The sequence below is a fragment of the Aquirufa esocilacus genome (assembly GCF_042715595.1).
In the GTDB taxonomy this organism is placed as follows: Bacteria; Bacteroidota; Bacteroidia; order Cytophagales; family Spirosomataceae; genus Aquirufa; species Aquirufa esocilacus.
The window spans coordinates 461373-576715 of the sequence record NZ_JBBKXX010000003.1 but is presented as its reverse complement, the minus strand read 5'-3'; the positions used below and the strand labels follow the sequence as shown (position 1 = coordinate 576715).

Below are 115343 nucleotides of genomic sequence, written 5' to 3'. Positions count from 1 at the left end.
CCAGTTCCAATACCCCCCAAAGTTCAAGGTCTCATAAGCCCAATAAGCCCCCATCATAATACCAATCCCTAAAACTCCCGCACCAAAAAGAGCCCAAGGCAAAGCTGGCATCACCCATTCTGTCAATTTCTTCTTCCACAAACCCGCGATCAAATACGCGAACGGAACTAGTGTCAAGGCAAAACCTAAGAACAAGGTAGGCGGGTGAATCACCATCCAATAGTTTTGAAGTAAAGGATTCAATCCGCGGCCATCTTTAGGAATAAAATTAGGCTGCATGCTCCAAACCGGTAGATCAGGTTGTGCCTCACGCAACAATAAGAACGGAGACGAACCCACTTTCAAATCAATCCAAGGGATTATAACCCCTAAAATCATCGAAGTCAAAAACGTCTGAACCAGCGCAAAAACCGTCATCACAGGAGACTCCCATTTCGGGTTTTTGATCATTAACAAAAGCCCTAAAACCGCTTGCCAAAAAATCCACAGCAAAAACGACCCCTCTTGTCCCTCCCAATAACAGGAGATCATGAACATGGTAGGCAATTGCAAGGAGGAGTGCGTAAAGGCGTAATGGTATTCGAAATAATGGTTGTAAATGATCACGAAAAGACTCGCCGCCACCACGATCACCGAGATAAAATGCAGCCCGAATAAAACACGTGCCGTGATCTTCCAATCATTCTCAATCTCATTAGCGGACTGCGTCGATTTGAAATACGCAAAAGTCGCTAACAGCGCCGTTACGAAGGAAATAATAACAAATAAATGTCCGACCGAACCGATGGTTTCGTGTATCATATTAATTTTTTGCGGCTACTGAGGCGCTTGAGTCTGCTGAAATTTTACCCTCCTGGTACTTAGATGGGCATTTTAATAATATTTTATCGCAATAAAAGACCTTGTCTGAATGCATACTTCCTACTAAAACGATCTTCTCCGATTTTTCAAAATCCTGTGGCTTAGGTGCAGCATAAATCACTTGGTTTTCGCGGCCTAAACTGTCTTGCACTAAAAACTCTAATCGGTTAGCATCTAAGGCAGGGTTGTAGTTTAAGCCCACGATTTGGCCTGCTGCATCTTTTCTTAATGTTCCTACCACGTGAACTTTTTGGCTCGGATCCTGCTGCGAAATGCGTTCCGCCTCATCAAAACCCACATAGGTACTCGCATCGCCCGTAGTGATCAAAATGATACCGATAGCAACCGCAATTAAGATTAATCCAATGATGTGTGTCTTTTTCATTTGCTGCGTTTTTCTAATTCAGTGACTTTTCTTTCCAAACGAAATAAATAGGCAAATAACCCAATCAATACGACGCTAACCACCGCGATGACCACATAGATTTTTCCATCTGCACGAAATTGATCTGCCATCTCGATATCGCTCGCCTGAGCGCTGGCCGTAAAACTAATCGTAAAGCTTACTAAGAGTAAAAGAAATGCTTTCATTATAACTCGTTTTGTTGTTCAATGTTTTTAATCCGAATACGCAATTGCGCAATCCAAAAGCCTAATAACGTCCACCCAATAATGGCTGGATAGAAGACCATTCGCATGCGGTTATCTAAGTCCATTTTAGAAAAAGCGGGATTCCCGCCATTCCCTGGATGCAATGAATCAGTCATGCGAGGCAAAATCCAAATCAATACCATAAAGATTACAAACGCGAAAATGTTGTAAACCGACGAAATACGCGCTTTTTGCATCTCATCCGGCATCGAAGAGCGCACTAAAGAATAGGCTAAATAGATCAATAAGCCGATCGCCACGGAATTCAATTTAGGGTCATTTGTCCACCAATCTCCCCATGTAAACTTCGCCCACACACTACCCGTGATTAACCCTAAAATGGCAAAAACCATCCCCACTTCCACGTAGGTGCTCGAAATGAGATCTGATTTAAGATCTGATTTGCGCAAGTATTGTATCGAATGATAAACAGATGTTCCTAACAGGAAAATCATGGTAAACCACATCGTCACATGGAAATACAGGTTACGAATCGTCTCGTTCAAGATCGGTTGACGGGGCACTTGTCCGTTAAAACCGGCATAGACGGTGTAGATCAATAAAATGATCGACAAAATCTTCCAATACTGGCGTTTTAATGTTTCCATATATACGGGAAAAGGATCCCAGAAAATACAATAACGATGATATCTAAAGCCCCCAAAATGGCGATTTCATCCCAGTTTTCTGAGAGTGAAATGCCGTCAAGGGCACTTTTGGACAATTTTAATAATAACAAAAGCAACGGAATAATGAGCGGGAAGCTCATCACCGCCATTAAAGTGGCTGAATTTTCTCCCTGTGCCGCGATTCCAGCCACTAAAGAAAGAGTAGATGCAAACCCAATCGCGCCCAAAATCAGGGAAACAAGGTACAGTGGCATATTTCCCACCGGATTACCCATGACCCAGGAGTAAAAGAAAATCCCGATCAAGGATACGCCTAGCATCACTAAAGTGTTGTAAATGATTTTACTGAAAATAACCGATTCAGGCTTCGCAAACGTATAGTAGAAGATATTTCGATTCGCAGATTCTTGCGTAAAACTCTTGCCCACCGCATTCACGGCAGAAAACAAAAGGATAATCCAAAACAGCGTATTCCACATAATCGGATGGATGGATTGTTGTTTGGCCTTAAAGGATAAATAGCAGATGAAAATCGTCGCCGCTAAATACAGCACTAGCCCGTGGATCGCATACTTATTGCGCCACTCTAATTGCATTTCTTTGCGAATCAACACGAATATTTCTGTTAATGCCATGAACCTGCAATTTACGACAGAAAAAACTATTTGTATCATTTTTTAGCTCAGAAATACTTAGTACATTTGTGTCTAATTTTGAATTATTCTAAATAGTGAGCATGGCAAATTTGGCCGACTTGAAGATTGGTGAAAAAGGGGAGATTGTGGGCTTCACGGACGAATTGCTTTCTTTAAAGCTATTGGAAATGGGATGTTTGCCAGGAACTGAAGTCATATTGACTCATCTGGCACCTTTCGGCGACCCCATCGCTATTCGCGTTTCTGGTTCATATACTCTGTCTATGCGGAGAGAAGAAGCGGAAACGATGCTGATTAAACGAACATAAATTTTGGCAAAAACACCTAAAATAGCGCTGATTGGTAATCCCAATGCAGGAAAATCCTCTCTATTCAATTCCTTAACGGGATTGAATCAGAAGACGGGAAATTTTCCGGGGGTAACCATGGAGAAGCTGACAGGCATTTGGGAATTAGAACCCAAACGTCCGGTAGAAATTTTAGATTTGCCAGGTATCTATAGTATATATCCAAAGTCAATCGACGAGGAGTTAGTTATCAATATTTTAGGCGATCCCACACATCCAGATTTTCCGGATATGGCCATTGTGGTGGCGGATGCGTCTAATCTTAAGCGTAACTTATTATTGTTTTCGCAGGTGCGAGACCTCGGTATTCCGACGGTTTTGGCCTTGAATATGATTGATGTCGCAGAGAACGAGGGCTATGTGATCAACTCGATTAAACTGGCACGCGAATTAAACGTCGAAGTGGCAGAGGTGAATGCCAAAAGGGGGATCGGTTTGAATGGCCTAAAATTAGCCGTCATTAAATCATTAGCTAATCGCTATGCCTCGAATGACGCGCTTCCTTTGCCGGTTTCTGATGAGGTAATAGAAGATGTACAAGTGCAATTCGGAGAGGGGGAAATTTATCGATCACTTTTATGGTTGATGGAACATGATCGCATGAAAATGTTCTCTAAACAACAGCGCGAGAACTTGGATGCTATCAAAAAAAAGCATCAATTTTCTGCTAAGAAATACCAATCTGAAGAAACCGTCAAACGTTACGAGCAAATTACGGAAGTCGTGGATCGTTGTGTGATTAATTTAAATCGACAATGGGATGCAGCTCCAGTGCGCACGTGGACGGATCGTTTAGATAAATTCTTTTTACATCCGGTAGGAGGCTATGTGTTTTTCTTAGCCATTCTTTTTGTGATGTTTCAGGCTATTTTCACCTGGGCCACCTATCCGATGGACGCCATCGATGGGGGTGTTGCGATGTTAAATGACTGGTTGAAAGGAGTATTGCCGGATTCGGCTTTGACCGCCTTGTTAACTGATGGTTTGATAGCGGGAATTGGTGGGGTGTTAATTTTCATTCCGCAAATTGCTTTCTTGTTTTTGTTTATCTCTCTTTTAGAAGAGACCGGCTATATGTCGCGCGTCATGTTCATTATGGACAAGTTGATGAGACGTTTTGGCTTGAATGGCAAGTCCGTGGTGCCTTTAATTTCTGGTGTGGCCTGTGCGGTGCCGGCCATCATGAGTACCCGTTCGATTGGCTCTTGGAAGGATCGCTTGATCACAATTTTAGTGACGCCATTGATGTCTTGTTCAGCGCGTTTGCCCATTTACACGGTACTGATTGCTCTGGTGGTTCCGGAGAATAAAGCCTTATTTGGCTTGTTCAATTTACAAGGAGTTGCGTTGTTTGGACTTTATTTATTAGGCTTCTTCATGGCATTGGTTTCTGCTTGGGTGATGAAAGTTATTTTAAAGTCCAAAGAAAAAAGTTATTTCATCATGGAATTGCCTACTTATAAAGGACCGCGATTCAAACATGTGGCGATGACGATTTTCAATTCAGTGAATGCTTTTGTGTTTGAAGCGGGTAAAATTATCGTGGCTATTTCCATCGTTTTATGGGTATTAGCAAGTTATGGCCCTGGTGATAAGATTGCAGAATCAGAAGCTCGGATTCGTCTGGAAAATCCAACCTTGCAAGGAGTTAAATTGCAGAATAAGATCTCTGCTGATAAATTAGAGAATTCGTATGCGGGACATTTCGGACACTTTGTGGAGCCGGTTATTCGTCCATTAGGCTACGATTGGAAAATCGGAATTGCATTGATCACTTCATTTGCTGCCCGCGAAGTATTCGTAGGAACGATGTCGACCATCTATAGTATGGGAGGCGAAGTGGATGATGAAAATGCAACGATTAAAAACCGGATGCGCGCAGAGATTAATCCGGCCACTGGAAAGCCGATGTATGATGCAGCCTTAGGATTCTCCTTATTGATATTCTATGCTTTTGCGATGCAATGTATGAGCACACTCGCTACGACTTACCGGGAGACCAAATCGTGGAAATATCCGTTAATTCAGTTTGGCTATATGACGGCTTTGGCCTACTTATCAGCCTTTGCCGTCTACCAATTATTGTCTTAGAAAGAGAAAGGGATCGAAGTCGCGGCTAGGTTACTTACCCCTTTTGCGAGTAATTTCCCATCTGCATTATGCAACTTCGCTTCTACGTTCGCAATTTTCTTGCCTACCCGGTGAATCTCAGTAGTTACGGTGATTACTTCGTTTGCTTTTGCTCCATATAGAAAGTCAATGTACAAATTGATCGTCACATAGAGGTGATCGATTTTTGCTGTAATTAACGTCATTCCCATCATCTCATCTAACATCGCGGAGATCACACCTCCGTGGATTACCCCCGCATGATTTAATTGATCTGGGCGGACAATGAATTCTGCGGTTAATTTCCCCGCTTCTGCTTTAACTAACGTGCCATCCAGCCATTTTCCAATGGGCGCCGGATTGCCATCAGCAATTTTTTTATGTAGATTTTGATTAAGGTAGGCTAATACTTGTTCGTTTGGTTCCATGTTAGGCGGTAAAATGTAATTAAGAGCGAGTCCAGGTAGAAGTTCTACCAAACATCGAGATACCCACAAAACCGCGGATGTCTAAGGTTTTGTTCCCGTTTTTGATTTTAAGGATGCAATCGTAAGTTTTTCCAGAGTTAGGATCGTAAATCGTCCCGTTTTCCCAGGCAGAACCAGTGAATTTAAAGTTTTTTAAAATGACCGCTCCTAATAGTTCGCGGCTTCGTAATTTTTCGTCTGGGTTTTTTCCATCTTTTCTTCCAGTTGTTTTTCCCCAAGAGATCTTACCAAAGTATTGATCCCCTTGTTTGAAAATGATGATTTTCCCGTCTTTTTCCTGTGAAAGCCACTCGCCTAAAATGGCGTCAGCTGCTGTGTTGGCGAAAATAGAAACAGATACGAAAAATAATGTAATTAAAGATAAGAAAAACTTTTTCATTCGATTAAATAGTTATGATAGTGAAAAGTACTAATCTAGGGTAAAAATACTAAACTATTTTTGACCCTAAAAGTTTATTTTTTGAAGCAGAAAACATCGGAAAATTGTGGCTCTCGTTTGTAATGCTTATTTTTGTAGATATTTGGCACAAAATCGTACCAATCCATTAATAAACTATATGAATTATCATTTAAATCAAATTCCAGACCGTACGGCTAAACCTCGTCAGAAAGGGTTAACGATGGTCATGGATAAAGGACTAAGTCTGCGTCAAGTAGAAGATTTCTTGGAAACAGGCGCTGACTATACGGATATCGTTAAATTAGGCTGGGCGACTTCTTATGTTACCCCTAATTTAAAGGAGAAATTAGCTTTATATAAATCGTCAGGGATCCCCGTTTATTTTGGAGGAACCTTATTTGAAGCATTCTATATCCGTGGACAATTTGATGATTACCGTCGTGTGTTGGACGAATACGGAATGGAATATGCGGAAGTTTCGGACGGTTCGATCGAAATGGAGTCAGATATCAAATGTGAATTAATTCGCACGTTAGCGACTCAAGTAACGGTATTATCAGAGGTGGGATCTAAGGATGAAGCGAAAATTATTCCACCCTATAAGTGGATTAAACTGATGCGCATGGAATTAGAGGCGGGTGCATGGAAAGTGATCGGCGAGGCGCGTGAGGGAGGAAATGTAGGTTTGTTCCGTTCCTCTGGCGAAGTTCGTCAAGGTTTAGTAGAAGAAATTTTAACGGAGATTCCAGAAGAAAGTATTATTTGGGAGGCACCGCAGAAGTCACAACAAGTTTGGTTTGTTAAATTAGTAGGAGCGAACGTAAACGTAGGAAATATTGCACCACAGGAAGTTGTTTCGCTAGAAACGATTCGGTTGGGATTACGTGGCGATACGTTTGACCACTTCTTAACGAAATAGTTCGAATGCTGCAGCTTTTGTTAGATCTATTAAAAGATCCCTTAACTTTTTTGTCGGAATTCATTGCCGCTCATGGTGCTTTGACCTACGGTCTTTTGTTTCTCATCGTTTTTGTAGAAACAGGCCTGGTTGTGATGCCTTTTTTACCTGGTGATTCTCTTTTGTTTTCCGTGGGTTTATTAGCTGCGGCCAGTGGTGAATTGTCCCTAGGAACAGTGATTCCCTTGTTGATAGGAGCCGCACTTTTAGGAGATCAAGTCAATTATTTTATTGGCAAATACTTTAGTAATATCATTCGAGAACGCGAACAGGTTTTGTTCTTGAAACGTAAGCATATCGAAGAAACGGAAGCATTTTATGCCAAATATGGCCCGAAAACAGTTATCCTGGCGCGTTTCATCCCAATCGTTCGAACTGTAGCCCCTTTCGTAGCTGGCGCGGGTAGAATGTCTTATCCAGTCTATTTATTGTACGGCTTTTTAGGCGCGACCCTTTGGGTAAGTAGTATTTCTGCGGCAGGATATTTCTTAGGCGATAACGAATTTGTGAAAGCAAATTTTGAGAAAGTTGTTCTAGGAATTGTAGGTGTTTCGGTTTTACCTATTGTTTGGGGATTGATTACAAAACGCAAATAAGATGGCTATCTCGCACTTATATGGTTTAATCGGTTATCCGTTAGGCCATTCTTTTTCCAAAGCATATTTCACCGAAAAATTCGAAAAACTAGGTCTCACTGAAACCCATGCTTACGAGCAATTTCCAATTCCTAGTATTGATGAGTTTAAAGCCATTTTAGCGGCGAATCCAAATCTAAAAGGGCTGAATGTAACAATTCCTTACAAGCAATTGGTGATGCCTCTGCTCGATGAGATTGATTTAGCTGCTGCCCAAATTGGTGCGGTTAATACGATCAAAATCGCCGCTGATGGCTATACCCGAGGATACAATACCGATTATTGGGGGTTTCGTTCGACGGTGGAGTTTTGGGATAAATTCAAAAATTTCGGATCACTAAAGGCCTGTGTTTTAGGTCAAGGTGGCGCAGCGAAAGCAATCATTGTGGCCTTAGAGGATATGGGATTCGAGGTGATAAAGGTTTCCCGTCAAGCTTCGGATGAAACCGTGACCTACGAACAAATGCCTGAATTGATAGAAGAAATTGGTTTGATCGTGAATACGACACCGCTGGGTATGTTTCCTAAGGTAGATGACAAACCGCCTATCCCTTACGACTTATTGAATAAGCAACACTATTTATACGATATAGTCTATAACCCATTAGAGACTGCTTTCTTAAAAGCGGGGCTCGAGCAAAAGGTGGGAGGCATCTATTCCGGATTAGAGATGTTGCAAGGCCAAGCGGATAAAGCTTGGGAGATTTGGCAGAAAAACTAAGCTAAATAAACCCCTCTTTTTGCTGGATCTGATAAGATTACTTGTACATGTTCCGAAAGGGTAGTGGAAAGTTCGTATCCTTTGTAATCCGCTGAAATAGGGAAACGCTTGTAATTTCTATCCACGATAACAGCCACCTGAATACGTTTTACGTGCATGCTCAAGAATGGAGCAAGGCTGTAAGAGAAAGTGCGGCCTGTGTTCAATACATCGTCCACTACGATAATGACTTTATTTTCTAAAGCATCCGTTCCCCCAGCAAATTTCACCGGACGCTCGTAAGGTTGCTCTTTGTTTAAATCAATTTTGACCGGAACAGCCTTGATTTTCGAGATGCTTTTAATCTCTTCGCACAATAGTTCGGCAAATGCGAATCCCTCACCTATAATCCCTGCAATAACAATTTCAGTCTCTTCGAAGTTATTCTCATAGATTTGAAAGGCAATTCGCCGTATTTTTTGGAGGAGGGCAGGGCCATCAAGTACTTGTTTGGCAGACATAGGTATTGCTTTAATTCAAATTGTGCGATTTAAAATTACCAAAATTATCCAATTTTCGTACCTTTACGCCTTAATTAGCGTTTAAAAATCATTTCATATGTCTAAAATGTACGGTGCTCAACAGCGCCAAATGCAAGCACCATCGAATCCATTAGCCATTAAAACGAAGAAATTCGCGTTAGAAAAAAATAAGTTTGTGGGTTTATGCATGCGTCAGCTTTTCTCGAACCAATGGAAATTTGCCTTTATTCCTTTGGCACTCGTTTTAGGAAATGTGGCTTTAAACTTAACCGGAACCTATAAAAACTACTGGATGTATATTTTCATCGCCATCGGTGTCATAGGATATATCCTTTTCTGGTTGATTCAGTTTACCGGAATCACACAATTAGCGCAATACAAGCAATTATTTGATAAATACCGCTACGAAATTGATAGCCGCCAAATCTTTATGAAGCTTTCTGACAAGGAGGGTGGTATGATTAAATGGGATATGATTTTAGGAGCTTACAAAGACAAGGATGCTTACGTTCTTGAGATGGGAAAATACCAGTTCTTGCACTTGCCATTTAGCGTGTTTAATAACGATAATGACAAGAAATTACTCGATAAGATTTTGCGCGACAAGGGGTATTTGAAATCCTAAAATGGGCAGAATTCTAGCGATTGATTTTGGTTTAAAAAGGACAGGCATTGCCGTAACAGACCCCTTGCAGATTATTGCAAATGGGCTAGATACGGTACCTACACATACATTGCTTGTTTTTCTGCAAACCTACTTTGTAAAAGAAACGGTCGATCAAGTTGTCATCGGAATGCCTAAAAACCTAGATAATACCGATACGGATTCCACCGCTGGTGTGCGTATTTTTATCAAAAGCTTTCGTAAGAAATTTCCCTTGATTCCGCTGGAAGAACACGATGAACGTTTCACATCGAAGCTTGCGATGCAGGCGATGATTGCGGGAGGTATGTCGAAGAAGGATAGAAGAGAGAAAGGAACCGTCGATCGGGTCTCAGCCACGATTATCTTGCAATCGTATTTAGAATCAAAGTCATAAAAAAAGCGGCCCTTCGAAAAGAGCCGCTTTTTTTATTTCGTTACCACCTTTGCAAATCGATGGTAGAATGGAGTCTTACTTTGATCCGTTTTCGGTTTGTATTTACCCGTGATAATCGGGACATACATCACGCGACGGCGGGATTTTTCGCCCACGTTAGGAGAAACCTCCACGCGGTGCCATAAGCGGCCATCGTGTATGGTTAAATCGCCACGTTCGATTTCGAACGCCGCTTCTCTAGGATCTGGTTTGTGATCGATGAATTGCTTCTTTCCAAACAATAATTTCAACACCCCTTGCGTATGTGTGCCTGGAAGTACACGCAATCCTCCATTCGACGATGGACAGTTATCTAGGTGAATCCCCACATTTAACATGGGAAGGATTTTTTGACCTAAGAATAAATCACGAGGGCTATCCGTATGCCAGCCCATTTGGCTGAACTTAGAATTTGGTTCATTGATGTAATGATTGAAAACCAAGCCATCTTTTTCGTCTTCGCTAATACGGCCCTCATATGGTCCTAAAAGTTCAATGAGTAATTGTAAGCGTGGATCTCTAATTAATTCGGCTAATACTGGGCTAAACTGATTCGTAAAGCACATGCGTTGAATCATTGGGTTTCCTTCATGGTCTTTCCCAAACTTTAATGGAATACCTTTGACTTTTTCAATGCCCTCTTGTAGCCACTGCGCCTCAATTTTCGCTAATTCCGAAATGAAAAGTTCCGCAGTTTCTGGCTCAATAAATTTCTTAAAGTGAATTACTCCATACTTCTTGAAGTATTCTTTCTGCTCTTCCGTTAACTTTTCGCCTAACGTAAAGGTTTTGTATTCAAATTTCGCAGATGGTTTTCTCATAGGGTAATGGTAATGAATTCGGGATGCAATTTACGGCAATCTGAATGAAATATAGTTATTGTGTTCTTGATTTCTGATGAAAATCAAGTTTTTGGTATTTAAAAGCGTTAAAAAATGCCGAACTTTGGAGCTTGAATTAAAGATTGTCTTCATGAAAAAAATCCTATTTATCGCTTTGCTTAGTCTATTGAGCCTTTCAGCCTTTTCTCAACAAACGAATAAAAAGGGTTCCTATTATATTACCTGGGGGTATAATCGCTCTAGCTACGCAAATTCGGATATTCGTTTCGTGGGCCCAGGATATGATTTTACTTTACTCAATGCGGAGGCGTTGGATGCTCCCACTCCCTTAAGCGAGTTTAAAACTTATGTGGATCCTGGTTTATTATCGATTCCGCAATTTAATTTCCACGCGGGTTACTTCATAAAGGATAATCTGTCTATCAGTATTGGTTGGGATCATATGAAATATGTGGTGACTGATGGCCAAACCGTTAAGGTGAATGGCTTCATCAATCCCCAGACTTCTTCTCCAGCGATTGCAGTGGATCCTGCTTATGTAGGGACATTCAATCAAACTCCTTTAGTGCTTGATCCGAACAAATTTGTCCACTTAGAGCATACGGATGGCTATAATTATGCGTCTGTTGAACTGGAACATTACCAGCCGGTATACCAAAGTTCTAAGAGTCGTTTTGCCATAGATTGGATGAAAGGTGTGGGAATTGGCGCCTTGGTCCCCCGTTCAGATGTACACGTTTTCGGGGTAGGCCAAAACAATTTTTGGAACCTAGCCGGCGGAGGAGCTTCCTTGAAGACGGGATTGAAGTTTAATTTAAGCAAACTTTTGTTTTTCGAAACGACCATAAAGACGGGAGCTACTAAATTATGGGATATTCGTACCACAGGTCGTTCCGTAGATCATGCAGAGCAATCCATCTATTTCGTTGAATTTTATGGGGCTTTAGGGTTCACAATAAAAGGTTCTTCTAAATAATTTTTTAGGCTAGACTAAAAAATACTATCTTCGTACATGCTTGTACGAACCGTCTTTCTACTCTTGATTTCTATCGCCGCGCTTGCTCAAAGCGAGGGACGTATTGAAACAGATCGTCCGGATCAAACAGAATGCCCGTTTATTGTGAAAAAGGGTTATATTCAAGCTGAAATAGGCTTTAATCAATCCACTTCAGAATATCTTTTTCCTACTTCTTTGATAAAATATGGACTGAGTAAGCGATTAGAATTGCGCTATGTCTCTGTCCTAGCACAGGAGCCAGGGAAAGAAACTCGTTTTCAAACAGAAGCTATTGGATTAAAATGGGCCTTGTTTCAGCCATCGGGATTTCAGTCATCAAGATGGAAACCTCGTACCTCCGTGATTGTTCATTATAATTGGGACCATCAAAATCGTGATTTTTCCGAGAAAAATCTGCGTGGTCATTCGATAGGTGATGTGGTATTTACTATGCAGCATGATTTTAATGAGCGGTCTGGAATTGGTTACAATATAGGTGCAGAAATGCATTCGAATGGTTCGCTTGAAGGTATTTATCGCGTGGCTCCTAACGTTTTGATTGGGAAGAGGGGCTATGCTTACGTGGAGGTTTTCGGACGATTTCCTGCGTCAGAATTTGCGGATCATTCCTATGATGCCGGTTTTGCCTATTATGTGAATGATGATCTTAAATTAGATATATCTGCTGGACAAAGCTTTCTTCACCCAGAGGATCATTACATAGCACTAGGTTTATCTTTTCGTCTTCGAATTGCCCGATAATGCGGTCAATGATCCAAGATTTCTTAAATTGCGGTAATGAGACGGATATTCTGCTTCTTTTTGTTATTTTTTCTCACTATTCAGGGAGTCTATGCGCAAGCAACCTTGCTTATGACAGAGAAATCAATTACCCTCGAGGAGAATTTTGCCTTGTCATTTGTCATTAAATCCGCGAATCAGAGCGTTGAAACGCCGAACTATAAATTCCCGGAATTACCCGGACTGCGTAAATTAGGTGTTTCACGCGCCAAAGCTACCGATATTCAAAACGGAGAGCCCGTTTATTCCTTTACTTTTTCCCAATATTACCAAGCCGTTAATCCAGGTACCTTATTGATCCCTACTGCTGAAGTAGTAGTAAATCAGCAATCTTTGAAAGTGGAAGGTTTTGCGCTCCAAGTCACTGCCTCAGAGCAAAAGGAAGAAGTTGTAGAAGAGAATAAAGCCCAGATTGAGGAATTATTCAAAGGACAAAATTCCGTTTTTTTGGCACTAAGCTCTACTCAGTTTCAACCCTATGTAGGTCAAGGGTTCTCGCTTAAATTCTCCTTATTCATCCCTGACGATAATTCGACACGCTATAGTTTTGATCGAAATGACATCCAAATTCCGGCATTAATTCAGAAAATTCGACCTAAAAATTGTTGGGAAGAGAGTTTTGGCTTACAAGAGGTGAAAGTGTCTAAAGTGGTCTATAAGAACAAAAAATACACAGAATACCGCTTCTTTCAATCCACCTATTTTGCGCTAGATGCAAAGAAGATATTTATCCCAGCCTTGAGTTTATATTTATTGAAGAACTCAGAAAAGGTAACGTTTAGCTCCAAACCTCTAGTAATAAGCCCTAAAGAACTACCTAATCATCCATTAAAGGGTAAGGTGCCGGTAGGGGATTTTCATTTGGAAGAATCTGTTTCTCGAAACACTTTGGTGACAGGGGATAGTGTTATTTATTTGTCTAGCGTAATTGGTGATGGGAACAGTATACTTTGGGAGTCTAAATTAACCGAGTCAGATTACTTTCTGAACTTCTTGCCCTTAGGCTCACAAAGTTCGGTTTTCCCTTACGGAGACAAAATGTTAGGGAATAAAACGGAGAAAATACTGATTATTCCATCGCAACCGGGTAAATTTGCATTGAAATCCTATTTTAATTGGATCTACTTTAATACCCGAACTGCGACCTATGATACGTTGCATTCTGGAATAGTTTTAACAGTGAGCGGTCAACCATCCGATCGTTTACTGAATACACAGTCTGAAACAATGCTGCTTTATCGTGGCTTGGAAAAACTGACGGCTGAAAAAGTAATTGGTTATCGCTGGATGGATTGGAGATTGATTTTTAATATTCTTTTAGGACTACTTATACTCTGGCTAGTCTTTTTGATGATAAAAGCCAAAAAATAATCATATGGGCAGTATTTACGGTAAGATATTTCAAATTAGCACGTTTGGCGAGTCGCATGGCGCTGCCGTGGGTGTTGTGGTAACGGGTTGTCCGGCGGGCGTTGATTTTGATTTGGATTTTATTCAATCGGAATTGGATCGCCGCAAACCGGGTCAATCGCGCATCACGACGCAACGTAAGGAAGCTGACTCAGTGGAAGTGGTTTCCGGTGTTTTCGAGGGAAAGACAACCGGTACGCCTATTGCGATGCTTGTTTGGAATGGAGACCAGCGCTCGAAAGATTATTCACATATTGCAGATCAATTCCGCCCATCTCACGCAGATTTTACCTACCAGGAGAAATACGGCATTCGCGATTACCGCGGAGGCGGCCGTAGCTCAGCGAGAGAAACGGTGGCGCGGGTAGCGGCAGGAGCTTTGGCAAAATTAGTGTTAAACCAATTAGGGGTAAAAATTACGGCTTACGTATCTCAAGTAGGAACCTTAAAATTAACTACGCCGGTTGAGCAACTGGATTTATCCGTTGCTGAAACAAATGCTGTGCGTTGCCCAGATACTAAATTAGCCGAAGAAATGTTCACCTATATCGATGAAATCCGCAAGCAAGGGGATTCCGTGGGAGGTGTCGTTTCTGCCTACATCACGGGTTGTCCGGTGGGTTTAGGCGAACCTGTTTTCGATAAATTGCACGCGGAATTAGGCAAAGCGATGTTAAGCATCAACGCCGTAAAAGGCTTTGAATACGGTTCTGGATTTGATGGAGTTGAACTCCGCGGATCTCAGCACAACGATATTATTGTCAAAGACGAAGCCGGAAAAGTAAGTACAGTAACGAATCATTCAGGTGGAATTCAAGGGGGGGTCTCTAATGGAGAGCCTATCTATTTCCGAGTTGGATTCAAGCCAGTGGCCACGATTATGCAGGATCAGGATAGTTTGAACAATTCTGGCGAAAAAATTGTTGTATCTGGCAAAGGTCGTCACGATCCTTGTGTAGTGCCACGCGCAGTACCTATCGTGGAGGCAATGTCTGCGATTGTATTATTGGATTTCTATTTACGTAATCGTTTGACAAAATTAGCAGACGTTTTATGATTCCAAACGAGGATGAATATTATATGAGCCTAGCGCTGAAACAAGCGGAGCGGGCTTTAGAAGACGAAGAGATTCCCGTAGGAGCTGTCGTCGTTTGCCAAGGAAAAATCGTGGCAAAGGCCTATAACCAAACGGAGATTTTGACCGATGTAACGGCACATGCAGAGATGATTGCGATCACCTCTGCCGCCCAAACAATCGGCGCTAAATATTTGAAAGATTGTACGCTTTACGTGACCTTAGAGCCTTGCCTCATGTGTGCAGGGGCTATTTACTGGTCACAATTAGGGCGATTAGTGTACGGCGCTTCAGAAGAGAAGCGCGGTTTTGAAAAATTAGGAAAAGGAATTTTACACCCGAAGACAGAGATTGTTGGAGGGGTTTTAGCAAACGATTCAGAACAACTTCTAAAGGAGTTCTTTTCGATGCGACGCTAATAAAATGGTAAATGGTGAATGGTAAATAAAAAGCCAAAACATTCACCATTTACCACTTATCATTCACCATTTAAAAACTATATTATGTCATTTACATTAGCCCCATTACCGTATGCAAACAATGCGTTAGAGCCGCATTTCGATGCATTAACGATGGAAATCCACCACGATCGTCACCACAACGCGTATGTGACGAATTTGAACGCAGCAGTTGCAGGAACCGAGTTAGATGGTAAATCTTTAGAAGAATTATTCACTTCTATCTCTAAATTATCTCCAGCTGTTCGTAACAACGGTGGTGGTCATTTTAACCACGATTTATTCTGGAACATCTTATCTCCAAACGGTGGAGGCGCTCCAGTAGGTACTTTAGCGAAAGCGATCGATGCAAAATTCGGTTCGTTTGATGCTTTCAAAGAAGAGTTTAAGAAAGCGGGTTTAACACGTTTCGGTTCAGGCTGGGCGTGGTTAGTAGCGCAGAAAGATGGTTCGGTAGCCGTTTCTAGCACACCTAACCAAGACAACCCTTTAATGGATGTAGCTGATGTGAAAGGCTTCCCAGTGATCGGACTAGATGTTTGGGAGCACGCATATTACTTGAAATTCCAAAACAAGCGTCCAGATTATATCGACGCATTCTGGAGTGTAGTGGATTGGAACAAAGCGGAAGCGCGTTACCAAGCAGCTCAGAAATAATACAAATGGACGGGAGGATGAAAATTCTCCCGTTTTTTTCGGCTTTCTTTTGCAATATTGGAAGCTTTGCGTATTTTTGCAGTCCCAAATGGCGGTTGTAGCTCACTCGGTTAGAGCACTGGTTTGTGGTACCAGGGGTAGTGGGTTCGAATCCCATCATCCGCCCAAAATGCCTCAGTAGAAATACTGGGGCATTTTTTGTTGTATTTTTTCTACATTTGTTGAGAAAACCATCCTATGAATCCAGTATTTCTGAAACGTTTTTTGATTGTCATGTATGCGGCCGGTTTAATCGGGATGCATTTACCTGCGACGGCTGCTTTATTTGTCTCTTTAGTGCCCTTAACGCTATGGTTTACGGCCTTTATCTGCGTGGTTTATTTTCCCAAACCCTCGTTTCAAGCCTACCTTTTTCTAGGTGTATTGGCGATTGCGGCCTGGTATTTAGAGGTGCAGGGCGTGAGAACCGGACAAATTTTTGGTAAATATACCTACGGTAAGACCTTAGGTTTTCAGCTGTTTAATGTGCCTCTTACCATTGGATTGAATTGGTTAGTTTTAGTAGTAGCGACAAATGCCTTGGTAGAAGAATGGGAAATAGCAGGGAAAATTAGTAAAGCCGCCATAGGAGCTGGATTGATGACTGCCTTGGATTTCTTGATTGAGCCAGTGGCAGTTCATTTTGATTTTTGGACTTGGGCCGGGGTACAGGTGCCTGCGCAAAATTTTGTTGCGTGGTGGTTTGCCTCCTTTGTTTTTCATTTAGCCTATCAAAATACACCTTTTTCATCGAAATCAAGCCTTTTTAGACTCATTGCCGCCTTGCAATTCTTGTTCTTTTTAGGGCATTGGCTTCTTTTACAATTTAATTTCTAAACATTTTCATAAACCAGGTGTTACAATGAAGATGAACGTGTACTCCATAAAGGATTTAGAGAATTTCAGTGGTATCAAAGCCCATACGATACGTATTTGGGAACAGCGCTACCATTTGCTCAATCCAGTGCGTACAGATACCGGTATTCGCACGTATTCTGACATCGATTTAAAGCGTATTCTAAATATTGCAACCCTTCAAAACAAAGGCGGAATCAAGATTTCCAAGATTGCTGAATTAACGGAATCAGAAATTTCAGAGAAAATTTTGCAGCTTTCAGGTGGCGAATTAGATTATCCAGAACATATTCAAGCTATTACAGTGGCTATGATGGACTTGGACGAGTACCGTTTCCAAGTGTTAGCGAAGTCTATTACGGACGCGTATGGTTTTGAGAACTTTATGCTTCGAGTGATTTATCCATTTTTAACACGTTTAGGGACCTTGTGGCTTTCAGGTTCAGTAGGGCCGGCGCAGGAACACTTCATTACGCATTTGATTCGTCAAAAGATCATTGCCGCCATCGATTCTCAAATGGCGAAACCTAAACCAAACGCAAAGAAATTTTTATTATACCTGCCAGAGGGTGAATTGCATGAGATAGGCTTACTTTTTGCGAGTTATTTGATTCGCGCACGCCAGCATTCCGCCGTTTATTTAGGTCAATCGCTTCCTTTTGATGAATTGTGTTTGGCCTACGAAATACACCAGCCGGATTATGTGTTCAGTGTATTTACAACCGAACCCTCGCAGGATGTGTTACCCGCTTATGTGGCTGAATTAGATAAAATGCTACCAGAGGCTAACATTATGCTGACGGGTTACAACGTTTTACATTCATCAGAACCACTCCCAACGCGAATTCAATTGATCGGTGATTTCACTACGTTAATTGAGTTGATTGAATCCTAACTATAATTTGGATCAAGTTTAGTCGCATCTTCCACAAATTGTTTCACTTGCTGTTCCTGGTCTTTCGGGCAAATCATCAACACATTCCCGTGTTCAGCTACGATGTAATTCGATAAGCCATGAATGACGACTAATTTATCTTTAGGTGCTTTAATGATGCAATCTTTTGTTTCGTACAGCATTACATTGGCGTCCACCGCATTTTGAAGCTCATCCTTTTCGTTGATTTCGTGTAAGGATTTCCAGGTACCTAAATCAGACCAGCCAATATCAGCTAAAATAACTTTTACATCGCGGGCTTTTTCCATTATACCATTATCCATCGAAATGCTTTTACAAACGGCATACACCTTGCGAATGAAATCGGGCTCTTCTTCGGTATAATAGAACGCGCGTCCTTCTTCAAATTGCTCTGCCAGGCGCGAAAGGTGCTTCGTTAATTCATGTTTAAAAGTGGGAATGGCGAAAACGAAAAGTCCGGCGTTCCACACATAGTCACCGCTTTCAAGGAAAGCTTGCGCTAATTCCACGTTAGGTTTCTCCGTAAAGGTCTTCACCGATTTCGCTTTTTCGGTAGATTCTTGGTATTGGATATAACCATAACCTGTGTCTGGTCGCGTAGGGACGATGCCTAGGGTGACTAGAACGGGCTCTTTCGCCGCTTCCAATGCCTCGTGTACCCGTGCCTTAAATGCCTCCTCTTTTAAGATTACATGATCCGCTGGAGCGACAATTAATTTCGCCTTGGGGTGCTTTTTGCTGATTTTGTAGGCAGCATAAGCAATACATGGGGCCGTATTTTTGCGTTGCGGTTCTTTTAAAATCTGATCAGGGCTTAAAAAAGGCAATTGCTCTTGCACGATACCTGCAAATTCTTCACTCGTCACCACATAGATGTTTTCCGGAGCTACTATTCCCTCAAAACGTTCTGCTGTTTGTTGCAGCATCGTTTTTCCCACGCCTAAGACGTCGTGGAATTGTTTCGGATAATTACTTCTGGAGATGGGCCAAAATCGGGTTCCGATTCCGCCCGCCATGATTACAAGGCAGTTAGGCATACGCTTATTTTTGGCTGAGGAACGTGTTCACACGTAAGACAGCGTTTTCTCTAATGTTTTGGTAAAATAAATTAATGTCAGCCTTGTGCCAGTTTTTCAACTTCACAAAAGCACGACCAGGTACATACGGGGTATTCGTCCACAAAATTCCTAAATGATTCTGTGCATCCGCAAACTCTTTCACATATTTAAATCCGTAGGAAACGCCACCGATGTTCTTTTCTTTCGAAACAAAATTCTCATCGGTAGACCACGTCAATGGATTAACGGAGGCTAATTCTGTCACTGTTCCCGGGTGCCAAGGGGGTAAATATCCTTGCAAAAAGGACGTATAGGCAATGAAGCATCCAGTTTGCGTGGGGGATGTGCATACAGGAATGTTTGTAAACGTATTTTTAGGAGTCGCGATTCCTATGATATAAGCCGCTACTAGTTGCTTGCCTAATTCTTTTCCATCAAAGTATTCTTTCATCAGACGGGTAGCGTGCACAGTTCCTTGGCTATGGCTAGCAATAATGATAGGTCGCCCTTTGTTTTCATGAGCCATATAGTAATCGAAAGCTCTTTTTACATCGGAATAGGCCAAATCCAAAGCCGCGTCTTTGTCTTCTTTATAAGAGGTAACAAAAGCTTGGTAATGCGCCTGGCGGTAGCGAGGTGCGAAAACACGTCCAGCGGCATTAAAAGCGGTGGCCTGATTTAGAATGGTTGAACTATCAGTGCGCACATTTAAAGCCATATCTGTCATAGAGGCATTCCAAACGTATTCGTTTTCTGGCTTGTAGGTGAAAATCGTGGGGTGAATGAAGAAGACATCGGCTTTGGCATTCGCCTGCTCATCTTTCAAAGAAGACTTTCGGGGGACTAAATCAGCTGCGTCAAAGCGAGACGGCAAAGCAGACCAAGCGGCCGGATTTGCATAGTCCATTTCAGCGGGTTGTGGAGCGTCTTTCCATCTGGTGCTCAGCACATAAGGCGTCTGGTTGCTAGCGCAAGCGCTTAGGAAAAGTACACACAAAAAAGCAAGAGCTCTCATAGAATTAATTTATACACAAAGCTACTAGTTTAATCCTCCTTTTTAAAATAAAATGATCGAGCGGTAGTCTGTCCGTATAAACGATTAAATTATTTTCTGAAAAATTAGTAATTTTTTAATACCAACATAGTGGTGAATAATGAAATCTTCTTTATTTTTGTTGTAATTCGAGTATCCAAAACAAATTGTGTCATTAAAAACACCCATTATGAAAAAAATTATACAACAGATTTTACCTAGCCTAGCGCTTATTCTGATCTTAAGTGCAAGCACTTTTGCTCAGACTAAAATAGGTGGTAAGGTAACGGATGCAGATTCTAAAGAGCCATTAATTGGTGTTAGTATCGGCGTAAAAGGAGCAGTAACTGGAACCATTTCAGATTCTAAAGGTAACTTCTCGCTATCAACGAACAAACCAGGAGCTTTAACAATCGTCGTTTCGATGGTAGGTTATGAGCGCCAAGAGATTCCTGTAAAAGGAAATAAAACAGATTTTCAAATCGCTTTAAAAGAGCAAGCGACATTAGCGCAAGACGTAGTCGTTTCTGCTTCACGTGTGGAGGAAAGCGTTATGCAGTCACCCGTTTCAGTAGAACGTTTAGACATTCGTGCGATTCGTGAAACTCCAGCTGCTTCATTCTATGATGCGATGCGTAATATCAAAGGAGTTGAGGTAAGTGCACAATCGGTGTCTTTCTCGTCTATCGGTATGCGTGGATTTAATAGCAACGGTAACGTACGTGTAGTTCAATTAATCGACGGTATGGATAACCAAGCGCCAGGTTTGAACTTCTCAGTAGGTAATATCGTAGGTATTTCTGAATTGGATTTACAATCAGTAGACTTATTGCCAGGAGCAGCGTCTGCTTTATACGGTCCTAACGCGATGAACGGTATCATCTTAATGGATTCGAAATCACCTTTCTTATTCCAAGGATTATCTGCTCAAGTGAAAACGGGAGCGATGTATGCTAGCAATCGTACGGAAACGACTACTCCTTATGGAGATATCTCGATTCGTTTTGCTAAAGCATTCAACAACAAAGTTGCTTTCAAATTAAACTTCAACCAATTAACAGCTGATGACTGGCAGTCAACGGATACGCGTGACCAGTCTTTATTGAACGGCACGGTATTAGGAGCAGGTTCTCGTGGATCTAACTTAGCTTACAATGGTGTGAGTGTATATGGTGATGAGACGAACGTGAACATGTTGACTTCATTAAAGCCATTATTAGGGGTTCCTACGAATCCTTTGACGGCAGGTATCAATCAGATCTCTGCTGCTACAGGTGGTTTATTAACTCCATCTGCGATCTTAGGATACATTGTTCCTAACGTAGCCATTTCTCGTGAAGGTTATGCTGAGCGTGATTTATCCTCTTATGCAAACCGTAACATCAAATTTAACGCCGCTTTACACTACCGTTTTAACGATAAAGTAGAGTTGATCTTACAAGGATCATATGGTCAAGGTACTACGATGTACACGGGAGCGGATCGTTATTCGATCAAGAATTTCTCCATGGGACAATACAAGGCAGAATTAAAAGGTTCTAACTTCTTCGTTCGTGCGTATACAACGCAAGAGAATTCAGGTGATGCGTATGCAACAGGTACTTTAGGTCAATTAGTCAACGAAGCAGCTAAGCCATCAACAGCTTGGTATCCTCAATACTTCTCGACTTTCGCAGGTTTGGCATTAACAAACTTTGGAACCGTATTACAAACAAACTTATTGAAAGGTGTGGCTCCAGCTTCAGCAGTTGGTTTAGCCGTAGCTAGTACACAATCTTCTTTCCCTTACTACCACGGAACAGCTCGCGCAGTTTCTGATGCAGGTCGTTTAGTACCAGGTACAGCAGCGTTTAACGCAGCGGTTGATGCTATCAAAGGAAAGCCACTTCCTCAAGGGGCTAAGTTTACAGATAAGTCTGCGTTATACCACTTAGAGGGGATGTATAACTTAACTGAGAAATTGAATAACAAAGTAGAATTGATCGTAGGTGCGAACTTCCGTCAATATGCCTTGAACTCAGAAGGAACTTTATTTGCATTGCAAGATGATGGTAGCGAGTTCTCTATCAACGAATACGGTGCATACGCACAAGCATCTAAGAAATTATTTGCTGATCACTTGAAAGTAACGGGATCACTTCGTTATGACAAGAACGAAAACTTCGAAGGCGTATTTAGTCCTCGTGTTTCTGGAGTATATACACAAGGAACTTCAAACTTCCGTGCTTCCTTACAAACAGGTTTCCGTATTCCTACAACACAGGATCAATACATTAACTTGTTAACGCCATCTGCTCGTTTATTAGGTGGTTTAGCGGTAGTTCAAGATCGTTACAAATTATCAGGTAACTCTTACACGTTACAATCAATCTTAGCTAACCAAACAGATCCTTCGAAGTGGGTAACTTACAAGGCTAAGGCTTGGAAGCCAGAGCAGGTTCAAACAGTTGAATTTGGTTACAAAGGAATGATCACTCCACAAATGTTTGTTGATTTCTATGCTTACCAATCTAACTTCACGAACTTCTCAGCAGGTCAAGTGGTAGCGCAACCTAGCACGACTTTGGCAGGTTCATTAAACTACTTCTCATTCCCATCTAACGTAGATAACGAAGTAGTGACTAACGGTTGGGGCTTAGGCATCGACTATGATTTAGGAAATCGTTGGGCATTAGGAACAAACGTTTCTTACAATGCAGTAAAAGACAACGGTGGATTAGCTGATTACCAATTAGGTTTCAATACACCGAACTACCGTACGAACGTTTCTTTAGGAAACCGTAACATCGGAAATTCGGGTTGGGGCTTCAATGCGACTTGGAGATACCAAGATCAATTTGTTTGGCAATCATCTTTCGTGAACCAAGTGGTGAATCAACAACAATTGTCTATGATTCCTGCATTCTCGACATTCGATATGCAAGTAAGCAAGAAAGTATCTGAGATTAAGTCGATCATCAAAGTGGGTGGTACGAACTTAGGCGGAGTTGCTTATACAACAGGATGGGGTAACCCATTAATCGGAAGCATGTACTATGTAAGTATCACTTTCGACGAATTGTTGAACAAATAAGATTTTTTGAAATTATGTTGAGGCTGCCCCTAAAAGGGCAGCCTCTTTTTTTGTACCTTTGTGGATCGATCGATTACCAAACTATGGCTTCAAAAGCGTCTGATTCTACTGGATTTTCCCACATTCAAGTGCTGGGTGCACGCGAGCATAATTTAAAGAATATTGACGTTTCCATTCCGCGCAATCAGCTCGTGGTGGTAACAGGGATTTCGGGTTCAGGAAAATCATCCTTAGCCTTTGATACGATTTATGCAGAGGGCCAAAGACGCTACATGGAATCGTTCTCCGCTTATGCCCGTTCTTTCCTAGGAAACATGGAACGTCCGGATGTAGACAAGATCGAAGGCCTTTCGCCGGTGATATCCATTGAACAAAAGACTACCTCTAAAAACCCGCGTTCTACGGTAGGTACGACGACAGAAATCTACGATTTCTTGCGTCTCTTATATGCCCGTGCCGGGGAGGCATTTTCTTACCTTTCAGGGGAGAAGATGGTCAAGCAATCAGTCGACCAAATCATCGAAACCTTATTAACCCAATTCAACAAAGGCAAAGTCGTTTTACTCGCGCCCGTAGTCAAAGGCCGTAAGGGACATTACCGCGAGTTGTTTGTCCAAATCGCGAAGTGGGGATATACGAAGGTGCGTATCGATGGCGAAATCATGGACATCGAACCGAAGATGCAGGTCGATCGTTTTAAAGTACACGATATTGAAATAGTGGTGGATCGTTTAGTAGTGGCAGAGGACGAACGTTTGCGTTTATCTCAAAGCCTACAAACCGCGATGAACCAAGGCAAAGGGCAAGTCTACGTCCTAGATGCCAAGAATAAATTACATTACTTCTCCCAGACCTTAATGGATCCGGCGACCGGTTTGTCCTACGATGAACCTGCACCGAATACCTTTTCATTCAATAGTCCTTATGGCGCTTGTCCTTGTTGCAATGGCTTAGGTGTAGTAGAAGAAATTACTGAAGATTCGGTCATTCCAGATCGTTCTTTGAGCATTATCCGCGGAGCGATTGCGCCGATTGGAGAATACCGAGAGCTTTGGATATTCAAGCAACTAGAGGTGCTCTTAAAGCCCTTTAAAGTGGGTCTTTCGACTCCCATTTCGAAGTTTCCAGCGGAGGCCGTGGAATTGATGTTGTATGGCTCTGACGCGCCAGTTGCGGTACCGTCTAAGAAATACGAGGGCACGGAATGGAATACGAAATACGATGGCATCGTAAACTTCTTGAAACGCCAGCAAGAGTCAGGTTCTGAAAAGACCCAAGACTGGTTGAAGGATTTTATGATCATCAAAAAATGCCCGGAATGCGATGGGTATCGCTTGAAGAAAGAATCCTTGCATTTCCGTATCGCCGATAAACACATCGGGCAATTAGCCCAAATGGATATCAATGAACTCGAGGCTTGGTTCGCTGACGTGGAGACGCGGATGAGCGATCGCCAGCAGCAGATCGGGGTAGAAGTCTTGAAAGAAATTAGAAAACGGGTGGGCTTTTTAACCCAAATCGGCTTGACTTATTTGACGCTCGATCGACCGATGAAAAGTCTTTCCGGAGGAGAGGCGCAGCGGATTCGTTTAGCGACGCAGATAGGGACGCAACTCGTGGGTGTCTTGTACATTATGGATGAGCCGAGTATCGGTTTGCATCAGCGTGATAATGAAAAATTAATACAGGCTTTAAAAGATTTAAGGGACTTAGGTAATTCAGTGCTAGTCGTAGAACACGATAAGGATATGATGCTGGAGTCAGATTATATATTGGACATCGGTCCAGGAGCGGGTCGCCACGGAGGAAATGTGGTGGGTTCCGGTACACCAGCTGAGTTCTTAAAACTGAAGACGCCTACGGCGGCTTATTTGAATGGCGCTTTGGAGATTGCGGTGCCAGCCGTCCGCCGCAAAGGCAATGGTCTGAGCATCGAGTTGAAAGGGGCGACTGGGAATAATTTGAAGAATGTGTCGGTGAAGTTTCCGTTAGGGACTTTGACAGTCGTGACTGGGGTTTCGGGTTCTGGAAAATCGACCTTGATTCACGATACCTTGGTGTTGAAATTAAAGCAGCATTTCGATCGTACGAAGCGGGATGCGATGCCGTATAAGTCGATTGTAGGTTTGGAAAATATCGATAAAGTAATCGAAGTGGACCAAAGTCCTATCGGCCGCACGCCTCGTTCTAATCCTGCTACCTATACGAATATGTACAGTGATATTCGCACGCTCTATTGCGAATTGCCTGAATCGAAGATTCGCGGATACAAGGCGGGGCGATTTAGTTTCAATGTGAAAGGTGGCCGTTGTGAAGGTTGTGAGGGAGCGGGTCGCAAAAAGATTGAGATGGAGTTCTTGCCGGATGTATTAGTAGAATGCGAGACGTGTAAAGGGAAACGCTTCAATCGCGAGACTTTGGAAGTTCGCTTTAAAGGTAAATCAATCTCAGATGTATTAGATATGACGGTGGAGCAGGCTTTGGAATTCTTCGAAAACCAACCGCGTATTTTCCGTCGGGTACAGACTTTGGCCGAAGTAGGTTTAGGCTATATCACCTTAGGGCAACACGCGACCACCCTTTCTGGGGGTGAGGCGCAGCGCGTAAAACTGGCCGAAGAACTTTCCAAAAAGGATACAGGCAAGACGCTTTATGTCTTAGATGAGCCCACAACTGGTTTGCATTTTCAAGATGTGCGTCTATTATTAGATGTATTGCAGAAACTAGTGGATAAGGGGAATACGGTCTTAATCATCGAACACAATATGGACGTGATTAAGGTGGCCGATTACCTAATCGATATGGGTCCTGAGGGCGGAAACGCAGGAGGGCAATTATTAGCTAGCGGAACGCCAGAGCAGATTGCCAAAGAAAAAAATAGTCACACGGGACGCTTTTTGAAAAAGGAATTATCGTAGAAATTTTAGTACATTTATGTACTTTCTACATCAACGATGAACTATTTGCCTCAGATACTATTTATCACCCTTTTAGGGGGAATGTCTTACCTGATTTTTCAGCGTTTTTCGCTTATCATACAGACGATTCGCTTAGCTCGTCCAGTGGAATTATCGGACCATCCGTCTGAACGTTTTAAACGAATGGCGCTTTTGGCTTTCGGTCAAAAGAAAATGTTTTCCAAGCCTATCGTCGGCTTTTTTCACTTCCTGATTTACATCGGATTTGTACTCATTAATATCGAGATTCTCGAAATTATCTTAGATGGTATTTTAGGGACTCATCGCCTTTTTGCGCCGTTTATAGGCTCACTCTACGCCGGATTAATGAACTTTTTCGAGATCTTGGCCGGTGGTGTTTTTGTGGCATGTGTGTTCTTTTTTCTGCGTCGCGGGGTATTTCGCACCGGTCGTTTACAAGCCGCTAATCATACAGAATTAGCCGGTTTTCCCGTAAAGGATGCGTATCAAATATTGCTGATCGAGGTTATTTTAATGCTTGCCTTGTGGACGATGAACGGAGCGGACTCGGTGTTGCAAACGCGTGGGGTGGAACATTACCAGCCAGTAGGATCTTTTGTGATTTCTGGTCAGTTAGTTGGCATTTATGCGCAGCTTTCGACTTCCGCTTTAATCTTGCTTGAGCGCGCCGCCTGGTGGTTTCACATCCTAGGGATTCTCTCTTTTGCTTTATACGTTACTTATTCGAAGCACTTGCATATCTTTTTTGCATTCCCGTCTGCTTATTTCTCTAGTCTAGAATCATCTGCGAAGATGTCCGCGATGCCAGCGGTAACGCACGAGGTGAAGTTAATGCTAGGTCATCCGGTGGAGGAGCAGCCTTTAACGAATGCGAAGTTTGGTGCTAAAGATGTAATAGACTTAACCTGGAAGAACGCCTTAGATGCGTATTCTTGTACGGAATGTGGCCGTTGTACGGAGCAATGTCCGGCGAATCAAACCGGTCGCGCCTTGTCACCACGTAAAATTATGATGGATACCCGGGATCGATTAGAGGAAGTGGGTGTTATTTTGAAAGAAAATAAAGGGACTTTTGTGGAGGATGGGAAATCCTTGTTTGATCGAATCTCTGCAGAAGAGTTACGCGCTTGTACGTCTTGTCAGGCCTGTGTGGAAGCTTGTCCGATGGAGCTTTCGCCCTTGAATATCATCTTAGAAATGCGTCGCTTCCAGATTATGGAGCTTTCGGATGCACCGGGGGCATGGAATGCGATGTTTGCGAATGTGGAGACGAACCAAAGTCCGTGGAAATTTAACCCTGCCGATCGTTTGAATTGGGCGAAAGAATAAGCTATGAAGAAAAAAATACTGGGAGTAATAGTTTTACTAATTGGCGTCTATTTTTTAGGCCCTAAACCGGAAACGCCGACGCTAAGGCCTAGCGCTAGCTGGACGGATATTCCGGATTCTGCTAGTCAAATCGATGCCTATATCGCAGCCAAAGAATCGAAGACGGTGTTGAAGCCGGGGAATGAGTCGCGCGTTATTTGGGCGGATTCAACTCAGCCTACCAAGACTAAGATCGTCTTTATGTATGTGCATGGTTTCTCAGCTTCACCGATGGAGGGAGATCCTTTGCACCGCGAAGTGGCCAAGAAATTCGGTGCGAACTTATTGCTTGCTCGTGTGGCGGGTCATGGGGTGCCAGATTCGGACTCCACTTATGCTACCGTGACAGCGGATGAGTATTACCAAAGTGTCGAAAACTACTATGCGATCGCGAAGAAGTTGGGTGATGAGGTAGTTGTTTTAGGTACGTCTTTCGGTGGCGCGATGTCGCTCGTTTTAGCGGCTAACCATCCAGAAATTAAAGCTTTGATGCTCTACGGTCCTTGTATTGCGATCAAAGATCCCAATGCGACCTTATTAGATAATCCATGGGGATTACAAATGGCCCATTTGATTACAGGTAGTGATTACCGGGATATTCCGGTGATGGCGCCAGGACATGCAGAAAATTGGAGCTTGCATTATCGTCTGGAAGGTGTGGTGGCAGTGCAGAACTTATTGACGCACGCGATGACAAAAGAAGTCTTTGAGAAAGTAAAAATGCCTGTCTTTATGGGGTACTATTATAAAGATGAAGAACACCAGGACAACGTGGTGTCAGTAGATGCGATGAAAGTGATGTTTGAACAATTAGGTACACCGGAAAGTTTAAAAAAGTCGGAAGCATTTCCTAACTCAGGCAATCACGTAATAACGTCGAACCTGCTAGGTAAATTAACGGATAAACCAATTGCATCGTCGGAGGCTTTCTTGCGCGATGTGGTTAAACTGAACTAAGATGGGTCCTACTTTGATTTTATACGCTGTTCCATTTTTCCTTTTCACGGTCTTATTAGAATCCTACATCGTCTACAAGATGCATCGCGATTACGTGGAGGCAAAGGATTCAATGACGTCGATCGGTTTGGGTCTAGGAAATTTAGGCATTGGATTTGTCACAAAGGCCATCACTTTCGGTGCGTCTTTTTACGTGTACAATAACTGGAAATTGTTTGACTTAGGCCAAACCTGGCCCGTTTGGGTATTGGCTTTCTTCGGAGAGGATTTAACCTATTATTGGGTTCACCGCATCTCACACGAGATTCGTTTTTACTGGGCTTCCCACATGGTGCATCATTCGTCACCGAAGTATAATTTAGCCGCTGCTTTGCGCCAAACCTGGACAGGGAATCTATCAGGTGGTTTTGTCTTTTGGCTTTGGTTGCCTTTGATCGGGGTGCATCCGTTTATCGTGATGTTCTTCCAGCAAACGAGTTTGCTATATCAATACTGGATTCACACGGAATTGATTAACAAGATGCCGCGTTGGTTTGAATATATCTTGAATACGCCGTCGCACCACCGTGTGCACCATGGAACGGATTTGGATTATTTAGATACGAATTATGCGGGGGTATTGATCATTTGGGATCGGATCTTTGGGTCTTTTGTGACTGAAAATCAACGACCTTCTTATGGATTAACAAAGCAGATTGAGAGCTATAATCCGGCGAAAATTGCCTTTTACGAATGGGTTCAAATCGTCAAGGACGTAGCTAACGCAAAAAGTATGAAAGCGGTGTTTGGGTATATTTTTGGGCCTCCGGGTTGGAGTGACGACGGAAGTCGATTAACAGTGACGCAAATGCGCGCGCAACAAAAGAAATAATGGAGACGATTAAAACGATGGCTGAATTCGCCGCAGCGGGGGAGCAGCCGGAATTTCTTTTTTGGGTAGGATGTGCAGGTTCTTTTGATGACCGACACAAAAAAGTGACGCGTGCTTTTGCGGAAATTTTGCAAAAGGTAGGAATCAGCTTTGCTGTTCTAGGTACAGAAGAATCGTGTACCGGTGATCCGGCGCGTCGTGCAGGGAATGAGTTTTTATTCCAAATGCAAGCGATGTCCAATATCGAGGTGTTAAACCTCTATGCGGTAAAGAAAATAGTGACAGCTTGCCCGCATTGTTTTAATACCTTGAAGAATGAATACCCCACGTTAGGGGGAAATTACGAAGTAATTCACCACAGCCAGCTTTTGGCAGAATTAATCAGCTCAGGCAAAATAAAAGCTTCTGATGGCTCGTCTTTGGAACAAGTGGCTTACCACGATTCTTGCTATTTAGGCAGAGGAAATGGGGTCTACGAAGCACCGCGCGAGATTATTTCCGGATTAAAAAAGGAACTAATCGAGCTAAAAAGTTGTAGAACAAAAGGACTCTGCTGTGGAGCGGGCGGCGCACAAGTATTCAAAGAGCCGGAAACGGGCGGCGAAGACGTGCAGGTGAAAAGAGTCCAAGAAATGGTCGATTCAGGTGTCAGCAAGGTGGCCTTAGCATGTCCATTCTGCATGGTCATGGTCCAAGACGGCCTAAATAAAGTAGGCAAAGAAAAACACATCCAAGTAGTAGATTTAGCTGAGTTAGTGCAGCAATCCATGTAATATATGTATTTACCCATTGAACAAATGCCCGATCATTCCCGCGTCTGGGTCTATCAGGCGAACCGACCTTTTACGGTGTCAGAAACCCAAGCCATTCAGGACTATTTAGCCCCAGCCTTAACCCAATGGGCGGCACATGGAGCTGGATTGAATGCGTCCTTTGAGATTCGCTTTCAACAAGTGATCGTCATCGCAGTAGACGAAATCGTAAATGCGGCCTCTGGCTGCTCTATCGATGCGTCGACGCGCTGGTTCAAGGAGATGGGAACAAACCTAGGAATCGATTTCTTCGATCGCAGCACGGCGGTAGTGGAGGGCGAAGAGCTTACGTTGATCCCTTTGACGGCTTTGAAAAACAATCCAATACTAACGCCATCTACTCAAATTATTCCGTTACAAACGGAATCGCTTGGCGCTTACCGCACGGGTTGGTTACAAGCAGCAAACACCACTTGGCTACAACGTTATTTCGCATAAAATGGCAGAGGATCTAGTAAAAATCGAGGGAACCCGCGCAGAAAAATACACTTCGCTTTATCCCCAAATTCAATCGCTCCTAGCCGGAGAAACAGACAAATACGCAAACCTAGCTAATATTGCTGCGGCGGTACACGAGGTGTTTAGCTTTTTCTGGGTAGGCTTCTACCTCACAAAGGAGAATCAATTAGTCTTGGGGCCATTTCAGGGGCCAGTGGCTTGCACGAGAATTCCGTTTCACAAGGGAGTTTGCGGTCATGCCTATACGACAAAAGAAACGGTTTTAGTGCCGGATGTAGAAGTATTTCCTGGGCATATCGCCTGTGCGTCTGCTTCGAAGTCAGAGATTGTTTTGCCTGCAATCGTGAATGACGAAGTCGTACTCGTATTTGATCTAGATTCAGATCAATTAGCAGACTTTACTGAAGTGGATCAGCAAGGACTAGAAAAAATTATCGAATTAATCGAGGAGTCGTGGACTTCTTGGGTCTAGGCTAATCTGGCAATCACCGTTTCGCCACCTACTGGTTTGTCATCGATGTTCACGCAGATTTCTGCATCTAAAGGTAAGTAGATGTCGATACGGCTACCAAATTTGATGAAGCCAAATTCTGTTCCTTGAATAACGGTATCACCTTCTTTGGCATACCAACAAATCCGTTTTGCTAAAGCTCCTGCAATCTGACGGAAAAGAACTTCTGTTCCATTTTCGTGTTTCACTACGTAAGTTGTACGCTCGTTTTCGGTGCTTGATTTCGGGTGCCAAGCTACAAGGAATTTACCTGGGTGGTATTTGAAATAAGATACAATGCCCGAAATCGGGTTGAAGTTTACGTGCACATTGATAGGTGACATGAAGATCGAAACCTGGCGGCGTGGGCCTTGGAAATATTCTGTCTCCACCGTTTCTTCAATCACTACCACTTTACCATCTGCTGGAGCAATGATGTTTTTAGGGTCAAGCACCGTGTGGCGCTTAGGTACCCGGAAAAACTGTAAAATGATTAAATAAAATAAGGCCGTAATCACGATAATCGTTTCTCTCAAGATAGCGTTTTCTGGAAAGAAGTAAGCAAACAAGCCATTAATGGCCATGACAATAATAAATGATGTGATTAATAAGGATCGTCCTTCTCTATGTAATGTCATGCCTGGAGTGCTAAATAAACTTGTTAATTTACAAAATTAGTTATTTTTGGGGACGCAACCACAATTCTATGCTAAAAAAAGCGAGTCTGTTCCTTCTGTTTGTTCTTCTAATCGGCTTTACGGCGCAGGCTCAGTATATTAAGTGGCAAGAGGATAAGTCGACTAGTTTTTTGCGGTTGCATTTAAAGACACATACTATTGAGCGCTATAAGCCGACAACAGGTTGGGTGAAGTTAGATACAATTAAGGCTGTCAACGTGGATTACGGGGATATCTTGCCGGCTGCTGAGGGCATTCATGAATTTCAGATCAATCAATCTTCTACCTACTACCTCACTATTCATTGCACCGGTCAAGTGTATCAATTAGATAAATCAACTTGGTCATTAAAACGCTTGGATCAAACCTTCTTTAGGGGAGCTAACTGTAAGAGCAGTGTTTTTATGCGGGGAGATGATATCTATTCTTTTGGGGGGTATGGTTTTTGGAAATCGACGAATTTGATCACTAAATACGATTTTGTTGCCAAAGAATGGTTAAGCATTGCTGCCGATGGAGATGTTCCTGCCTCCATTTTTGATGGTATGGCTGGGTATTCTCCTAAAAAGGATCGTTTCTACCTGTTGAGTACGGTAGATATGAATGATACGGAAAAGAAGACGGCTTTCAATCGCGATTATGGCATATATGAATATGATTTCTTTAATCAAAAATTCACTCGTTTAGGGGAAATTAAATTAGAAATCGTTTTGAACTTCTTAGACTCTAAGGAGACAAAACCATTCGTTTTTAATGGTAGGTACTTTATTATTTCTGATAAACCCAATAAGGAATTTGCGTACGATACCATGTTTTTCATTGATTTAGAAGATAATTTTAAAGTATATCAATGGAAAAACCCGCATCGAATCTATTTGAATGCACAGCGCGGAGATGATACGGAGGCCTACATGCACGTCAGTGGGGACTCATTAGTCTGGTCTAATAATTTAGTGAAAGCGTCGATGGATGAGCCTGGTCATACGGTGGTTTCTATCAAAACCTTATTAAACGAAGCAGAATATATCGGAACGTTGGATGAGGGATCTTGGGTCGAGGATTTCTCCATATTATTAATGGTATTAGGGGCTGGTTTAGTCGTTGGATTAGTGTTTGAAATTTTCCGACGCGTTAGACGAAATAAACTGAAGAAGTCTATTCGCTTTATGTTAGGGGCAAACGAACGGCTATTCCTAGATTTCTTGATTTTGAATTACGAACAAGGGTTCGTTAACGGTCATCAAATAATTGCTTTTTTTGGCAAACACAAAAGTTCCCCGGAATCCCAAAGGCAGTTTAGGGCGAAATTAATAGAGAACTTCACCAAGATGCTGGGTTTGATTTTTGTGGATCAAGAAATATTGGATATCCAATTAGATGAGCAAGATCAGCGGATGTTTACGTATAGACTTCAGCCGGAAGCCTACAAAAAACTCAAAGGGCTTTAGTCTTTAAAGATGATGATCGGTTCCGTTTCAATCGTGTTGCTTTGGTTGAAAGCGTTGTCCCGAATGAAAATCTTAAATTTCAACGTATCATTCTTGGCCGTAAACTGCGGGCTGTATCCCTTGTAGAAAGCGTACACAAATTGTGTTGAATAATCGATGCTACCTTCGATGGGACCTGCTTTTTGATTCGGCTTGAAATTGAAATTCATCAAGCCCCCAAGTGCCGGTGTGAACGTGATAGGAATAAAGACTCCATTCTTTTGCAACATGACCGCTACTTCGAAATTGCGAAAATCCTTGTACTTAGGATCCGATTTTAACTGAGCTTCGGTTAGTCCTAAATCGCCTTCCGCATCTTGGAAGTTGATGCTCATGATGACTGAATCAATTTTCGTCGTTCCTCCAAAACCGTCATTACTTGATTTCGTGATCTTTTGAATCGACTTAAATGAAATCGCAGGTGTAGAGCTAAAGCTAGGTTCTTGCACACAAGCACCTAAACCTAGTAATACAATTGCTACAACTCCGGCTAATTTCCGCATCGATTCATTGAAATTTTCAACAGTAAAGTTAATGATTTGCGTTAATTTTGCGCTACATCAGGTTAAATCAAATGGATCAAACGATCGCACAAGAAAGGGAAAGTTTAAAAAGTCGGGTCTTGCACATGCAGGCAGCTGATTTTGACGCGCTTGCTTTGGATGTGTTTCGTTTTCAGTATGCCTATAATCCACTCTATCAGCAATATGTTCAACTATCCGGTGTATTGCCAGAAAAGGTGGAGCATTGGACGCAGATCCCTTTTTTGCCGATTGAATTATTCAAAAATCACCAAGTGTTAACCGGTTCTGAGCCCGTTTTATTCTCTTTTGAAAGTTCCGGAACGACCGGTCAAATCCCCTCCAAACACCCCGTTTGTGATCCAGGATTCTACCAGGAAATTTCGAAAATCGCCTTTGAGCGTGAATACGGCCCTTTGAGCGATTACCATATTTTTGCCTTGTTGCCCTCGTATTTAGAGCGTTCTACTTCCTCGCTGGTATTCATGATGGATCATTTCATCAAGTCGTCGGGGTCAGACTTGTCTGGTTTTTATTTGAATCAGTATGAGGAGCTGGTGCAAGCTTTGCGTCAAGCCTTGGCGACCGACAAGAAAGTTTGGTTGATGGGTGTGACCTTTGGTTTATTGGATTTAGTGGATTCGGGTATTGATTTGTTTTTCTTACAAGAGCACAAAGATCGCTTGATTGTGATGGAGACGGGCGGGATGAAAGGTCGCCGCGAGGAGTGGATTCGCGATAAGGTGCACGCCTATTTACAAGAGAAGATGGGACTGGATTCGATCGCCTCTGAATATGGAATGACCGAACTGTTTTCCCAAGGATATGCGAAATCTAATGGAGTATTTACCCCGGCTTATACGATGCGGGTGTGTTTGCGGGAGGTGGGCGATCCGTTTGCTTTAGTGACGCAGCCGCATAAAACGGGTGGGATTAAAGTGGCTGATTTAGGCAATGTCGATTCCTGTTCATTTATCGAAACAAGGGATTTAGGCTCCTTAGAAGACGATGGGATCCGATTTAAAGTACTAGGCCGCTTCGATAATTCCGAAATGCGCGGCTGCAGCCTGATGGTCTCAGGGATGGGGAACTAGCCAGGATGAGCCGTCCTCATAGAATTCATTTTTCCAAATAGGCACTTCTTGTTTCAAGGTATCAATCAACCATTCGCAGGCTTTGAAAGCTTCTGCTCGGTGTACGGAAGTTACTCCAATCAATACGGCAATATCTCCGATTTCCAAAGGACCCGTTCTATGTACTAAAGCGATACGCTCGATGGGCCATTGCAAGGCCGCTTGATCGCATAATAATTCGATTTGCTTCAATGCCATGGGAGGGTAAGCTTCCATCGTCAAAGCCTTGACGTCTTTTCCTTGATTCTTATTTCTGATGGTCCCTATAAACAGACAAATGCCACCTGCCACCGGATCCTGCAAGAATTGGTAGTAGGGGTCGATCGAAATCGCTTCAGCACTTAAGTCGATTTTGTGAATCATATTCTGCTATAGGTCAAATAGCTGTATTGGTAGGTGTTTTTCTCATCCGTCACCCCGCGTTCTCTTTCCGTTACCGTCCATTGATCCGCCGAAATTTCAGGGAAAAAGGCGTCTCCCTCGAAAATATCATGTAGTTGAGTAACTAAAATTTGATCCGCCACCGCTAAAGAAAGCGCATAAATCTCTGCGCCACCCACGATGAAAATGTCTTCGCGGCTTAACGATTTTGCTTTTAAGATGGCCTCTTCGATGGAAGTCGTGCAGATGACGCCTTCGATTTGTAGACCGGGCGTGCGTGAAATAACAATCGTGGTGCGATTAGGTAGGGGCTTTCCAATGGAATCGTAGGTTTTGCGCCCCATGATAATCACGTGACCCGTGGTTAAGGCCTTGAATCTTTTCAGATCTGCCGGCAAATGCCAAATCAGTTCATTGTTTTTTCCAATGACCCGGTTTTCATCAAAAGCAACGAGTATTTTTATCACGATTTCTACAATTTGTTGTCAAAAATAAGGGAATTTTCGGGTTCTGCCGAACCTTAACGAAAGTCTATTTTTTATTTTGCAAATCGACCTTAAAACGCTAACTTTGCACAATTTTGGAGCTTACCCAAGCAAGCCAAAAAACACATATCCTTTCAGAATTTAATTTATACCCCCTGTGCCAAAAGATTCCTCGATTAAATCCGTCCTAATTATTGGTTCTGGTCCTATTGTGATCGGTCAAGCTTGTGAATTCGACTACTCTGGTTCCCAAGCCGCTCGTTCCCTGAGGGAAGAGGGCATCGAGGTGATCTTGATTAACTCGAATCCGGCGACGATCATGACCGATCCGATGAACGCGGATCACGTGTATTTGAAGCCTTTAGAGAAAGCGTCGATCATTCACATCTTAGAGAATCATAAAGTGGATGCCGTTTTGCCTACGATGGGAGGTCAAACAGCTTTGAACTTAGCGATTGATTGTGATGCGGCTGGGATTTGGGCCAAATATGGTGTGCGCATCATCGGTGTGGATATCAAAGCCATCGAAACGACGGAGGATCGCGAGAAATTCCGTTTGAAGATGTTAGAAATCGGGGTGGGTGTGTGTAAAGGACGTACAGCTCGTTCATTCCTGGAAGGAAAAGAGATTGCACAAGAAACGGGATTCCCGTTAGTGATTCGCCCATCGTTTACCTTAGGTGGAACTGGTGGAGGTTTCGTGCACGATCCGAAAGATTTTGATGCTGCCTTGAACAAAGGTTTGCATGCCTCCCCTACGCATGAGGTGTTAGTGGAGCAATCCATCATGGGTTGGCAAGAATATGAATTAGAACTTTTACGCGATAATTTAGGCAACGTGATCATTATCTGTTCGATCGAAAACTTCGATCCAATGGGTATTCACACGGGGGATTCGATCACGGTAGCGCCAGCGATGACGCTTCCAGATACAATCTACCAACGCATGCGTGACATGGCCATCAACATGATGAATGCCATCGGTCAGTTTGCAGGTGGATGTAACGTTCAGTTCTCGTTGAATCCGGAAACAGATGAAATTATCGCGATCGAGATTAACCCACGGGTGTCTCGCTCTTCGGCTTTGGCCTCTAAAGCAACCGGATATCCGATTGCGAAGATCGCTGCGAAAATGGCGATCGGTTATAATTTAGATGAATTAACGAATGCGATTACGGGAACGACGTCTGCTTATTTTGAGCCGGCTTTAGACTATGTGATTGTGAAAGTGCCGCGTTGGAATTTTGACAAATTCAAAGGTGCAGATCGCACACTAGGATTGCAAATGAAATCCGTAGGTGAAACGATGGGTATCGGCCGTAATTTCCAAGAAGCCTTACAAAAAGCGTGTCAATCTCTTGAGATTAAGCGCAATGGAATGGGTGCGGATGGAAAAGAATTGCGCGATCAAGATGCCATTTTGTACTCTCTGGCGAACCCGTCTTGGAACCGTTTATTCCATATCTACGATGCCTTTAAAATGGGTATTTCGTTCAAAACGATTCAGCAATTAACAAAGATCAACAAATGGTTCTTGAACCAAATCGAAGATCTAGTGCGTGTGGAAAAAGAGATGGAGAAATACTCGATCCACAATATCCCGACGATTTTATTAGAAGAAGCAAAGCACAAAGGTTTCGCAGATCGCCAAATCGCCCACACCTTACGTTGCCTGGAATCAGAGGTATACGATAAGCGTAATGCGGTAGGCATCAAGCGTATTTACAAATGTGTAGATACCTGTGCGGCAGAATTTGAAGCGAAGACACCGTATTACTACTCGACATTTGGTCAAGAAGGAGCATCGGCGGTGTTAGATAACGAATCAGTTTCATCGACAAAGAAAAAAGTAGTCGTTTTAGGTTCAGGTCCTAACCGTATCGGTCAAGGGATTGAGTTTGACTACTCGTGTGTGCACGGCGTATTAGCCGCAAAAGAAGCGGGTTACGAGACGATTATGATCAACTCGAATCCAGAAACAGTTTCGACAGACTTTGACATAGCAGATAAATTATACTTCGAACCGGTATTCTGGGAACACGTATACGATATCATTCAACACGAAAAGCCAGAAGGCGTTATCGTTCAATTAGGAGGCCAAACAGCCTTGAAATTAGCCGAAAAGCTTTCTAAATATGGTATCAAAATCCTAGGAACGTCGTTCGAGGCCTTGGATTTAGCGGAAGATCGCGGTGCGTTCTCGAGTCTGTTGAAAGACTTGGATATTCCATACCCTAAATTCGGAGTATGTGAAGATGCGGATAATGCAGTGGTTTTAGGTCGCGAATTAGGTTACCCCTTATTAGTTCGTCCATCGTATGTATTAGGTGGTCAGTCGATGAAAATCGTGATCAACGAGCAAGAATTAGAGCAACACGTAGTGGATATCTTGCGCGATATCCCAGGAAATAAAATTTTATTAGATCACTTCTTAGAGAACGCGATCGAGGCGGAGGCAGATGCGATCTGCGATGGCGAAGACGTGTACATCATCGGAATGATGGAGCACATTGAGCCAGCGGGTATTCACTCAGGTGACTCTCACTCGGTCTTGCCTCCATTCGATTTATCGGAAAATGTAATGAAGCAAATCGAAGATCACACGCGTAAAATTGCGGTGGCTTTGAAGACCAAAGGTCTATTAAACATCCAGTTCGCCGTGAAAGACGAAGTGGTATACATTATTGAAGCGAACCCACGTGCTTCTCGTACCGTTCCATTCATTTGCAAAGCTTACCAAGAGCCTTATGTGAATTACGCGACGAAGGTAATGTTAGGTGACAAGAAGGTGAAAGATTTCAATTTCAAACCGGTCAAGAAAGGATACGCAATCAAGATTCCTGTCTTTTCTTTCAGTAAATTTCCGAACGTAAATATGGAATTAGGACCCGAAATGAAGTCGACGGGTGAAGCGATCTATTTCATTGATGATTTGAAGGATGATTTCTTCCGTAAAGTGTATGGTGAACGAAATTTATATCTAAGTAGATAAGATGTTAAAACTTATTGCGCTCGGTTTAGTTTTATACTATGTGGTGATTCCCTTACTTCGTTTTTTGATGAAGGGTTATGTCATTACGCAGGTGCATAAAAAGATGTCTGAGCAAGATATTCGTTCGAAGCAAGCTGCTTCGAAATCTCGCAAAGAGGGCACAATTGATGTGGATTATGTACCACCTAAAACGAAAGCTAAAACGGATGATGTGGGGGGCGATTATGTTCCCTACGAAGAAATTAAAGAGTAAGTAATGATCAGAGGAATACTTGTTTATTTCTTGTTAGTATGTTGTCTTTTAACGAAGGATGGACTTTCGTTAGCGCTAGATACATGGGTCGAAAAGAGTAGCCTCTCTCTAGAGATGTCATTCGAAGATTCTTTGGAAGAAGATGGATCGGATGATTTTTTTGCGAGTGAAGATTTTGGTCCAAAACTAGACCTAAATCAAAACGATAGTTATACTGATAAATCAATTAGTGATCAGTATAGTCAGTCCGCCTTACAAGTGCTTTTAGAGCAAGTGATTCCCCCTCCCCGCATCGCATAATACGCGTGCCTTATTGAAACAAAATCATAAAATCTTCTTGTAACGTATGCTTTGCCGCATACAAAAATCGATATGAAAATATACGCCTTAGCGTCTATGTTCGTCTGTGTCGTTTTTATAGGAATGGCTCAGGGTAAGCACTATAAAAATCAGATAAACAGGACATTGAAAGATAATGTACAGATGGAGAAAAAGGTGGAAGTAAAAGAACAGAAACCTCGTAATCAAACCCCTAAGTACCAAGTAAATACGCCTAATATTGATTGGGTGGATACCTTTAAAACGAAACCGTCTTCCTACAAGCAACATGGAGGAAGACCAAACTAAGTAGTTATGACAAGATACCTTTTGGGATTATTGCTTTTAGCAGCCTGCACGGCTAAAAAAGACGAGACAGTGGAAATACAAACGTTAGAAGTGTCTTCTCCCATCTCATTAGATACCACGATTCGCCAGGAATTTGTGGCGGACATTCATGCGGTCCAAAACGTAGAAATACGAGCCCGCGTCAAGGGGTATTTAGACCGCATATTAGTGGATGAGGGGAAGCAGGTTAAAAAAGGTCAGATCATGTTCACGATTAATAGCCAGGAATACGTGGCTGACTTAGCTCGGGCGAAAGCGGTTTTGAGCCAAGCTTCGGCAGAGTTAAAAGCAGAAGAATTGACACTAGTCAACACGCGCTTACTAGTCGATAAAAATGTGATCTCGAAAAACCAATTAGCTATTTCACTGGCGAAAGTGGATGGTCTTAAAGCGAAACGAGAGGAGGCTTTAGCCCATGTGAGTGCAGCAGAATTAAAAGTAGAACACTCGAATATTCGAGCGCCTTTTGATGGAATCGTGGATCGATTGCCCTTCAAGCGGGGTAGCTTAGTAGATGAAGGCACCTTGTTAACGACGCTTTCCGATAATCAAAACGTATACGCTTATTTCAATGTTTCGGAACAGGAATACTTGGCGTTTAGTGAGCAAGGCGGGGTAAATAAAGCGGCGAGCGTGGACCTGGTATTAGCGAATGGTGAGCACTATCCGCAAAAGGGCATAGTGGAAACAATCGAAGGAGAATTCGATAAGAATACGGGAAATATCGCATTTCGTGCCCGTTTTACTAATCCGACTAAACTCCTACGCCATGGGGCTTCAGGAAAAGTGCAATTACCTAAGAAGGTCGCTGGCTATTGGGCCATTCCCCAAAAATCAGTTTTCGAAATTCAGGAGAAGAGTTATGTTTTCGTGAAAGATGCAGCAGGAATAGTCAAGATGAAAAGTATCGTTCCAGACTTACGCATTCCGCATTTCTACTTAGTTAAAACGGGATTTTCAGCAAAGGATACGGTATTGATTGAGGGAATTCAATTGGTGAAGCAGGGGCAAAAAATCAAGTCAACTTTCAAGCCAATGCGCCAATTATTAACGGATTATAAAGCACTGTAACATGGTACAACAATTCATCACTAGACCGGTATTGTCGATCGTCGTATCGATTTTTATCGTGATTTTAGGGGTTATTGCCATGAAGCAATTGCCCATTACTCAGTTCCCAGATATTGTTCCTCCGGCGGTAACCGTGACCACAAAGTACACCGGTGCTAATGCGGAAGTATGTGCAAAGGCCGTGGTGACGCCCCTCGAGCGCGCCATCAACGGTGTAGCCGGTATGACCTACATGACGTCCGTTTCAGGTAACGATGGAACCAGTATTATTCAGGTCTATTTCGAAGTAGGAACTGATCCCGATGTGGCAGCGGTAAACGTTCAAACGCGGGTTCAGACCGTATTAGATGAATTACCCGAAGAGGTCATTAAAGCGGGGGTAATCACGGAGAAAGAGGTAAATAGTATGTTGCTGTATGTGAATTTGTTGAGCGAGGATTCGGATATCGACGAGAAGTTTATTTACAATTTCGCGGATATCAATGTGCTTCCAGAGTTAAAGCGAATTGATGGGGTAGGTTTCGCAGATATTATGGGCCAAAGAGAGTACGCCATGCGTATTTGGTTACATCCAGATCGCTTGTTCGCCTATAAATTATCAGCTGAAGATGTGATTCAGGCTTTGCGTAATCAAAACGTGGAAGCGGCCCCGGGAAAAATAGGAGAGAGTTCCGGAAAGCACCCGCAGGCATTGCAGTATGTCATGCGTTACACGGGGAAGTTTACGCAGGTAGCAGAATATGAGAATTTAGTGATTAAAGCGACGGAGACGGGACAGATTTTGCGCTTGAAAGATGTAGCAGAAGTCGAGTTTGGATCCTTGGATTACGATGTACTTTCGAAAGAAAATGGTCGACCTTCTGCGGCGATCTTATTGAAGCAACGTCCCGGTTCGAATGCAGCAGAAGTAATCGAGAATGTGAAGAATCGCTTAGCCGAATTGAAGACGACAACCTTCCCCCCAGGAATGGGCTTTACAATCTCCTATGACGTATCTCGTTTCTTGGATGCTTCGATTCACGAGGTGATCAAGACCTTATTGGAAGCCTTTTTATTAGTCGCTCTCGTCGTGTTTATTTTCTTGCAAGACTGGCGGGCGACTTTAGTCCCGATTATTGCAGTGCCTGTTTCTTTAGTAGGAACGTTCACGTTTATGTTAGCTTTCGGGTTCTCCATTAACTTGTTGACCTTGTTCTCTTTAGTTTTAGCCATCGGTATTGTGGTGGATAATGCCATTGTCGTGGTAGAAGCGGTTCATGCCAAAATGGAGGAAAAAGATATGCCCGTTCTCGCCGCCACGCAAGAGGCAATGCAGGAGATTTCAGGCGCAATTTTAGCGATTACGCTTGTGATGGGTGCGGTGTTTGTGCCGGTGGCCTTTCTTTCTGGTCCGATTGGTGTTTTCTTCCGGCAGTTTTCTGTTACGATGGCGATATCAATTGCCTTATCGGGCTTAACGGCCTTGACTTTGACTCCCGCACTTTGTGTGTTATTGTTGAAAAAGCCAGAGCACAATCAAAATAACGTGCTTGGAAAATTCTTCCATGCCTTTAATCAGCGTTACGATCAAATCGCTCAAAAATACCTCGTATGGGTAGGGGCTTTGATCAGCAAGCGATTGCTGATGTGGCTGATTTTACTCGGTTCTGTTGTAGGAACGGTGATTTTGTCTGGGATTGTGCCTAGTGGATTTATTCCTTCTGAAGACCAAGGAACGCTTTATGTGAATGCAACTACTCCGGCAGGGGCTACCTTAGAGCGGACGGAAGGGGTGATGGATCAGGTATTTAAATCCATTAAAGGGGTGGATGCCATTGAGTCCTTTTCCACCTTAGCAGGGTTTAGTTTATTGACGGATGGTTCTGGAGCCTCCTATGGCACGGGTATTATTACCTTGAAACCATGGGAGGAGCGAAAGGAGACGGTAGATGAATTAACGGAGATTATTCGGTCGAAAACCAGTGGAATTAAGGACGCGAGTATTCAGTTTTTCCCTCCGCCGGCCGTTCCTGGTTTTGGAAATGCCTCTGGTTTTGAATTTAGAATTCAGGATCGAAGTGGTTCTGGAGATCTTCAAAAGTTGGCTGCGGTTTCGAATGATTTTGCCAAAAAACTCAACGAGACCCCAGCGATTCAAAATACCTTCTCCAGTTTCGACCCTAGCTTCCCCCAATATATGTTAGAAGTGGATCAGGAGGCTGCCGCCCAAAAAGGGGTGAATGTCCTCCCTGCCATGGATAACTTGCAAACGCTGCTAGGTAGTTTTTATGCGACGAACTTTATTCGCTTTGGCCAAATGTACAAAGTGATGGTCCAAGTGGATCCGCGTTACCGCGCGCATCCAGATGATGTGCTGAAGTTTTATGCGAAAAATAAATCTGGAGAAATGGTTCCTTATTCCTCTTTCGTCAAGATGAAGCGGGTGTATGGACCGGAGCAATTTACGCGCTATAACATGTTTACTTCAGCGATGGTCAATGGCGAACCTGCCCCTGGATTTTCTTCTGGAGCCGTGTTAGACATCATTCGGGCGGAGGCCTTAAAGAGTTTGCCTCGAGGTTTTACGCTCGAATGGTCTGGGATGACACGGGAAGAGGATTTAGCTGGAAACCAGGCGATTTTCATCTTTGCCATCTGCTTGCTTTTTGTCTATTTATTGCTGGCAGCACAATACGAATCCTTTCTGTTGCCCTTCCCCGTTTTGCTTTTCCTTCCCATGGGAGCGATGGGAACCTATGCGTTCTTGTATGTATTTGGCCTACAAAATAACATTTACGCGCAAGTGGCGCTGGTCATGCTCATCGGTTTATTAGGAAAAAACGCGATCTTGATTGTGGAGTTTGCGATTGCGAAACAAAAGGAAGGTGCTTCCATTATTGAGGCGGCCAAAGAGGGTGCTTTCTCTCGTTTGCGTCCCATTTTGATGACCTCTTTTGCCTTTGTGGCTGGATTAATTCCGTTGATGATTGCCTCCGGTGCGGGAGCCATTGGAAACCGGACGATTGGTACGGCGTCTGCTGGGGGTATGATTTTAGGAACAGTAGGAGGTTTGTTAGTTATTCCGGGGTTATATGTGGTGTTCGCATCACTCTCGGCTAAATGGTCTAAAAATGAAAAATAGGATATATATCGTCGGTTTATGGCTGGCATTAGCCTCGTGCACGAATGGACTCATGCGTGAGCAGCGTAAGATAAATGCAGAATTAGATACGTATCGGTCTGAAAAGGAGCAATTCTCCGTGTCAGGTATTCAGGAATGTTGGAAGCGAGACTCGCTCTTAGTTCAACTAATTGATTCGGTTTTAGTCCGAAGCAATGACATCAAGCAGGGCTTTTTGCAGGTAGGCATGGCGAAGTCAGAATTTGGTTACCAAAGAGGACTGCGTAAGCCAACCGTCAGTGGGCTAGTTCAGCCTAGTTTGAGGCGTTTTGGAAAATATACGATGGATGGCGTGGGGAATTACGATACGCAGTTCTCTACCAATATTACCCGGGACCAGATTATTCCGGAACATTTGCCAGACCTGCAAATAGGGGTGCAGACGGCATGGGAATTAGATATTTGGGGTAAGTTAGCCAAACGAAAAAAGGCCAGCGCCCTCCGGTATTTAGCTACCGAGTCTGGTCAGCAATGGCTCATAACGTTGCTGGTCGCAGAAGTGGCGGGCGCTTATGGGCAGTTAATTGCGCTTGATAAGGAACTCGATATTTTGAAAACCAATATTGAAATTCAACGCAAAGCCTTCGAACTTGTCCAAGTACAGAAAGAAGCCGGCGCGGTGAATGAGTCCGCGGTGCAACAATTAGAGGCTCAGTTGTTAAATTCCCGTGCACAAGAAGGAGGTGTTTTGCAGCAAATGACGAGTTTAGAGAATGAGATTCGCTTGTTATTAAATAAACCGAACGCGCCCATATTTCGGTCGAAATTCCCTTTTCAATGTGCATTGGACAGTAGCTTGTTTGCGCGAGTGAAGATTGATCAATTAGAGCGCAGACCAGACATTAAACAAGCAAAGTTAAATCTGATGGCTGCGTTGGAGACGAAAGAAAGTGCCTCTTTGGCACTAAAACCGTCCATTGTTCTGTCAGGGATTCTAGGCGTTCAGGGATTTCAGCCTGCCTATCTGTTTCAATTGCCGGCCTCTATGGCGTATCAGTTGTTAGGAGGAATTACGATGCCTTGGTTAAATCGTTCGGCGATTACGGCGGAGATGTTGCGATCTGAATCCCAATGGAAATGGCAAGATATTGCGTATCAAAATGCGCTGGTGAAAGGCTATTTAGAGTGGGATACGCAGGTAAAATCTTTGGCCTATTTACAAAAACAACAGCAGCTAAAACAACGAGAGGTGCTCTTAACGAAAGGGGCTATCAATACGGTGGGAACTCTCTTTTTGACCGCGAATGCAAGCTATTTAGAAGTGCTAACAGCACAACAAAACGCCTTGCGATCCGAGTTAGAGCTCTTAGAAATTTCGAGAAATCAATGGATGCGCGCGATTAATTTATACCGCGTGTTAGGAGGTGGCTGGTAAAACAAGCGATTCGATCACCTTAGGGAAATCCCGGTGCTCTAATACCTGGCCTTTTTTAGCGACATCTTCTGGAGTATCACTCGGTAAAACCGGGAATGAACTCTGGAAGATAGTTGCTCCCTCATCATAATGCTCATTCACGTAATGAATCGTAATCCCTGATTCTTTTTCGCCAGCAGCCACCACCGCTTCGTGTACAAAATGGCCATACATGCCTTTTCCGCCAAATTTAGGCAGTAAAGCTGGGTGAATATTCACAATACGTTGAGGGAAAGCTTTCACAAAATCAGCCGGGATTAACCATAAAAAACCCGCCAAAATAATCCAATCTGTCCTGAGCGATTGAACTTCTTTTAACACCGTTCCGTTCTTGTAGGATTCTCTGTCAAACACGCGACACGGTATGCCTAATCGCTCAGCTCGCTGAATAATCCCCGCTGACGGGTTATTGCAGTAAATATGAGTGATGCGAACCTGATCGGATCCTTTGAAATGTTCGATGATTTTTTCGGCATTAGAACCCGAACCAGACGCAAATAAGACGAGATTTTTCAAAGGTTATCGATTGTTTAGGACAAATTTACATTCTTTCAGTTAAATTTAAGGCATGAAAATAGGGATCGTTTGTTATCCGACGTATGGCGGAAGTGGTGTGGTGGCGACCGAATTAGGTAAAGCTTTGGCCTTAGCGGGTCACCAGGTGCACTTTATCACGTACACGCAACCCCCTCGTTTAGATATTTTCTCGGAAAATATCTTCTATCACGAGGTTTCTGTCGCGTCCTATCCCTTATTCGAATACCTTCCATATGAGTCTGCCTTAGCCAGTAAAATGGTGGATGTGACAGTAAATGAGAAGTTGGATTTAATCCACGTACATTATGCGATTCCACACGCTTCTGCAGCCTATTTAGCGAAGCAAATTCTAAAATACAAAGGTATTCACGTACCAGTTATTACCACGCTTCACGGAACCGATATCACGCTTGTGGGTCGCGATCCGTCTTTCGAGCCAGTAGTTACCTTTTCCATCAATGAATCGGATGGCGTAACGGCGGTGTCTGAGAGTTTGAAAAATGATACCTATGAGGAGTTCGAGATCTTGAGTCATATCGAGGTAATTCCTAACTTCATTGATTTAAATCGTTTCCAAAAACGCCCGCACGAGCACTTCAAAAAGTCCCTTTGTCCTAATGGCGAGAAGCTATTAATGCACACCTCTAATTTTCGAAAAGTTAAGCGAATTGAAGATATAGTACGCGTTTTTGCCTTAGTGCGCAAGAAGATTCCAGCTAAATTAGTGTTGATAGGTGATGGTCCTGAACGTTCCGGTATCGAAGCATTGTGCCGCGAGTTAGAAGTACAATGCGATGTCCGTTTCTTAGGAAAGATGGATGGGATTGAGGAGGCATTGTCTTTAGCGGATTTGTTTTTATTAACCTCTGAAAAAGAGAGTTTTGGTTTAGCTGCTTTAGAGGCAATGGCTTGCGAAGTGCCGGTGATTTCATCCAATGCCGGGGGAATTCCAGAAGTAAATATTCACGGCGTGACGGGTTATGTGAGCGAAATAGGCGATGTGAAAGACATGGCGGCGAATGCCATTAAGATGTTATCTGATCCTATTTTGCACGACCAGATGAAGGCGAATGCGCTAGCTCGGGCACAGGAATTTGACATCGTTAAAATTCTGCCTTTGTACGAAAAGTATTACGAGCGGATTACCTCCAAAAGCTGGAAATTCCCTAAACAGAACGATTAACCTGGCTTTCGTCAGCGCAAGCCGCTAATAGAGCCGTCATTGATTTACGTGATGTCGGATCTTCAAATAAGGGCGCTATCTCTGCTAATGGCGTCAAGATAAATTTGCGTTCCGCGATGCGTGGATGTGGGATACTTAAATCAGGTGCTGCGATAATTACATCACCGTAAAACAGTATGTCTAGGTCTAGTGTTCGCGGCCCCCAGCGTTCTTTGCGTTCCCTTCCAAATTGCCGTTCAATTTCGAGTAGTTCCGTTAAACAGGCTTCAGGTTTTAAAGAAGTGCTTACAAGCAACACTTGGTTTAAGAAGTCTGCTTGTGGGATGGGACCCCAGGCTTCTGTTTGGTATATCGACGAGTAAACCGCAATTTTTCCTATTTTTTTTTCAATATGCGGGTAGGCCCCCTCGAATATTTCCCGGGTATTTCCTAGATTGCCGCCTAAAGAGAGGAACAGGTGTTGAGTCATTCCTTAAAATTACGAAAAAAGCGCGATGCAATGAGTTATACCGCAGATGATTTACAGCCAGGGATGCTTTTGCTGGCGGAACCTTTTCTAGAGGATCCGTCTTTTCATCGCTCGGTGATCTTACTTTGCGAGCATACAACGGCGCATTCATTTGGCTTAGTGTTGAATAACAAACAAGAAATTGTCTTTGATTCCTTTGTCGACGAAAAAGTCTTAGAGGACGTGCCCCTGTTTTCTGGCGGCCCGGTGGATCCTACGATTATGCAGTTTGTGCATCGCAGGCCTGATTTAATTCCGGATGGCGTGTTGATCGGCCCCGGGATATATTGGTCAGGGAGTTTCGAAGTCGCTATTGACAAGGTGGTGGCTGGCGAGATCGGATTCGATGAAATCAAATTCTTTATTGGGTATTCGGGTTGGGGAGCTGGGCAGCTGGAGCGCGAGGTGCGTTCGAATGCTTGGGTTCTACATCCGGGGAATGATAAATTAGTATTTGACGAGCCTCACGAGCGTTTGTGGAGGAAGATTTTACATGCCAAAGGAGGGGATTTCAGAGTCCTTTCCACTTATCCAGACGACCCTAATTTGAATTAAGAGATGCGGGCCCAGTTGGTCGTGTCTTTGCGCTGGGTTCTGACTTGTTCGCGAATCATCGCATATTCGGATTTTTCGAGGTTCGGATCTTCTTCTAAGATTTTTTGAGCCGTTTCTCGGGCTACTTTTAATATTTCACCGTCTTTAGCGAGGTCAGCGATCATGAGGTCGATGGCGCCACTTTGGCGAGTGCCGGAAATATCACCCGGTCCACGCAATTGCAAATCCACTTCGGCGATTTCGAATCCATTATTGGTTTTCACCATCGTTTCGATCCGTTTTTTGGTGTCTGCGCTTATTTTGAATCCGGTCATCAAAATACAATAACTCTGTTCTGCTCCTCGGCCTACGCGACCGCGTAATTGGTGTAATTGCGATAAACCGAATCGTTCTGCGCTTTCGATCACCATAATGGAGGCATTAGGCACGTTTACGCCTACCTCGATCACGGTGGTGGCTACCATGATTTTTGTCTCGTTTTTCACGAAACGAGCCATCTCGATGTCTTTGTCTGCAGGTTTCATTTTGCCGTGTAAGATTCCCAAAGGTACCTCTGGGAACGCCCGCGAAATACTTTCGTAGCCATCCATCAAGTCTTTGAAGTCCATTTTCTCGGATTCTTCGATTAAAGGATAGACAATATAAATTTGGCGGCCTTTGCTGAGCTCGCTTTGGATGAAGGCAAAGACTTGCAGGCGATGGGTGTCGTAGCGATGGGTAGTCTGGATGGGCTTGCGGCCCACGGGTAATTCGTTAATTATCGAAATATCTAAATCTCCATAGAGCGTCATCGCTAAAGTCCTTGGAATCGGCGTCGCCGTCATGACTAAAATGTGGGGATGGAACGTTTTGTTTTTGTCCCAAAGCTTAGCCCGTTGTGCCACCCCAAACCGGTGTTGCTCATCGATGATGCACATCCCTAGGTTCTTGAATTGAACAGAATCCTCGAATAAAGCATGTGTTCCCACTAAAATCTGTAATTTCCCGGACTGCAAATCCTCATGTAAGCCCACGCGGTCTTTCTTCTTAACAGACCCGGTCAGCTTCGCGATCGTGATGCCTAATAAATCCGCAAATTGTTTTAAACCTTGGTAATGCTGATCTGCCAAAATCTCTGTAGGCGCCATCAAACACGCCTGAGCCCCATTATCAATCGCTAAAAGCATCGAAATAAAGGCCACAATCGTCTTACCTGATCCCACATCTCCTTGCAACAAGCGATTCATTTGCTTGCCTGACCGCATATCGGCAAATATCTCCCGAATCACCTGCTTCTGGGCATTGGTTAATTCGAAAGGCATATGCTCTTGGTAGAACGTCGTTAATAAGGCGGCTGAAGAAAACACCTGCCCCGGGAAGGCTACTTTTCGAATCAAATTCTGCTTGATCAAGCGCAATTGATTGTAAAATAATTCCTCAAATTTCAATCGGCGACGGGCCTGGTGAAGCCAGGTTTCGCTTTGGGGTAAATGAATATGGTATAAGGCCTCTTGCTTCGAAATCAACTTAAACTGGGAGGTGACATCCCCCGGTAAAGTCTCTCTGATGTAAGGAAACGCTATTTCTAATAAGTTTTTTTGTAGGGTGGCGATCGCCTTGCTATCGATGTATTTCTTGCGCAATTTCTCCGTCAAAGGATATACGGGTTGGAAATACTTGCCCGATGCTTGTTCCCCTTTGTAGGCCTCCATCTCTGGGTGGGTCATCTGAATCGTGCCATTGAAGCTGGTGGGCTTGCCATAAAAGAGGTAGTCGACACCTGTATTCAAAGACTTTTCGAGCCATTTAACTCCTTGAAACCAAACGATTTCAATGCAACCCGTTGAATCACATACTTGAGCGACAATGCGTTGCCGGTGTCCGGCGCCTATTTTTTCCTTGAAACGAATCCGACCCACAAACTGGGCGTGGTCCATTTCGTCCGTGATGGAGGCGATGGGATGAACCATCGTGCGGTCCTCGTAACGGAATGGAAAATATTGAATTAAGTCACCGTAGGTGAACATCCCTAGTTCGGTCTGTAGCAACGTAAGCTTCGCAGGGGTCATCCCACGGAGTTTGGCTAAATCAGTATCGAAAAAAGGTACGAGTGACATGCACGAAAAATTTTGTGAATTTAGGTATATTTACAGAACGATTGCGAAAATAACCCCAAACATGAAGAGTTTTTTAGACCAAGAATTTGAATCCGATGGCTTTGTGCTTAGCAATGTCGAAGATTTATTTAATTGGGCGAGGGCGAGTTCGCTTTGGCCCATGAGCTTTGGTTTAGCGTGTTGCGCCATCGAAATGATGCAAGCATTTGCGTCAGGCTACGATTTGGATCGTTTTGGAGTATTTCCTCGGCCTTCCCCGCGTCAATCTGACGTAATGATTGTGGCTGGAACCGTGACCTTTAAAATGGCAGATCGGATTCGTCGTCTCTACGAACAAATGCCAGAACCGCGGTATGTGATTTCCATGGGTTCCTGCGCGAATTGTGGCGGTCCTTATTGGGAACACGGCTACCATGTGGTGAAAGGAGTGGACAAAATTATTCCCGTGGACGTTTATGTTCCGGGTTGCCCACCGCGTCCAGAAGCACTTTTAGGAGGCATCATTAAATTACAACAAAAAATCAGTCAGGAGACCCTTGTGACTCCTACACGCATATTAGAAGCCTTAAACAAATAGGATGGAGCTGTCAGCAATTCAAGCATTCTTACAAGCAGAATTTGGTTTTGAATTCCAATGGGAGGAGGAATTAAGTCGTTTGACTTTGCCTGCGGAGCAGATTTTGCCGGTTTGTGATTTTCTTTGGAAAAACCCAGCCACCTACTTTGATTCCCTTTCTTGCATCACGGCCATCGATCAAGGACTAGAAGCGGGTAAAATGGAAGTTGTTTATACGCTTTATTCCATCCCGAATCATATCACCTTGCATTTGCGGGTAATTTTAGAACGCTCGGCACCCGTGGTTTCTTCTGTATCTTCTGTGTGGAGAACGGCGGATTGGCACGAGAGAGAGGCGTTCGATTTCTTTGGCATTGAATTTACAGGTCATCCTGATTTACGCAGAATATTGCTTCCAGAAGACTGGGAGGGACATCCATTGCGTAAAGATTACGTGGAACAAACGAAATACCACGGCATTCAAGTGAAATACGATCGATGAAAATAGCCGGATTTACCTTTATACGGAATGCGGTGAAGAACGATTATGCCATCGTGGAAGCCATCACGTCGATTTTACCTATCTGCGACGAGTTCGTGGTGGCGGTAGGGGCGTCGGAAGATGAGACTTTGGCCTTAATTCAATCGATTCCGTCGGATAAAATTAAAATTGTGGAGACGGTTTGGGATGATTCCAAAAGAGAAGGCGGCGCCACATTTGCCTTGGAAACAGATAAAGCACTTCAGGCCATTTCCAAAGACATCGACTGGGCTTTCTATATCCAGGGTGACGAATGCGTGCATGAAGCTGATTTGCCTCTCGTGAAAGCGGCGATGGAGGCGAATTTGGCTGATTCAAACGTAGAAGGGTTGCTTTTTCATTACCGGCATTTTTACGGATCTTACCAGCATGTGGCGGTGTCACGGCGTTGGTACAGAAGAGAAATTCGGGTCGTTAAAATGCATCCGGGTGTTCATTCCTACAAGGACGCGCAGGGTTTTAGAAAAGACGGCAAGAAGCTGAAAGTGAAATTAATTCCGGCTTATATTAACCATTATGGCTGGGTAAAACCGCCAGAAGGCCTGAACAATAAGGTGCGTAACTTCACGCAATTCTACCACGATGACGCTTGGTTAGCAGAGAATGTGCCGGCAGATTACCAATTTGATTACGGTAATGCGGAACGCTTGTTCCGATTTGAAGGCACGCATCCAGCCGTGATGGCGGACCGCGTGGCACGATCGAATTGGCCTTTCTATTTTGATCCGGTCGAATTAGAAAAGAAAATGACCTTACGCCGCAAGATTTTGCAGAAGATTGAAGACCTCACCGGTTACCGCGTAGGCGAATACAAAAACTACCGCATGCTGTAATGGAAGAGTCGATTCAATTTTTCCCGGCATCTAAGGCGCCTAAAAAACCCTATTTCTCCATCCTCATTCCAAGCTGGAATAATTTGGCCTACTTGCAATTATGCATCGCGGCCATTCGAAAACATTCTACGACCTCTTTTGAAATCATCTTGCATTTGAATGAGGCGAATGACGGTTCCAAAGAATGGGTCGAAACCCAAGAAGATATCGCTTTTTCGTATAGCCCCATCAATGTGGGCGTTTGCTACGCGATGAACGCGATGGTCAAACTGGCTCGCGCGGATTATTTCTTGTATTTGAACGACGATATGTATGTGCTGCCTAATTGGGATGGTTTTCTGAAAGAAGAAATCGAACTCATCGGACATACGGAATTCTTTTTATCGGCCACGGCTATCGAGCCCAAAGCTCAAAGCGCTTGTTCTATTCAGGCAGATTTTGGCCGTTCGATAGCGACTTTCGAGGAAGCGAGATTACTCGAAACATATGATTCTTTACCTTTTGTTGACTGGCAAGGAGCGACTTGGCCACCTAATGTGGTGCACCGGTCACTTTGGGATAAAGTGGGAGGCTATTCGAATGAATTTACGCCGGGAATGTATTCAGATCCCGATTTTTCGATGAAATGCTGGCAGGCTGGTGTTCGCTTGTTCAAGGGGATTTCGCGGAGTAGAGTCTACCATTTTGGGTCGATTTCCGTGAAGCGTGTGAAGCAGAACAAGGGATATTACCAGTTTATTCGCAAATGGGGGATGACCTCGTCTACGTTATCGAAATACTACCTGCGTCGCGGGGATACATTCGATGGGCCACTCGTTCAACGCCCGATTCCGTTAACGGTGCATTTGAAGAATCTGTATTACCGACTCAGTCTCCCGTTTAGAAAATAGAGAACAACAGTTTGAAGCTGTAAAGGAAACTGCCTAGCGCCGATTTTCCTTTATAGGCTAACATCGCTCGGTGGTGTCTAGCGACGGTGAAGAATCTTCGTATGCGGGCCGCGATGCCGGCTGACGCAAAATCCTGAGCTAACCCCAGCAAAATTTCCCGTTCATCGCCGGCAGGACAGCGATCTGACAGCAATGTGAGTCGTTTTATAATCCGTGCATTTCTTTCGTCCCTCGTGTTATAATTCTTCTTTCCTTTACTCAAGTCTGCCCCCATCGTGTTACTGCTGTGTTGGCGGTAATTCACTAATGTCGCAGGGAAATAGCTAACTCCATTTAGTGCGGCTGCGGCAAAACCGAGGATATAATCGTGGCCCACATAATCTGGAAAGGGCAAGGCGATGTCGATGATTTCGCGCTTAAATAGCATCGCGTGCCCCATGGCTTTGGTCCCAAAAACATAGTGCAGCGCAGTCGGATAATCGCACAGATGATTTCGATCAGAGAATTTACCTGTGCGCGCGCCAGCAGCATCCGTTAATGCAGAATCCGCATAGATCATAGAATGGGAACCAATAGCGCCTGCCAATAAGCTGATTTTATTCGACATCCACACGTCATCCTGATCCGCTAGAGCGATTATTTCGCCTTTTGCAGCCCTGATTCCGGTTTCGAAGGTGGCTAATAAGCCTTGATTAACTGGGTTTACTACCAAGCGAATTCGCGGGTCTCGCGAAACGTATTCCTGCAAAATTGCAAGGGTCGCGTCGGAGGATGCATCGTCCACAAATACAAATTCCAAGGACGGATAGCTTTGAGCTAACAAGCTGTCCACTTGTTCCCGGAGGTATTTCTCCCCGTTGTAGGTGGCCATCACAATGGAAATTAAGGGCGACATTCGGATATTGTTTCTGAAAATTGTCGTAATTTGACCAAAATTTCGATAAAAAGCCGCATTGAAAACATATTTTCGCTTATTAAGCTACGCCGTTTCGATCCGCAAGTATGTATTTCCATACTTCGGGTTTTCCTTGCTAGCGAGTTTGTTCGGCATTCTTAATTTTACCTTGCTGATTCCCCTGTTGAACGTCCTGTTCAATCAGTCAGCTCCGGAGAACATTCAGATTTACCGCGTTTTACCCGCTTTTTCACTAACGCCATCCTATTTCTCATTCTTGTTTAACCACTATTTTTATGGTGCTTTGGAGAATTTTGGGCGGATTGGAGCGCTAAAATATGCCTGTGGAGCCATTATGGTTTCGGTGATTTTATCGAATTTCTTTCGGTATTTTTCCCAAAGAGTTCTCAAAACTGTCGAAGCAGACACGATTGCCTCCTTGCGTCAAGCGGTTTTTGAGCGCGCGATTCGCCTAGACTTGAGCTATTTCACGGAGCAGAAAAAGGGTAACCTGATGTCCCGTTTAACCACGGACGTGCAAGAAGTCGAAAATAGCATCGGTCGTGCCTTTACCGCGACTTTTAAAGAGATCTTTACGCTGGTTTTATTCTTCGTTTTTCTGGCGAGTATGTCGGTGAAGCTGACTTTGTTTTCGTTGATCATATTGCCTCTTTCAGGCTCCGTGATTGCGACGATCACGAGACGTTTACGTCGTGCAGCCGGAGAAGTGCAACAACATTTGAGTGGAATAATCAGTTTATTGGATGAGACCTTTGGGGCCATGCGAGTGGTGAAAGCCTTTCGGGCTGAGAAAATGATGGATGCGCGATTCCAAGCCGGAAACGATCGCTACCGAAATTCCTTGTTGAAGATGGTGTTTCGCCAAGAATTGACCTCGCCTACTTCGGAGAGTTTAGGCGTTTTAGTCGTTACAGGTATTTTATTATACGGCGGTAGTTTAGTCATTAGTGGAGAAGGAGAATTATCAGCTTCTACGTTCATTGCGTTTATTGCGACTTTTTCGCAGGTGATGCGTCCGGCGAAAGCCATCGCGGATGCGTTCAGTGGTATTCAGCGTGGGGTCGCTTCGGCAGATCGCATTATCGAAATATTGGATACGGAATCTGAAATTGTAGCGGAGGAGCCGATAACGCGTGTGGAGGAGTTTAAAGATAAAATTAGCTTCCAACAAGTCGGTTTCGAATATGTGAAGGGGCGTTCTGTGTTGAAAGAGGTTAGTTTCGATATACCTAAAGGGAAAACAATCGCTTTAGTTGGTGCGTCCGGTGGCGGAAAGTCTACGCTGGCGGATTTATTACCTCGTTTTTACGATCCATCGTCAGGTGTCATTACTTTGGATGGAGTCCCGCTTAAAAACATTCCTTTGGACGACTTAAGAGGTTTAATGGGGATAGTTACTCAGGAATCGGTCCTATTTAATGATACGATTTTCAACAATATCGCTTTTGGAACGGAAGCCACTTTAGCAGAGGTGCAAGCTGCCGCAAAGATTGCAAATGCACACGATTTTATTTCGGCGAATCCGGAAGGCTACGAAACGATTATCGGAGATAGGGGCTCTAAATTATCAGGGGGCCAAAGACAACGCATCTCCATCGCCCGCGCCGTTCTCAAAAATCCACCTATCTTGATTTTAGACGAGGCCACCAGTGCCTTGGATAATGAATCGGAGAAGTTAGTACAAGAGGCTTTGAGTCATTTGATGGAGAATCGCACGGTTTTAGTCATTGCGCACCGTTTGTCTACGATTCAACACGCTGACCAAATTTTAGTCGTACAACAAGGCGAAATCATCGAACGTGGGACTCACGAAGAATTGATGAAGATCAAGAAAGGGGCCTACGCGGTTTTGGCACAAGGTATATCAGCCTAATTATTACAAATTTTATTAGCATATCCGTCTGCAAAAAAGTAATTTTGCAGTCGATTTATATACTAAATTAATACCCAAATATTCGTTTCTAAATACCATGTCACAAGCACAATTAGCCCAAAGAATTCAAGCATTAGAAGAATCCTCTACGTTAGGGATGACGAAAAAAGCGCGCGAATTAGCAGCTCAAGGTCACAAAGTAATCAGTCTTTCTGTAGGAGAGCCGGATTTTAAAACACCAGCTCACATTTGTGAGGCAGCAAAAAAGGCGATTGATGATGGGTTTCACGGTTATTCACCGGTAGCAGGTTATCCAGACTTGCGTATGGCGATCGCGAATAAATTAAAGCGTGATAATAACTTAGAGTGGGGTTCAGAAAATATCGTAGTGAGCACGGGTGCAAAACACTCCTTAGCGAACGCGATTGCTGCTTTAATTAACCCAGGTGACGAAGTGATCATCTTCTCTCCTTATTGGGTTTCTTATTCGGAGATGGTCAAATTAGCGGAAGGTACTTCAGTAGTCGTTCAAGGTGCTTTTGATAATAACTTCAAAGTGACTCCAGAGCAATTCGAGGCTGCGATCACACCTAAAACCAAGATGGTGATGTTCGCATCCCCTAACAACCCGACAGGATCGGTTTACACAGAATCAGAATTACGTGATATCGCAAACGTGGTAGCACGTCACGAAAATATCTTCGTCTTAGCGGATGAAATCTACGAATACATCAACTTCACACAAGGCGGTCACTTCTCGATCGGATCTATTCCAGAAATCAAAGAACGTGTGATCACGGTGAATGGGGTGGCAAAAGGTCACGCGATGACGGGTTGGAGAATTGGTTTTATCGCTGCTGCTAAATGGATCGCAGACGGCATCGAAAAATTACAAGGTCAAGTGACTTCAGGCACGAACTCAATCGCTCAAAAAGCGGCAGTGGCAGCATTCAATGGTAGCTTAGATCACGCTTACGAAATGAAAGCGGCCTACGATCGCCGTCGTAAGTTAGTGGTAGAAAAATTACGTGAGATCCCAGGTTTCAAGGTAAATATGCCAGATGGCGCATTCTATGCGTTCCCAGATATTTCGTATTATTTCGGTAAAACAGATGGCACTACGCTGATCAGAGATTCAGATGATTTCTGTTCTTGGTTATTAGCGGATGCTTTTGTCGCTACAGTGGCAGGTTCTGGTTTCGGAGCACCGGATTGCATGCGTATTTCTACGGCTGCAGCAGACGAACAATTAGTAGAAGCTTGCGATCGCATTAAGGCGGCCGTGGCTAAATTAAAATAACATGGGAATCGCGTCCATAGTTATCTTCATTTTAGGCTATTTGGCCATTGCTTTCGAGCATCCATTGAAGATAAACAAAACAGCTTCAGCTTTATTGACGGGCGTTTTAGTGTGGACAGTCTATGCGATTTCAACAGGGGATGCCTCTGAATTAGGCCATCACTTAGCGTCTACTTCGGAGATTTTATTCTTCCTGTTAGGTGCGATGACGCTAGTGGAATTAGTCGATGCCCACCAGGGTTTCTACTTCGTCTCTCGATTAATTAAAACAGATAAGGTGATCAAACTGCTATGGATAGTGGGTTTGATCACCTTTTTTATGTCTGCCATTTTAGACAATTTGACCACGGCGATTGTGATGGTTACCTTGCTTCGGAAGTTGATCAGCCATAAGGAAACCCGTAAGTATTTTGTAGGAATCGTGGTCATTGCCGCGAATGCAGGCGGTGCTTGGTCACCCATTGGAGACGTAACGACGACGATGCTCTGGATAGGAGGTCAAATTTCGGCTACCGGTATTATTCAAAGTTTATTGTTACCTTCTTTACTTGCGTTATTAGTGCCTTTAGCTGTTGCTTCTTATGTCTTGAAAAATCAAGCCATTGGTCAGGCAGCCGCTTCAGTTGCCTTAAGTTCGACAGAAGAACGCGATGGAAAGATCATGCTTTTTGCTGGCGCCGGTTCTTTGATAGGCGTTCCTATTTTCAAAACGTTGACACATTTACCTCCCTACATGGGTATTTTATTAGCCTTGGGCATCGTGTGGATTTTGTCAGAACTCTTGCATTCAGAGAAAGACGAGGAGGCGAAGAAACACTTGAGTGTGGGCTATGCGTTGACCAAAATCGATACTTCCAGCATTCTCTTTTTCTTAGGGATTCTTTTAGCCATTGGAGGATTAGAGTCCTTCGGTTATTTACACGCGTTATCAGATCAATTAGCTCACGCATTAGGCAATCAGAACTTAATCGTCACCATCATTGGTTTAGCATCAGCGGTTGTGGATAATGTGCCATTAGTGGCAGCTACGATGGGAATGTATTCGCTAACAGACTTTCCGATGGATCACGTCATGTGGGAATACCTCGCCTTCTGTGCGGGTACAGGTGGAAGTATCCTGATTATTGGATCTGCCGCTGGAGTGGCCGTGATGGGAATGGAGAAGATTGAATTCGGCTGGTACCTGAAAAAAATAGGCTTTCTTGCCTTGCTGGGTTATTTCGCTGGCGCCGGTTTGTATTTATTATTGCACTAAAATCCAATCGACATACTCGCGCCGTAGTAAGCTGGGGCCACTTGAGGAGTCAAGGTAAAACGATTCAGTTTTTGCCATTGCGTACGCACTTTAGGGTACAAAATATAGGCTAATTCTGCCGAAGCGATCCCAATCGCTGAACCCATTAACACATCTGTTACCCAATGTTTGTTGTTAGCGATACGTAATGCTCCCGTTGCGGTCGCTAAGGTATAGCCCGCTATCACAAACTCGGGATGGGAATCTCGGTATTCATGCGCTAAAATAGTTGCCCCGAAAAAGGCGGAGGCTGTATGTCCAGAAGAGAACGTTTTTTCCGTTCCGTCTGGTCTAGCCTCTGTGATCGCTGCTTTTAATCCTTGTGTCGTCGCTACATAAATTCCGGTGCCTAAAAGAAATACCCCCGCTTGATCGAATGCCTCTTCTTTGTTTTTGAATTCTGCTATATTTAAGCCCACATACATCGCTGCAGGTCCATATTGAATATAATCATCTAGCGGAGTGACATGACCCTGAGCAATAATTTTCGTTTGAATTTGTTTGGCAAACGGATTATAGGTCAATCCACTGGCAATGCCTAAAGCTAAGGGCGTCTTCCACTTTTTAAAAGAGGGTTTCTCCGCATGTGCAGAGATGGCAATAAGGCAAATTAGGGCGATGATTCTCATTATTTTTCAGCTAAAAGGCTTTGGATCGTGTGTTCAAAATCGGAGATCCAGTCTGCATAATATTTCCCCGTACCTGGGCCAGAGAAACCAGTATGAATTTCTCTTACAATCCCTTTTTTGTCGATAATGAACGTAGTTGGATAGCCGTTCATTTTACTCAGCATAGGTAATACTTTCTCGATTGTTTTGTCCTCTGCCGTACCTGCAAAAAGCAGGGGATAGCTAATGCCAATCTTCTTTTGGAAATTATTGATTTTAGGCCCTGCAACCGCGATGTCAGCTGAATTCTCAAAAGCAATGCCTATAACTTCCACGCCTTTGTCTTTGTATTTTGTATAGAATGGAGCTAAATACCTAGATTCATCCAGGCAGTTCGGACACCAGGAGCCCATTAATTCGATGACCACCACCTTGTTTTTAAAACGCTCATCTTGAAGGCTAATTTGTTCGCCTTTGGTGGTTGGGAGTGTGAAGTTTATGCGATCGAATCCGGGTTTTAAAAAGCTTAATTTCTTTAAATCTGGTAAGGCTGCCGCTGGATCAAATTTGGCTTCAACGGTTCTAATTCCACTTAAACCCGAGGAGAATCTTCCGGTTAATTGCTGGCCAGTAATTTTTGCACGCAACATATTTACACCACTTCCATCGAAATAGCTCAAGAGTAAACTATCTCCACTTACGTTACCTTGCAAAAATCGGTAATCTCCTGATGTGCGTAAAAAGGTTCCGGTCACTTGATTTCCTTTTTGCTCAAACACCCCTACGCCAGGGCTATGGTTCGTGGCATCACTAAAGAAGTCAGCCATCCATTTTCCACTCACATTGATGGTAGCTGGCTGCAAGTTCAGAAAACGATCGGCTTGACCCGCATTTGCTTTGATTGGTAGTTGGTAGGCCGTTTTGCCATTTCGCTTTTTGACAAAATAACCATTCATCTCAGTAGATTTCGTTACCGCAAAAACGAGTTCGGAATCGTATAAATCCAATGGGAGCACTAACGAATCTGCTCTGAAATACGAATTGCCCAACGAAAATTTTTCAGACCCATTCACAATTTTAATATCTAATTCACCGTTTGTGTTAGCCGGGTTTACTTCGAAATGGATAGGAAGTGCACCTCCATGCGTTTTAATTTCTGCTCGCCAAGCGCCATTAATCGGTTGCTGTGCAAAGCTTAAAAGAGGGGCAAAAAGGAAAGCAACTAAGATCTTTTTCATGGGCGAATTTATCAGGCGTTTGAACAAAGATACGGGTTCGAAACTTGTCTCAAAAAAAAGCGTGACAATTTCCTTTTTTGGTGGTGTAGGCGAGGGATAATTTGTATTTTTGTTTTCATCCAAAATTATGCCAGAAAACACCTATCATACCTCCGTCATGTTGCACGAATGCATTGATGGTTTACATATTGATCCTGCGGGAACGTATGTGGATGTGACCTTTGGTGGAGGGGGACATTCGAAAGCCATTTTAGAAAAGCTGGGTCCGGATGGTCGCTTGTTTTCTTTTGATCAAGATCCGGATGCCTGGGAACAAGCAGAAAAGATCGACGATGATCGTTTAACGCTAATTACCGCTAATTTCCGCTATTTGGAGAAGTATTTGCGTTTACATCGAGTAAAAGAGGTGGATGGGATTTTAGCGGATTTTGGGGTGTCGTCTTTTCAATTGGATGCGCCGGAACGCGGTTTTTCGATTCGCTTTGATGGGCCATTGGATATGCGCATGGGCCCCTCGGCATCGATGACGGCAGCGGAATTACTCAATAGCTTTTCTGCATCCGAATTACAGCGGATATTAGGGATGTATGGAGAGGTGAAGAATGCCCGAACTTTGGCTCAAGCAATTATTCAAGCTCGCACCAGAAAACCTCTCGAGACGACGCAAGAGTTTAAAGAAATTTTGAATAAATTAGCTCCTAAACACCGGGAGTTTAAATACTTTGCTCAAGTCTTTCAGGCGATTCGCATAGAGGTGAATCAAGAGCTAGCGGTGATTGAAGAATTTTTGGCACAAGCACCGGCAGTTTTGAAGCCAGCTGGTCGACTAGTGATTATGTCATTTCACTCGCTGGAGGACCGCTTAGTGAAGAATTTTATTAAAGCCGGTAATGTGCAAGGGAAAGAGGATAAAGATTTGTTTGGGGTGGTACATCGCCCGCTAGAATCCGTAATACGGAAGCCCATTACCGCTTCAGAAGAAGAATTGAAATTGAATCCGCGCTCACGTAGTGCGAAATTAAGAATAGCGTCTAAATTATAATATGGCAAAAGCGATCGACCCTAAGAAAGGCCCTAAGCAGAGTTCGGACACGAAAAAGGAGGGGATTTTTGATTCATTTAATATTGACTATTTCACCGGTGGCGAATTACCTGTTATGTGGGTAAAGCGTATTTCTTTTGTGGCCTTATTGGTTTTTGTGAATATCTATTATTCCATGATTGCAGATGGTAAGCTACATCAAATTCAGAAAGAGAAAGCAGCGCTAGAGGAAGATCGGGCTGATTACACCACACAAAAAGCAGAATACATGAAGGTGTCTAAGCAAAGCAATTTGGAAGAAACCTTAAAACGATATCAAATAGGAGTAAGCACCATTCCTCCCACTAAAATAATCATTCAAGTTAATAAAGATCAATAATGGCGAAAGACAACAGACCTAATATTCGAGGCTTAATCGCCCGGCGTTTTTACACGTTTTTTATTATCATTTTAGCTGTATTTGTGTATTTGCTATACAGTCTATTTCATGTAGTGGTAGCAGATGGTCCTAAATATCGTTCGGAGGCTATGGCGCAGTACGTAAAAAAACGTAAAATTGAATCTACTCGGGGTAATATTTATTCAGATGATGGTAGTTTATTGTCTACTACTTTACCTAAATACCGTCTAGGCTTAGATCCCTCTGTTTACAATACAAATAAGGAAGCCAAAGTTTTATACGAGAAGCACATTGATCAATTAGCCGCTGCCTTGTCTAATTTCTACAAAGACAAAACGGCGGATGAATACAAAGAGAAAATCGACGCGGCAAAACGTAATAAAAAGAGCTATTTATTACTCAATAATCGATTATTGGATTATCAAGAAAAGAGGAAAATTCTTGGTTTTCCTTTGTTTGCCCAGGCTAAAAGTGCGAATGTTTCTGGGGTGGTATTTGATAAAATAAATGTTCGCTATGCGCCTTTTGGTCAAATGGCCTATAGAACGGTGGGTTATTTGAAAGATTTACGAGAAAAAGGGAAAGTGGGGATTGAGAATAGTTTTGACAAGGAATTGAGAGGAAAATTCGGAGAGGGGATGTTTGAGAAAATGGACAAGAATACTTGGAGGCCTGAACCTGGTGATGAACCGATACAACCCGTTGCTGGACTTGATCTGCATTCTACGTTAGATATTAACATTCAAGAAATTGTGGAAACGGCTTTACTGAATGGAATGAAGAAGTTTCAAGGTCGCTATGCCGTAGCGATTGTGATGGAAACCTCTACGGGTAAAATCAAAGCACTTTCAAACATTGCCCAAAATCCCAATTCACCTACGGGCTATTCAGAAACCTATAATTTTGCCTTGTTGGAATCAAGAGATCCGGGTTCTGTGTTCAAAATAGCCTCTTTGATGGCTGTGATAGAGGAAAAAGGCTATCCATTAACTAAAATGGTCAACACCGGAAATGGGACATTTAAATATTACACCGGTACGATGACTGATTCACACCCGTTAGGAACGGTTAGTATGGAAAGGGTCGTAGCGAGTTCTTCGAATATCGGAACAATGAAATTAGTGCAGGAGGCTTTTGGGACAAATAATAATGAGAAGTATTATAATTATTTGAAAAAATTCCACTTGATTGAGTCCTTAGATTTTCAATTAAAACCAAGTCCCAAGCCCGTTTTCCCTGTTCCAGCTAAATGGGATGGACTTCAATTGTTATGGTCCTCGGTAGGTTATTCTACGCAATATCCTCCGTTGCAAATTTTATCTTTTTATAACGCGATTGCGAATAACGGATATTGGATTCAACCCATTATTGTCAGCAAGGCGACTCGCGGGGATGAAGTAGTTATTGATTACACAGCTTCACAAGTGAGAGATACGAAACCTCTTTGTTCAAAAGAGACCCTTGATAAACTGAGGACTATGTTGGAAAAGGTAGTGACAAATGGAACCGCAGATAATATCAAAGGTTCTGTGTATGGAATTGCCGGTAAAACGGGTACAGCGCAAAGAAGTAAAAAAGGGGTGAAAGGGTATACGAAAGGGGTTTATTACACCACCTTTGTCGGATATTTCCCAGCTAAACAACCTAAATATACCATTTTAGTCGCAGTTGATGAACCTAAGGGTAATTCGGAGGGAACTTATGCACGTCAAGTGACGGCTCCCGTATTCAAGGAAATTTCAGATCGTATCTATTTGCGAGATATGAAGCTCCAACAAACCTTGAGAGGATATCTGCCAGACTCTTTGAATAAAAACAAGTTGATGCACTTGATTCATCCAGCTGATCAAAATATTCTTTTCTCTCATTTGGGCTTACCTAAAGTGGAAGAAAATGGCCAGTGGCTGAATTTTAATTTAGAGAAAAAAGCGGTTAGAAATCAGGCCATTTCTATGACCCCTAAATCGGTGCCTAATGTCGTGGGGATGAATTTACGGGATGCCTTGTTTGCGTTAGAAAATAAGGGCTTGAAAGTGAAAGCCAATGGGTTTGGAACAGTGACCAATCAGTCCATTGCTGCCGGATCACCAGCGGCCAAAAACGGTTTGGTTTACATTCAACTTCATTAACATGGCACAGATTACGTTATTCCCTGGAATTGAGGTCGAGAATTTATGTTTTGATTCAAGAAAGGCCACCTCTGGTGCTGTATTTTTTGCTATTCCAGGTACGCAAGTAGATGGACATTCCTTTTTGACTCAAGTATATGAGCAAGGTTGTCAGCATTGGGTAGTGGAAAAAATGCCTGAGCTTATACCTGCCGGCGTAACTTGTGTACAAGTAGCCGATTCGAATGCCGCACTGGCGGAAGCCGCCGCAGAGTTTTATGATCATCCATCGAAGAAGTTAAAATTAGTCGGTATTACGGGTACGAACGGCAAAACGACGACCGTAACCTTACTTTTTGAATTATTCAAACGACTAGGTCATCGCTGTGGATTGATTTCAACAGTTGTTAATAAGATCGAAGACAAGATAATTCCATCGACACACACTACGCCTGACGCGCTGAGTTTGAATGCTTTGTTAGCGGATATGGTGTCAGCAGGTTGTAGCCATGCTTTCATGGAGGTGAGTTCGCATGCAGTGGTTCAAAAGCGTATTCATGGGGTCCAATTCTCTGGGGCGATCTTTTCGAATATTACCCGGGATCATTTAGATTTTCACGAGACCTTTGACGAATATATCAAGGCCAAAAAAGGCTTTTTCGACGCCCTGCCTGCTTCTGCTTTCGCCTTAACGAATGTAGATGATAAGCGAGGGATGGTGATGCTGCAAAATACGGCCGCAAAGAAATATGGTTTCGGATTATTAAATGCGGCCGATTTTAAAGCCAAAATTATTAGTAATGGGGTAGGCGGTTTACAATTAGAAATCGACCACCAGCAAGTCCACGCTCAGTTAATAGGGACATTCAATGCCTATAATTTATTGGGTATTTATGGTGCCGCTCTTTTGTTAGGAGAAGAATCGCACGAAGTGTTAATTCAGATTTCTGCCTTAAAAACAGCTCCAGGTCGCTTCGAACAACTAGCCGGATCTAACCATAAAATGGGGATTGTGGATTATGCACATACCCCGGATGCATTGGAAAATGTACTCAAAACAATTCAAACGATTAAGGATAAATCCCAGCGTGTAATCACGGTGGTGGGGTGCGGTGGAAATCGAGATACGGGTAAACGCCCCATTATGGCGGAATTAGCTGCTAAGTACAGCGATTGTGTGGTTTTAACTTCAGATAATCCGCGTAAAGAAGACCCGGAAGTTATTTTAGATCAGATGGAGGCGGGTGTACCTGCTACCTTAAAATCTAAGGTACATCGTGTGGCTGATCGCAAAGAGGGAATCTTTTTCGCGGTACAGCAATTGGCCGGTGCAGGCGATATTATTTTGGTTGCGGGGAAAGGGCATGAGAATTACCAAGAAATTAATGGAGTGAAATATGATTTTGATGACAAATTGGTATTAGGGGAAGCATTTAGCTGAGTTTGATTTCAACTTGATTTTTTGCAATTTTATAAATTAAAACCCTTTTACATGCTTTATTACCTCTTCGAATACCTAGATAAGAACCTGAATATTCCGGGTGCCGGCGTTTTTCAATACATTACGTTCCGCGCATTTGCGGCGATTATTACGTCCTTGGGTATTGCCGCTATTTGGGGTAAAGCGGTCATTTATCGCTTACAGCGATTACAAATTGGGGAGGAAATTCGTGATTTAGGTTTAGAAGGCCAAATGGCCAAAAAGGGCACTCCTACCATGGGAGGCTTTATAATTTTATTGTCTTTGTTAATTCCCACCTTATTATTCTCCAAAATCACCAACGTCTACATCGTACTGTTGGTTACCTCAGCGATTTGGTTAGGAGCAGTGGGCTTTGCAGATGATTATATCAAAGTATTTAAGAAAAATAAAGACGGTTTATCTGGTAAATTCAAGATCGTAGGCCAAATCGGTTTGGGAATTATCGTAGGATTAACGATGTATTTCAATCAGCACATTAAAGTGCGTGAGTTCGCCGCGGACGGAACTTTTATGGATCATAAATCACTGTTAACAACAGTGCCTTTCATGAAAGACAACCAGTTCGATTACAACATGTTATTACCTAGCTTTATTCCGGATGAATACGTGTGGATCGTTTATGTTTTAGTGGTGATCTTCATAATTACAGCCGTATCGAATGGCGCGAATATTACCGATGGTATCGATGGATTAGCGGCAGGAACTTCGGTGATTATCGGAATCGCTTTGGCCATACTAGCTTATGTTTCTGGTAATAAAGTCATCTCACAGTATTTGAATGTGATGTTTATTCCAAATTCAGGGGAGCTCGCCGTCTTTTGCGCGGCCTTTGTGGGTGCTTGTATCGGATTCCTTTGGTATAACGCCTATCCGGCTCAGGTATTTATGGGCGATACGGGTAGTTTGATGTTGGGTGGTGTAATCGCCACGTTAGCCATCGTAATCCGTAAGGAAATGTTGATTCCGGTATTATGTGGTATCTTCTTAATCGAAAATTTATCCGTCATCATTCAGGTGGCCTATTTTAAATATACAAAACGCAAATATGGAGAGGGGCGTCGCGTCTTTTTGATGTCGCCATTGCACCACCATTTCCAAAAGAAAAATTACCACGAATCGAAGATCGTTATTCGTTTCTTAATCGTGGGAATCATCTTAGCCGTTTTATCATTAGTCACTTTAAAATTGCGTTAATCGCAAACCTGTTTTGAGTCAAATTACTTTATTTCCTCGTACGTCATCCTTTTCTGAAATCATCCCTTTACCCGCTTCGAAGTCTGAGAGCAATCGGGCATTGGTGATTAATGCCTTAGCGAATGGATCGATTGACAATCTATCTAATCTAGCTGAAGCGCGCGATACGCAAACGATGATTCGTTTGTTGTCTGAAAATGGGGCTGAAGCGGATGTGTTGGATGCAGGAACTACCATGCGTTTTTTGACTGCTTATTATGCGGTTACAGGAGCGATTAAAAAGATGACAGGTACGCCGCGCATGTGCGAGCGTCCGATTGGAATTTTAGTGGATGCCTTGCGTACCTTAGGTGCTGACATTACGTATTTGAATAAAGAAGGCTATCCACCGATGCAGTTGAATGGCTTTTCGTTCCAAGGGAATCGCGAAATTTCGATTCGCGGTGATGTGAGTTCACAGTTTATATCTGCCATCTTGATGGTTGCTCCGTTGCTCCCAGCTGGTTTGAAATTGCAGATTACCGGTGCCTTAGGGTCAAAACCTTATATTGAAATGACCTTGGCCCAGATGAAGCATTTTGGCATTCAAGCGCTAGCAGATTGGTCTGTAGGAACAATAGAAATCCTTAAGCAAGACTATCAATTGCAGCCATTCGCGGTAGAATCAGATTGGTCTGGAGCGAGTTATTGGTATTCAATGGTGGCTTTGTCTCCATTCGAAGATAGTTCATTAGAATTATTAGGCTTGAAAGAAGATTCCTTGCAAGGGGATTCGGCAATCAAAGCCATTATGGAGCCATTAGGCGTTAAAAGTACCTATACGGGGCGTGGTTATATGTTGACCAAAATACCGGCTCAAGCTTCCCTCGCCTGGGACTTCACGGATTGCCCAGATTTAGCCCAAACCATCTGCGTTATCGCCGCTGTGAAGAACATTCCATTGACTTTAACTGGTTTAGAATCCTTAAAAGTAAAGGAAACGGATCGCGTTATAGCCTTGCAAAATGAATTAAAAAAATTAGGGGCGACGCTTTTGGAGAAAGAAGCGAATCACCTGTACGAAGTAACGGGAAATTTTGCGGCTGTTTCTGCCATCGAACCTATCGAAACCTATGATGACCACCGGATGGCAATGGCCTTTGCGCCAGTGGCCATGCAAAAAGAAATCACCTTATTGGATCCTTCGGTAGTCAATAAAAGCTACCCAAGCTTCTGGAAACACGTTTCAATCTTATTAACATCTACCCTATGAAAAAAGTATTGACCTTAGGTTTAAGCCTGTTGGCTTTTGCTGGTTTTGCCCAAAAAACCATATTGCACTGCGGTTCTTTGATTGATGTGAAGACCCAAACGGTTTTGAAAAATCGTTCCATTGTGGTGGAAGGGGAAAAAATCGTAGCCGTCTCAGAAGGATACTTAAGTCCGGCTAAAGGTGATGTAGTAATTAATTTGAAAGACAGAACAGTGATGCCGGGTCTGATTGATTCACACGTACACTTAGAATCGGAAACGAATCCGGGGGCCTATTTGGATCGCTTTGTGAAGAATCCGGGTGATGTGGCTTATCAAGCTTTGGGCTATGCAAAGAAGAATTTACTAGCTGGTTTTACAACGGTTCGTGATTTGGGAGGTACTCATGTGGTGATAAGTTTGCGCAATGCAATTAATAAAGGACTAGTAGAGGGTCCACGTATTTTTACGGCAGGTGTTTCGATCGGTACCACCGGTGGACACGCGGATGATTCGAATGGAATTAATGAAGCATTCAAAAAGGATTTAGGACCTGAAGATGGTGTGGTGAATGGAATAGCGGATGCGGCAAAAGCGGTGCGTCAGCGTTACAAAGAAGGTTCTGATTTGATTAAAATCACGGCTACGGGCGGTGTTTTAAGTTTTGCCAAAGACGGGTCAGGTGCCCAATTTACCGATGAGGAAGTACGCATGATTGTGCAAACAGCGAAAGACTACGGATTCAAAGTGGCGGCACACGCTCACGGAAAAGAAGGTATGAAGCGCGCCGTTTTAGGTGGTGTATCTTCGATCGAACACGGAACGTATATGGACGAAGAAGTGATGGAGTTGATGAAAAAGATGGGAACGTATTATGTGCCTACCGTTATCGCAGGTCGTTCCGTAGCTGATTCGTCTAAAATTCCGAACTACTACCCAGAAATGGTGGCGAAGAAAGCGGCGGCAATCGGACCGATCATTCAAGGAACGTTCGGTAAAGCGTATAAAGCGGGGGTGAAGATTGCGTTTGGTACGGATGCGGGCGTTTTTGGCCACGGAAAGAATGGCTATGAGTTTATCTTGATGAACGAAGCTGGAATGCCCGTTTTAGAGGCGATTAAATCAGCGACAGTCAATGCGGCAGATCTTTTAGGTCAAAGTGACTTAATCGGTTCTATCGAGGTAGGGAAGGCCGCAGATATCATCGCTGTTCCTGGTGATCCAGTAGCTGACGTAAAACTCATGACAAAGGTGAACTTCGTTATGAAAGACGGAAAGGTCTTTAAAAACTAGATAGGCATCAACATAAAAGGGTCGGCTCGCATCTGCAAGCCGACCCTTTTTTTATGCGTAATAATTTCTAGCGTAAGGCTGGAACTTGTTTTTTCAAAAGTTCAAAAGCTCCGAAGAATAAACCGGAGAATAGGAATTGGCTAGCAATCGTGTTCTTTAAGAATGGGATACCGGCAGCATAGCAATTTAATAAACCAGCGAAATCTCTCGTATACGTATGATCTGGTGAAACAAACGAATTGAAATTAGAGATAAGGAAAAATCCGATTACAGCTACCACATTCGTTCCAATGAAACGAGAGGCGCTGGCTGTGGCGTTTTGGCCTAATAAAGCGATTAATGCGAAGGCTAGCATGTGATAGCCATCAAAACCGAGGGAGAATCCTGGGAAAAAGGAGTCATATAGCGTGTTATTAAGAATCAAGTTTGATCCCCAAACCGCTAATAAGGTCCAAGCCACCGCTTGCTTACGGTTATGCAAATAGGCCCCTACAAATAGCGCCATAGCGGCCATAGGTGAGAAGTTCGCCCAACCCGGTCCAGCTAAAATCAATAGACGACTCGCAATAGCAAGTAAAATGAAAGCGATAATCGTGGTATTTCTTTTTGTCATGATCTTTAATCGGATTCCAACAAGAATATTTTTTCTCGAGGTCTAAATAATTTCCAAAGGTAAAACAAAAGCCGTAATTTTACCCATTGAATTCGAATTTATGTCTAAATCACTTCCCAAAATCGGATTATTAGGCGGCGGCCAGCTAGGACGAATGCTATTACAAGCAGCGATCGACTTAGACTTGCCCATTGCCTGCCTTGATCCAGATCCAGAAGCTTCTTGTCACACCTTGACGACCCAGTTTACGCAGGGCTCGTTTCAGGATTATGATACAGTGTACAACTTTGGGAAACAATTCGACTTAATCAGTATTGAAATCGAGCATGTGAATATCGAAGCGCTGGAGCAATTGGAAGCGGAGGGAATTAAAGTCTATCCGCAACCGAATCTGCTTCGTATGATTCAGGACAAGCGCATTCAAAAGTCCTTTTTCCAAACCCACGGTTTTCCTACCGCTGATTTCAGATTGATAGAATCATCCTCAGAAATCATCGCAAACGAAGATTTCTTGCCAGCCTTTCATAAGTTAGGAAAAGGAGGTTATGACGGTAAAGGCGTTCAGTACATCGGTTCAGCGGCGGATGCCTCTAAAGGTTTTGATGCCCCTGGTCTATTAGAAAAGGCCATTGATTTCGATAAAGAATTAGCCGTGATTGTGGCGCGTAATCCGCAAGGAGAAATAAAAGCGTTTCCGGCGGTGGAGATGGTTTTTCATCCGGTCCAAAACCTGGTAGAATTCCTCGTTTCCCCGGCAGCAATTTCTCCTGAGATAGAAAAAGAAGCAGAGCAAATAGCTGTCAGTTTAATTGATAAAATGGGATTGGTGGGCGTTTTAGCAGTGGAGATGTTTTTAACTAAAGACGGTAAAATCCTCATCAACGAAGTCGCTCCTCGACCACATAATTCTGGTCATCAAACGATTCGCGCAAACGATACTTCGCAATACGAGCAACATTTACGAGCGATTACGGGCTTGCCATTAGGAGAGACGAAGGCACATTCTTTCTCTGGGATGTTAAACTTATTAGGAGCAGACGGCTTTACAGGTCCAGCTAAATACGAAGGCTTGGATACGATTTTAGGTATATCAGGCGTTCATCCATTTTTATATGGGAAGAAAATAACGAAGCCTTTTCGCAAGATGGGGCATATCACTTTGCTGGGGGAATCCCGCGAAGAGATTGAACAAAAAGCAGAACAAGTTAAACAAAGCATTCGCGTTATCGCATAAATAGCTAGCTATGATAGGAATTATAATGGGCAGTAGCTCGGATCTAGGAGTAATGCAGGAGGCCATCCAAGTTTGTAAGGATTTTGGAGTGGCCTATGAAGTAGATATCGTATCTGCGCACCGCACCCCAGTCAAAATGATGAATTATGCGCAGCAAGCTAAGACTCGTGGCATTCAGGTGATTATCGCAGGCGCAGGTGGAGCGGCACATTTACCAGGAATGGTGGCTTCAGCGACTATTCTGCCGGTGATAGGCGTTCCGGTCAAATCATCGAATTCGATTGATGGTTGGGATTCAGTCTTATCTATTTTACAAATGCCAAATGGGGTTCCTGTTGCGACCGTTGCCCTAAATGCAGCTAAAAATGCTGGATTACTAGCGATCCAAATGTTGGCGATTGCGGATGAGACTTTGGCAACAAAATATACCGCGTACAAAGCGGAATTAGAAAATAAAGTGGCTGAAATGAGCCAAGAAACGAAAGCTAAATTTTCCTAAAATGAGTGAGAACGAAGAAAATAGCAAATTGCCAGTCATCACGCTGGGTATTCTTTTATTGACCCTCGTGGGATTAATCGCAGTGGGCTTCGAGCATTTTGTGAGTCCAGATAAAGATGAATTGATTCGAGCTGAGAAGTTCGTGGAGTCAGAGGAGGTTGCAACGGATGCCGTTCAAGTGGAAATTGATTCGACGGTAGATGCCGCAGATTCCTTAATTGTTCCGAAAGATTCGATTATCGGTAAATCTGAAGAGGAAGAGCTGGCTGAACAGAAGAAAGAAGCAGAAGCAGAGGTTGTTCCTGAGGTGGCAACTCCAGCGGGTAAATCACACGCTATTATAGTAGAGAAAGGGGAAACCTTTTCTGCCGTGGCTCGGAAGTTTGGCTTAAAAGTAGATCAGTTAAAAGCGATGAATCCTGGAGTGAATCCGGATGGCATTAAAAGTGGTTCTACAAAATTGAATGTAAAAATTCAAGCATTACATACGGTAGGGCCAGGGGATATTTTACGTGTTGTAGCTGAAAAATACGGAGTAAGCAAGCAAGCTATCATGGAGGCTAATCATAAAAAAGACGATGTTACTTTACGAGGTGAGGTACTAGTTATCCCCTTGAAAAAATGATATTGATTGGTTTCTTTCATTTCGTTCTGTTTTTCTTTGGTTTTGAAGAGCCTAAGGCTAAGCACCGTATTTGTGAAAATACAAAACTAGAGAAGTTGGATTGGGACGATTTCAAGTGGTTGTATAAGCAGCAGGATTCTACTGTTTTACAAGATTCCATTACCTCCTATGTCTTTATTCGAGTGAATACAGATGGCACACAAGAAACGAAAGTGTCCCCTGAATTGCACACGCCATGGCTTACTTTATTAGCCGCTGAAATTGATTCGTTCCAGATTAAGCGAGACAGCTTATTGACTTTGATCAGAACACCCTACAAGCTTAAATACACATCTAATTTACGGGATAAGGAAGAACAATTGGCCTTGCAAAAGAAAGGGTATTCGAAAGCATTTGTCTCTTTTCATAATTTTGGTTTAGCCGCAGATGGATCGATTGCTCGAAAAGGGAAAGCATTGCGGAGAGGTGAGATTTATGATCAATATGGTGCCAAAGCAAAGAAAATAGGCTTGTTTTGGGGTGGAGATTTTGTGGGTTTCCCAGATCCTGGCCACATTCAGGCTTTTTATAATAGTGCCAAATTATTGCAAAAGTATCCCGACTTAGCTTTGGAATACGAGCCATTTAAGCAAGCATATGAGCGCAACTACTTTAAAAAGGTAGACATGGGACAACAAGATCAAGTAAAAGATACACGCGATTTATTAAATGAGATGAATAGGTTGCGGGAAAATCAACCTTGTGCGTGTTCTCAAGCGATTCCATTCCCTGCATCCGCAGCAACTTTACAAGTTAGCCCGAATACGATGACTGTTGTGGCTAATCTGAAAGAACAATACATCTTTATTCAACGAGGTTCTTTTGGTTATTTTTACCCGATGGGACGCTGGAAACTACGCTAGAAATTAAAATTATATCCGCGTAGAAATTCCTCGATTTTCAATCGTTTCTTTCCCTCCATTTGCCATTCTAGGATGTTGATGTATCCGTCGTTACAGCCTACACGGAGAAAGGTTTTTTTATCCGTATCCCAAACCCCCACGCCTAAATCAGGTATAATTTCTGGATGAAATTCTACACTAATTAGTTTGCAGTTTTTGCCTTGAAATGCGGTGTGAGCTCCCGGGAACGGGTACATTCCGCGAATTAAATTAACGATTTCTGTGCCTGAACGACTCCAATGTACTTCGCCCGTGTTGCGTTGTAATTTTGGGGCTGATTTTAATTCTTCGATTTCTTGTTGTGGCGTGGGATGAATTTGGCCGGATTCGATGGCTTTGGCTGTTTTAACCACCAAAGCACCCCCTTTATTCATCAAACGCTCGTAAAGTTCTCCCGTGGTATCAGTCGCTGAGATGGGTTCTGTCTCTTGGAACAATAAGTCCCCCGTATCGATTTCGTGTTGTAAAAAGAACGTGGTAATGCCCGTTTCTGTCTCTCCATTTATCACTGCCCAGTGAATGGGCGCTGCACCACGGTACTGCGGAAGCAAGGAAGCGTGCAAGTTGAAAGTCCCCATAGCGGGCATATTCCAAACAGCCTCCGGTAACATTCGAAAGGCTACGATTATTTGTAAATCTGCTTTATAAGAGGCTAATTCTTCTAGGAATGCTGGTTCTTTCAGTTTGGCTGGTTGCAGAACCGGGAGATTAACTGATTCAGCATATACTTTAACAGGAGATGATTGAATCTGCTGTCCACGGCCTGCGGGTTTATCTGGGGCTGTTACTACGGCCACTACATCCAGTTTAGCCTCGACTAAGGCTTGTAAACTGGCTACTGCAAACTCTGGGGTTCCAAAAAATATAATCCGCATCCTTGATCTTGATAGTTTGTGGAATCCGTCTGAATTTTTATTATCTTTGTCCTCTACAAAACAACAAATACGTGCTGTTAGAAAAACAAAAACTTTAGTTGCGAATCCGAAACAAAACTACAAATAAATTAGGTAGAACGGTCGGAGGCCGTTCTATTTTGTTTTTAAGCACTAAGGAAAAACCCTAAATAGATTATGGCAAAGTTTCAATATTACACCGCGGAGGCATTAGATAAAATTAAAGCAGAATTGCATTACTTAAAGATCACCGGTCGTTCTGACATGGCTAAGCAAATTGCGGAGGCACGTGACAAAGGGGATTTGAGTGAGAATGCGGAGTACGATGCAGCGAAAGACGCGCAAGGCCTGTTGGAATTAAAGATTTCTAAAATGGAGGAAATTATTTCTGTAGCGCGTGTCTTGGACGAATCGACCATTGATTTATCCGTCGTGTCGATTTACTCTATTGTTCAAATTAAGAATACGAAAACGGGAATGACCGTTACCTACACGATTGTCTCAGAAGAAGAAGCAGACTTGAAAACTGGAAAAATTTCGGTTTCGTCTCCTTTTGGAAAAGGATTACTAGGTAAAAAAGTAGGGGATTTAGCAGAAATCACGGCTCCAGCTGGTAAGCTAGAGTTTGAGATTATGTCCTTAACGCGTTAGTGACGAGGGCCGAAGATTGCTGAGCCCACGCGAACTAAGGTGGCACCAAGTTCTGCTGCGATCAAATAATCACCAGACATGCCCATGGACAATTCAGTCCATTCCACAAGACCGGTCGAAACGCCGGTTTTGTTGTTTTTGAGCTGTTGGAAGAAATCAGCTAGACTCTTGAACTCGCGTCGAATTTGCTGTTCATCCGCTGTGAAACTCGCCATGCCCATTAAACCCACGATGCGGATGTTTTTCATCTCTGCAAAAGAGGCATCTGCTAATAAGGCTTCGGCCTCATTAAAATCCAAGCCAAACTTACTTTCCTCCGTGGCTATGAACAGCTGAAGTAGACAGTTAATAACCCGGTTATTCTTAGCCCCCTGCTTATTAATCTCTTTCAATAAATTCAATGAATCCACCGAATGAATTAGGTGAACGAATGGCGCAATGTATTTTACTTTGTTCGTCTGTAAGTGTCCGATTTGGTGCCAAAGAATGTCTTTAGACAACACCGCTTGCTTTTCCACCATCTCCTGCACGCGGTTTTCCCCAAATTCAATCGCCCCCGCTGCCTGCGTTTCCTGCAACTCTTCGATGCTTCTGGTCTTAGTGACGACAATAAGTCGTGCAGTACTATCGTTTAATTGCTTATTAATCAATGAAATTTGCGCTGCGATGGACATGGGGAATAAAGACTAAATTTGTTTGGACTTAAAAATATTATTAAAATTAATTTATTATTTTTGATTCAGGAGTAAAAGAATAAATAAAGCAGATTAAATGGAATCCGATAATTCGAGGGAAAACGAAAGTAAGTTAAAGCGTCTAGTGACGTTGTTGACTATTTTGGTTTTTTTGTTAGCCGGCTGGATCCTCTTGGATAGATTGGGGTTAGTAGATCGATTTATTCCTCAATCGAAAGAGAGGTTCGTTGAAAATGCCCAGGTCAAACTAGACTCAGTGGCAGAGCAATTGAATTTGCGGTTAATCCAAATTAAAAAATTAGGCGGAAAGGTGAGTGAACTAGAAACGGCGAAAGCTCAAATTCTAGGAGATCAAAAACACCTGAATGAGATCGATCCGGCTGAATTCCAAAAGAAATTAAATTATTATTTGCATCTACTTGGTCAGAAAGATGCTGAAATCAAAAAGCTGAAGAAAGAAAACGTTGTGTTGATACTACGTAATGATTCCCTAAGCCGCGAAGCGCAGATATTAAAAGTGGGCCTCGTAAATATCCAAAAAGCGTTAGAGGACTCAAGCAAAACTTTTGGCCTGAAAGAGCGTGAGTTAAGTGAGAAATCTCGTGTTTTGGAAATTCGGAACAAGGAATTGACAGAGAAAGTGAGTGCAGCAGCTGCCTTGCGCGCTGAGGGCGTCAATGTCTATGCGATTTCTTCTAGAGGAAAAGAGTCGTCAGTGAATAATCAAAAGGCGAGAAAAGTGGACAAAATACGGGTGATGTTCCACTTACAAGAAAACTCCTTAGCCAACAAAGAGATTAAAGCAGTCTTTTTACGTATTATTGAACCTACGGGTACCACTATATCAGATTATAATTTGGGTTCAGGTACTTTTGACTTTAAAGGACGCGAATTGACTTTTACGAGTCGTCAACGTATTTTCTATGAAAATAACCACCAATCGGTGGAATTTATCTATTCAAGACCCAATGGCTTCAAGCCAGGTAAGCACGAAATCGAACTTTATGCCGAGGGGTATTTAATCGGCCTTGGTACTTTCGAGGTGCGTTAATTCTAAAATTTTGTTGTTAACGTTTTGATTGTGAAGTAATATTCGTACCTTTGCAGTCCAAATTTTTACCAGTTTTTAAACAACAATTTTTTTATGGAATTAAAAAACTATGAGACGGTGTTCATTTTAACTCCCGTTTTGTCTGAACAACAGACAAAGGACACTGTTGAGAAATTCAAGAATCTGTTGGTAGAAAACGGTGCGCAAATCGTTCATGAAGACGCTTGGGGCTTACGTAAGTTAGCTTACCCGATTCAGAACAAGCACACTGGATACTATCAAATTTTCGAATTTGCAGCAGCTCCTACTTTAGTCGCTAAATTAGAATTAGAATACAAGCGTGATGAGCGCGTGATTCGTTTCTTAACCCTAGCGGTAGATAAGCACGCATTAGCTTATAACGAAAAAAAGAGAAAAGGATTAGTAGGTAGAAAACCAGAAAAAACAGAAGCATAATATGACACTAGTTAACGAACCTGTAGATAAGAACGGAAACCGCAAGAAGTATTGCCGTTTCAAGAAATCTGGTATTCAATACATCGATTTCAAAAACCCTGATTATTTATTGAAGTTAGTGAACGAGCAAGGTAAAATCTTACCTCGTCGTATCACAGGAACTTCTTTGAAATTCCAACGTCGTGTGGCACAAGCTATCAAGCGTGCTCGTCACTTGGCTTTGATGCCTTACGTGGCTGACGGTTTAAAATAGTACCTTATCCAATAAACATTTGATTGTAAACATAAGATGGAAATTATATTAAAAACAGATATTGCTGGATTAGGTTACAAAAACGATATCGTTGCGGTGAAAGCTGGTTACGGTCGTAATTACTTAATTCCACAAGGTTTCGCTATCATGGCGACTCCGTCTAACCGCAAGGTTGTAGCGGAAAACATCAAGCAAGCTGCTCACAAAGTGGAGAAAGTGCGTCAAGATGCATTCGATTTAGCTACAGCTATCGGTGAAATGACATTAACTATTCCTGCGAAGACAGGTGATAGCGGAAAAATCTTTGGTCGTGTGACTAGCCTTCAAATTTCAGAGATGTTGAAAGAAAAAGGTTTCGATATCGATCGCAAGAAGATTTCATTCGATACAGAAGTGAAGACAACCGGCGATTATGCTGCTACGCTTGACTTACACAAAGAAGTAAAACACAAGATTGCTTTCTCTGTGGTTTCAGAATAGTATTTGAAACAAAACGATAAGAAGAAATCGCGCTGAGCAATCGGCGCGATTTTTTTATTTTATGCCTAGGCATAAAATAAAAAAATAGTCCGCAGGGAATTAGTCCGGAGTCCGGAGGAAGAGAGTCCGCCGGGAATTAGTCGGCACTGCTGCGCAGCAATGTCGTTTAGTCGTCCTGCGGACTTAGTCGAATGTGTCAGAAAAAAAAATCCGAAGAGGAATTTCTTCCCCTCCGGACTCTTTGACTTAGTTGCGAAGCAACGACTAAGACGAAGTCGACTAAGTCACGCAGTGACGACTCTTTGACTAAGCCGCCTGCGGCGACTTACGCTAACGCAGCCTTCAAATTCGTATCTAAAGCCTCTAAGAACTCTTCTGTGTATAAGTAGTGTTCTCCGTGAGTAACTTTGTTACCGTGGATACAAACGGCTAAGTCTTTGGTCATCTTACCTGACTCTACTGTCGCAACACATACTTTTTCCAATGTTTGGCAGAAATTAATCAAGGCCGCATTGTTGTCTAATTTACCACGGAACTCTAAACCACGAGTCCAAGCGAAGATAGACGCGATTGGATTCGTAGAAGTAGGCTTTCCAGCTTGGTGATCGCGGTAGTGACGAGTCACCGTTCCGTGAGCAGCTTCCGCTTCCATTACTTTTCCGTCTGGCGTAATCAATACAGAAGTCATCAAACCTAATGAACCGAAACCTTGCGCAACGGTATCAGATTGAACGTCTCCATCGTAGTTTTTACAAGCCCAAACAAAGTTACCATTCCACTTTAATGCAGAAGCCACCATGTCATCGATCAAACGGTGCTCATAAACGATCCCTGCAGCTTCGAATTTCGCTTTGTAATCTGCTTGGTAGATCTCTTCGAAGATATCTTTGAAACGACCATCGTATTTCTTCAAGATCGTGTTCTTAGTCGATAAATATAGAGGCCATCCTTTGCTCAATGCCATGTTGAAGCAAGAGTGCGCAAAACCTTTGATTGATTCGTCTGTGTTATACATGGTCATCGCAACGCCATCGCCTTTGAAGTTGTATACTTCGAACGTTTGAGCTGCACCACCATCTTCTGGTTGGAATGTAACGGTTAATTTACCTTTTCCTTTGGTAACGAAGTCAGTTGCGCGGTATTGATCACCAAACGCGTGACGACCGATCATGATCGGAGCAGTCCAGTTAGGAACTAAACGAGGAACGTTTGCACAAACGATTGGCTCACGGAAAACAGTACCATCTAGGATGTTACGGATCGTTCCGTTTGGAGATTTCCACATTTGCTTTAAATCGAATTCCGTTACACGAGCCTCATCAGGAGTGATGGTAGCACATTTGATACCTACACCGTATTTTTTGATTGCCTCAGCTGCTTCGATAGTTACTTGGTCATTCGTCTCGTCGCGGTATTCTACACCTAAATCATAGTACTTAATGTCTAGATCTAAATAAGGTAAGATTAATTTATCCTTGATGAATTTCCAGATAATTCGAGTCATTTCGTCGCCGTCTAATTCAACGACTGGGTTGGCAACTTTAATTTTTTCCATTTTTGTTATATCAAAATTTTGATAGGTTGTGTTAATCTTGCAAAGGTAAAGACTAAATCTTTTTTCCTCCATTATTTTGGGGTATTTTTGTCAAAATTTCGCTTTTTTTTGATGGAAACAGTAATTAAGATTGCTTGTAGGGATGAGAAGGGTTTAGTTCATAAAATAACGGGGGTGTTATTCGCTAAATTATTGAATGTCACCCAAACCAATGAATTTGTGGATGAACCTAAGGATCGCTTTTTTATGCGGGTTTCTTTTAGCGGATCTACAGATCTGAAGTTGCTGACTCAGGAGATCGAAGCCGTCTTGCCTTCAGATGCAAAAGTCGAGGTGATTCCGCCAGCTAAGAAGCGAGTTTTAGTATGTGTGACGAAAGAGCACCATTGTTTGGGAGATTTATTGATTAAATCTCAATTCGAAGATATGCCCTTTTCGATTGTGGGGGTGGTGGGTAATCATGCGGTGTTAGCACCACTTTGTGCCCAGTTTTCGATACCATTTACTCACGTGCCGGCAGAAGGGTTAACGAGAGAAGCGCATGAGGCGCAGCTTAGGCTGATTATTGATGCAGCAAATCCTGATTTAATTGTGCTGGCTAAATATATGCGCATTCTGACACCAGAATTTGCTTCTGCCTATTTAGGTAAGATGATCAATATTCACCATTCTTTTTTGCCTGCCTTTGTCGGAGCTAATCCGTACCAGCAAGCTTTTCAGCGTGGCGTAAAGATTATTGGAGCGACCGCTCATTTTGTGACGGATGATTTAGATGAAGGTCCGATTATTTGTCAAGATGTGGTGTCAGTAAACCACTCTTATGATGCGAAACAAATGTCGAAGGCAGGAAAGGAAGTAGAAAAATCGGTTTTGGCCAAAGCTTTGCAACTCGTCCTCGAAGATCGCGTCTTTATTCATGAAAACAAGACCATTTTATTTGATTAAAATTTGCCTGAAAAAGCGTAAATTGCAGTCCTTTTTTTAGATACTATGTTTGAGAATTTAAGTTCGAAGTTGACCACTGCTATGCGTACCCTGAAGGGGAATGGCAGAATTACTGATATTAACGTTGCTGCTACGGTAAAAGAAATTCGCCGCGCCCTGATGGACGCGGACGTTAACTATAAGGTGGCAAAAGAGATTACTGATCGCATTAAGGATCAGGCAATGGGCCAAAAAATCCTAATCTCCGTCGAGCCTGGTCAATTATTGATTAAAATCGTTCACGAAGAGTTAACCCAGTTAATGGGTGGCCAAAAGCAGGACATTAACCTAAAAGGCGATCCAGCTGTCGTTTTAATCGCGGGTTTACAAGGTTCTGGTAAGACGACTTTCTCAGGTAAATTAGCTCAATACATTAAAAAAGGGGGGCGCAATGTCCTATTAGTAGCCTGCGATATTTACCGTCCTGCGGCGATTGACCAATTGAAAGTATTGGGAGAGCAAGTAGGGGTGGAAGTGTACGCAGAGCCTGAAAATAAGAATGCCGTTAGCATCGCAGAGAACGCGTTGTCTTATGCCCGTAAAATGGGTAAAAAAGTAGTCATTGTCGATACGGCGGGTCGTTTGGCGGTGGACGAGGCGATGATGAATGAGATCGCTGCTGTAAAAGAGGCAATTAAACCAACGGAGATTTTGTTCGTCGTGGATTCGATGACTGGTCAAGATGCGGTGAATACGGCGAAGACCTTTAATGATCGATTAAATTTTGATGGCGTTGTCTTAACGAAATTAGATGGGGATTCCCGCGGTGGTGCGGCCCTTTCTATCCGTCAAATTGTAGATAAACCAATCAAATTCATTTCTACTGGGGAGAAAATGGAAGCCTTGGATCAGTTCTATCCTGATCGTATGGCGAACCGTATCCTCGGAATGGGGGACGTGTTGTCTTTAGTGGAGCGTGCGCAGCAGGCTTTTGACGAAGATGAGGCGGCTCGTTTAAATAAGAAGATACGCCAAAACAACTTTACGTTTGAAGATTTCTACGCACAGCTTCAGCAAATCAAGAAGATGGGTAACATCAAGGATTTGATGGGTATGGTGCCAGGGATGAGCCAAGCTGTTAAAGATGTGGATATTTCCAATGATTCTTTCAAGCCCATCGAAGCGATCATTAATTCGATGACAGCGAAAGAGCGTCAGAATCCAGATATTTTGAACCCATCACGCAAGAATCGTATTGTGGCAGGGTCGGGAACATCGATTCAAGAGGTGAATAACCTATTGAAGCAGTTCGAAGACATGCGCAAAATGATGAAAATGATGAACAAGGTTCAGGACGGAAAGATGAAGATGCCTAATTTAGGTGGCATGTTCAAGCGCTAATTACTTTCGAATTAGCGCCCCTATTTCTTTCTCGAATCCTTTCATTAAGCGATCCATCGTGGACTCAATTACCTTATCTGTTAAGGTTTGAGACTCATCTTGTAGCGTAAAGCTTACAGAATATGCTTTCTTGCCTTCGCCTAGGTTTTTGCCCTCGTAAACGTCGAATATCGACACATTTTTCAATAAATTCTTCTCGTATTGCTCCGCTAGTTTGCGGATGGCTTGGTAGCTAACCGTTTTATCTACGACAAGTGATAAGTCACGACGCACCTCTGGGAATTTGGAAATCTCCTGGTAGACGAAGTCTGCCTTTTCTTGCTTCACCCAGTAATCCCAATCGAAATCGGCGAAGAATACGTCTTGCTTTACCTCCCATTTACTAGCTAAATTCGGGTGAATCATCCCCACTTCTAGACAAGCTTTCTTATTGATGGAAATGCGTAATCCGAAGGCAAACACACTCGAATTTTCGATGGTATCTGTCTCAAATTCGGTTACCCCCATTGAGCGCATTAATTCGATACTGACTTGGTATAAGTGGTGTAGCGCCGTTTTTGTAGGTGCACTAGACCAGGTTTCTCCCGCCCATAAACCGGTTGTAAATAAGGCTAAATGTTTCTTTTCGATATATTTAGCGCCTTTTTTATGGTAGGTTTTGCCAAATTCAAAGACTTTCAAATCTTTTTGGCGGCGGTTAATATTGTGCGCTAACACCTCTAATCCGGCGAAAGACATGTGCTGTCTCATGACGCCTAAGTCTTCAGATAGGCGGTTTAGGATTTCTACCGTTTCGAAGGATAAATCTTTGGCGATCGATGCGTGCGCATCGGCTTTCGTTAATGAATTGGTGATGATTTCCTGGAAACCTTTGGCCGTCAAAATTTGTGAAATATTCAACTGCACGCGCTCCTTATCTAAAAGGGGAAATTCCGAAATGAAATTCGCGCTCAAATGATCCGATAACGGGATGTTATCCAAGCCATGAATACGCAAGATTTCCTCGATGATATCTGCCTCTCTGGTCACATCGACGCGGTAAGCAGGGGAGATAGCAACAAATTCGTCGCCTTTATCTGCTTCGATTTTGAAATCTAAAAGCGTTAAAATTTCCTTGATTCGCTCAGCCGCTAATTCAATACCGATGTATTGTTGCACGCGGCGAACGCTTACAGGAATACTAACTAATTCAACCTGAGTAGGGTAATAATCAATCGGCTCAGAGGTGATTTTACCGCCGGCTACTTCTTGAATTAATTGGGCTGCGTATTCCAAAGCGAATAATTTCGCCTGAATATCCGTGCCACGCTCGAAACGGAACGAAGCATCGGTTTTGAGTCCATGAATTTGGCTTGCTTTACGAATGCGTTCGGGCTTGAAGTGAGCGACTTCTAAAAATACACGTGTGGTGCTGTCTTTAATGCCAGAATCTTCTCCGCCCATCACGCCAGCCATGCCGATAGCGCCTGATGCGTCGCAGATCATCAATTCTTCGCCCGTTAATTTGCGCTCGATGCCATCTAATGTTTTGAATAAAGTACCAGTCGGTAAAGTATCGACGATTAATTTTCCGCCTTTAATTTCGTTCCAATCGTACGCATGCATCGGCTGGCCTAATCCATGGCATATGAAATTCGTGATATCGACCACGTTATTGATGGGACGCAATCCGATAGCCGCTAAACGTTCTTGTAACCAAGCCGGTGATGGTGCTACTTGAATACCATCGATGGTGATGCCACAGAAGCGATCGCACCCCGCGTCTTTTACTTCAACCGTGATAGGATGTGCATTGCTTTCGATCACTAAGGCTGGCGATGGCAATTGAATAGGTAGGCCAGTTACAGCACGAATATCGCGTGCTACACCCCAGTGAGAGGCTGCATCTGCGCGGTTTGGCGTTAATCCAATTTCTAATACTAAATCACCTGCAATGTCAAAAAAGGATGCGGCAGGTGTTCCGTTAGGCACCTGAGTATCCAAAACTAAAATCCCGTCGTGAGATGACCCTAAACCGATTTCATCTTCTGCACAAATCATTCCCTCAGATGGTTGTCCGTAGACTTTGCGCTTCTCGATTTTGAACAATTCTTTGCCCTCTTTGTCGTATAATTGGGTGCCAGGTGTGGCGACGATCACTTTTTGGCCAGCTGCTACATTCGCAGCTCCACAAACGATCGTTAATATTTCGTCCAAACCTGCGTCTACCGTCGTCAAGCTCAAGGTTTTCTCTTTCACTTCGAATTTTTCGCAGGTCAAAATTTCACCCACAACGAACCCTTTCAATCCACCTGGAACTTTATCGTGCGGCTCAATGCCTTCCACTTCTAGTCCAGTGTTAGTTAATAAAACGTCTAATTCTTCTGGGCTGCCTTGGGCAGGAAGCTTCGAAATATCAATAAAATCACGTAACCAATTAAGGGAAATTTTCATCTGTCTAATTAACGAGTAAGCTTCATTTTGTAATCCACGGAAACTTTTCCTCGCGTGATATCACTTAACTTATTTTTGATGAGGCGCTTCTTCACAGGATTCAAATGATCTGTGAATAAAATACCTTCGATATGATCGTATTCATGTTGGATAATGCGAGCAGCTAAGCTTTCGAAAATATCCGTTCTTTCTTCGCCTTGCTCTGTCCAGTAGTGAATTTTCACGTATTCTGGGCGATACACTTCGCCACGAATACCTGGGATAGAAAGACATCCTTCCTCGAATCCCCATTCGTCGCCTGTTTCTTCCAAAATAGTCGGATTCACAAACACCTTCTTAAATCCAATTAATGACTCATCCACGTCCTCGTCCTTTTCTCCTTCGTTCATGGGGCGACCATCCACCACAAATAAGCGAATGTCCATGCCGATCTGAGGCGCAGCTAAACCAACGCCGCTGGCCGCATACATGGTCTCAAACATATCTTCCGATAATTTGATTAAATCGAGGCTCCCTAATTCAATAGGGGATGCGACTTTTCTTAAAACAGGGTCCCCGTAGGGTATAATTGGATAAATCATGTCTATTAGCGCAATGCAAACAACAAATTTAGCAGAATTTATCCTTTGTTTTTCGTAATTTGCAGGGATTTTTAACCTAAGTTAGATTTAATAAAAAGATTATGAATAGAAACTTCTTTAAGGCACATCCTTGGCATGGCGTTCAAATAGGTGATCAAATGCCTGAATTAGTGACCGCGTTTATTGAAATTGTTCCTACGGATACGGTGAAATACGAGATTGACAAGCAAACGGGATATCTGAAGATCGACCGTCCGCAGAAATTCTCGAACATTGTTCCAGCTTTATATGGCTTTTTGCCACAAACATACTGTTCTGATGGCATCGCGGAATTAGCGCGAAAGTATTCTGGTAAGGATATTGAAAGAGGAGATGGCGATCCGTTGGATATTTTAGTGCTTTCAGAGCGTGCGATTACGCACGGAGATATTTTATGCCAAGCGATTCCGATTGGAGGAATTCGCATGATTGATAAGGGTGAGGCGGATGATAAAATTATTGCGGTATTGAAGGATGATCCGATTTATGGCAAATGGAAAGACATTGCGGATGCACCTAAAGATATCGTAGAGCGTTTGAGACACTATTTCTGGACGTACAAAATGTTGCCAGGAGAAACTACCTCCAATGCGGTAGATATTGATGACATTTATGGCCGTGATGTAGCGTTCGAAGTGATTCGCCAGGCACGGGAAGATTACCGTAAAAACTTTGGTTAGAAACCTTAATAATGTAAATCTATGTGGCAATTTGTCAAATATTCGTTAGCGACTGTCGTGGGACTTTTTCTTTTTGCGATCGTCTCCTTGTTGTTATTAGCTGGCGTAGGTGCTGCTATGGGTAGTTCGGATGAGGTCTACGATTTGAAAGATAATTCCGTCTTGAAATTAGATTTGAATCGCCCTATCGTAGAAAACGCTACGACGGAGGATAATCCGTTTGCGGCCATTACAGATTTGTACTTTGCTCCGCCAGAAAATTTGGGTTTGATTCAAGTATTGTCAGCTTTAGAGCGCGCGAAAGTCGACCCCAAAATAAAAGGCATTTACCTTGATGCTAGTTATCCAATCGCTGGATATGCGCAATTATCTGAAATTCGCGAGGCGATTCAGAAGTTCCAAAAGTCAGGGAAGTTTGTTTATGCCTATGCGAATTCGTATACGGAAAAAGGGTATTACATTTCTTCTGTGGCGGATAAGACGTATTTGAATCCGAATGGGTTATTGGATTTCAATGGAATTAGCGTTCAGTACTCGTTCTATAAGAAAGCCCTAGATAAATTAGAAATCGAGCCTTTAGTGTTCCGAGTGGGAACTTATAAGTCAGCCGTGGAGCCGTTCATTCGCGAAGATATGAGCGAAGAAAACAAGGCGCAGACCTCCTCTTTCTTGCAGTCGATTAACACCTATGTTTTTGACAAAATTGCTCGATCTAAAAATATACCTGTACGTAAATTAGATCAGATTGCAGACAGTCTTCAAGCTTTTGAGCCTGCATCTGCAGAGAAGCTTGGGATGGTGAAGCAAGGTTATTGGGATGAATTTGAGGTATTATTGAAGAAAGCATCAGGAGAAAAAGAGAAAATAAACTATGTGTCTTTGAATCATTATTTACAGGCCAAAAACCCGATTGACGAAGTAGAGGGAAAAGATCGTATCGCGGTTTTAGTGGCGGAGGGAGAGATTTCTGGAACGAGAGCAAGTGAGGGGAATATTGGTTCTGATGATTTCGTGAAAGAATTGAAGAAATTACGGGAGAGTAAATCAGTCAAAGCCATCGTACTTAGAATTGATTCTCCAGGAGGATCTTCTTTAGCGTCTGATATCATGTGGCGCGAGATTGAATTGACCAAGAAAGTAAAACCGATTATCTCCTCGATGTCAAATTATGCAGCCTCTGGTGGTTATTATATGGCGATGGGCACGGATGTAATCGTGGCACAACCTACGACAATTACAGGTTCGATCGGAATCTTTGCGGCCTGGTTTAATGTAGATAATTTCCTCAAAAATACCATGGGTATTACGCAGGATCACGTGAACACACACGCGAACTCGAATTTTATGACCTCGGCTGGAGCTTTAACCGATTTCCAGAAGTCAGTTGTACAAAACTCCGTGAACAAAGGATACTTGTCGTTTACGACGAAAGCGGCGGCAGGTCGCAAGATGACTTTACAACGTTTGCAATCGTTAGCAGGTGGTCGTGTTTGGACAGGAGCGCAAGCAAAACAGATTGGCTTAGTGGATGAATTAGGTGGATTGGACAAGGCAATTGAAATTGCGGCGGCTAAGGTGAAATTAAAGCCGGGTACTTACAAGGTTTCGGTTTATCCGAAGGCGAAATCTTTCGTGGACGAGTTGTTGAATTCAGCGACGTCTGAAACATCGCTTTCAGAGCGTTTATTAGCCAAAAATATTCCTTGGGCATCGTCTGTATTGGAGGTGAACCGTTGGAAAAAGAGAGAGGGCTTCTTAGCAATGATGCCTTATTTAATGGAATTTGAATAGAAATAAAGCTTATATGGTACGTAATAATTGGACTCGAGAAGAGGTAGAAAAAATATACAACCAACCCTTTTTGGATTTGGTCTATCAAGCGGCGACAGTGCACCGCGAGAATTTTGACCCGAATGAGGTCCAAATCTCTACTTTACTTTCCATCAAAACAGGTGGTTGTCCAGAGGATTGTTCTTATTGCTCGCAGGCAGCTCGTTACCACACAAATGTGAAGGTGCAAAAATTACTTCCTTACGAGGAAGTTATTCAAGCAGCAAACCGCGCGAAAGATAGTGGTAGTTCTCGATTCTGTATGGGAGCGGCTTGGCGCGAGGTGCGTGATAACAAGGATTTTGACCGTGTACTAGATATGGTGAAAGGCGTAAATTCCTTAGGCATGGAAGTTTGCTGTACTTTAGGCATGTTATCTGAAGAGCAAGCGCAGAAATTAAAGGAGGCGGGTCTTTATGCCTACAACCACAACATCGATACGAGTGAAGAATACTATGACGATGTCATCTCAACACGTACCTACGATGATCGCTTAGAGACGCTAGGGAACGTACGTAAAGCAAAATTATCTGTTTGTTCAGGCGGAATCATCGGAATGGGTGAAAGTGCGGGAGATCGCATTGGAATGCTTTTGACGTTGGCTAATTTGCCAGAGCACCCTGAATCTGTTCCAGTGAATAATCTAGTTCCAGTAGAAGGAACACCTTTTGAGAATCAAAAGACAGCCTCTGTTTGGGATCTAGTGCGCGTTATCGCCACTGCTAGAATCATGATGCCCAAGTCAGCGGTTCGTTTATCAGCGGGGCGTTTAGAATTAAACTACGAAGGCCAGGCTTTCTGCTTTATGGCAGGTGCAAATTCGATCTTCTCTGGTGATGTCTTATTGACGACGCCTAATCCGGATACGAAATCAGATGCGGAATTATTCCAAATCTTGAGCATCAAGCCGAAGGAAGCGTTCAAAGATGCACGTAAATCAGGTATTGAATTCAACCAGATTCCAAGTGCACAAGGCCTAGAGCACAAGCACTAGTTTTTACAAACATAAATGAAGCGCTATTTCGAAAGAGGTAGCGCTTTTTTTATAGGCTTTTCTGCATCCGGTAATGTTGGATCTCTCCAAACAATAAATACGATTCGGCAACAATTGTGTAGCCAATCGCTTCATAAAACGGCACGGCATTTTCTCTCGCCTCTAAGACTATTTCAGTCCAGCCTTTTTCAATTGCTTTCTCTTCTAAGTAAGCCATGATGGCTTTTCCAATTCCCTTTCCCTGAACGGCGGTTGCGATTGCTACACAGCGTACTTGACCTTGTTTTTCAGCCGATTCGTGCATGCGAGCTACGCCTAAAACCTTTGTGTCTTCAAGCGCAATCGCATGCATAGCCTGGTTTTCATCAGCAAGTATTTCTGAGCCCAGCGGTTGGTTCCAAGGCTCTCTTAATACGGTAAAACGCAAGGCGTAGTAGGCTTTCCAGTCCGAGTCGGTTTGGGGGGATTTTATTTCTAGCATAGAAGTGTAAAAAAAATGGCGCCACCCGCAGGGTGGCGCCATAAATATACTCGATTTCGATCCTATTTTGCAAAGTTCACGGCGCGCATTTCGCGAATCACCGTTACTTTGATTTGACCAGGATACTGCATCTCTTTCTCGATTTTCTGTGAAATGTCGAATGATAAGTTGGATGCTTTTTCATCGCTTACATTCTCTGAATCGACCATGATACGTAACTCGCGACCCGCTTGGATAGCATAGCATTTCTGAACACCATCGAATGAAGTAGCCAATGTTTCTAAATCACGAAGACGCTTCATGTACGACTCCATCATCTCGCGACGTGCACCTGGACGTGAACCAGAGATCGCATCACATACCTGAATGATAGGAGAGATCATGGAAGTCATCTCGCATTCATCGTGGTGAGCTCCGATCGCATTACATACTTCAGGATGCTCTTTGTATTTCTGAGCCAGTTCCATTCCTAGCAATGCGTGAGGAAGTTCTGGTTCTTCATGCCAAACTTTACCAATATCATGCAATAGACCTGCACGTTTCGCTAGCTTCGCATTCAATCCTAATTCAGCTGCCATTGTTGCACAAAGCTTCGCGACTTCGCGCGAGTGTTGTAACAAGTTTTGGCCATAAGAAGAACGGAAACGCATACGTCCCACCATCTTAATTAATTCAGGGTGTAAGCCGTGAATACCTAAGTCAATTACCGTCTTCTCACCTATTTCGATGATCTCATCGTCAATGTTCTTACGCGTCTTGTTCACCACCTCTTCGATACGAGCTGGGTGAATACGGCCATCCTGTACCAAACGGTGTAAGGATAAACGAGCAATCTCACGACGAACTGGATCGAAACCTGAAATGATAATCGCCTCCGGCGTATCATCCACGATGAATTCCACACCTGTCGCCGCTTCTAGCGCACGAATGTTACGGCCTTCACGACCGATGATTTTACCTTTGATATCGTCTGATTCGATGTTGAATACAGAAACGCAGTTTTCGATCGCATTTTCAGCCGCCGTACGTTGAATCGTTTCGATCACGACTTTCTTCGCTTCTTTCGTAGCCGTTAACTTCGCTTCTTCGATGGCTTGTTTCACAAGTGAACTTGCTTTCGATTCTGCCTCAGCCTTTAACGCATCCATAATCTGTTGGCGTGCTTCATCCGCAGAAAGACCTGCAATTTTCTCTAATTGGCTGATTTGATTGGCAAGCATCGCTTCTGCTTCCTCGCGTTTCTTCTCCACCTCTTCTAGCTTCTTACGGAAGTTTTCTTCCTTCGCTTGAACACTTTGTTTAGCTGAATGTAGTTCTTGTTCTGCCGTGCGTTGTTGCTCCGCTTGTTGCGCTAATACGCGCTCTTTTTCGCGTAGTTTTTGTTCGTTCTCTAAAAGAATTCCCTTTTTGTTTTGAGACTCTTCTTCGAATTCAGCCCGTAGACGTAGGAAGTTTTCCTTCGCTTCAAGCATACGGTCTTTTTTGATGTTTTCTGCAGAGAGTTCTGCATTTTTTAGGATGTCTTCCGCTTTGCGTTGCGCATCCCCTTCGATGTTTTTATTTACTTTCGAGTAGAATACTTTTCCGGCAAATAACCCTCCGGCCGCAGCGATAAGAGGGAGAATAAAAGTTAATATAGTGGACATATAGAACGAATGTGTGTTTATACATTAGTCCCCGGAAAAATCGAAATAAAAGGAAAATTATACTGTGAACTCAGCCGCTAGCGCCAACAATTTTTCATTTTTTTCCAAAATATCGCTTTGGAGTGAATTGTGTTCTGCGTCAAATTTCAAACCACACATGGCTAAATCGAGTGCCACCATCGCCATCACGGCTGCGGGATCTGAACTATTTGTTTGCTTTTCGTAATAACGAACAAGCTTGTTCACTAATGATGCTGCATTTCGTACGCATGATTCCTCGCTCGGACTAACTTTTAAGGCGATACTTTGTATGCCTACCAGTAGATTACAAGGGATTTTAGGATTCATGGATTGCGTAATTGGTCAATGCAATGATCTATTTTTGTAATATATTCTTCTAACTTTTGTTTCAACTCAGCGGTGGGAACTGCTGTGTTATCTGTACTAGCTACAATTTTAGCGAAATTATCTGATTTTTTAAAGTTTTTTTCCAATTCTTTTAACCGCCTTTTGGCTTTGGCGAGCTCCTCCGATTTTTCCGTTAGCTTTTGTTGTAGATCTTCAATCTGAGCCTGTTTTTCTGTAATAGTTCCCTGGTTTGATTTCAAGCGATCCATCATCCCGCCGATCTTCAGCTGGAGATTTAGGTATTGCGTATTCAGTTCACTTTTCATTTCAGGGCTAAGCTTGGTTTTCCGTTTTTCCAGGAAAATTCTTTGATCAATATGTAGGCCAAAATACAAATAAATCCGATGTTCTGGCTAATAAAAAGGGGAATTTCTATTCGTGATAATAAGGATCCGGATTCAATAGCTAGAATCCCTAAACTAATGTATATGATCGCGGCCATCCAGCGGTAGGGTGCGGGATCGAATTTTTGGCCCCCTACATAACACAACAAAGTCATCACGATCGCTGATGTCAAGAACGAATACGCGCAGGCCATATAGCCATAAATCGGAATGAAGAGGACGTTGCCCACTAAAGTAACAGCCAATCCAGTCACTGTAATCACCGTACCCATGTAGGTTTTGTTCGTCTTTTTAAACCAAACCGATTGTGTATAATACACTCCTAAAAATAAGTTAGCAAGTAATAAAACAGGCACCACCCCAATGCCTTCCCAATAGATGGATTGACGCAAAAATAATCCTTGAATCCAGAACAAATTCGAACTCACGCCCACCCATAAAACCAAGCAAACAATGACAAACCAATGGCTCACTAGCGCTAAATTCGATTGCGAATTTTCGGCAGACTTCGAACCTAAAAAGAAAGGTTCCGCAGCATACTTAAAAGCCTGAATCGCTAAACTCATGAACACCGAAAGCTTGTAGCAATTACCATAAATGCCTAAGGCGTCTTCCGAACTTCTCCCAGGATAAAATCCCTCGGGCAAAAACTCCTCCAGCAATAAACGGTCAAACATCAAGTTAAACATCGCCGCTAGACTCATGAACATGATGGGGTAGGAGTAGACCCACAATTTTTTCATTTCCGCGCCATCCCATGTCCATTTGAAATCCGTAAAAGAGGAGCGTAGCCAATAAAAGAGACTAGCGTTTGCGAGCAAATTAGCTAGGAAAATGTAGCCGGCTCCAATACTCGGGAAATAGAGATTCTGTAAAAAAGCCGGTCCCCAATGACCTTCGTGCATTGGTTTTAAAAGCGCTAAAAAGAAGAGATTCAACCCTACATTAATTAGGATGGAAACGATTTTTGCCTTGACAAATAATTGAATTTTACGTTCCAGTCTTAAACGCGCGAAAGGAATCGCAGTCACCGCATCGATGGCTAAAATCAAGGCAAGCCAGCGCATAAATTGTCCTTTACCCTCGTATCCAAGTTGTGCCATCAAAGGGTCTGCAAAGACGAATAATCCGATGGTAAATACGCCTGATGTCAGGATGATGGCCGTTAAAATGATATTATAGTAGCGTTCTGGCGCCTCTTTCGCATAGCGGAAATAAGCCGTTTCCATTCCGTACGTGTAGATGATATTAGCGATGGCTACGTAGCCATAGAGTTTGACATTAACGCCTAAGGCAGCCGGCATAAAGGCAGCCGTGTGGATGAAAACCAATAAAAAATTCAGAGAGCGCCCTAGGATCGTACTGAATCCATAGGAAAGGGTTTCGCCAGCTAATTTTTTAAGAATGGACATGCGTGAATGTTCGGTCAATTCTCAAAGTTACAATTTATTGCTTTTGATAGCCGATGATTTGGTAAAAATGCTCAGAATAACTTTCGCTGATCGGAATGTGGTTCTCGCCTATTTTGATTTTTTGACTACGAATAGACTCCATCTTGCTGAGTGAAACGATGAACGATTTGTGCACTCGAATAAAATCGTTGGACGGTAATTTTTCCTCGATGGATTTCATCGTCATGCGACAAACTACCGGGAATTTTTGGGTTCTTAGGTGGATTTTAATGTAATCTTTTAAGCCCTCGATGTAGAGAATGTCTTCGAGGATAATCTTCATCAACGAGTAATCCGCATGAATAAAAATGAACTCTAATTTAGGAGCTTCTGCCGGTTTATTTAGCACTAGCTTGCTCTTGTGATAGTCTAGAGCCTTGTGGCTGGCCTTTAAAAAACGCTCAAAATTGATCGGTTTTAGTACATAGTCGATGACATCTAAATTGAAGCCATCTAGTGCATATTGTTGGTAGGCGGTCACGAAAATGACCATGGGTTTTGTTGTTAGGCTTTCTAAAAATTGCAAGCCTGTCATTCCGGGCATTTGTATGTCCAGAAATAACAAATCCACTGGATTATTCTCTAAGTATTCCACGGCCTCCATCGCGTTTCGGCAACGCTTCACGAGTTGCAAAAAGGGAACTTTGGAGATATTATCTTCCACTAAGTCCAAAGCTAAACTCTCATCATCTACCGCCAAGCACTTCAAAATCGTACCCGGGATTTCCACTAGATTTTCTTCTGACATGTTATACGTGTTGAATGGTGAGGGAAATGGTAAAGTCTGATCCGGAATCAAGGACTTCTAAGCGATGATTTGTGGGATATAATAATTCCAAACGGCGTTTAACGTTCGCTAATCCGATTCCAGAACTTTCGTCTTTTATTTCGTTTATCGATGCCCCCTTTTTATTGGCTACTTTAAAATAGAGTTCTGTTGCGCTATCCTTTAATTCAATCTCGATGGTCGGATTTTCGATGAACCCCACCCCATGCTTAAACGCATTTTCCACAAATGGGATCAATAACATAGGCTCTATATGGCTTGATATTGGCCCTAATTCATGCTTGAAATCAATGTGAATGTCATCCCCAAAACGAATCTTTTGTAAGTCAATATAACTTTCTAAATACACCAATTCCTTGCTAATAGGAACGATCGAATCATTCGTTTCATATATCATATAGCGCATTAATTCCGACAACTTCACCACCACCTGCTCCACCATTTCTGGCTTCCTGCGAGACAAAGAAACGACGCTATTTAAAACATTGAACATAAAATGCGGGCTGATCTGTGAGCGTAAAAAGGAGAGCTCAGATTTCAAACGTTCATTCTCCTGTTCTTTGACCTGCTCATCCTCTTTCATACGGTCAGAAATCAAGCGATACGAAGTGCCAATGGCTGCATAAAATAACAATTGAAAGATCATTCGCATCAAAGCACCTCGTCTAGCGCCGCCACCCGAATGATTTCCGGGAAAGAAATTAGAATAAGCCCAGCGAAACAATTCCTCATGAATCCATAGCATGAAAACAATGGCGCCGATAAGGGTTAATAAGTATATGATTACTCCTTTGGCTCTCAATAACTTAGGAAGTAGGATTTCGGTATTTAAATAGAAAAAGGGAATATTGATGATTGTAAAGCTGGTCATATAAAAGATCCAAAAATAAGATCGACGAATTTCTTCTGCACTGCTGGAATTCGTGTTTGGCCCCAAGAGGATGGGAAGTGCAATCAGAAAAGCCCAAAAAAACAGGTGCAATAACAGGTTCCTGATTTTAAACGTCTTGTGTATCATCGGGTTTTATTTTGCTTTTTATATTCAGCGAAGTCAAATTAAGAGAATCTTCCTTATATTTCCATCAAAATTTCTACCACTGTCCTGAATGTGCCGATGAAAAGGCCAAATGATTTTCGGTAAATTTGAATAAACCTACATTAAACCATGAAGAAATTCCTCTTTTCTATGCTGCTCGCCAGCCCCTTTTTAGGTTGGGCACAGCAAGTAATTCCCCTCAATGACTTGTCGGCTTTTGATCAGCCCAGTAAGAACTGGACCATTGAACAAGCTGTTTTTGCGAAGTATTCCGATACGCTTTTGCAAGTAAGTCCCGGCAAGGGCATCCTCGTAAATACGCTTAGAAGTGGCAAGTACCACCGGGCAGATGATTTGAAGTCGCTTATGCAGCACGGAGATATTCGCCTGTTAGTTGATTTTATGTTGCCTAAAGGAATGAATTCAGGTATTTATTTGCAAGGTCGATACGAGGTGCAATTGTATGATTCATGGGGAAAGAAAACCGTGAAATATGATGACTGCGGAGGTATTTACGAACGTTGGGATGATTCACGCGGAAAAGGAAAAGAAGGTTACGAGGGTTATGCGCCACGCCAAAATGCGAGTAAAGCTCCCGGCTTATGGCAGACTTTGGAAATCGATTTTCAAGCCCCTCGCTTCGATGCGAATGGTAAAAAAATAGCAAATGCGATCTTTAAAAAGGTTATTTTAAATGGTTTAGTGGTTCAAGAAAACATCGAGGTGTCAGGGATGACTCGCGGAGCGATTTTTGATAAGGAAGCGCCTTTTGGCCCTATTCTAATTCAAGGTGACCACGGACCTGTAGCGTTCAGAAACTTGCGTTTTGAGACCTATGAAAAGCCTACAGCCTCTTTAGGTGAGGTTTCTTATGACTATTATACAGGCAAATTTACAGACCCAATTATCCCGACTACCAAGCCCGCGTCATCCGGTAAGTTGCCAGCTTTGACCTACCGCGTTATTCCGGTGAACAATGATTATTTAATTCATTACAAAGCTGAATTAACGATTCCTGAGGAAGATACCTACGAATTTCAAACCTATTGGACTGGTTCTGGAGAACTGAAAATTGACGGGAAGGTGCTAAATCAAGGGGCACATTGGTTTAATGAAATGGTGCCAGCGTCCACCTTTTTGAAAGCAGGAAAACATGTACTCGAGATTATTCATATTAAAGATTTCCCTTGGGGACCTAAAGCTTTAGGGTTACATGTGAAGCGTATTGGTGCGCGTTTAGTTTCATTGCATGAAAGAACTTCTTTACTGGATCCGGATGCTGTCGGATTAATCGAGGTGAAAGCGAATGCGGAACCAGTTTTGCAGCGTTCCTTTGCCTTTCATAGAGGAAAGAAAAAAACGCATGTCATTCACGTAGGTGATCCAGCTGGGTTACATTATTCTTACGATTTGAAGCAAGGCGCGATTCTACAGATTTGGCGAGGTAAATTCTTAGATGCTACACAGATGTGGGACAATCGTGGGGAACCTCAAACTTCTGAACCTTTAGGTTTAACGGTCGTTCAAGACGGTAAATATCCTTTAGTATTATCCCATCAAGCTCAACCTGATTCAACAGAATTAGTGTATAAAGGCTATCGATTAGAGGCAGGTCGTCCCGTATTTATGTACGAGTGGCCGGCGGCGAAGTTGCGGGTGGAAGATCGCATTCAGCCAGCAGGAAATGGTTTGAAACGTACACTGACTTTAATAGGAGCAAGTCCACAAATGACGGATGTGGAGGCCGTTTTAGCCACTGGACATCACTTGTCGATTTTACAAAATGGCTTGGCTTCACAGCCTGGCAACTTTATCGAATGGAAAGGTGCCACCGCTGAATTATTGAAAATAGCTTCCGGCGCGCAAGAGATTCGTGTGCCTTTTACTGGAGCACAATTCACTTATGATTTGATTTGGTAACGATGAAAAAATATACAGCCTTTGTTTTATTGTTTGCAGTAGCCCTAGGGGCGTTTGCGCAAACAAAACTGGCTCCTAAAAAGGAGCAGGATTATTACGAAATTAAGACACTTCCGATCCCCAAAGAGATCTATCTAGAGGTGGGCGGCTTGGCAACGATGCCGGATGGCCGTTTGGCGGTCAGTACGCGGAGAGGGGAGATTTGGATTGTGGAAAATCCCTACCAAAAAACAAGTCACCAAACCTATTACCGTCGTTTCGCGAGCGGATTGCACGAGGTGTTAGGCTTGGCTTACAAGGATGGCGCATTTTATTGCTCGCAACGCGGCGAGTTAACAAAGATTTCTGATACGGATCGAGATGGTGTGGCGGATTTATATGAGCCGATCTATCAGTTTGATTTGTCTGGAAACTACCACGAATACACCTATGGCCCTGTGATTGATAAGAACGGAGATATGTGGGTGAGTTTGAATTTAGCGTGGGTAGGTTTTGGTGAGGGTAAGTTTGCCAAATGGCGCGGCTGGTTCGTAAAAATCACCCCAGGCGGCAAATTAGAGCCTTTTGCCGGTGGATTGCGTTCTCCAGCGGGTTACAGTTTTAACGAGGAGGGAGACTTGTTCTACGGCGAAAACCAGGGAGACTGGGTCGGTTCTGGTCGTGTCACGCACTTAGCAAAGGGTGAATTTGCTGGAAATCCAGGCGGTCTTAAATGGGCGAAAGAACCGAATAGTCCCTTGAAACTTAGCCTTGAAGAGATTCAAGATAATGGTTCACCTATGTTTGAGGCGGCGAAGAAAAACCCAAAAATTAAACTACCGGCGGTTTGGTTCCCTCACGCCATTATGGGGATTTCTACCTCAGACATATTGCAAGACACCACAAAAGGTAAGTTTAGCCCATTTCCCGGCCAGTATTTCGTGGCAGACCAAGGGCAATCCAAGGTAATGCGTATGGGGCTGGAGAAAGTGAATGGGGTGTACCAAGGTTTTGCCATCAACTACCGCGAGGGATTCCAGTCGGGTATTTTGCGCGAACGTTTTGGCTTGGATGGTAGCATGTTCGTAGGTATGACCTCTCGTGGCTGGGGAAGTACTGGGAAAGATGATTTCGGTTTGCAACGATTGTTTTGGAATGGAAATATGCCATTCGAAATCGATATGATCAAAGCGAAGTCAGATGGTTTTGAGTTTAGCTTTACACAGCCAGTGGATGTGAATTCCGTGAAGAAAGCCGCTTCTTATGCGATTCGGTCGTATATATACAAATATCAACACCAATATGGTAGCCCGATTATCGAATTAAAAGACTTGAAAATCAAAGGGGTGGAAGTGTCAGCAGATCGCAAGAAAGTACGCATTTCCATTGATGGAATTCGCCGCTTCTACATTCATGAATTTACGCTGAAAGGGGTGTTGAATGATAAAGGGGAGCCTTTATTACACGAAACGGCATATTATACCTTGAATGAGATTCCGGCGGGGCCAACTTTAGTGGCGGCGGCACCTGAAGCGGAAATCAAAGTGATTGTGACAGCCCGCACCGTTAAAAACTCAATGGGCTATGAATTAGGGATTGCGGGTCTATTGAAGAAACATACGTGCTCTGCTTGCCATGCGAAAGACAGTAAATTAATAGGCCCTGCCTTTACGGAAATCGCTAAGCGTAATTATTCAAATCAGAAGATTTTAGAGTTAGTATATAAGCCTAACCCGCAAAACTGGCCGGACTTCGCTACCGAAATGGCACCGATGAGTCACGTGCCCAAGGCGGATGTGCTGAAAATTGCAGGCTGGATTAATGGGCTGCGTGAAACAGAAAGTCTTAAGAACCACGACTAAATAAAAAAGCTCTCTGCGATGAACAGGGAGCTTTTTTACTAAAAGAGGGGAAGATTATTTCTTCGCAGCAACACTTCCTTGAATCGCTAAAACGATTTGAGAAACTTGGCCGTTGTTGATAACCGTAACCGTTTTGTTGAAGTTTCCTGGGCGACCAGCTGAATTATAGGAAGCCGTTACTTTACCTGTTTTACCTGGCATAACTGGCTCTCTTGTCCAATCTGGAGTAGTACATCCGCAAGATGGCTGAACGTTAGAAATAACGACAGGCGTTTTTCCTGTGTTCGTGAATTCGAAGCTATAGGTTGCCACTGTTCCTTCAGTGATCGTTCCAAAATCGTGCTTTTCTTGTTTGAATTTTAAAGCACCTTGCGCGTTGGAAGTGAAAGCAAAGCCTAAAACAAGCGCAAATAGGGCGATTAATTTTTTCATATCTAATTTCATTGGTTTTATATACGATTCAAATCTATAAACAATAAAAGATTTCGGCAAGTTTCTTGTCCGGATTCTGTTTGGAGGCCGAGGATTTTGTTGTATTTTTACGTGTTTATTAAGACCAAGCATTTGAATTCATTTACTTTTTCTAACCCTCCACTTTCCTTCGATCCTGCTGCAGTGCTCGAAGACTACCGCCTGGCTGCTATTAGCCGTGCTTGTAGTCTTTTGGTGCGTAAAGAGGTGTTTTCTGGCCGGGCGAAGTTTGGTATTTATGGGGATGGAAAAGAATTATGCCAAATTGCTTTAGCGCGCTCCATGCGTCCTGGGGATTACATTTCGGGTTATTACAGAGATCAGACCATCGGCGCAGCCATCGGAGATTTAACCTGGCCACAGTATTTTGCCCAGTTATATGGTCATCCAGACATCCAGTTTGACCCACATTCTGGGGGACGTCAGATGAATAATCACCACGCCACCCGTTGGTTAGATGAAGAGGGCAAATGGTTAGATCAGACCTCTCGATACAATACCGTGGCCGGAATTTCGTCCACAGCGGGCCAAATTCCGCGTGCTTTGGGCATCGCCTATGCCTCTAAAATGTACCGTGAAAGGGCTGATTTAAAAGATCATGAGGCACTTTTTTCCAAACAAGGCCAAGAGGTTTGTTTCACTACTATTGGCGACGCGTCCACCTCTGAGGGGATGTTTTTAGAGTGTATTAATGCGGCAGGCGTATTACAAATTCCTATCGTCTTTTCAGTTTGGGATGATGGTTATGGTATCTCGGTGCCGATTGAATTTCAAACGACAAAATCATCCATTTCGAAAGCTCTAGCAGGTTATCAGCGCAACGAGCAGGAAAAAGGACTTGAAATTATACAAGTGAAAGCGTGGGATTATCCAGGCTTAGTTGCGGCCTACCAAAAGGCGGCAGATCTAGCACGTAAGGACTTTGTTCCTTGCCTTGTTCACGTGGTAGAATGTACGCAACCACAAGGACACTCAGCCTCCGGATCACATGAGCGTTACAAGTCTGCTGAGCGTCTAGCTTGGGAGTTAGAGGCGGATTGCAATGTGTTGTTCCGTCAATGGGTTTTAGCTGAAAATATTGCCTCTGAAGAGCAATTGAAAGTCATTGATGAGGAGGCGGTTGTTTTAGCGCGTAAATATCAAAAAGAAGCCTTTGCGGCCTATATGGCCTCAGTAGATGTGGATAAAAAAGGGTTTTTGCGTATCGCAAAGAACCTCTTAGAGTCCACTAACGAGCCAAGTTTATTACAGCCAATTATAGATGAATTAAACGCCCTGCCTTATCCTATTTTCAGTGATTTAGTGCGGGCGGGTCGGAAGACTTTGCGCGCTTTTCGATTCTACCAAGGTCCTGCAGTTAAGTTGTTACGCAAATGGCTTGATGACCTCGAAAAATTAAACAGAAGACGTTTCAGCTCACATCAAATGAGTGAGTCAGATGAGTCTCCCTTGTTGATCGAAGGGGTTAAGCCAACGTACGATAAAGATCCGGCCTTAGTGGATGGAAGAGAGATTCTAAACAAGGCATTTTCGCAGTTCTTGCAAGATCCGCGCGTATTTATCCTGGGAGAAGACGTAGGGAAAATAGGGGATGTGAACCAAACTTTGGCTGGATTACAGGATATTTATGGTCCATTAAAAGTGACGGATACGGGTATTCGAGAAGTCAGCATTGTGGGCCAAGGAATTGGAGCTGCCATGCGTGGTTTGAGGCCTATTGTAGAGATCCAATATTTAGATTACATTTTTTACCCATTCCCTATTTTATCGGATGATTGGGCTTGTTTGCATTATAGAACAGCTGGAGGTCAAAAGGCTCCGATGATTCTTCGTACCAGAGGTCATCGTTTAGAAGGTATTTGGCATTCAGGTAGTCCTATGGCCGTTTTAATTAACGGATTGCGTGGCGTGCATTTCTGTGTTCCTCGGAATATGACACAAGCGGCTGGTATGTACCGTACCTTGTTAAAAGGGGATGATCCTGGCATTGTGATCGAATGTTTGAACGGCTACCGCTTGAAAGAACCGATGCCGTCGAATTTAACTGAAATCGAGGTGCCACTTGGTATCCCTGAAATATTGCGGGAGGGGACCGATATTACCGTCGTAACGTATGGTTCAATGTGTCGCATCGTGATGGAAGCGGCGGAGACTTTGGCGGGATTAGGAATCTCGGTGGAAGTGATTGATGCTCAAACTTTATTGCCTTTTGATAGACACCACAGCATTCTAGCCTCCATTCAAAAGACCCACCGGGTCATCTTCGCGGATGAGGACATGCCAGGTGGAGCATCCGCCTATATGATGCAAGAGGTGGTAGATAGGCAAGGAGCCTTTACCTGGTTAGAAAGTCCGGCGGTTTGTATCGCAGCAACGGCTCACCGACCGGCCTATAGTTCGGATGGAGATTATTTCTCAAAACCGAACACGGAAAATATCGTGGATGCTGTTTATGAAATTATGAGGGAATCAGATCCTTCAACCTATCCAGCGATCTATTTTTAAGATGAACGCATATTTTAAATCCATCTGGGACGGAATTCAGAGTACGCGCAAGGGGATGGCTTTGACGTGGAAACATGCTTGGGCTGCACGGAACCAGCGCAGCATCCAAAATGTCCAAGATCCTGATTATTTTAATCAAAAGGCTGGTATTGTGACTTTACAATATCCCCAGCAACAAATACCTACTCCCGTTAACGGACGCTACCAATTACATAATGAAATGGACGATTGCATCGTCTGTGATAAATGTGTGAAAGTCTGTCCGGTGGATTGTATTGAAATCGACCCCATCAAAGCGACGGGTTTAGTGGGAACCGCTTCTGACGGTTCACCTATTCGTTTATACGCCGCCAAATTCGATATTGATATGTCCAAATGTTGCTTCTGCGGCCTTTGTACTACGGTTTGTCCTACGGAATGTTTGACGATGACTTCGGAATACGATTTCTCCGTCTTCGATGTAAAGGAACATAACTTTGAATTTGCGAACTTGACGCCAGAACAAGCGGCTGAAAAGCGCGTTCTTTACGAGCAATTCGTGGCAGAGAAGGAAGCTGCAAAAGAGGCAGCGAAAATGGCCGCACCTATGCAGGCCGCACCGCAGCCGGCCGCACCTATGCAGGCCGCACCCGCTCAGACCGAAACCGAGCAAACAAACACGGACGAAGTACCAGCTAAACCTAAACCAGCTTTCAAACCCGCCTTCAAGCCTAGTTTCAAACCGAAACCTAAACCTGACGCAGAATGAGTCCCTTAGTTCTCGCTTTCTTGGTGTTAGCCCTATTGACGTGCGGAAGCGCGCTGTCGATGTTGTGGACGAAGAATTTGTTGCACGCGGCTTTGGCCATGTTCTTAACGATGCTTGGTTTAGCCGGATTATATGTCTTAGCTTATGCGGACGTCTTAGCGGTAGCTCACTTATTAGTGTATGTGGGAGGGGTGTTAATCTTGATCTTATTTGGGATCATGTTAACAAATCAAACAGACTCAGCCACCGGGAAGAATCACTTGATGACGCGGGAATCGAGTCGATTGTTGCCTTTTTCGATTGGATTATCCTTTTTCTTAGGCCTTTTTTGGTTATTCACAAAAGGACCTTGGATCAATAATTTGCCGGTGACCGGCGATTCTAAATTGAAAGAAGTAGGTCTAGGCTTATTGACTGAATATGCCTTTCCGTTCGAATTAGCTGGTGTATTTTTATTAATTGCCTTAATAGGTGCCACCTTTGTCGCGAAAAGCCATGACTGATATTCCGGTAATCTATTTCTTGTGGGTATCTGCGTTTCTGTTTGCGACGGGATTATCGATTTTACTAGTGAAGAAGAATACGATTTTCGTTTTAATGGGAATCGAATTGATTTTGAATGCGGCAAATTTGAACTTGGTCGCCTTTTCGAAAAATGATCCATCCTTGCAAGGCTTATATCTGAGTATATTCGTCTTAGTCGTGGGTGTTTGCGAGATGGCGATTGCCTTAGCGATTGTATTGCAAGTGTATCGAAACTTCCGCGCGATCGAGGTGGATCAGTTCAAATCAGAATACTAGAGGTTTTCTAATTGCTTTTTGAATTTGAGGGCTTTCATTTTGCCCAGTACTTTGGCCAAATCCTCTTCCGACGCTTCCTTCAGCTGCGCCACCGTCCCAAAAGCTTTCAACAACTTAGTCGCCGTCAACTTCCCGATTCCGTCCATCGTTTCTAACTGCGATACAATAAAATTCTTGCTCCGCTTATTTCTGTGCGCCGTAATCCCAAATCGGTGGGCCTCATCCCGCAACTGCTGAATCAGTTTCAGTGACTCCGATTTCTTATCTATATATAATGGCAAGCTATCCTCTGGGAAATAAATCTCCTCTAAACGCTTCGCGATGCCGATAATAGGGATTTGACCGTACAACCCGATCGCTTTCAAAGCATCGCAAGCAGAACTTAACTGCCCCTTTCCTCCATCGACAATAATCAAATCAGGCAATTCAGCTTCTTCTTCTAAAAGTCGTGTATATCGACGGGTAATCACCTCGTACATGGTGGCAAAATCATCTGGACCCTCGACCGTTTTTGGCGTGAACGTGCGGTAATCCTTTTTAGACGGTAGCGAATTCTTGAAACACACCATCGCAGAAACCGGATTTGTGCCTTGCAAGTTCGAGTTATCGAAACATTCAATGTGTTTAGGCAAGTCGTTCAGGCGCAAATCGTTTTTCAACTTAATCATCACGCGCATCTTGCGATCGCCACCACTTTCTTCCGCCGCCTTGCGATCCGCCTTCTCTTTTCTAAAGTACAAGACGTTCTTCAAAGACATATCCAAGAGCTTCCGCTTGTCGCCTTGACTCGGCAGCGTATTTTTCGCGCCCTCGAATTCGATCGACATGGGGATGTTGGTAATAATTTCTTTGGCCTTACTCTGAAACTGATCGCGCTTCTCCCAAATTAACATGGTCAACAACTCCGCTTCGTCCTCTTCTAATTTCTTTTTTACTTCCCAGGTCTGCGACTGTAAAATCGTCCCGTTAATGACTTTCATGAAATTAATATAGGCCAAAGACTCGTCTGACACAATTGAAAACACATCCACATCGTGAATAGACGGATTTACAACAGTCGACTTTGCCTGGAAGTTTTCCAATAGCTGCCACTTTTCTTTCCACTCCTGCGCCTGTTCAAAAGCGAGGCGGGTGGAGGCATCCTGCATTTGGCCAATAAAAAAAGTCTTTGCTTTCTGGTAATTGCCTTTCAAAATCTGCGACACCTGATCAATGTACTCCATATACCGAGCTTCCTGCTCTAAACCCTCACAAGGCCCTTTGCAATTCCCTATATGGTATTCTAAACAAACCTTGTATTTCGCCGCTTCTACGTTCGCCTCTTTTAAATTAAGTGCACAAGTCCGCAGTGGATACAGCTGGTGCAACATCTCAAGCAGGGCATTCATTAATTTCGGATTCGCATAAGGTCCAAAAAACGTTCCCAAGGAATGATTAATTCTCCTTTCTGTAATTAAGCGAGGAAAACGCTCCCTAGTCAAGCAAATAAACGGGTAGGTCTTATCGTCCCTTAATAGGATGTTATACTTCGGCTGAAACTGCTTGATGAGCGTATTCTCTAAAAGCAAGGCATCAAACTCCGAGTGAACAATCGTGAACTCTAGCTTGCGAATCTGTGAAACCAGTCGCCTCGTCTTGTTATCCTTACCTTTTGTATTCGTGAAATAAGAACTAACCCTGTTTTTTAAATTCTTGGCCTTTCCGATATATATGATGGTTCCGCTTTCATCAAAGTAGCGGTACACCCCTGGATCTTCGGGTAGGGTAGGTAGGATAGATTTAGGGTCAAAAGTAGACATAGTCCAAAAATAAGCAAAAATCTCTTCTTTGTGTTTTTTGTAATTATCTAAGGTGACTACTTCTTTCATTTATTCAGATTACCTCTCTGTTATCAGGTGATTAAGACAAGGTAAAATCACGACAAAAACCGCAATTCTGCCGACCAAAGACGTCTTCTGTATTGTATTCAACTGATCAAATAGGCCTCCTGAGAGCCTATTAAGAGAATACTTCTATTTAAAATAAAAAAAATGAAAAAATATCTTGCGAAAACTTGTGCAGGTTGTAAGAATTGGACATATTTGACAGTATGTAATAGTGTAGCATAGTTATGAAAGGTATTCTATTTCCGAATCGTTATCTGCTCTATGTTGTACTATTTAAAGAATTTGTTTGACGAATAAACCTATTTAAAAGTTTAAAATGAATTATCAACCATTATCAGAAAGGAGGCCTATCGAACTTTAACACATGAAACCCAAAATTTAATTTAAAAACTAACTTAATCTTTATTATGAAAAACAATTTTTACCAAAGTCTACGAAGCTTTCTTTTGCTAGCGATAGTGATGCTAGGAAGCTTTTCGTCATTTGCCCAAGACCGTAAGGTTACAGGTAAAGTCTCTGGGACAGATTCTCAGGGAATTCCGGGTGTAAGTATCTTAGTAAAAGGAACAAACACAGGAGCTACTACAGATGTTAACGGTGCATTCTCTGTAACTGTTAAATCTGCAACAGCTGTTTTAAACATTACAGCTGTAGGTTACAAGTCTCAATCAATTACAGTAGGTTCTCAATCTTCTATTAATGTAACGTTAGCAGAAGATAACTCTCAGTTAGATGAGGTAATCGTAACAGGTTACTCAGTAACTAACAAGAAAGAGTCAACTGCTGCTGCTTCTATCGTTAAAGCGAAGGATTTGCAAATCGCACCTTCAGGTAACGTAGAGCAACAATTACAAGGTCGTGTAGCCGGTGTTACTTTGATCACTAACGGACAACCAGGTACGAACAGTATCATCCGTGTACGTGGTTTCGGTGCATTTGGTGGTAACGAGCCATTGTATGTTGTTGATGGAGTTCCTGTAGGAACAACTGATTTCCTTTCTCCAGATGATATCGAGTCTACTACTGTCTTGAAAGATGCAGCAGCGGCTTCTATCTATGGTGCTCGTGCAGCGAATGGTGTAATCGTTTACACTACGAAGCGTGGTACGCGTAACAAAGGTATCACTGTTACTTATGATGGATTGTACGGTGGTACTGATCCTAACGTAGGTGGTGTAGCTAAAATGTTAACTCCACAGGAGCAAGCAGACTGGACTCACGTAGCATACCGTAATAACGCGGCGGCTAACGGAACTGCAGTAGGTTATACTCACCCTCAGTATGGAACTTCAGCGCAAGCTACGTTACCTACTTACTTGCACTTCAATGGCGCAAATGGTGTGAACTCTGGTGATATGGCAGCTGCTCAAGCAGCTTTCGCTTCTAATCCATTGAACACATTCGTAATCAAAACAAACAAAGCTGGTACTAACTGGTATGATGAAATCACTCGTTTTGGTACTACAATGCGTCACTCATTAGGTATTCAAGGTGGAACTTCAACTGGTCGTTTCTACTTAGGTTTATCTGGACAAGAGCAACAAGGTATCTTAATTCAAAATGATTTCAAGCGTTATTCAGCACGTTTCAACTCAGAATTTGATTTAGGAAAGAAAGTACGTGTAGGAGAAAACATCCAAATGACATATCGTTCAGTACGTGGTCAAGCGGGTGGTAACAACGGTTTAGGTGTAGCTGCTGATGAGTCAGTAATCTTATCTGCTTACCGTATGCCTACTGCGATTCCAGTTTACGATGAGTTCGGAAGCTTTGCATCTACTAAGGCTGCAGGTTTTAACAACCCACGTAACCCAGTTCGTCAAATCTTACGTAACAACTCAAACGATAACAACTACAATGCGTCTGCATTTGGTAACGTATACGTTGAGTATGAGCCAATCAAAGATTTAATTATCAAATCTTCAATCGGTGGTCAATATGCAGGTTATGCATACAAAGATTATAACTACAAATACTTAGGTGATTCAGAGCCAGAGGCTTCTAACTCATTCTATGAAGGATCAGGTTATAACTTCGCTTATACTTTCACAAATACAGCTGCTTACAAATACCAATGGAGAAAACATGGTGTTAAAGCGTTAGTAGGTATGGAAGCATTGAACACAGGTGCTGGTCGTCAGATCTCTGGTTCAGGTATCAATCCATTCTCAATGGATACGGATTTCGTAACTTTATCATCTGTACAATCTCCTGTAGTTAACTCAGGTTTGTATTCAGGTGTTAATTTCTACTCTTTATTCTCTAAGTTAGATTATAACTTCAATGAGAAGTATTATTTAACTGGAGTTGTTCGTCGTGACGGATCATCTCGTTTCGGTTCTGAGAATCGTTATGGTATCTTCCCTGCAGTATCTGCTGCTTGGAGAGTAACATCTGAGGAATTCATGAAAGATCTTCCTGCTATCTCTGATTTAAAAATCCGTGGTGGTTGGGGTTTAATGGGTAACTCAAATAACGTAGACCCAGCTAACCAGTACTCTTTATATGCGGCTAACCGTGGTACTTCATTCTATGCAATTGATGGTCAATCATCAGGAGCGAACGAAGGATACTTCCGTTCTCGTATTGGTAACCCAGCTGCTAAGTGGGAGACTTCAGAAACAATGAACATTGGTTTTGATGCAACTCTTTACAACGGTAAGTGGGAAATCGTATTAGACGTTTGGAGAAAAGATACGCGTGATCTATTATTCAACGTACCTCTTCCAGCGGTTGTAGGTAACTCAGCTTCTGCACCTTCAGTAAACGTTGCTAAGATGCGTAACCAAGGTATTGATTTCCAAATCATCAACCGTGGTAACTTAACTTCAGATTTGAAATATGAATTAACATTCAATAACTCATTCTTGAAGAACGAAATCGTAGCATTTGCTCCAGGTATCACGAACTTAACAGGTGGTGCATTCCGTGGAATCACGCCAGTACGTATGGAAGTAGGTCGTTCTCTATCTTCTTTCTACGGTTACCAAGTGATCGGTTACTTCAACTCAGCTGCTGAAGTAGCTTCTTCTCCAGCACAAGATGGTAAAGGCTTAGGTCGTTTCCGTTATGCTGACATCAACGGTGATGGTAAAATCACGACCGATGACCGTACATTCTTAGGTTCTCCAGTACCAACTTACACAGGTGGTATCAATGTAGGTTTGACTTACAAAGATTTTGAATTCGCAACGTATTTATATGCTTCTGCTGGAAACAAAATTTGGAACCAATCTAAGTGGTTTACAGACTTCTTCGGAACGTTTGAAGGATCAGGTAAAGGTGAGCGTGCGAAGCAATCATGGACTCCAGAATTAGGAAACAGCGCTGCTGCTCCGATTTGGGAATCAAACTCAAACATGTCTACTTCAGGTGCTGCTAACTCATGGTATGTAGAAGATGGTGATTACATTCGTATTCAAAACATCTCTTTAGGTTATAACATTCCTAAGAACTACACATCTAAGTTAGGTATCAAGCGTGCGAAGTTCACTTTATCAGCTAACAACATCTTCACTCTAACTAAATACAAAGGTTTAGATCCAGGTGTAGGTGGTGCTGCGGATACAGGATTTGGTATTGATGTGGGTAACTACCCAGTGACTCGTTCATTCAACGCATCTATCAACTTGACTTTTTAATTAGCGAAAGCCATATTTAATGAATAAAAAAATGAAAAATAATCAGATTTTTAAGCGAATCGCTTTAGTGAGTGTGTCAGCTCTTACGTTGACCTTCGCTTGTAAGGACCAGTTTTTAGAAGTTCCGCCTACAGCCTCTTTGGCTCAAGCGCAATTATCTTCTAAAGAAGGTGTAGAAGGTACCTTAATTGGTGCTTACGCTCAGTTAGCTGCAAAAGGATATACTCGTCTTGCAGCAGGTAATAACTGGGTATGGGGTTCTATCCGTGGTGGTGAGAACAACAAAGGTACGGATGCGGGTGACTTTACGTCAATCAACCCTATGCAACGTTATGAAGTTCAACCAACTGATGGTGACTTGAACTCTACATGGCAAGCAAAATACGAGGGTATTGCTCGTTGTAATGCGACTATCAACTTAGCAAATGGTTCGAAAGAATTATCTGCTGCAGATAAGACTCGTATCATCGGTGAGGCACGTTTCTTACGTGGTCACTTCTACTTCGAATTGAAGAAGTTATTCAACTCTGTTCCTTATGTTGATGAGACACAAGATTACGGAAAAGGAATCGAAAAAGTAGCTAACACAGAAGCATTCTGGGATAAGATCGAAGCTGACTTTGCGTTTGCTTATGCAAACTTGCCAGCTACGTCTTCTTCTGCAGGTCGCGCGAACAAATGGGCTGCTCAAGCTTATTTAGGAAAAGCGTTATTGTACCAAGGAAAGTTTGCTGATGCGAAAGCTAAGTTTACTGACGTTATCGCTAACGGTGTAACTACGAATGGTAAGAAATACGGTTTAGTTCCTAAGTTTGCTGAAATCTTCAATGCGGAGAATGATAACAACGAAGAAGCTATTTTCGCTATCCAATCTTCGATGAACACAGGTAACGTAAATAACGCGAACGGTTTCGATGACTTGAACTACCCATACAACACGGGTTCTGACGGTCCAGGTAACTGCTGCGGATTCTTCCAGCCATCATTCTCTTTAGCGAATGCGTATCGTACAGTTAACGGTTTACCTATCTTAACTGAAACAGCTGGTGCTCCAGATTATAACTCTGCTACAAATGCAGTGAAGAATGACTTTAAAATCGCTTCATCTGCTGCATTTACAGAGGATACAGATCCATTAGATCCACGTATTGACCACACTATCGGTCGTCGTGGTATCCAATACTTAGACTGGATCGAGCACCCTGGTAAGAACTGGATTCGTGATCAAACGTATGCAGGTCCTTACTCACCTAAGAAATACGTTTACTACAAGCGTCAAGAGAATACATTAACAGATGGTTCTTCTTGGACACGTGGTTATGCAACAATGAACTTCAACATCATTCGTTTTGCTGACGTATTGTTAATGGCTGCTGAGGCTGAAATCGAAGCTGGTTCATTAACTACTGCTTTAGGTTACATCAACCAAGTTCGTAATCGTGCAGCTAACCCTGCTGGTTTCGTAATGAAAGGTGGAGTTGCTGAGGCTAACTATGTAATCGCACCTTACACAGCATTTGCTGACAAGGCTACTGCTCAAAAGGCAGTTCGTATGGAGCGTATGTTAGAATTAGCTACAGAAGGTCACCGTTTCTTCGACTTAGTTCGTTGGGGTACAGACGTTACTACGTTAAATGCATATTTATCGTATGAGTCTAAATTCTTAGTAACTAAGTTTGGTGGAGCTTCTTACCAAGCTACGGATAAGTATTTACCTATCCCACAAGCTCAAATCGATATCCAAGGTTCTTCAGTATTGAAGCAAAACGCAGGATATTAATTTGTTCTAATTTTTCTTAAAAAAGGTGGGATATTAATCCCACCTTTTTTATTTTCGCTTAAGTTTAAAAATGCCTTATGAAGCCTATTTACGTCTATTTATTATTAGCTAGTACCTTGCTAGTTTACTCTTGTAAAAACGCCACAACTTTCGAGCTTTTATCCGGTGATGATACCGGTATTCATTTTTCAAATAAGATCGTAGAGAACGATTCTTTATCTATTTTGAAGTATGAATACCTCTACAACGGAAGCGGTGTGGGTATGGGTGATTTTAATAATGATGGGCTGTTAGATGTTATTTTCTCAGGCTCTCAAGCGAATGCTACGCTTTACTTGAACAAGGGTGAGATGAAGTTTGAGGAGTTAGGAAAGTCTGCTGGTTTAGATACAAAAGACCGCTGGTGTTCAGGTGTTAGTTTGGTCGATATTAATGGCGACGGATTATTAGATGTGTATGTTTCTGTAACGATGAAGAATGCAGAGCGTGATCGCCAGAATATGCTTTTCGTTAACCAAGGAATTAAAGACGGGAAACCAAGCTTTAAAGAAATGGCTACCGAGTATGGAATTAACGACAATGGCCATAGCGAGCACGCGGCTTTCTTTGATTATGATCGGGATGGAGATTTAGATCTCTATGTTTTGACAGATGTAATTGATCAAGTTCCTTCCTTATACCGCCCTAAAGTGACGGATGGATCGTATCCGAATACGGATCGTATGTACCGCAATGATTGGTCGAAAGAGAAAAATCATCCGGTGTTTACGAATGTGTCGAAAGAGGCTGGTATTACCATTGAAGGCTATGGTTTAGGGATTAATATCTGTGATATCAACCAAGATAACTGGCCAGATATCTATGTGACGAATGATTACGTGTCGGATGATATTTTATACATCAATAACCACGATGGCACATTTACGGATCAGGCCAAAGCGTATTTCAAACATACTAGTTTGTCCGCCATGGGTAACGACGTGGCGGATATCAATAATGATGGACGGCCGGATATCGTGGCTTTGGATATGTTGCCAAAGGACAACGAGCGTAAGAAGCAATTAGCGCCGCCTAATAGCTACCAATCTTATCAAAACAGTGATTTACACGGGTATACTTACCAGTATATGCGCAATTCCTTGCAATTAAATGCCGGGAAAAAAGCAGATGGTTCTCCGGCACCTTTCCAGGAGATTAGTTTGTTAGCTGGTGTTGCTGAGACGGAGTGGAGCTGGTGTCCATCCTTAGCGGATTTTGATAATGATGGTTTCCGTGATTTGATGATCACGAATGGTTTCCCGCGTGACGTGACGGATCGTGATTTTATGTTATACCGGGCGAACTCTGCTCGATTAGCATCTGATGCGATTCTTTTAGCGCAAATGCCTGTGATTAAAGTGAATAATTATGCCTTCAAGAATAAGGGTGGAATGCACTTTGACGATGTGAGTGCGGCGTGGGGAATCCAGCGTCCGTCTTTCTCGAATGGGGCTTCCTATGGGGATTTAGATAATGATGGTGACCTCGATTACGTCGTGAATAATATCAATGACGAGGCTTTTGTTTATAAAAATAACACGGTAGAAACGAATGCAGATAAAGGGCATTATTTGCGGGTGAAGTTTGAAGGTAAGGGCCAAAATACGCAAGGAATCGGTACCCGTATCGAAGGTGTTTATGCGGATGGCACGTATTTCTATTACGAGAATTCTCCCTATAGAGGCTATTTGTCTAGCGTTGAGGCGGTAGCCCATATCGGTTTAGGTTCGAAGCAGAAGATTAAAGAATTGCGGGTTATTTGGCCAAATGATTCCATGCAGGTGATCACAAAGCCGGGTATAGATCAAATTTTAAAGGTAAAATTATCCGATGCTAAGCAGCCTTATGTTTCTTTATATCAGCAGCAAGCACCTTTAATGCAAGACGTAACTGATCAAATGCAGTTAACGGATGTGCACAAGGAATATGATTTTATCGATTTTAACTACCAGAGTTTAATTCCATTCAAAATGTCTCAACTGGGGCCAGGAGCTTCAGTGGGGGATGTGAATGGCGATGGTTTAGAGGATTTCTTCGTGGGAGGCGCTAAGTTTTACTCAGGTATTTTCTACTTACAACAGGCAAGTGGAAAATTCGTGGCGAAATTTCTGGAGGGAACAGCGGAGAAAAAGGAAAAATTAGGGGAGGATTTAGGTTCGCTCTTGATTGATATGGATAAGGATGGGGATTTGGATTTATATATTGCCAGAGGGGGTACAGAGAGTCAAATAGGAGCGTCTAACTTCCAGGATGTGGTCTATGCGAATGATGGAAAAGGAAACTTTAGTTTAGCCGCATCCGCTTTACCTAGTTTCACAGAGAGTAATGCGGCCGTGAGAGCGGTGGATTTTGATAAGGATGGGGATTTAGACCTTTATGTGAGTGGACGAAATGTTCCGTTCTCCTATCCTCAAGGAACTCCATCTCGTTTATTGCGCAATGATTCGAAAGCAGGATCGATAAAATATACGGATGCGACAGCTAAATGGGCTCCTGATTTATTGAAACCGGCGCTTGCTTGTGATGCGATTTGGACGGATTTGAATAACGATGGCTGGTCAGATTTAGTGGTGGCTGGGGAGTTTATGCCGATTCAAATTTATCAGAACGAAAAAGGACATTTAGTTAAGGTAGAAAAGACGGGATTAGAGGAGATGACGGGACTTTGGGGTTCTGTGGCTGCGGCGGATTTTGACCAGGATGGAGATATGGATTTAGTGGCGGGTAATATGGGTAAGAATACCTTGTTACGTGCGAATTCAAAACAGCCGGTGGATGTATTGCACGGTGACATAGATGGGAATGGGGTATATGATGTGTTTCCATTCGTTTATTTCCAAAGTGCGGCGGGAGTGCCCGTTTCTGCACCTTTATTTGGCAAAGATGACGTACATAAACAACTGAATTCGACTCGTCAGCGCTGGGTTTACTACAAAGACTATGGCAAGATTACACAGGATGATTTCCTGACAGAGAAAGAAAAGGTGAAAGCGTCTAAATTATCTTTCACCGAAAATGCCTCGATGTATATCGAGAATTTAGGTGGCGGGCATTTTAAAGCGAAGGCTTTGCCAGATATGGCGCAACTGTCTTCATTGAATGGTATGCAGATATTGGACGTGAATGCGGATGGTTATTTAGATATCGTATTCGTGGGTAATAACTTTGCGAATGAAGTGGCGATGGGTCGCTACGATGCGTCGAATGGTGGGGTTCTTTTAGGCAATGGCAAAGGCTTTACTTATGCGCAGAATTCGGGGATGATGGTGCCTGCAGATGCAAAATCCCTAGTGGGTATTCAAGTCGGTTCAGAATTAGCCTTTATCGCTATGCAGAACAGAGGACCAATGAAAGTATTTAAGCCTCAGGGCTCTTTTGTCAAGGCAGCTGTAAAGCCTGGTGCGTCGTTCAACTATACCTTGAATGGACACAAACAAAAGATGGATTGGAACTATGGCTCGTCTTATTTAAGCCAAAGCGCCAGCGCTCAAGCGTTCATCCCGAAGGGAGCAAAACTGAATTAACGAATCGTATTTCGTAAGAGTCTAATCTGAAGGCCAGGTGTTAGTTTAACGCCTGGCTTTGGTTTTCCAAATTGAAAATTTCCCAATAAAAGATCAATATCGCCATCTTTGTCGAAATCTCCTGCATCCATGGCCATATAACGAGCATCATCAGGTAAGTTCAAATTGCTGACTTTAAATTGTAACTTTCCTTGGTTTTGGAAGTATAAAAAAGATTCGTTTTTACCCTGTTCATTCTCTGGGAAGAATGCAATCATGGCTAGATCTATGTCTCCATCGGCATCAAAATCTCGCGCGAGGGTTTTAGTGGCCCCGTGGGCAGGATAAAAGTAGGCTTCCTTGAAATTGTTCTTTTGGTCATTTAAAAAGACGTGAACGCCATGGTAGGCCTTTTTAATGATGGAATTATCCGCATTGTCCCCCGCAGAAATGATGATATCATCGAATCCGTCTTTATTCAAGTCCGTGACTTCCATAAAGCTGCTACCCCAAATGACATCAAATTGCAGCAAGGGTTTTTCTACAAATAAGCCATTCCCTTTGTTGATGAATAAAGAGACTCCCTCTTTCGCCTCTGCCATCAAAACCAAGATATCTGGTTTGCCATCTTTCGAATAATCTTTAATGACAACATTTCGAGAACCCGGTTGTGATTTTAACACGTGCCTTTCTTTCGTTTTCCCATCCACCCATACCAGTTGACCTGCTTGGAACCCATATTCGCAGAGTAGAAAATCAGCTGTACCATCACCATTAAAATCGGATACTTGCATATCTACCGGACGTTTCAGTCCATCGACTAATTTGGTTAATTTGGCCGAAGTATTGACTTGGAATAAATCCCCGACTTTTTCATCATTTGGAAGTATTTTCCCGACACTTAACAGGTAGGTTTTTCCTTGAATAAAGGCGGTGTTGACATTTGGACTTGGTGTTCTAAGTGTAGAATTAACGTGAAGTTTGCTATCTAGTATAAGTGTTTCATTCGTATTCATTCCTACCCAAACTTCGGATTTCGATGGGTGTACTTTTACAGAAGTCACGTGTCCTGCCTGCAGAGTTGGCGAAACAAAGTCTTCTTGTTTGAAATGGAATGGGTTGTTTGAGATGGTGCTTTTCGCTTTTTGCGGCAATGGATTTTCAGGTGCGTTGCTTACATAGTAATCGACGATGGCTTGCCAATCCTCTACGCTCATCGCTGGTGTATCAGGATAGATTTTCATCGCCACTGCGGTTTGGAATTGCTCCTCAGGGATCTTAGCGGCTAATTCAAATTTATTACGCATGCCTAAGCGATAGGACATGTCTAGTAGAACCTGATCATTCCAGGTCTTTTTGTCTAAAAGGCTTGGGTCTGGGAACTTGTGACAAGAGCTACAATTTTCCTTAGCAAGTTCTTCGCCGCTTTTTTTAGAACTACAAGAGACGGCAATCAGGGTAATGATAACAAGGGCTACAATTCTCATTCAAGTATTTCGATATCCGTTGATGGAGTGGCAGTGGAGTCCGCTTTCACTCCTCCTACACAACTAAAGTCAAAGGCCATATTGGCGGGTTTAGTAAAGGGCATTTTGTGGTACCCATCTAGGGCAAGTGATCGGTCTGCATAGACTTTTTCCATGAATTTAGAGAAAGCAGGCATGGCCATTTTAGCCCCTTGGCCTAAACTAATGTTTCGGAAGTGAATGCTTCGATCGTCTCCGCCTACCCATACGCCGGTCACTAACTTTTGGGTAACACCCATAAACCAGCCATCTGAATAGTTCGAGGTAGTTCCCGTTTTCGCGCCAATTTCATTTCCTGAAGCAATGGAACTACTGTTTAACCCTTGAGCCGTTCCACCAGGTTCTCTGACGGCACCTTGCAACATAAATGTCATCAGGTAGGCCGTTTCAGGCTTCATTACGGCCTTGGCGTTTGGTGAAAACTCGCGCAATACGACCCCGTTTTTGTCTGTTATTTTTAAGATAATGATGGGGTCAATTCTTTCCCCCCCGTTAGCAAAAGAGCAATAGGCAGCTACTTGTTCATAAACGGAAACTTCTGATGTGCCTAAACATAACGAGGGACCCTCGTACAAGGAACTAGTAATACCAGCTTTGTGGGCAAAATCGGCCACTTTA

General features: G+C 43.0%; 109 protein-coding genes and 1 tRNA gene (2 of these 110 cut by a window edge). 72 read left to right on the top strand and 38 right to left on the bottom strand.

All coding sequences use genetic code 11. The features are described from left to right. The 5 genes in view from ccsA (SKC37_RS11165) to SKC37_RS11145 are tightly spaced (at most 1 nt apart) and all read right to left on the bottom strand, a layout consistent with a single transcriptional unit that may run on beyond the window. Positions 1-801, bottom strand: partial view of a cytochrome c biogenesis protein CcsA gene (gene ccsA / locus SKC37_RS11165; RefSeq protein ID WP_377981544.1) — the beginning only. It extends 1749 nt beyond the left edge of the window; 801 of the gene's 2550 nt are visible here — the first part of the coding sequence; its start codon is at positions 799-801; the stop codon falls past the left edge of the window. Between the two features lies 1 nt (position 802). Then, the gene (locus SKC37_RS11160; RefSeq protein ID WP_377981543.1) at positions 803-1246 is read right to left on the bottom strand and encodes a cytochrome c maturation protein CcmE domain-containing protein; all 444 of its coding nucleotides are present in this window, start codon (positions 1244-1246) and stop codon (positions 803-805) included. Further along, positions 1243-1452 (bottom strand): CcmD family protein, encoded by a 210-nt coding sequence (locus SKC37_RS11155; RefSeq protein ID WP_377981542.1) that lies wholly within the window; start codon positions 1450-1452, stop codon positions 1243-1245. The genes SKC37_RS11160 and SKC37_RS11155 overlap by 4 nt, the downstream gene beginning before the upstream one ends. After that, entirely contained in the window at positions 1452-2120 is a 669-nt protein-coding gene (gene ccsA, locus SKC37_RS11150) for a cytochrome c biogenesis protein CcsA (RefSeq protein ID WP_377981541.1), read from the bottom strand. The genes SKC37_RS11155 and ccsA (SKC37_RS11150) overlap by 1 nt, the downstream gene beginning before the upstream one ends. Continuing rightward, positions 2108-2776: a heme exporter protein CcmB gene (locus SKC37_RS11145; RefSeq protein WP_223131049.1), complete on the bottom strand. Its 669-nt coding sequence runs from the start codon at positions 2774-2776 to the stop codon at positions 2108-2110. The genes ccsA (SKC37_RS11150) and SKC37_RS11145 overlap by 13 nt, the downstream gene beginning before the upstream one ends. Before the next feature lie 101 nt (positions 2777-2877). On the opposite strand from SKC37_RS11145, the gene SKC37_RS11140 reads away from it, so the two are divergent. Both SKC37_RS11140 and feoB read left to right on the top strand, forming a co-directional pair. Beyond that, positions 2878-3105 carry a FeoA family protein gene (locus SKC37_RS11140; RefSeq protein ID WP_377979026.1) on the top strand — a complete coding sequence of 76 codons (228 nt, stop codon included), beginning with the start codon at positions 2878-2880 and terminating at the stop codon, positions 3103-3105. Positions 3106-3108: 3 nt separating this feature from the next. After that, positions 3109-5235: a ferrous iron transport protein B gene (gene feoB / locus SKC37_RS11135; RefSeq protein WP_377981540.1), complete on the top strand. Its 2127-nt coding sequence runs from the start codon at positions 3109-3111 to the stop codon at positions 5233-5235. On the opposite strand, the gene SKC37_RS11130 is transcribed toward feoB, so the two are convergent. Together SKC37_RS11130 and SKC37_RS11125 are read right to left on the bottom strand one after the other, a co-directional pair. Next, positions 5232-5681 (bottom strand): PaaI family thioesterase, encoded by a 450-nt coding sequence (locus tag SKC37_RS11130; RefSeq protein WP_377981539.1) that lies wholly within the window; start codon positions 5679-5681, stop codon positions 5232-5234. The genes feoB and SKC37_RS11130 overlap by 4 nt on opposite strands. Before the next feature lie 19 nt (positions 5682-5700). Continuing rightward, on the bottom strand, positions 5701-6120 hold the full coding sequence (locus SKC37_RS11125; RefSeq protein WP_377981538.1) for a DUF2147 domain-containing protein: 420 nt from the start codon (positions 6118-6120) through the stop codon (positions 5701-5703). 178 nt (positions 6121-6298) lie between these two features. On the opposite strand from SKC37_RS11125, the gene SKC37_RS11120 reads away from it, so the two are divergent. From SKC37_RS11120 to SKC37_RS11110, 3 genes are read left to right on the top strand one after another with little or no spacing between them, the layout of a single operon-like run. Continuing rightward, the gene (locus tag SKC37_RS11120) at positions 6299-7060 is read left to right on the top strand and encodes a phosphosulfolactate synthase (RefSeq protein WP_377981537.1); all 762 of its coding nucleotides are present in this window, start codon (positions 6299-6301) and stop codon (positions 7058-7060) included. A gap of 5 nt (positions 7061-7065) precedes the next feature. Next, positions 7066-7695, top strand: coding sequence for a VTT domain-containing protein (locus SKC37_RS11115; RefSeq protein ID WP_377981536.1), 630 nt, complete (start codon positions 7066-7068; stop codon positions 7693-7695). A gap of 1 nt (position 7696) precedes the next feature. After that, positions 7697-8455 (top strand): shikimate dehydrogenase family protein, encoded by a 759-nt coding sequence (locus SKC37_RS11110; RefSeq protein ID WP_377981535.1) that lies wholly within the window; start codon positions 7697-7699, stop codon positions 8453-8455. On the opposite strand, the gene SKC37_RS11105 is transcribed toward SKC37_RS11110, so the two are convergent. Continuing rightward, on the bottom strand, positions 8452-8955 hold the full coding sequence (locus tag SKC37_RS11105) for a phosphoribosyltransferase family protein (protein ID WP_377981534.1): 504 nt from the start codon (positions 8953-8955) through the stop codon (positions 8452-8454). The two genes, SKC37_RS11110 and SKC37_RS11105, sit on opposite strands and share 4 nt — an antisense overlap. 97 nt (positions 8956-9052) lie before the next feature. On the opposite strand from SKC37_RS11105, the gene SKC37_RS11100 reads away from it, so the two are divergent. Together SKC37_RS11100 and ruvX are read left to right on the top strand one after the other, a co-directional pair. Beyond that, the gene (locus SKC37_RS11100) at positions 9053-9601 is read left to right on the top strand and encodes a YcxB family protein (RefSeq protein WP_377981533.1); all 549 of its coding nucleotides are present in this window, start codon (positions 9053-9055) and stop codon (positions 9599-9601) included. 1 nt (position 9602) lies between these two features. Then, positions 9603-10016, top strand: coding sequence for a Holliday junction resolvase RuvX (gene ruvX / locus SKC37_RS11095; RefSeq protein ID WP_377981532.1), 414 nt, complete (start codon positions 9603-9605; stop codon positions 10014-10016). A 32-nt stretch (positions 10017-10048) separates the two neighbouring features. On the opposite strand, the gene SKC37_RS11090 is transcribed toward ruvX, so the two are convergent. After that, a complete protein-coding gene (locus SKC37_RS11090; protein WP_377981531.1) occupies positions 10049-10876 on the bottom strand; it encodes a phytanoyl-CoA dioxygenase family protein in 828 nt (275 codons plus the stop codon). A 151-nt stretch (positions 10877-11027) separates the two neighbouring features. Here SKC37_RS11090 and SKC37_RS11085 point away from each other — a divergent pair, with 151 nt between their 5' ends. The 9 genes from SKC37_RS11085 (at position 11028) to SKC37_RS11045 (ending at position 18084) form a co-directional block, all read left to right on the top strand. Beyond that, positions 11028-11873: a hypothetical protein gene (locus SKC37_RS11085; RefSeq protein ID WP_377981530.1), complete on the top strand. Its 846-nt coding sequence runs from the start codon at positions 11028-11030 to the stop codon at positions 11871-11873. A 36-nt stretch (positions 11874-11909) separates the two neighbouring features. After that, on the top strand, positions 11910-12656 hold the full coding sequence (locus SKC37_RS11080) for a transporter (protein ID WP_377981529.1): 747 nt from the start codon (positions 11910-11912) through the stop codon (positions 12654-12656). Positions 12657-12692: 36 nt separating this feature from the next. Continuing rightward, positions 12693-14066 (top strand): BatD family protein, encoded by a 1374-nt coding sequence (locus tag SKC37_RS11075; RefSeq protein WP_377981528.1) that lies wholly within the window; start codon positions 12693-12695, stop codon positions 14064-14066. Positions 14067-14070: 4 nt separating this feature from the next. Further along, entirely contained in the window at positions 14071-15162 is a 1092-nt protein-coding gene (gene aroC, locus SKC37_RS11070; RefSeq protein WP_377981527.1) for a chorismate synthase, read from the top strand. Continuing rightward, positions 15159-15599, top strand: a complete 441-nt coding sequence (locus SKC37_RS11065; protein ID WP_377981526.1) for a nucleoside deaminase — start codon at positions 15159-15161, stop codon at positions 15597-15599. The genes aroC and SKC37_RS11065 overlap by 4 nt, the downstream gene beginning before the upstream one ends. Positions 15600-15683: 84 nt before the next feature. Continuing rightward, positions 15684-16295 (top strand): superoxide dismutase, encoded by a 612-nt coding sequence (locus SKC37_RS11060; RefSeq protein ID WP_377981525.1) that lies wholly within the window; start codon positions 15684-15686, stop codon positions 16293-16295. A 91-nt stretch (positions 16296-16386) separates the two neighbouring features. Then, a tRNA-His gene (locus SKC37_RS11055) sits at positions 16387-16460 on the top strand. Between the two features lie 72 nt (positions 16461-16532). Further along, entirely contained in the window at positions 16533-17171 is a 639-nt protein-coding gene (locus SKC37_RS11050) for a carotenoid biosynthesis protein (protein ID WP_377981524.1), read from the top strand. A 31-nt stretch (positions 17172-17202) separates the two neighbouring features. Then, positions 17203-18084 carry a MerR family transcriptional regulator gene (locus SKC37_RS11045; RefSeq protein WP_377981523.1) on the top strand — a complete coding sequence of 294 codons (882 nt, stop codon included), beginning with the start codon at positions 17203-17205 and terminating at the stop codon, positions 18082-18084. Here the strand turns inward: SKC37_RS11045 and SKC37_RS11040 are convergent. Next, complete coding sequence (locus SKC37_RS11040) at positions 18081-19142, bottom strand: mannose-1-phosphate guanylyltransferase (protein ID WP_377981522.1); 1062 nt, start codon at positions 19140-19142, stop codon at positions 18081-18083. The genes SKC37_RS11045 and SKC37_RS11040 overlap by 4 nt on opposite strands. Before the next feature lie 4 nt (positions 19143-19146). Continuing rightward, positions 19147-20178 (bottom strand): DUF3089 domain-containing protein, encoded by a 1032-nt coding sequence (locus tag SKC37_RS11035; protein WP_377981521.1) that lies wholly within the window; start codon positions 20176-20178, stop codon positions 19147-19149. 208 nt (positions 20179-20386) lie between these two features. Between SKC37_RS11035 and SKC37_RS11030 the strand changes: the two genes are divergently transcribed. The 8 genes from SKC37_RS11030 (at position 20387) to SKC37_RS10995 (ending at position 31147) form a co-directional block, all read left to right on the top strand. Next, a complete protein-coding gene (locus SKC37_RS11030) occupies positions 20387-23269 on the top strand; it encodes a TonB-dependent receptor (RefSeq protein ID WP_377981520.1) in 2883 nt (960 codons plus the stop codon). Positions 23270-23352: 83 nt separating this feature from the next. Beyond that, the gene (uvrA, locus tag SKC37_RS11025; RefSeq protein WP_377981519.1) at positions 23353-26187 is read left to right on the top strand and encodes an excinuclease ABC subunit UvrA; all 2835 of its coding nucleotides are present in this window, start codon (positions 23353-23355) and stop codon (positions 26185-26187) included. 36 nt (positions 26188-26223) lie between these two features. Next, entirely contained in the window at positions 26224-27537 is a 1314-nt protein-coding gene (locus SKC37_RS11020) for a 4Fe-4S dicluster domain-containing protein (protein ID WP_377981518.1), read from the top strand. Between the two features lie 3 nt (positions 27538-27540). Then, the gene (locus SKC37_RS11015; RefSeq protein ID WP_377981517.1) at positions 27541-28533 is read left to right on the top strand and encodes an alpha/beta hydrolase; all 993 of its coding nucleotides are present in this window, start codon (positions 27541-27543) and stop codon (positions 28531-28533) included. Between the two features lies 1 nt (position 28534). Next, on the top strand, positions 28535-29404 hold the full coding sequence (locus SKC37_RS11010) for a sterol desaturase family protein (protein ID WP_377981516.1): 870 nt from the start codon (positions 28535-28537) through the stop codon (positions 29402-29404). Beyond that, positions 29404-30177 carry a (Fe-S)-binding protein gene (locus tag SKC37_RS11005; RefSeq protein WP_377981515.1) on the top strand — a complete coding sequence of 258 codons (774 nt, stop codon included), beginning with the start codon at positions 29404-29406 and terminating at the stop codon, positions 30175-30177. Before SKC37_RS11010 ends, SKC37_RS11005 begins: the two co-directional genes overlap by 1 nt. A 3-nt stretch (positions 30178-30180) precedes the next feature. Continuing rightward, entirely contained in the window at positions 30181-30654 is a 474-nt protein-coding gene (locus SKC37_RS11000) for a hypothetical protein (protein WP_377981514.1), read from the top strand. Position 30655: 1 nt separating this feature from the next. Beyond that, on the top strand, positions 30656-31147 hold the full coding sequence (locus SKC37_RS10995; RefSeq protein ID WP_377981513.1) for a GAF domain-containing protein: 492 nt from the start codon (positions 30656-30658) through the stop codon (positions 31145-31147). Here SKC37_RS10995 and SKC37_RS10990 read toward each other — a convergent pair. Next, the gene (locus tag SKC37_RS10990; protein WP_377981512.1) at positions 31144-31803 is read right to left on the bottom strand and encodes a phosphatidylserine decarboxylase family protein; all 660 of its coding nucleotides are present in this window, start codon (positions 31801-31803) and stop codon (positions 31144-31146) included. The two genes, SKC37_RS10995 and SKC37_RS10990, sit on opposite strands and share 4 nt — an antisense overlap. 68 nt (positions 31804-31871) lie before the next feature. Here SKC37_RS10990 and SKC37_RS10985 point away from each other — a divergent pair, with 68 nt between their 5' ends. After that, positions 31872-33290, top strand: coding sequence for a hypothetical protein (locus SKC37_RS10985; RefSeq protein WP_377981511.1), 1419 nt, complete (start codon positions 31872-31874; stop codon positions 33288-33290). On the opposite strand, the gene SKC37_RS10980 is transcribed toward SKC37_RS10985, so the two are convergent. Then, the gene (locus SKC37_RS10980) at positions 33287-33832 is read right to left on the bottom strand and encodes a hypothetical protein (RefSeq protein WP_377981510.1); all 546 of its coding nucleotides are present in this window, start codon (positions 33830-33832) and stop codon (positions 33287-33289) included. The two genes, SKC37_RS10985 and SKC37_RS10980, sit on opposite strands and share 4 nt — an antisense overlap. A gap of 71 nt (positions 33833-33903) precedes the next feature. Between SKC37_RS10980 and SKC37_RS10975 the strand changes: the two genes are divergently transcribed. Further along, positions 33904-34944 carry an acyl-CoA synthetase family protein gene (locus SKC37_RS10975; protein WP_377981509.1) on the top strand — a complete coding sequence of 347 codons (1041 nt, stop codon included), beginning with the start codon at positions 33904-33906 and terminating at the stop codon, positions 34942-34944. On the opposite strand, the gene SKC37_RS10970 is transcribed toward SKC37_RS10975, so the two are convergent. Beyond that, a complete protein-coding gene (locus SKC37_RS10970) occupies positions 34927-35346 on the bottom strand; it encodes a molybdenum cofactor biosynthesis protein MoaE (RefSeq protein ID WP_377981508.1) in 420 nt (139 codons plus the stop codon). The genes SKC37_RS10975 and SKC37_RS10970 overlap by 18 nt on opposite strands. After that, positions 35343-35831 (bottom strand): dihydrofolate reductase, encoded by a 489-nt coding sequence (locus SKC37_RS10965; protein WP_377981507.1) that lies wholly within the window; start codon positions 35829-35831, stop codon positions 35343-35345. The genes SKC37_RS10970 and SKC37_RS10965 overlap by 4 nt, the downstream gene beginning before the upstream one ends. 175 nt (positions 35832-36006) lie before the next feature. Between SKC37_RS10965 and carB the strand changes: the two genes are divergently transcribed. From carB to SKC37_RS10930, 7 genes are all read left to right on the top strand, one after another. Then, positions 36007-38841, top strand: a complete 2835-nt coding sequence (gene carB, locus SKC37_RS10960; RefSeq protein WP_377981506.1) for a carbamoyl-phosphate synthase large subunit — start codon at positions 36007-36009, stop codon at positions 38839-38841. A gap of 1 nt (position 38842) precedes the next feature. Next, on the top strand, positions 38843-39094 hold the full coding sequence (locus tag SKC37_RS10955) for a hypothetical protein (protein ID WP_130894874.1): 252 nt from the start codon (positions 38843-38845) through the stop codon (positions 39092-39094). A 3-nt stretch (positions 39095-39097) separates the two neighbouring features. Beyond that, positions 39098-39394: a hypothetical protein gene (locus tag SKC37_RS10950; RefSeq protein ID WP_130894875.1), complete on the top strand. Its 297-nt coding sequence runs from the start codon at positions 39098-39100 to the stop codon at positions 39392-39394. Between the two features lie 72 nt (positions 39395-39466). After that, the gene (locus tag SKC37_RS10945) at positions 39467-39721 is read left to right on the top strand and encodes a hypothetical protein (protein ID WP_130894876.1); all 255 of its coding nucleotides are present in this window, start codon (positions 39467-39469) and stop codon (positions 39719-39721) included. A gap of 6 nt (positions 39722-39727) precedes the next feature. Next, positions 39728-40831: an efflux RND transporter periplasmic adaptor subunit gene (locus SKC37_RS10940; protein WP_130894877.1), complete on the top strand. Its 1104-nt coding sequence runs from the start codon at positions 39728-39730 to the stop codon at positions 40829-40831. A gap of 1 nt (position 40832) precedes the next feature. Then, positions 40833-43952 carry an efflux RND transporter permease subunit gene (locus SKC37_RS10935; RefSeq protein WP_377981505.1) on the top strand — a complete coding sequence of 1040 codons (3120 nt, stop codon included), beginning with the start codon at positions 40833-40835 and terminating at the stop codon, positions 43950-43952. Then, positions 43942-45366 carry a TolC family protein gene (locus SKC37_RS10930; RefSeq protein WP_377981504.1) on the top strand — a complete coding sequence of 475 codons (1425 nt, stop codon included), beginning with the start codon at positions 43942-43944 and terminating at the stop codon, positions 45364-45366. The genes SKC37_RS10935 and SKC37_RS10930 overlap by 11 nt, the downstream gene beginning before the upstream one ends. On the opposite strand, the gene purN is transcribed toward SKC37_RS10930, so the two are convergent. After that, positions 45349-45921, bottom strand: a complete 573-nt coding sequence (gene purN, locus SKC37_RS10925) for a phosphoribosylglycinamide formyltransferase (protein WP_130894880.1) — start codon at positions 45919-45921, stop codon at positions 45349-45351. The genes SKC37_RS10930 and purN overlap by 18 nt on opposite strands. A 52-nt stretch (positions 45922-45973) precedes the next feature. On the opposite strand from purN, the gene bshA reads away from it, so the two are divergent. Continuing rightward, the gene (gene bshA / locus SKC37_RS10920) at positions 45974-47125 is read left to right on the top strand and encodes an N-acetyl-alpha-D-glucosaminyl L-malate synthase BshA (protein ID WP_130894881.1); all 1152 of its coding nucleotides are present in this window, start codon (positions 45974-45976) and stop codon (positions 47123-47125) included. On the opposite strand, the gene folK is transcribed toward bshA, so the two are convergent. Beyond that, on the bottom strand, positions 47109-47594 hold the full coding sequence (folK, locus tag SKC37_RS10915; RefSeq protein ID WP_377981503.1) for a 2-amino-4-hydroxy-6-hydroxymethyldihydropteridine diphosphokinase: 486 nt from the start codon (positions 47592-47594) through the stop codon (positions 47109-47111). The two genes, bshA and folK, sit on opposite strands and share 17 nt — an antisense overlap. 30 nt (positions 47595-47624) lie before the next feature. Here folK and SKC37_RS10910 point away from each other — a divergent pair, with 30 nt between their 5' ends. Beyond that, on the top strand, positions 47625-48188 hold the full coding sequence (locus SKC37_RS10910) for a YqgE/AlgH family protein (RefSeq protein ID WP_377981502.1): 564 nt from the start codon (positions 47625-47627) through the stop codon (positions 48186-48188). Here SKC37_RS10910 and recG read toward each other — a convergent pair. Further along, positions 48185-50284: an ATP-dependent DNA helicase RecG gene (recG, locus tag SKC37_RS10905; RefSeq protein ID WP_377981501.1), complete on the bottom strand. Its 2100-nt coding sequence runs from the start codon at positions 50282-50284 to the stop codon at positions 48185-48187. The genes SKC37_RS10910 and recG overlap by 4 nt on opposite strands. A gap of 61 nt (positions 50285-50345) precedes the next feature. Between recG and SKC37_RS10900 the strand changes: the two genes are divergently transcribed. From SKC37_RS10900 to SKC37_RS10885, 4 genes are read left to right on the top strand one after another with little or no spacing between them, the layout of a single operon-like run. Then, entirely contained in the window at positions 50346-50861 is a 516-nt protein-coding gene (locus SKC37_RS10900; RefSeq protein ID WP_377981500.1) for an NADH-quinone oxidoreductase subunit B, read from the top strand. A 1-nt stretch (position 50862) separates the two neighbouring features. Then, positions 50863-51342, top strand: a complete 480-nt coding sequence (locus SKC37_RS10895) for an NADH-quinone oxidoreductase subunit C (RefSeq protein ID WP_377981499.1) — start codon at positions 50863-50865, stop codon at positions 51340-51342. Next, a complete protein-coding gene (locus tag SKC37_RS10890; protein WP_377981498.1) occupies positions 51339-52214 on the top strand; it encodes a glycosyltransferase family 2 protein in 876 nt (291 codons plus the stop codon). The genes SKC37_RS10895 and SKC37_RS10890 overlap by 4 nt, the downstream gene beginning before the upstream one ends. Continuing rightward, a complete protein-coding gene (locus tag SKC37_RS10885) occupies positions 52214-53104 on the top strand; it encodes a glycosyltransferase family 2 protein (protein WP_377981497.1) in 891 nt (296 codons plus the stop codon). Before SKC37_RS10890 ends, SKC37_RS10885 begins: the two co-directional genes overlap by 1 nt. Here SKC37_RS10885 and SKC37_RS10880 read toward each other — a convergent pair. Further along, the gene (locus SKC37_RS10880; RefSeq protein ID WP_377981496.1) at positions 53094-53999 is read right to left on the bottom strand and encodes a glycosyltransferase; all 906 of its coding nucleotides are present in this window, start codon (positions 53997-53999) and stop codon (positions 53094-53096) included. The two genes, SKC37_RS10885 and SKC37_RS10880, sit on opposite strands and share 11 nt — an antisense overlap. Before the next feature lie 58 nt (positions 54000-54057). Between SKC37_RS10880 and SKC37_RS10875 the strand changes: the two genes are divergently transcribed. The 3 genes from SKC37_RS10875 to nhaD all read left to right on the top strand — a co-directional run bounded on the left by SKC37_RS10875 (position 54058) and on the right by nhaD (position 58448). After that, positions 54058-55893, top strand: a complete 1836-nt coding sequence (locus tag SKC37_RS10875) for an ABC transporter ATP-binding protein (protein WP_377981495.1) — start codon at positions 54058-54060, stop codon at positions 55891-55893. A 97-nt stretch (positions 55894-55990) separates the two neighbouring features. Beyond that, positions 55991-57193, top strand: a complete 1203-nt coding sequence (locus SKC37_RS10870) for a pyridoxal phosphate-dependent aminotransferase (RefSeq protein WP_377981494.1) — start codon at positions 55991-55993, stop codon at positions 57191-57193. Position 57194: 1 nt separating this feature from the next. After that, the gene (nhaD, locus tag SKC37_RS10865; RefSeq protein WP_377981493.1) at positions 57195-58448 is read left to right on the top strand and encodes a sodium:proton antiporter NhaD; all 1254 of its coding nucleotides are present in this window, start codon (positions 57195-57197) and stop codon (positions 58446-58448) included. On the opposite strand, the gene SKC37_RS10860 is transcribed toward nhaD, so the two are convergent. Then, positions 58445-59116 (bottom strand): phosphatase PAP2 family protein, encoded by a 672-nt coding sequence (locus SKC37_RS10860; RefSeq protein WP_377981492.1) that lies wholly within the window; start codon positions 59114-59116, stop codon positions 58445-58447. The two genes, nhaD and SKC37_RS10860, sit on opposite strands and share 4 nt — an antisense overlap. After that, the gene (locus SKC37_RS10855) at positions 59116-60333 is read right to left on the bottom strand and encodes a peroxiredoxin family protein (protein ID WP_377981491.1); all 1218 of its coding nucleotides are present in this window, start codon (positions 60331-60333) and stop codon (positions 59116-59118) included. Before SKC37_RS10855 ends, SKC37_RS10860 begins: the two co-directional genes overlap by 1 nt. Before the next feature lie 127 nt (positions 60334-60460). Here SKC37_RS10855 and rsmH point away from each other — a divergent pair, with 127 nt between their 5' ends. The 7 genes from rsmH to SKC37_RS10820 all read left to right on the top strand — a co-directional run bounded on the left by rsmH (position 60461) and on the right by SKC37_RS10820 (position 69083). Next, the gene (rsmH, locus tag SKC37_RS10850; RefSeq protein ID WP_377981490.1) at positions 60461-61375 is read left to right on the top strand and encodes a 16S rRNA (cytosine(1402)-N(4))-methyltransferase RsmH; all 915 of its coding nucleotides are present in this window, start codon (positions 60461-60463) and stop codon (positions 61373-61375) included. Between the two features lies 1 nt (position 61376). Continuing rightward, positions 61377-61754, top strand: coding sequence for an FtsL-like putative cell division protein (locus tag SKC37_RS10845; protein WP_377981489.1), 378 nt, complete (start codon positions 61377-61379; stop codon positions 61752-61754). Positions 61755-61903: 149 nt separating this feature from the next. After that, positions 61904-63904, top strand: coding sequence for a penicillin-binding protein (locus SKC37_RS10840; protein WP_377981488.1), 2001 nt, complete (start codon positions 61904-61906; stop codon positions 63902-63904). Position 63905: 1 nt separating this feature from the next. Further along, the gene (locus SKC37_RS10835) at positions 63906-65324 is read left to right on the top strand and encodes a UDP-N-acetylmuramoyl-L-alanyl-D-glutamate--2,6-diaminopimelate ligase (protein WP_377981487.1); all 1419 of its coding nucleotides are present in this window, start codon (positions 63906-63908) and stop codon (positions 65322-65324) included. A 51-nt stretch (positions 65325-65375) separates the two neighbouring features. Continuing rightward, positions 65376-66560, top strand: a complete 1185-nt coding sequence (mraY, locus tag SKC37_RS10830; protein ID WP_377981486.1) for a phospho-N-acetylmuramoyl-pentapeptide-transferase — start codon at positions 65376-65378, stop codon at positions 66558-66560. Between the two features lie 13 nt (positions 66561-66573). Beyond that, positions 66574-67812 (top strand): 3-phosphoshikimate 1-carboxyvinyltransferase, encoded by a 1239-nt coding sequence (locus SKC37_RS10825; RefSeq protein ID WP_377981485.1) that lies wholly within the window; start codon positions 66574-66576, stop codon positions 67810-67812. Further along, complete coding sequence (locus SKC37_RS10820; RefSeq protein WP_377981484.1) at positions 67809-69083, top strand: metal-dependent hydrolase family protein; 1275 nt, start codon at positions 67809-67811, stop codon at positions 69081-69083. Before SKC37_RS10825 ends, SKC37_RS10820 begins: the two co-directional genes overlap by 4 nt. A 67-nt stretch (positions 69084-69150) precedes the next feature. Here SKC37_RS10820 and SKC37_RS10815 read toward each other — a convergent pair whose 3' ends face one another. Next, positions 69151-69696: a DUF6580 family putative transport protein gene (locus SKC37_RS10815; RefSeq protein ID WP_377981483.1), complete on the bottom strand. Its 546-nt coding sequence runs from the start codon at positions 69694-69696 to the stop codon at positions 69151-69153. Between the two features lie 100 nt (positions 69697-69796). Here SKC37_RS10815 and SKC37_RS10810 point away from each other — a divergent pair, with 100 nt between their 5' ends. Genes SKC37_RS10810 through SKC37_RS10795 form a run of 4 tightly spaced genes read left to right on the top strand, consistent with a single transcriptional unit; the run spans position 69797 to position 72956 of the window. Next, a complete protein-coding gene (locus SKC37_RS10810) occupies positions 69797-70930 on the top strand; it encodes a 5-(carboxyamino)imidazole ribonucleotide synthase (RefSeq protein ID WP_377981482.1) in 1134 nt (377 codons plus the stop codon). A 10-nt stretch (positions 70931-70940) separates the two neighbouring features. Next, a complete protein-coding gene (gene purE / locus SKC37_RS10805) occupies positions 70941-71429 on the top strand; it encodes a 5-(carboxyamino)imidazole ribonucleotide mutase (protein ID WP_377981481.1) in 489 nt (162 codons plus the stop codon). Between the two features lies 1 nt (position 71430). Further along, positions 71431-72054, top strand: coding sequence for a LysM peptidoglycan-binding domain-containing protein (locus SKC37_RS10800; RefSeq protein WP_377981480.1), 624 nt, complete (start codon positions 71431-71433; stop codon positions 72052-72054). Then, a complete protein-coding gene (locus SKC37_RS10795; protein ID WP_377981479.1) occupies positions 72051-72956 on the top strand; it encodes a M15 family metallopeptidase in 906 nt (301 codons plus the stop codon). Before SKC37_RS10800 ends, SKC37_RS10795 begins: the two co-directional genes overlap by 4 nt. Here the strand turns inward: SKC37_RS10795 and fmt are convergent. Next, on the bottom strand, positions 72953-73870 hold the full coding sequence (gene fmt, locus SKC37_RS10790; protein WP_377981478.1) for a methionyl-tRNA formyltransferase: 918 nt from the start codon (positions 73868-73870) through the stop codon (positions 72953-72955). The genes SKC37_RS10795 and fmt overlap by 4 nt on opposite strands. A gap of 195 nt (positions 73871-74065) precedes the next feature. Between fmt and greA the strand changes: the two genes are divergently transcribed. Further along, positions 74066-74539 carry a transcription elongation factor GreA gene (gene greA / locus SKC37_RS10785; protein ID WP_377981477.1) on the top strand — a complete coding sequence of 158 codons (474 nt, stop codon included), beginning with the start codon at positions 74066-74068 and terminating at the stop codon, positions 74537-74539. Here greA and SKC37_RS10780 read toward each other — a convergent pair. Continuing rightward, positions 74536-75213 (bottom strand): YggS family pyridoxal phosphate-dependent enzyme, encoded by a 678-nt coding sequence (locus tag SKC37_RS10780; protein ID WP_377981476.1) that lies wholly within the window; start codon positions 75211-75213, stop codon positions 74536-74538. The two genes, greA and SKC37_RS10780, sit on opposite strands and share 4 nt — an antisense overlap. A gap of 97 nt (positions 75214-75310) precedes the next feature. Here SKC37_RS10780 and SKC37_RS10775 point away from each other — a divergent pair, with 97 nt between their 5' ends. The 4 genes from SKC37_RS10775 (at position 75311) to rplI (ending at position 77474) form a co-directional block, all read left to right on the top strand. Then, entirely contained in the window at positions 75311-76285 is a 975-nt protein-coding gene (locus SKC37_RS10775) for a hypothetical protein (protein ID WP_377981475.1), read from the top strand. A 93-nt stretch (positions 76286-76378) separates the two neighbouring features. Next, positions 76379-76741, top strand: coding sequence for a 30S ribosomal protein S6 (gene rpsF, locus SKC37_RS10770; protein ID WP_130894911.1), 363 nt, complete (start codon positions 76379-76381; stop codon positions 76739-76741). Between the two features lies 1 nt (position 76742). Continuing rightward, the gene (rpsR, locus tag SKC37_RS10765; protein WP_130894912.1) at positions 76743-76994 is read left to right on the top strand and encodes a 30S ribosomal protein S18; all 252 of its coding nucleotides are present in this window, start codon (positions 76743-76745) and stop codon (positions 76992-76994) included. Between the two features lie 36 nt (positions 76995-77030). Further along, positions 77031-77474, top strand: a complete 444-nt coding sequence (gene rplI, locus SKC37_RS10760) for a 50S ribosomal protein L9 (RefSeq protein ID WP_130894913.1) — start codon at positions 77031-77033, stop codon at positions 77472-77474. A 325-nt stretch (positions 77475-77799) separates the two neighbouring features. Here the strand turns inward: rplI and SKC37_RS10755 are convergent, their stop codons facing one another. Then, positions 77800-79029: an isocitrate dehydrogenase (NADP(+)) gene (locus SKC37_RS10755; protein ID WP_130922799.1), complete on the bottom strand. Its 1230-nt coding sequence runs from the start codon at positions 79027-79029 to the stop codon at positions 77800-77802. A 111-nt stretch (positions 79030-79140) separates the two neighbouring features. Here SKC37_RS10755 and purU point away from each other — a divergent pair, with 111 nt between their 5' ends. Together purU and ffh are read left to right on the top strand one after the other, a co-directional pair. Beyond that, complete coding sequence (purU, locus tag SKC37_RS10750; protein WP_377981474.1) at positions 79141-79974, top strand: formyltetrahydrofolate deformylase; 834 nt, start codon at positions 79141-79143, stop codon at positions 79972-79974. 45 nt (positions 79975-80019) lie between these two features. Further along, positions 80020-81354 carry a signal recognition particle protein gene (gene ffh, locus SKC37_RS10745; protein WP_130894916.1) on the top strand — a complete coding sequence of 445 codons (1335 nt, stop codon included), beginning with the start codon at positions 80020-80022 and terminating at the stop codon, positions 81352-81354. Here the strand turns inward: ffh and pheT are convergent, their stop codons facing one another. Beyond that, on the bottom strand, positions 81355-83787 hold the full coding sequence (pheT, locus tag SKC37_RS10740; RefSeq protein WP_377981473.1) for a phenylalanine--tRNA ligase subunit beta: 2433 nt from the start codon (positions 83785-83787) through the stop codon (positions 81355-81357). Between the two features lie 8 nt (positions 83788-83795). After that, positions 83796-84368, bottom strand: a complete 573-nt coding sequence (def, locus tag SKC37_RS10735; protein ID WP_377981472.1) for a peptide deformylase — start codon at positions 84366-84368, stop codon at positions 83796-83798. A 101-nt stretch (positions 84369-84469) separates the two neighbouring features. Here def and SKC37_RS10730 point away from each other — a divergent pair, with 101 nt between their 5' ends. The 3 genes from SKC37_RS10730 to bioB are packed head-to-tail and all read left to right on the top strand — an operon-like array spanning position 84470 to position 87911. Then, positions 84470-85087, top strand: coding sequence for an inorganic pyrophosphatase (locus SKC37_RS10730; protein ID WP_377981471.1), 618 nt, complete (start codon positions 84470-84472; stop codon positions 85085-85087). A 21-nt stretch (positions 85088-85108) separates the two neighbouring features. Then, entirely contained in the window at positions 85109-86878 is a 1770-nt protein-coding gene (gene sppA, locus SKC37_RS10725; RefSeq protein ID WP_377981470.1) for a signal peptide peptidase SppA, read from the top strand. Between the two features lie 13 nt (positions 86879-86891). Continuing rightward, entirely contained in the window at positions 86892-87911 is a 1020-nt protein-coding gene (gene bioB, locus SKC37_RS10720; RefSeq protein WP_377981469.1) for a biotin synthase BioB, read from the top strand. 49 nt (positions 87912-87960) lie between these two features. Here the strand turns inward: bioB and SKC37_RS10715 are convergent, their stop codons facing one another. The 7 genes from SKC37_RS10715 to SKC37_RS10685 all read right to left on the bottom strand — a co-directional run bounded on the left by SKC37_RS10715 (position 87961) and on the right by SKC37_RS10685 (position 93899). Continuing rightward, complete coding sequence (locus SKC37_RS10715) at positions 87961-88392, bottom strand: GNAT family N-acetyltransferase (RefSeq protein ID WP_377981468.1); 432 nt, start codon at positions 88390-88392, stop codon at positions 87961-87963. Positions 88393-88454: 62 nt separating this feature from the next. Next, positions 88455-90038: a ribonuclease Y gene (rny, locus tag SKC37_RS10710; protein WP_377979097.1), complete on the bottom strand. Its 1584-nt coding sequence runs from the start codon at positions 90036-90038 to the stop codon at positions 88455-88457. A 57-nt stretch (positions 90039-90095) separates the two neighbouring features. After that, the gene (locus SKC37_RS10705; protein ID WP_377981467.1) at positions 90096-90386 is read right to left on the bottom strand and encodes a cell division protein ZapA; all 291 of its coding nucleotides are present in this window, start codon (positions 90384-90386) and stop codon (positions 90096-90098) included. Continuing rightward, positions 90383-90712, bottom strand: coding sequence for a hypothetical protein (locus SKC37_RS10700; protein ID WP_377981466.1), 330 nt, complete (start codon positions 90710-90712; stop codon positions 90383-90385). The genes SKC37_RS10705 and SKC37_RS10700 overlap by 4 nt, the downstream gene beginning before the upstream one ends. Further along, positions 90709-92202, bottom strand: coding sequence for a lipopolysaccharide biosynthesis protein (locus tag SKC37_RS10695; protein WP_377981465.1), 1494 nt, complete (start codon positions 92200-92202; stop codon positions 90709-90711). The genes SKC37_RS10700 and SKC37_RS10695 overlap by 4 nt, the downstream gene beginning before the upstream one ends. A 34-nt stretch (positions 92203-92236) precedes the next feature. Beyond that, a complete protein-coding gene (locus SKC37_RS10690) occupies positions 92237-92989 on the bottom strand; it encodes a LytR/AlgR family response regulator transcription factor (protein WP_377981464.1) in 753 nt (250 codons plus the stop codon). A gap of 1 nt (position 92990) precedes the next feature. Then, positions 92991-93899 (bottom strand): sensor histidine kinase, encoded by a 909-nt coding sequence (locus tag SKC37_RS10685; RefSeq protein WP_377981463.1) that lies wholly within the window; start codon positions 93897-93899, stop codon positions 92991-92993. A 294-nt stretch (positions 93900-94193) separates the two neighbouring features. Here SKC37_RS10685 and SKC37_RS10680 point away from each other — a divergent pair, with 294 nt between their 5' ends. Both SKC37_RS10680 and SKC37_RS10675 read left to right on the top strand, forming a co-directional pair. Beyond that, positions 94194-95984 (top strand): 3-keto-alpha-glucoside-1,2-lyase-like domain-containing protein, encoded by a 1791-nt coding sequence (locus tag SKC37_RS10680; protein ID WP_377981462.1) that lies wholly within the window; start codon positions 94194-94196, stop codon positions 95982-95984. A gap of 2 nt (positions 95985-95986) precedes the next feature. Beyond that, positions 95987-97825 carry a hypothetical protein gene (locus SKC37_RS10675; protein WP_377981461.1) on the top strand — a complete coding sequence of 613 codons (1839 nt, stop codon included), beginning with the start codon at positions 95987-95989 and terminating at the stop codon, positions 97823-97825. Between the two features lie 54 nt (positions 97826-97879). On the opposite strand, the gene SKC37_RS10670 is transcribed toward SKC37_RS10675, so the two are convergent. After that, on the bottom strand, positions 97880-98257 hold the full coding sequence (locus SKC37_RS10670) for a DUF1573 domain-containing protein (RefSeq protein WP_377981460.1): 378 nt from the start codon (positions 98255-98257) through the stop codon (positions 97880-97882). Positions 98258-98389: 132 nt separating this feature from the next. Here SKC37_RS10670 and SKC37_RS10665 point away from each other — a divergent pair, with 132 nt between their 5' ends. From SKC37_RS10665 to nuoK, 4 genes are read left to right on the top strand one after another with little or no spacing between them, the layout of a single operon-like run. Beyond that, positions 98390-100801 (top strand): alpha-ketoacid dehydrogenase subunit alpha/beta, encoded by a 2412-nt coding sequence (locus tag SKC37_RS10665; RefSeq protein WP_377981459.1) that lies wholly within the window; start codon positions 98390-98392, stop codon positions 100799-100801. A 1-nt stretch (position 100802) separates the two neighbouring features. Further along, on the top strand, positions 100803-101549 hold the full coding sequence (locus SKC37_RS10660; protein WP_377981458.1) for a 4Fe-4S binding protein: 747 nt from the start codon (positions 100803-100805) through the stop codon (positions 101547-101549). Further along, a complete protein-coding gene (locus SKC37_RS10655) occupies positions 101546-102052 on the top strand; it encodes an NADH-quinone oxidoreductase subunit J family protein (RefSeq protein WP_377981457.1) in 507 nt (168 codons plus the stop codon). Before SKC37_RS10660 ends, SKC37_RS10655 begins: the two co-directional genes overlap by 4 nt. Further along, positions 102030-102350 (top strand): NADH-quinone oxidoreductase subunit NuoK, encoded by a 321-nt coding sequence (gene nuoK, locus SKC37_RS10650; RefSeq protein WP_377981456.1) that lies wholly within the window; start codon positions 102030-102032, stop codon positions 102348-102350. Before SKC37_RS10655 ends, nuoK begins: the two co-directional genes overlap by 23 nt. Here the strand turns inward: nuoK and uvrC are convergent. Further along, entirely contained in the window at positions 102347-104149 is a 1803-nt protein-coding gene (gene uvrC / locus SKC37_RS10645; RefSeq protein ID WP_377981621.1) for an excinuclease ABC subunit UvrC, read from the bottom strand. The genes nuoK and uvrC overlap by 4 nt on opposite strands. A 494-nt stretch (positions 104150-104643) precedes the next feature. Between uvrC and SKC37_RS10640 the strand changes: the two genes are divergently transcribed. From SKC37_RS10640 to SKC37_RS10630, 3 genes are all read left to right on the top strand, one after another. Continuing rightward, entirely contained in the window at positions 104644-107877 is a 3234-nt protein-coding gene (locus tag SKC37_RS10640) for a SusC/RagA family TonB-linked outer membrane protein (RefSeq protein ID WP_377981455.1), read from the top strand. Between the two features lie 31 nt (positions 107878-107908). After that, positions 107909-109657, top strand: a complete 1749-nt coding sequence (locus SKC37_RS10635; protein WP_377981454.1) for a RagB/SusD family nutrient uptake outer membrane protein — start codon at positions 107909-107911, stop codon at positions 109655-109657. 77 nt (positions 109658-109734) lie between these two features. Then, entirely contained in the window at positions 109735-113220 is a 3486-nt protein-coding gene (locus tag SKC37_RS10630; protein WP_377981453.1) for a VCBS repeat-containing protein, read from the top strand. Here the strand turns inward: SKC37_RS10630 and SKC37_RS10625 are convergent. Together SKC37_RS10625 and SKC37_RS10620 are read right to left on the bottom strand one after the other, a co-directional pair. Then, positions 113217-114686: an FG-GAP repeat domain-containing protein gene (locus SKC37_RS10625; protein ID WP_377981452.1), complete on the bottom strand. Its 1470-nt coding sequence runs from the start codon at positions 114684-114686 to the stop codon at positions 113217-113219. The two genes, SKC37_RS10630 and SKC37_RS10625, sit on opposite strands and share 4 nt — an antisense overlap. Then, positions 114683-115343, bottom strand: the 3' end of a protein-coding gene (locus SKC37_RS10620; RefSeq protein ID WP_377981451.1) for a penicillin-binding protein 1A. Its footprint extends 1661 nt past the window's final position; only the last 661 of its 2322 coding nucleotides appear in the window; its start codon lies beyond the right edge, outside the window — the gene reads right to left on this strand; it ends in the stop codon at positions 114683-114685. Before SKC37_RS10620 ends, SKC37_RS10625 begins: the two co-directional genes overlap by 4 nt.

Excerpts from the sequence above, each read along its gene's own strand:
- SKC37_RS11160 (WP_377981543.1), bottom strand. The coding sequence starts at position 1,246 with ATGAAAAAGACACACATCATTGGATTAATCTTAATTGCGGTTGCTATC.
- SKC37_RS11155 (WP_377981542.1), bottom strand. The coding sequence starts at position 1,452 with ATGAAAGCATTTCTTTTACTCTTAGTAAGCTTTACGATTAGTTTTACG.
- ccsA (WP_377981541.1), bottom strand. The coding sequence starts at position 2,120 with ATGGAAACATTAAAACGCCAGTATTGGAAGATTTTGTCGATCATTTTA.
- SKC37_RS11145 (WP_223131049.1), bottom strand. The coding sequence starts at position 2,776 with ATGGCATTAACAGAAATATTCGTGTTGATTCGCAAAGAAATGCAATTA.
- SKC37_RS11140 (WP_377979026.1), top strand. The coding sequence starts at position 2,878 with ATGGCAAATTTGGCCGACTTGAAGATTGGTGAAAAAGGGGAGATTGTG.
- SKC37_RS11130 (WP_377981539.1), bottom strand. The coding sequence starts at position 5,681 with ATGGAACCAAACGAACAAGTATTAGCCTACCTTAATCAAAATCTACAT.
- SKC37_RS11125 (WP_377981538.1), bottom strand. The coding sequence starts at position 6,120 with ATGAAAAAGTTTTTCTTATCTTTAATTACATTATTTTTCGTATCTGTT.
- SKC37_RS11120 (WP_377981537.1), top strand. The coding sequence starts at position 6,299 with ATGAATTATCATTTAAATCAAATTCCAGACCGTACGGCTAAACCTCGT.
- SKC37_RS11115 (WP_377981536.1), top strand. The coding sequence starts at position 7,066 with ATGCTGCAGCTTTTGTTAGATCTATTAAAAGATCCCTTAACTTTTTTG.
- SKC37_RS11110 (WP_377981535.1), top strand. The coding sequence starts at position 7,697 with ATGGCTATCTCGCACTTATATGGTTTAATCGGTTATCCGTTAGGCCAT.
- SKC37_RS11105 (WP_377981534.1), bottom strand. The coding sequence starts at position 8,955 with ATGTCTGCCAAACAAGTACTTGATGGCCCTGCCCTCCTCCAAAAAATA.
- SKC37_RS11100 (WP_377981533.1), top strand. The coding sequence starts at position 9,053 with ATGTCTAAAATGTACGGTGCTCAACAGCGCCAAATGCAAGCACCATCG.
- ruvX (WP_377981532.1), top strand. The coding sequence starts at position 9,603 with ATGGGCAGAATTCTAGCGATTGATTTTGGTTTAAAAAGGACAGGCATT.
- SKC37_RS11090 (WP_377981531.1), bottom strand. The coding sequence starts at position 10,876 with ATGAGAAAACCATCTGCGAAATTTGAATACAAAACCTTTACGTTAGGC.
- SKC37_RS11085 (WP_377981530.1), top strand. The coding sequence starts at position 11,028 with ATGAAAAAAATCCTATTTATCGCTTTGCTTAGTCTATTGAGCCTTTCA.
- SKC37_RS11080 (WP_377981529.1), top strand. The coding sequence starts at position 11,910 with ATGCTTGTACGAACCGTCTTTCTACTCTTGATTTCTATCGCCGCGCTT.
- SKC37_RS11075 (WP_377981528.1), top strand. The coding sequence starts at position 12,693 with ATGAGACGGATATTCTGCTTCTTTTTGTTATTTTTTCTCACTATTCAG.
- aroC (WP_377981527.1), top strand. The coding sequence starts at position 14,071 with ATGGGCAGTATTTACGGTAAGATATTTCAAATTAGCACGTTTGGCGAG.
- SKC37_RS11065 (WP_377981526.1), top strand. The coding sequence starts at position 15,159 with ATGATTCCAAACGAGGATGAATATTATATGAGCCTAGCGCTGAAACAA.
- SKC37_RS11060 (WP_377981525.1), top strand. The coding sequence starts at position 15,684 with ATGTCATTTACATTAGCCCCATTACCGTATGCAAACAATGCGTTAGAG.
- SKC37_RS11050 (WP_377981524.1), top strand. The coding sequence starts at position 16,533 with ATGAATCCAGTATTTCTGAAACGTTTTTTGATTGTCATGTATGCGGCC.
- SKC37_RS11045 (WP_377981523.1), top strand. The coding sequence starts at position 17,203 with ATGAACGTGTACTCCATAAAGGATTTAGAGAATTTCAGTGGTATCAAA.
- SKC37_RS11040 (WP_377981522.1), bottom strand. The coding sequence starts at position 19,142 with ATGCCTAACTGCCTTGTAATCATGGCGGGCGGAATCGGAACCCGATTT.
- SKC37_RS11035 (WP_377981521.1), bottom strand. The coding sequence starts at position 20,178 with ATGAGAGCTCTTGCTTTTTTGTGTGTACTTTTCCTAAGCGCTTGCGCT.
- SKC37_RS11030 (WP_377981520.1), top strand. The coding sequence starts at position 20,387 with ATGAAAAAAATTATACAACAGATTTTACCTAGCCTAGCGCTTATTCTG.
- uvrA (WP_377981519.1), top strand. The coding sequence starts at position 23,353 with ATGGCTTCAAAAGCGTCTGATTCTACTGGATTTTCCCACATTCAAGTG.
- SKC37_RS11020 (WP_377981518.1), top strand. The coding sequence starts at position 26,224 with ATGAACTATTTGCCTCAGATACTATTTATCACCCTTTTAGGGGGAATG.
- SKC37_RS11015 (WP_377981517.1), top strand. The coding sequence starts at position 27,541 with ATGAAGAAAAAAATACTGGGAGTAATAGTTTTACTAATTGGCGTCTAT.
- SKC37_RS11010 (WP_377981516.1), top strand. The coding sequence starts at position 28,535 with ATGGGTCCTACTTTGATTTTATACGCTGTTCCATTTTTCCTTTTCACG.
- SKC37_RS11005 (WP_377981515.1), top strand. The coding sequence starts at position 29,404 with ATGGAGACGATTAAAACGATGGCTGAATTCGCCGCAGCGGGGGAGCAG.
- SKC37_RS11000 (WP_377981514.1), top strand. The coding sequence starts at position 30,181 with ATGTATTTACCCATTGAACAAATGCCCGATCATTCCCGCGTCTGGGTC.
- SKC37_RS10995 (WP_377981513.1), top strand. The coding sequence starts at position 30,656 with ATGGCAGAGGATCTAGTAAAAATCGAGGGAACCCGCGCAGAAAAATAC.
- SKC37_RS10990 (WP_377981512.1), bottom strand. The coding sequence starts at position 31,803 with ATGACATTACATAGAGAAGGACGATCCTTATTAATCACATCATTTATT.
- SKC37_RS10985 (WP_377981511.1), top strand. The coding sequence starts at position 31,872 with ATGCTAAAAAAAGCGAGTCTGTTCCTTCTGTTTGTTCTTCTAATCGGC.
- SKC37_RS10980 (WP_377981510.1), bottom strand. The coding sequence starts at position 33,832 with ATGCGGAAATTAGCCGGAGTTGTAGCAATTGTATTACTAGGTTTAGGT.
- SKC37_RS10975 (WP_377981509.1), top strand. The coding sequence starts at position 33,904 with ATGGATCAAACGATCGCACAAGAAAGGGAAAGTTTAAAAAGTCGGGTC.
- SKC37_RS10970 (WP_377981508.1), bottom strand. The coding sequence starts at position 35,346 with ATGATTCACAAAATCGACTTAAGTGCTGAAGCGATTTCGATCGACCCC.
- SKC37_RS10955 (WP_130894874.1), top strand. The coding sequence starts at position 38,843 with ATGTTAAAACTTATTGCGCTCGGTTTAGTTTTATACTATGTGGTGATT.
- SKC37_RS10950 (WP_130894875.1), top strand. The coding sequence starts at position 39,098 with ATGATCAGAGGAATACTTGTTTATTTCTTGTTAGTATGTTGTCTTTTA.
- SKC37_RS10945 (WP_130894876.1), top strand. The coding sequence starts at position 39,467 with ATGAAAATATACGCCTTAGCGTCTATGTTCGTCTGTGTCGTTTTTATA.
- SKC37_RS10940 (WP_130894877.1), top strand. The coding sequence starts at position 39,728 with ATGACAAGATACCTTTTGGGATTATTGCTTTTAGCAGCCTGCACGGCT.
- SKC37_RS10935 (WP_377981505.1), top strand. The coding sequence starts at position 40,833 with ATGGTACAACAATTCATCACTAGACCGGTATTGTCGATCGTCGTATCG.
- SKC37_RS10930 (WP_377981504.1), top strand. The coding sequence starts at position 43,942 with ATGAAAAATAGGATATATATCGTCGGTTTATGGCTGGCATTAGCCTCG.
- bshA (WP_130894881.1), top strand. The coding sequence starts at position 45,974 with ATGAAAATAGGGATCGTTTGTTATCCGACGTATGGCGGAAGTGGTGTG.
- folK (WP_377981503.1), bottom strand. The coding sequence starts at position 47,594 with ATGACTCAACACCTGTTCCTCTCTTTAGGCGGCAATCTAGGAAATACC.
- SKC37_RS10910 (WP_377981502.1), top strand. The coding sequence starts at position 47,625 with ATGAGTTATACCGCAGATGATTTACAGCCAGGGATGCTTTTGCTGGCG.
- recG (WP_377981501.1), bottom strand. The coding sequence starts at position 50,284 with ATGTCACTCGTACCTTTTTTCGATACTGATTTAGCCAAACTCCGTGGG.
- SKC37_RS10900 (WP_377981500.1), top strand. The coding sequence starts at position 50,346 with ATGAAGAGTTTTTTAGACCAAGAATTTGAATCCGATGGCTTTGTGCTT.
- SKC37_RS10895 (WP_377981499.1), top strand. The coding sequence starts at position 50,863 with ATGGAGCTGTCAGCAATTCAAGCATTCTTACAAGCAGAATTTGGTTTT.
- SKC37_RS10890 (WP_377981498.1), top strand. The coding sequence starts at position 51,339 with ATGAAAATAGCCGGATTTACCTTTATACGGAATGCGGTGAAGAACGAT.
- SKC37_RS10885 (WP_377981497.1), top strand. The coding sequence starts at position 52,214 with ATGGAAGAGTCGATTCAATTTTTCCCGGCATCTAAGGCGCCTAAAAAA.
- SKC37_RS10880 (WP_377981496.1), bottom strand. The coding sequence starts at position 53,999 with ATGTCGCCCTTAATTTCCATTGTGATGGCCACCTACAACGGGGAGAAA.
- SKC37_RS10870 (WP_377981494.1), top strand. The coding sequence starts at position 55,991 with ATGTCACAAGCACAATTAGCCCAAAGAATTCAAGCATTAGAAGAATCC.
- nhaD (WP_377981493.1), top strand. The coding sequence starts at position 57,195 with ATGGGAATCGCGTCCATAGTTATCTTCATTTTAGGCTATTTGGCCATT.
- SKC37_RS10860 (WP_377981492.1), bottom strand. The coding sequence starts at position 59,116 with ATGAGAATCATCGCCCTAATTTGCCTTATTGCCATCTCTGCACATGCG.
- SKC37_RS10855 (WP_377981491.1), bottom strand. The coding sequence starts at position 60,333 with ATGAAAAAGATCTTAGTTGCTTTCCTTTTTGCCCCTCTTTTAAGCTTT.
- rsmH (WP_377981490.1), top strand. The coding sequence starts at position 60,461 with ATGCCAGAAAACACCTATCATACCTCCGTCATGTTGCACGAATGCATT.
- SKC37_RS10845 (WP_377981489.1), top strand. The coding sequence starts at position 61,377 with ATGGCAAAAGCGATCGACCCTAAGAAAGGCCCTAAGCAGAGTTCGGAC.
- SKC37_RS10840 (WP_377981488.1), top strand. The coding sequence starts at position 61,904 with ATGGCGCAGTACGTAAAAAAACGTAAAATTGAATCTACTCGGGGTAAT.
- SKC37_RS10835 (WP_377981487.1), top strand. The coding sequence starts at position 63,906 with ATGGCACAGATTACGTTATTCCCTGGAATTGAGGTCGAGAATTTATGT.
- mraY (WP_377981486.1), top strand. The coding sequence starts at position 65,376 with ATGCTTTATTACCTCTTCGAATACCTAGATAAGAACCTGAATATTCCG.
- SKC37_RS10820 (WP_377981484.1), top strand. The coding sequence starts at position 67,809 with ATGAAAAAAGTATTGACCTTAGGTTTAAGCCTGTTGGCTTTTGCTGGT.
- SKC37_RS10815 (WP_377981483.1), bottom strand. The coding sequence starts at position 69,696 with ATGACAAAAAGAAATACCACGATTATCGCTTTCATTTTACTTGCTATT.
- SKC37_RS10810 (WP_377981482.1), top strand. The coding sequence starts at position 69,797 with ATGTCTAAATCACTTCCCAAAATCGGATTATTAGGCGGCGGCCAGCTA.
- purE (WP_377981481.1), top strand. The coding sequence starts at position 70,941 with ATGATAGGAATTATAATGGGCAGTAGCTCGGATCTAGGAGTAATGCAG.
- SKC37_RS10800 (WP_377981480.1), top strand. The coding sequence starts at position 71,431 with ATGAGTGAGAACGAAGAAAATAGCAAATTGCCAGTCATCACGCTGGGT.
- SKC37_RS10795 (WP_377981479.1), top strand. The coding sequence starts at position 72,051 with ATGATATTGATTGGTTTCTTTCATTTCGTTCTGTTTTTCTTTGGTTTT.
- fmt (WP_377981478.1), bottom strand. The coding sequence starts at position 73,870 with ATGCGGATTATATTTTTTGGAACCCCAGAGTTTGCAGTAGCCAGTTTA.
- greA (WP_377981477.1), top strand. The coding sequence starts at position 74,066 with ATGGCAAAGTTTCAATATTACACCGCGGAGGCATTAGATAAAATTAAA.
- SKC37_RS10780 (WP_377981476.1), bottom strand. The coding sequence starts at position 75,213 with ATGTCCATCGCAGCGCAAATTTCATTGATTAATAAGCAATTAAACGAT.
- SKC37_RS10775 (WP_377981475.1), top strand. The coding sequence starts at position 75,311 with ATGGAATCCGATAATTCGAGGGAAAACGAAAGTAAGTTAAAGCGTCTA.
- rpsF (WP_130894911.1), top strand. The coding sequence starts at position 76,379 with ATGGAATTAAAAAACTATGAGACGGTGTTCATTTTAACTCCCGTTTTG.
- rpsR (WP_130894912.1), top strand. The coding sequence starts at position 76,743 with ATGACACTAGTTAACGAACCTGTAGATAAGAACGGAAACCGCAAGAAG.
- rplI (WP_130894913.1), top strand. The coding sequence starts at position 77,031 with ATGGAAATTATATTAAAAACAGATATTGCTGGATTAGGTTACAAAAAC.
- SKC37_RS10755 (WP_130922799.1), bottom strand. The coding sequence starts at position 79,029 with ATGGAAAAAATTAAAGTTGCCAACCCAGTCGTTGAATTAGACGGCGAC.
- purU (WP_377981474.1), top strand. The coding sequence starts at position 79,141 with ATGGAAACAGTAATTAAGATTGCTTGTAGGGATGAGAAGGGTTTAGTT.
- ffh (WP_130894916.1), top strand. The coding sequence starts at position 80,020 with ATGTTTGAGAATTTAAGTTCGAAGTTGACCACTGCTATGCGTACCCTG.
- pheT (WP_377981473.1), bottom strand. The coding sequence starts at position 83,787 with ATGAAAATTTCCCTTAATTGGTTACGTGATTTTATTGATATTTCGAAG.
- def (WP_377981472.1), bottom strand. The coding sequence starts at position 84,368 with ATGATTTATCCAATTATACCCTACGGGGACCCTGTTTTAAGAAAAGTC.
- SKC37_RS10730 (WP_377981471.1), top strand. The coding sequence starts at position 84,470 with ATGAATAGAAACTTCTTTAAGGCACATCCTTGGCATGGCGTTCAAATA.
- sppA (WP_377981470.1), top strand. The coding sequence starts at position 85,109 with ATGTGGCAATTTGTCAAATATTCGTTAGCGACTGTCGTGGGACTTTTT.
- bioB (WP_377981469.1), top strand. The coding sequence starts at position 86,892 with ATGGTACGTAATAATTGGACTCGAGAAGAGGTAGAAAAAATATACAAC.
- SKC37_RS10715 (WP_377981468.1), bottom strand. The coding sequence starts at position 88,392 with ATGCTAGAAATAAAATCCCCCCAAACCGACTCGGACTGGAAAGCCTAC.
- rny (WP_377979097.1), bottom strand. The coding sequence starts at position 90,038 with ATGTCCACTATATTAACTTTTATTCTCCCTCTTATCGCTGCGGCCGGA.
- SKC37_RS10705 (WP_377981467.1), bottom strand. The coding sequence starts at position 90,386 with ATGAATCCTAAAATCCCTTGTAATCTACTGGTAGGCATACAAAGTATC.
- SKC37_RS10700 (WP_377981466.1), bottom strand. The coding sequence starts at position 90,712 with ATGAAAAGTGAACTGAATACGCAATACCTAAATCTCCAGCTGAAGATC.
- SKC37_RS10695 (WP_377981465.1), bottom strand. The coding sequence starts at position 92,202 with ATGTCCATTCTTAAAAAATTAGCTGGCGAAACCCTTTCCTATGGATTC.
- SKC37_RS10690 (WP_377981464.1), bottom strand. The coding sequence starts at position 92,989 with ATGTCAGAAGAAAATCTAGTGGAAATCCCGGGTACGATTTTGAAGTGC.
- SKC37_RS10685 (WP_377981463.1), bottom strand. The coding sequence starts at position 93,899 with ATGACCAGCTTTACAATCATCAATATTCCCTTTTTCTATTTAAATACC.
- SKC37_RS10680 (WP_377981462.1), top strand. The coding sequence starts at position 94,194 with ATGAAGAAATTCCTCTTTTCTATGCTGCTCGCCAGCCCCTTTTTAGGT.
- SKC37_RS10675 (WP_377981461.1), top strand. The coding sequence starts at position 95,987 with ATGAAAAAATATACAGCCTTTGTTTTATTGTTTGCAGTAGCCCTAGGG.
- SKC37_RS10670 (WP_377981460.1), bottom strand. The coding sequence starts at position 98,257 with ATGAAAAAATTAATCGCCCTATTTGCGCTTGTTTTAGGCTTTGCTTTC.
- SKC37_RS10660 (WP_377981458.1), top strand. The coding sequence starts at position 100,803 with ATGAACGCATATTTTAAATCCATCTGGGACGGAATTCAGAGTACGCGC.
- SKC37_RS10655 (WP_377981457.1), top strand. The coding sequence starts at position 101,546 with ATGAGTCCCTTAGTTCTCGCTTTCTTGGTGTTAGCCCTATTGACGTGC.
- uvrC (WP_377981621.1), bottom strand. The coding sequence starts at position 104,149 with ATGTCTACTTTTGACCCTAAATCTATCCTACCTACCCTACCCGAAGAT.
- SKC37_RS10640 (WP_377981455.1), top strand. The coding sequence starts at position 104,644 with ATGAAAAACAATTTTTACCAAAGTCTACGAAGCTTTCTTTTGCTAGCG.
- SKC37_RS10635 (WP_377981454.1), top strand. The coding sequence starts at position 107,909 with ATGAAAAATAATCAGATTTTTAAGCGAATCGCTTTAGTGAGTGTGTCA.
- SKC37_RS10630 (WP_377981453.1), top strand. The coding sequence starts at position 109,735 with ATGAAGCCTATTTACGTCTATTTATTATTAGCTAGTACCTTGCTAGTT.
- SKC37_RS10625 (WP_377981452.1), bottom strand. The coding sequence starts at position 114,686 with ATGAGAATTGTAGCCCTTGTTATCATTACCCTGATTGCCGTCTCTTGT.